105 protein-coding genes (1 of these 105 only partly in view) are annotated in these 114,066 nt (G+C 70.3%); 71 read left to right on the top strand and 34 right to left on the bottom strand.

Going from position 1 to position 114,066, the window contains the following annotated elements:
* The first annotated feature begins 86 nt into the window (after nucleotides 1–86).
* Genes NQ152_RS05195 through NQ152_RS05210 form a run of 4 tightly spaced genes read left to right on the top strand, consistent with a single transcriptional unit; the run spans nucleotide 87 to nucleotide 3,481 of the window.
* A complete protein-coding gene (locus NQ152_RS05195; RefSeq protein WP_257523249.1) occupies nucleotides 87–944 on the top strand; it encodes an ABC transporter permease in 858 nt (285 codons plus the stop codon).
* On the top strand, nucleotides 941–1,765 hold the full coding sequence (locus NQ152_RS05200; RefSeq protein ID WP_257523250.1) for an ABC transporter permease: 825 nt from the start codon (nucleotides 941–943) through the stop codon (nucleotides 1,763–1,765). The genes NQ152_RS05195 and NQ152_RS05200 overlap by 4 nt, the downstream gene beginning before the upstream one ends.
* The gene (locus NQ152_RS05205) at nucleotides 1,758–2,558 is read left to right on the top strand and encodes an ABC transporter ATP-binding protein (RefSeq protein WP_257501151.1); all 801 of its coding nucleotides are present in this window, start codon (nucleotides 1,758–1,760) and stop codon (nucleotides 2,556–2,558) included. Before NQ152_RS05200 ends, NQ152_RS05205 begins: the two co-directional genes overlap by 8 nt.
* The gene (locus NQ152_RS05210) at nucleotides 2,555–3,481 is read left to right on the top strand and encodes a PaaX family transcriptional regulator C-terminal domain-containing protein (protein WP_257523251.1); all 927 of its coding nucleotides are present in this window, start codon (nucleotides 2,555–2,557) and stop codon (nucleotides 3,479–3,481) included. Before NQ152_RS05205 ends, NQ152_RS05210 begins: the two co-directional genes overlap by 4 nt.
* Here the strand turns inward: NQ152_RS05210 and NQ152_RS05215 are convergent.
* From NQ152_RS05215 to NQ152_RS05230, 4 genes are read right to left on the bottom strand one after another with little or no spacing between them, the layout of a single operon-like run.
* Nucleotides 3,408–4,916, bottom strand: a complete 1,509-nt coding sequence (locus NQ152_RS05215) for a long-chain fatty acid--CoA ligase (RefSeq protein ID WP_257523252.1) — start codon at nucleotides 4,914–4,916, stop codon at nucleotides 3,408–3,410. The two genes, NQ152_RS05210 and NQ152_RS05215, sit on opposite strands and share 74 nt — an antisense overlap.
* A 55-nt stretch (nucleotides 4,917–4,971) precedes the next feature.
* Nucleotides 4,972–5,424, bottom strand: a complete 453-nt coding sequence (locus tag NQ152_RS05220) for a MaoC family dehydratase (protein ID WP_257523253.1) — start codon at nucleotides 5,422–5,424, stop codon at nucleotides 4,972–4,974.
* Nucleotides 5,421–6,338, bottom strand: coding sequence for an amidohydrolase family protein (locus NQ152_RS05225; RefSeq protein WP_257501155.1), 918 nt, complete (start codon nucleotides 6,336–6,338; stop codon nucleotides 5,421–5,423). Before NQ152_RS05225 ends, NQ152_RS05220 begins: the two co-directional genes overlap by 4 nt.
* A gap of 8 nt (nucleotides 6,339–6,346) precedes the next feature.
* Nucleotides 6,347–7,288, bottom strand: coding sequence for an SDR family NAD(P)-dependent oxidoreductase (locus NQ152_RS05230; RefSeq protein ID WP_257523254.1), 942 nt, complete (start codon nucleotides 7,286–7,288; stop codon nucleotides 6,347–6,349).
* An 88-nt stretch (nucleotides 7,289–7,376) separates the two neighbouring features.
* On the opposite strand from NQ152_RS05230, the gene NQ152_RS05235 reads away from it, so the two are divergent.
* Nucleotides 7,377–7,853 carry a MarR family winged helix-turn-helix transcriptional regulator gene (locus tag NQ152_RS05235; protein WP_257501157.1) on the top strand — a complete coding sequence of 159 codons (477 nt, stop codon included), beginning with the start codon at nucleotides 7,377–7,379 and terminating at the stop codon, nucleotides 7,851–7,853.
* Nucleotides 7,854–8,061: 208 nt separating this feature from the next.
* Here the strand turns inward: NQ152_RS05235 and NQ152_RS05240 are convergent, their stop codons facing one another.
* The 6 genes from NQ152_RS05240 to NQ152_RS05265 all read right to left on the bottom strand — a co-directional run bounded on the left by NQ152_RS05240 (nucleotide 8,062) and on the right by NQ152_RS05265 (nucleotide 14,550).
* Nucleotides 8,062–9,348, bottom strand: a complete 1,287-nt coding sequence (locus NQ152_RS05240; protein WP_257523255.1) for an MFS transporter — start codon at nucleotides 9,346–9,348, stop codon at nucleotides 8,062–8,064.
* Nucleotides 9,348–10,874, bottom strand: a complete 1,527-nt coding sequence (locus NQ152_RS05245; RefSeq protein WP_257523256.1) for an aldehyde dehydrogenase family protein — start codon at nucleotides 10,872–10,874, stop codon at nucleotides 9,348–9,350. Before NQ152_RS05245 ends, NQ152_RS05240 begins: the two co-directional genes overlap by 1 nt.
* A gap of 140 nt (nucleotides 10,875–11,014) precedes the next feature.
* A complete protein-coding gene (locus NQ152_RS05250; RefSeq protein ID WP_257501160.1) occupies nucleotides 11,015–11,977 on the bottom strand; it encodes a VOC family protein in 963 nt (320 codons plus the stop codon).
* Between the two features lie 23 nt (nucleotides 11,978–12,000).
* Nucleotides 12,001–13,101 (bottom strand): PrpF domain-containing protein, encoded by a 1,101-nt coding sequence (locus tag NQ152_RS05255; RefSeq protein WP_257523257.1) that lies wholly within the window; start codon nucleotides 13,099–13,101, stop codon nucleotides 12,001–12,003.
* Nucleotides 13,094–13,798: a 4-carboxy-4-hydroxy-2-oxoadipate aldolase/oxaloacetate decarboxylase gene (locus NQ152_RS05260; RefSeq protein ID WP_257523258.1), complete on the bottom strand. Its 705-nt coding sequence runs from the start codon at nucleotides 13,796–13,798 to the stop codon at nucleotides 13,094–13,096. The genes NQ152_RS05255 and NQ152_RS05260 overlap by 8 nt, the downstream gene beginning before the upstream one ends.
* Nucleotides 13,795–14,550, bottom strand: a complete 756-nt coding sequence (locus NQ152_RS05265) for a PIG-L deacetylase family protein (protein WP_257501163.1) — start codon at nucleotides 14,548–14,550, stop codon at nucleotides 13,795–13,797. Before NQ152_RS05265 ends, NQ152_RS05260 begins: the two co-directional genes overlap by 4 nt.
* Before the next feature lie 222 nt (nucleotides 14,551–14,772).
* Here NQ152_RS05265 and NQ152_RS05270 point away from each other — a divergent pair, with 222 nt between their 5' ends.
* Nucleotides 14,773–16,179 (top strand): aminomethyl transferase family protein, encoded by a 1,407-nt coding sequence (locus NQ152_RS05270; protein ID WP_257523259.1) that lies wholly within the window; start codon nucleotides 14,773–14,775, stop codon nucleotides 16,177–16,179.
* A 65-nt stretch (nucleotides 16,180–16,244) separates the two neighbouring features.
* Here the strand turns inward: NQ152_RS05270 and NQ152_RS05275 are convergent, their stop codons facing one another.
* From NQ152_RS05275 to NQ152_RS05285, 3 genes are all read right to left on the bottom strand, one after another.
* Nucleotides 16,245–17,453 (bottom strand): cytochrome P450, encoded by a 1,209-nt coding sequence (locus tag NQ152_RS05275; RefSeq protein ID WP_257523260.1) that lies wholly within the window; start codon nucleotides 17,451–17,453, stop codon nucleotides 16,245–16,247.
* A 28-nt stretch (nucleotides 17,454–17,481) separates the two neighbouring features.
* Nucleotides 17,482–18,462: a PDR/VanB family oxidoreductase gene (locus tag NQ152_RS05280; RefSeq protein WP_257523261.1), complete on the bottom strand. Its 981-nt coding sequence runs from the start codon at nucleotides 18,460–18,462 to the stop codon at nucleotides 17,482–17,484.
* 101 nt (nucleotides 18,463–18,563) lie between these two features.
* The gene (locus NQ152_RS05285; protein WP_257523262.1) at nucleotides 18,564–19,511 is read right to left on the bottom strand and encodes a LysR family transcriptional regulator; all 948 of its coding nucleotides are present in this window, start codon (nucleotides 19,509–19,511) and stop codon (nucleotides 18,564–18,566) included.
* Nucleotides 19,512–19,623: 112 nt separating this feature from the next.
* On the opposite strand from NQ152_RS05285, the gene NQ152_RS05290 reads away from it, so the two are divergent.
* On the top strand, nucleotides 19,624–20,976 hold the full coding sequence (locus tag NQ152_RS05290; protein ID WP_257523263.1) for an aminomethyl transferase family protein: 1,353 nt from the start codon (nucleotides 19,624–19,626) through the stop codon (nucleotides 20,974–20,976).
* Nucleotides 20,977–21,152: 176 nt separating this feature from the next.
* Here NQ152_RS05290 and NQ152_RS05295 read toward each other — a convergent pair whose 3' ends face one another.
* The gene (locus NQ152_RS05295; protein WP_257523264.1) at nucleotides 21,153–21,815 is read right to left on the bottom strand and encodes a GntR family transcriptional regulator; all 663 of its coding nucleotides are present in this window, start codon (nucleotides 21,813–21,815) and stop codon (nucleotides 21,153–21,155) included.
* A gap of 93 nt (nucleotides 21,816–21,908) precedes the next feature.
* Here NQ152_RS05295 and NQ152_RS05300 point away from each other — a divergent pair, with 93 nt between their 5' ends.
* The gene (locus NQ152_RS05300; RefSeq protein WP_257501170.1) at nucleotides 21,909–22,694 is read left to right on the top strand and encodes an NAD(P)-dependent oxidoreductase; all 786 of its coding nucleotides are present in this window, start codon (nucleotides 21,909–21,911) and stop codon (nucleotides 22,692–22,694) included.
* A gap of 107 nt (nucleotides 22,695–22,801) precedes the next feature.
* Here NQ152_RS05300 and NQ152_RS05305 read toward each other — a convergent pair whose 3' ends face one another.
* Both NQ152_RS05305 and NQ152_RS05310 read right to left on the bottom strand, forming a co-directional pair.
* Nucleotides 22,802–23,920: a 5-methyltetrahydropteroyltriglutamate--homocysteine S-methyltransferase gene (locus tag NQ152_RS05305; RefSeq protein ID WP_257501171.1), complete on the bottom strand. Its 1,119-nt coding sequence runs from the start codon at nucleotides 23,918–23,920 to the stop codon at nucleotides 22,802–22,804.
* Nucleotides 23,921–23,972: 52 nt separating this feature from the next.
* Entirely contained in the window at nucleotides 23,973–24,839 is an 867-nt protein-coding gene (locus NQ152_RS05310) for an IclR family transcriptional regulator (protein ID WP_257501172.1), read from the bottom strand.
* Between the two features lie 245 nt (nucleotides 24,840–25,084).
* Here NQ152_RS05310 and NQ152_RS05315 point away from each other — a divergent pair, with 245 nt between their 5' ends.
* From NQ152_RS05315 to pcaC, 11 genes are all read left to right on the top strand, one after another.
* Nucleotides 25,085–25,867 (top strand): ABC transporter ATP-binding protein, encoded by a 783-nt coding sequence (locus NQ152_RS05315; protein WP_257501173.1) that lies wholly within the window; start codon nucleotides 25,085–25,087, stop codon nucleotides 25,865–25,867.
* Nucleotides 25,854–26,564, top strand: a complete 711-nt coding sequence (locus NQ152_RS05320; RefSeq protein ID WP_257501174.1) for an ABC transporter ATP-binding protein — start codon at nucleotides 25,854–25,856, stop codon at nucleotides 26,562–26,564. Before NQ152_RS05315 ends, NQ152_RS05320 begins: the two co-directional genes overlap by 14 nt.
* Nucleotides 26,565–26,567: 3 nt before the next feature.
* Complete coding sequence (locus NQ152_RS05325) at nucleotides 26,568–27,449, top strand: branched-chain amino acid ABC transporter permease (RefSeq protein ID WP_257501175.1); 882 nt, start codon at nucleotides 26,568–26,570, stop codon at nucleotides 27,447–27,449.
* 20 nt (nucleotides 27,450–27,469) lie between these two features.
* Nucleotides 27,470–28,546: a branched-chain amino acid ABC transporter permease gene (locus NQ152_RS05330; RefSeq protein ID WP_257501176.1), complete on the top strand. Its 1,077-nt coding sequence runs from the start codon at nucleotides 27,470–27,472 to the stop codon at nucleotides 28,544–28,546.
* Entirely contained in the window at nucleotides 28,543–29,820 is a 1,278-nt protein-coding gene (locus NQ152_RS05335) for an ABC transporter substrate-binding protein (protein WP_257501177.1), read from the top strand. Before NQ152_RS05330 ends, NQ152_RS05335 begins: the two co-directional genes overlap by 4 nt.
* 157 nt (nucleotides 29,821–29,977) lie before the next feature.
* Complete coding sequence (locus NQ152_RS05340; RefSeq protein ID WP_257523265.1) at nucleotides 29,978–30,742, top strand: IclR family transcriptional regulator; 765 nt, start codon at nucleotides 29,978–29,980, stop codon at nucleotides 30,740–30,742.
* A gap of 85 nt (nucleotides 30,743–30,827) precedes the next feature.
* Nucleotides 30,828–31,691 carry a protocatechuate 3,4-dioxygenase subunit beta gene (gene pcaH, locus NQ152_RS05345; RefSeq protein ID WP_257501179.1) on the top strand — a complete coding sequence of 288 codons (864 nt, stop codon included), beginning with the start codon at nucleotides 30,828–30,830 and terminating at the stop codon, nucleotides 31,689–31,691.
* The gene (pcaG, locus tag NQ152_RS05350; protein ID WP_257501180.1) at nucleotides 31,691–32,257 is read left to right on the top strand and encodes a protocatechuate 3,4-dioxygenase subunit alpha; all 567 of its coding nucleotides are present in this window, start codon (nucleotides 31,691–31,693) and stop codon (nucleotides 32,255–32,257) included. The genes pcaH and pcaG overlap by 1 nt, the downstream gene beginning before the upstream one ends.
* Complete coding sequence (locus NQ152_RS05355; RefSeq protein WP_257523266.1) at nucleotides 32,247–33,668, top strand: lyase family protein; 1,422 nt, start codon at nucleotides 32,247–32,249, stop codon at nucleotides 33,666–33,668. Before pcaG ends, NQ152_RS05355 begins: the two co-directional genes overlap by 11 nt.
* On the top strand, nucleotides 33,665–34,429 hold the full coding sequence (locus NQ152_RS05360; RefSeq protein WP_257523267.1) for an alpha/beta hydrolase: 765 nt from the start codon (nucleotides 33,665–33,667) through the stop codon (nucleotides 34,427–34,429). Before NQ152_RS05355 ends, NQ152_RS05360 begins: the two co-directional genes overlap by 4 nt.
* Complete coding sequence (gene pcaC, locus NQ152_RS05365) at nucleotides 34,426–34,824, top strand: 4-carboxymuconolactone decarboxylase (protein ID WP_257523268.1); 399 nt, start codon at nucleotides 34,426–34,428, stop codon at nucleotides 34,822–34,824. Before NQ152_RS05360 ends, pcaC begins: the two co-directional genes overlap by 4 nt.
* A 167-nt stretch (nucleotides 34,825–34,991) precedes the next feature.
* On the opposite strand, the gene NQ152_RS05370 is transcribed toward pcaC, so the two are convergent.
* Nucleotides 34,992–36,176, bottom strand: a complete 1,185-nt coding sequence (locus tag NQ152_RS05370) for a 4-hydroxybenzoate 3-monooxygenase (protein ID WP_257523269.1) — start codon at nucleotides 36,174–36,176, stop codon at nucleotides 34,992–34,994.
* 266 nt (nucleotides 36,177–36,442) lie between these two features.
* A complete protein-coding gene (locus tag NQ152_RS05375; protein ID WP_257523270.1) occupies nucleotides 36,443–37,198 on the bottom strand; it encodes an IclR family transcriptional regulator in 756 nt (251 codons plus the stop codon).
* Between the two features lie 143 nt (nucleotides 37,199–37,341).
* On the opposite strand from NQ152_RS05375, the gene NQ152_RS05380 reads away from it, so the two are divergent.
* The 9 genes from NQ152_RS05380 to NQ152_RS05420 all read left to right on the top strand — a co-directional run bounded on the left by NQ152_RS05380 (nucleotide 37,342) and on the right by NQ152_RS05420 (nucleotide 48,219).
* Nucleotides 37,342–38,358 (top strand): hotdog domain-containing protein, encoded by a 1,017-nt coding sequence (locus tag NQ152_RS05380; RefSeq protein WP_257523271.1) that lies wholly within the window; start codon nucleotides 37,342–37,344, stop codon nucleotides 38,356–38,358.
* A gap of 181 nt (nucleotides 38,359–38,539) precedes the next feature.
* The gene (locus NQ152_RS05385; protein WP_257501187.1) at nucleotides 38,540–39,304 is read left to right on the top strand and encodes a 3-oxoacid CoA-transferase subunit A; all 765 of its coding nucleotides are present in this window, start codon (nucleotides 38,540–38,542) and stop codon (nucleotides 39,302–39,304) included.
* The gene (locus tag NQ152_RS05390; RefSeq protein WP_257501188.1) at nucleotides 39,301–39,969 is read left to right on the top strand and encodes a 3-oxoacid CoA-transferase subunit B; all 669 of its coding nucleotides are present in this window, start codon (nucleotides 39,301–39,303) and stop codon (nucleotides 39,967–39,969) included. Before NQ152_RS05385 ends, NQ152_RS05390 begins: the two co-directional genes overlap by 4 nt.
* Before the next feature lies 1 nt (nucleotide 39,970).
* On the top strand, nucleotides 39,971–41,146 hold the full coding sequence (locus tag NQ152_RS05395; protein ID WP_257501189.1) for a thiolase family protein: 1,176 nt from the start codon (nucleotides 39,971–39,973) through the stop codon (nucleotides 41,144–41,146).
* A gap of 91 nt (nucleotides 41,147–41,237) precedes the next feature.
* Complete coding sequence (locus NQ152_RS05400; protein ID WP_257523272.1) at nucleotides 41,238–42,041, top strand: IclR family transcriptional regulator C-terminal domain-containing protein; 804 nt, start codon at nucleotides 41,238–41,240, stop codon at nucleotides 42,039–42,041.
* Between the two features lie 152 nt (nucleotides 42,042–42,193).
* On the top strand, nucleotides 42,194–43,495 hold the full coding sequence (locus NQ152_RS05405) for a sugar phosphate isomerase/epimerase (RefSeq protein WP_257523273.1): 1,302 nt from the start codon (nucleotides 42,194–42,196) through the stop codon (nucleotides 43,493–43,495).
* 37 nt (nucleotides 43,496–43,532) lie between these two features.
* On the top strand, nucleotides 43,533–45,008 hold the full coding sequence (locus NQ152_RS05410) for a sugar phosphate isomerase/epimerase (protein WP_257523275.1): 1,476 nt from the start codon (nucleotides 43,533–43,535) through the stop codon (nucleotides 45,006–45,008).
* A 32-nt stretch (nucleotides 45,009–45,040) separates the two neighbouring features.
* Entirely contained in the window at nucleotides 45,041–46,594 is a 1,554-nt protein-coding gene (locus NQ152_RS05415; protein ID WP_257523276.1) for a family 43 glycosylhydrolase, read from the top strand.
* Entirely contained in the window at nucleotides 46,591–48,219 is a 1,629-nt protein-coding gene (locus NQ152_RS05420) for a DUF5597 domain-containing protein (RefSeq protein ID WP_257523277.1), read from the top strand. Before NQ152_RS05415 ends, NQ152_RS05420 begins: the two co-directional genes overlap by 4 nt.
* 69 nt (nucleotides 48,220–48,288) lie before the next feature.
* On the opposite strand, the gene NQ152_RS05425 is transcribed toward NQ152_RS05420, so the two are convergent.
* The 3 genes from NQ152_RS05425 to NQ152_RS05435 all read right to left on the bottom strand — a co-directional run bounded on the left by NQ152_RS05425 (nucleotide 48,289) and on the right by NQ152_RS05435 (nucleotide 52,117).
* Nucleotides 48,289–50,460 (bottom strand): glycoside hydrolase family 3 N-terminal domain-containing protein, encoded by a 2,172-nt coding sequence (locus NQ152_RS05425; RefSeq protein ID WP_257523278.1) that lies wholly within the window; start codon nucleotides 50,458–50,460, stop codon nucleotides 48,289–48,291.
* 102 nt (nucleotides 50,461–50,562) lie between these two features.
* Nucleotides 50,563–51,858: an ABC transporter substrate-binding protein gene (locus NQ152_RS05430; RefSeq protein ID WP_257501196.1), complete on the bottom strand. Its 1,296-nt coding sequence runs from the start codon at nucleotides 51,856–51,858 to the stop codon at nucleotides 50,563–50,565.
* 130 nt (nucleotides 51,859–51,988) lie between these two features.
* Nucleotides 51,989–52,117 carry a hypothetical protein gene (locus NQ152_RS05435; RefSeq protein ID WP_257523279.1) on the bottom strand — a complete coding sequence of 43 codons (129 nt, stop codon included), beginning with the start codon at nucleotides 52,115–52,117 and terminating at the stop codon, nucleotides 51,989–51,991.
* A gap of 169 nt (nucleotides 52,118–52,286) precedes the next feature.
* Between NQ152_RS05435 and NQ152_RS05440 the strand changes: the two genes are divergently transcribed.
* A complete protein-coding gene (locus NQ152_RS05440; RefSeq protein ID WP_257501198.1) occupies nucleotides 52,287–53,246 on the top strand; it encodes a carbohydrate ABC transporter permease in 960 nt (319 codons plus the stop codon).
* Between the two features lie 3 nt (nucleotides 53,247–53,249).
* On the top strand, nucleotides 53,250–54,086 hold the full coding sequence (locus NQ152_RS05445) for a carbohydrate ABC transporter permease (protein WP_257501199.1): 837 nt from the start codon (nucleotides 53,250–53,252) through the stop codon (nucleotides 54,084–54,086).
* On the opposite strand, the gene NQ152_RS05450 is transcribed toward NQ152_RS05445, so the two are convergent.
* Nucleotides 54,076–55,062 carry a LysR family transcriptional regulator gene (locus tag NQ152_RS05450; RefSeq protein WP_257501200.1) on the bottom strand — a complete coding sequence of 329 codons (987 nt, stop codon included), beginning with the start codon at nucleotides 55,060–55,062 and terminating at the stop codon, nucleotides 54,076–54,078. The two genes, NQ152_RS05445 and NQ152_RS05450, sit on opposite strands and share 11 nt — an antisense overlap.
* A 140-nt stretch (nucleotides 55,063–55,202) precedes the next feature.
* Between NQ152_RS05450 and NQ152_RS05455 the strand changes: the two genes are divergently transcribed.
* The 6 genes from NQ152_RS05455 (at nucleotide 55,203) to NQ152_RS05480 (ending at nucleotide 60,717) form a co-directional block, all read left to right on the top strand.
* Entirely contained in the window at nucleotides 55,203–56,000 is a 798-nt protein-coding gene (locus NQ152_RS05455; protein ID WP_257501201.1) for a sugar phosphate isomerase/epimerase, read from the top strand.
* A complete protein-coding gene (locus NQ152_RS05460) occupies nucleotides 55,997–57,532 on the top strand; it encodes a GMC oxidoreductase (protein WP_257501202.1) in 1,536 nt (511 codons plus the stop codon). The genes NQ152_RS05455 and NQ152_RS05460 overlap by 4 nt, the downstream gene beginning before the upstream one ends.
* A 69-nt stretch (nucleotides 57,533–57,601) precedes the next feature.
* On the top strand, nucleotides 57,602–58,024 hold the full coding sequence (locus NQ152_RS05465) for a DUF6379 domain-containing protein (RefSeq protein WP_308209109.1): 423 nt from the start codon (nucleotides 57,602–57,604) through the stop codon (nucleotides 58,022–58,024).
* Nucleotides 58,021–59,142 carry a sugar phosphate isomerase/epimerase gene (locus tag NQ152_RS05470; protein WP_257523280.1) on the top strand — a complete coding sequence of 374 codons (1,122 nt, stop codon included), beginning with the start codon at nucleotides 58,021–58,023 and terminating at the stop codon, nucleotides 59,140–59,142. The genes NQ152_RS05465 and NQ152_RS05470 overlap by 4 nt, the downstream gene beginning before the upstream one ends.
* Nucleotides 59,143–59,193: 51 nt before the next feature.
* Entirely contained in the window at nucleotides 59,194–60,228 is a 1,035-nt protein-coding gene (locus NQ152_RS05475; protein ID WP_257523281.1) for a sugar phosphate isomerase/epimerase, read from the top strand.
* A gap of 141 nt (nucleotides 60,229–60,369) precedes the next feature.
* Nucleotides 60,370–60,717 carry a DUF6379 domain-containing protein gene (locus NQ152_RS05480; protein WP_374113566.1) on the top strand — a complete coding sequence of 116 codons (348 nt, stop codon included), beginning with the start codon at nucleotides 60,370–60,372 and terminating at the stop codon, nucleotides 60,715–60,717.
* A 135-nt stretch (nucleotides 60,718–60,852) separates the two neighbouring features.
* Here NQ152_RS05480 and NQ152_RS05485 read toward each other — a convergent pair whose 3' ends face one another.
* The 3 genes from NQ152_RS05485 to NQ152_RS05495 all read right to left on the bottom strand — a co-directional run bounded on the left by NQ152_RS05485 (nucleotide 60,853) and on the right by NQ152_RS05495 (nucleotide 64,167).
* Nucleotides 60,853–61,167 carry a ThuA domain-containing protein gene (locus NQ152_RS05485; protein ID WP_257523282.1) on the bottom strand — a complete coding sequence of 105 codons (315 nt, stop codon included), beginning with the start codon at nucleotides 61,165–61,167 and terminating at the stop codon, nucleotides 60,853–60,855.
* A gap of 145 nt (nucleotides 61,168–61,312) precedes the next feature.
* Complete coding sequence (locus NQ152_RS05490) at nucleotides 61,313–62,812, bottom strand: hypothetical protein (protein ID WP_257523283.1); 1,500 nt, start codon at nucleotides 62,810–62,812, stop codon at nucleotides 61,313–61,315.
* 89 nt (nucleotides 62,813–62,901) lie between these two features.
* A complete protein-coding gene (locus NQ152_RS05495; RefSeq protein WP_257501207.1) occupies nucleotides 62,902–64,167 on the bottom strand; it encodes an ROK family protein in 1,266 nt (421 codons plus the stop codon).
* A 137-nt stretch (nucleotides 64,168–64,304) separates the two neighbouring features.
* On the opposite strand from NQ152_RS05495, the gene NQ152_RS05500 reads away from it, so the two are divergent.
* From NQ152_RS05500 to NQ152_RS05545, 10 genes are all read left to right on the top strand, one after another.
* Nucleotides 64,305–65,348, top strand: a complete 1,044-nt coding sequence (locus NQ152_RS05500) for a Gfo/Idh/MocA family protein (RefSeq protein WP_257523284.1) — start codon at nucleotides 64,305–64,307, stop codon at nucleotides 65,346–65,348.
* On the top strand, nucleotides 65,345–66,082 hold the full coding sequence (locus tag NQ152_RS05505; protein WP_257523285.1) for a hypothetical protein: 738 nt from the start codon (nucleotides 65,345–65,347) through the stop codon (nucleotides 66,080–66,082). The genes NQ152_RS05500 and NQ152_RS05505 overlap by 4 nt, the downstream gene beginning before the upstream one ends.
* Nucleotides 66,083–66,194: 112 nt before the next feature.
* Complete coding sequence (locus tag NQ152_RS05510; RefSeq protein WP_257501210.1) at nucleotides 66,195–67,214, top strand: VOC family protein; 1,020 nt, start codon at nucleotides 66,195–66,197, stop codon at nucleotides 67,212–67,214.
* A 62-nt stretch (nucleotides 67,215–67,276) separates the two neighbouring features.
* Nucleotides 67,277–68,296: a fumarylacetoacetate hydrolase family protein gene (locus NQ152_RS05515; RefSeq protein WP_257523286.1), complete on the top strand. Its 1,020-nt coding sequence runs from the start codon at nucleotides 67,277–67,279 to the stop codon at nucleotides 68,294–68,296.
* Entirely contained in the window at nucleotides 68,296–69,285 is a 990-nt protein-coding gene (locus tag NQ152_RS05520; RefSeq protein WP_257501212.1) for a cyclase family protein, read from the top strand. Before NQ152_RS05515 ends, NQ152_RS05520 begins: the two co-directional genes overlap by 1 nt.
* 53 nt (nucleotides 69,286–69,338) lie before the next feature.
* Complete coding sequence (locus NQ152_RS05525) at nucleotides 69,339–70,475, top strand: FAD-dependent monooxygenase (RefSeq protein WP_257501213.1); 1,137 nt, start codon at nucleotides 69,339–69,341, stop codon at nucleotides 70,473–70,475.
* The gene (locus NQ152_RS05530) at nucleotides 70,472–70,957 is read left to right on the top strand and encodes an amidohydrolase (RefSeq protein WP_257501214.1); all 486 of its coding nucleotides are present in this window, start codon (nucleotides 70,472–70,474) and stop codon (nucleotides 70,955–70,957) included. The genes NQ152_RS05525 and NQ152_RS05530 overlap by 4 nt, the downstream gene beginning before the upstream one ends.
* A complete protein-coding gene (locus tag NQ152_RS05535; RefSeq protein ID WP_257501215.1) occupies nucleotides 70,954–71,925 on the top strand; it encodes a fumarylacetoacetate hydrolase family protein in 972 nt (323 codons plus the stop codon). Before NQ152_RS05530 ends, NQ152_RS05535 begins: the two co-directional genes overlap by 4 nt.
* A gap of 136 nt (nucleotides 71,926–72,061) precedes the next feature.
* Nucleotides 72,062–73,558 (top strand): MFS transporter, encoded by a 1,497-nt coding sequence (locus NQ152_RS05540; RefSeq protein ID WP_257523287.1) that lies wholly within the window; start codon nucleotides 72,062–72,064, stop codon nucleotides 73,556–73,558.
* A gap of 29 nt (nucleotides 73,559–73,587) precedes the next feature.
* Nucleotides 73,588–75,183, top strand: a complete 1,596-nt coding sequence (locus tag NQ152_RS05545) for a GMC oxidoreductase (protein ID WP_257523288.1) — start codon at nucleotides 73,588–73,590, stop codon at nucleotides 75,181–75,183.
* Between the two features lie 80 nt (nucleotides 75,184–75,263).
* Here the strand turns inward: NQ152_RS05545 and NQ152_RS05550 are convergent, their stop codons facing one another.
* Nucleotides 75,264–76,799: a peptide MFS transporter gene (locus NQ152_RS05550; protein WP_257523289.1), complete on the bottom strand. Its 1,536-nt coding sequence runs from the start codon at nucleotides 76,797–76,799 to the stop codon at nucleotides 75,264–75,266.
* Between the two features lie 20 nt (nucleotides 76,800–76,819).
* Nucleotides 76,820–78,223 carry an MFS transporter gene (locus NQ152_RS05555; protein ID WP_257501278.1) on the bottom strand — a complete coding sequence of 468 codons (1,404 nt, stop codon included), beginning with the start codon at nucleotides 78,221–78,223 and terminating at the stop codon, nucleotides 76,820–76,822.
* Nucleotides 78,224–78,341: 118 nt separating this feature from the next.
* Here NQ152_RS05555 and NQ152_RS05560 point away from each other — a divergent pair, with 118 nt between their 5' ends.
* From NQ152_RS05560 to NQ152_RS05590, 7 genes are all read left to right on the top strand, one after another.
* Nucleotides 78,342–79,076 carry a GNAT family N-acetyltransferase gene (locus NQ152_RS05560; protein WP_257523290.1) on the top strand — a complete coding sequence of 245 codons (735 nt, stop codon included), beginning with the start codon at nucleotides 78,342–78,344 and terminating at the stop codon, nucleotides 79,074–79,076.
* 112 nt (nucleotides 79,077–79,188) lie between these two features.
* The gene (locus NQ152_RS05565) at nucleotides 79,189–79,584 is read left to right on the top strand and encodes a hypothetical protein (protein WP_257501220.1); all 396 of its coding nucleotides are present in this window, start codon (nucleotides 79,189–79,191) and stop codon (nucleotides 79,582–79,584) included.
* A 74-nt stretch (nucleotides 79,585–79,658) separates the two neighbouring features.
* On the top strand, nucleotides 79,659–79,799 hold the full coding sequence (locus tag NQ152_RS05570; RefSeq protein WP_257501221.1) for a hypothetical protein: 141 nt from the start codon (nucleotides 79,659–79,661) through the stop codon (nucleotides 79,797–79,799).
* A 9-nt stretch (nucleotides 79,800–79,808) separates the two neighbouring features.
* Nucleotides 79,809–80,942 (top strand): o-succinylbenzoate synthase, encoded by a 1,134-nt coding sequence (gene menC, locus NQ152_RS05575; RefSeq protein WP_257523291.1) that lies wholly within the window; start codon nucleotides 79,809–79,811, stop codon nucleotides 80,940–80,942.
* 175 nt (nucleotides 80,943–81,117) lie between these two features.
* Nucleotides 81,118–82,017, top strand: a complete 900-nt coding sequence (locus tag NQ152_RS05580) for a hypothetical protein (RefSeq protein ID WP_257523292.1) — start codon at nucleotides 81,118–81,120, stop codon at nucleotides 82,015–82,017.
* Between the two features lie 72 nt (nucleotides 82,018–82,089).
* Nucleotides 82,090–83,922, top strand: coding sequence for a glycoside hydrolase family 15 protein (locus NQ152_RS05585; protein ID WP_257501224.1), 1,833 nt, complete (start codon nucleotides 82,090–82,092; stop codon nucleotides 83,920–83,922).
* 125 nt (nucleotides 83,923–84,047) lie between these two features.
* On the top strand, nucleotides 84,048–85,433 hold the full coding sequence (locus NQ152_RS05590; RefSeq protein ID WP_257523293.1) for a glycine--tRNA ligase: 1,386 nt from the start codon (nucleotides 84,048–84,050) through the stop codon (nucleotides 85,431–85,433).
* Between the two features lie 36 nt (nucleotides 85,434–85,469).
* On the opposite strand, the gene NQ152_RS05595 is transcribed toward NQ152_RS05590, so the two are convergent.
* Nucleotides 85,470–86,057, bottom strand: a complete 588-nt coding sequence (locus NQ152_RS05595) for an HhH-GPD-type base excision DNA repair protein (RefSeq protein ID WP_257523294.1) — start codon at nucleotides 86,055–86,057, stop codon at nucleotides 85,470–85,472.
* Nucleotides 86,058–86,400: 343 nt separating this feature from the next.
* On the opposite strand from NQ152_RS05595, the gene NQ152_RS05600 reads away from it, so the two are divergent.
* From NQ152_RS05600 to NQ152_RS05650, 11 genes are all read left to right on the top strand, one after another.
* A complete protein-coding gene (locus NQ152_RS05600) occupies nucleotides 86,401–88,791 on the top strand; it encodes an FtsX-like permease family protein (RefSeq protein WP_257523295.1) in 2,391 nt (796 codons plus the stop codon).
* 87 nt (nucleotides 88,792–88,878) lie between these two features.
* Nucleotides 88,879–91,491: an ABC transporter permease gene (locus NQ152_RS05605; protein ID WP_257523296.1), complete on the top strand. Its 2,613-nt coding sequence runs from the start codon at nucleotides 88,879–88,881 to the stop codon at nucleotides 91,489–91,491.
* A gap of 4 nt (nucleotides 91,492–91,495) precedes the next feature.
* Nucleotides 91,496–92,482 carry an ABC transporter ATP-binding protein gene (locus NQ152_RS05610; RefSeq protein WP_257523297.1) on the top strand — a complete coding sequence of 329 codons (987 nt, stop codon included), beginning with the start codon at nucleotides 91,496–91,498 and terminating at the stop codon, nucleotides 92,480–92,482.
* Nucleotides 92,479–93,279 carry an ABC transporter ATP-binding protein gene (locus NQ152_RS05615; protein WP_257523298.1) on the top strand — a complete coding sequence of 267 codons (801 nt, stop codon included), beginning with the start codon at nucleotides 92,479–92,481 and terminating at the stop codon, nucleotides 93,277–93,279. Before NQ152_RS05610 ends, NQ152_RS05615 begins: the two co-directional genes overlap by 4 nt.
* Nucleotides 93,280–93,395: 116 nt before the next feature.
* Nucleotides 93,396–94,916: an FAD-dependent oxidoreductase gene (locus NQ152_RS05620; protein ID WP_257523299.1), complete on the top strand. Its 1,521-nt coding sequence runs from the start codon at nucleotides 93,396–93,398 to the stop codon at nucleotides 94,914–94,916.
* 129 nt (nucleotides 94,917–95,045) lie between these two features.
* Nucleotides 95,046–95,444, top strand: a complete 399-nt coding sequence (locus NQ152_RS05625; protein ID WP_257501232.1) for a YtxH domain-containing protein — start codon at nucleotides 95,046–95,048, stop codon at nucleotides 95,442–95,444.
* 1 nt (nucleotide 95,445) lies between these two features.
* Complete coding sequence (locus NQ152_RS05630) at nucleotides 95,446–95,847, top strand: phage holin family protein (protein WP_257501233.1); 402 nt, start codon at nucleotides 95,446–95,448, stop codon at nucleotides 95,845–95,847.
* Nucleotides 95,837–96,136, top strand: a complete 300-nt coding sequence (locus NQ152_RS05635; protein WP_257501234.1) for a hypothetical protein — start codon at nucleotides 95,837–95,839, stop codon at nucleotides 96,134–96,136. Before NQ152_RS05630 ends, NQ152_RS05635 begins: the two co-directional genes overlap by 11 nt.
* Nucleotides 96,137–96,328: 192 nt before the next feature.
* Entirely contained in the window at nucleotides 96,329–97,123 is a 795-nt protein-coding gene (locus NQ152_RS05640) for a uroporphyrinogen-III synthase (RefSeq protein ID WP_257501235.1), read from the top strand.
* Nucleotides 97,120–98,136, top strand: coding sequence for a 2-phospho-L-lactate transferase (gene cofD / locus NQ152_RS05645; protein WP_257523300.1), 1,017 nt, complete (start codon nucleotides 97,120–97,122; stop codon nucleotides 98,134–98,136). Before NQ152_RS05640 ends, cofD begins: the two co-directional genes overlap by 4 nt.
* A 1-nt stretch (nucleotide 98,137) precedes the next feature.
* Nucleotides 98,138–98,878, top strand: a complete 741-nt coding sequence (locus NQ152_RS05650; RefSeq protein ID WP_257523301.1) for a sulfite exporter TauE/SafE family protein — start codon at nucleotides 98,138–98,140, stop codon at nucleotides 98,876–98,878.
* On the opposite strand, the gene cofC is transcribed toward NQ152_RS05650, so the two are convergent.
* The 4 genes from cofC to cofG are packed head-to-tail and all read right to left on the bottom strand — an operon-like array spanning nucleotide 98,863 to nucleotide 104,430.
* Entirely contained in the window at nucleotides 98,863–99,516 is a 654-nt protein-coding gene (cofC, locus tag NQ152_RS05655; RefSeq protein ID WP_257523302.1) for a 2-phospho-L-lactate guanylyltransferase, read from the bottom strand. The genes NQ152_RS05650 and cofC overlap by 16 nt on opposite strands.
* Entirely contained in the window at nucleotides 99,513–100,526 is a 1,014-nt protein-coding gene (gene fgd, locus NQ152_RS05660) for a glucose-6-phosphate dehydrogenase (coenzyme-F420) (protein ID WP_257523303.1), read from the bottom strand. Before fgd ends, cofC begins: the two co-directional genes overlap by 4 nt.
* Complete coding sequence (locus tag NQ152_RS05665) at nucleotides 100,523–102,049, bottom strand: NAD(P)/FAD-dependent oxidoreductase (RefSeq protein WP_257523304.1); 1,527 nt, start codon at nucleotides 102,047–102,049, stop codon at nucleotides 100,523–100,525. Before NQ152_RS05665 ends, fgd begins: the two co-directional genes overlap by 4 nt.
* Entirely contained in the window at nucleotides 102,046–104,430 is a 2,385-nt protein-coding gene (gene cofG, locus NQ152_RS05670) for a 7,8-didemethyl-8-hydroxy-5-deazariboflavin synthase CofG (protein WP_306815693.1), read from the bottom strand. The genes NQ152_RS05665 and cofG overlap by 4 nt, the downstream gene beginning before the upstream one ends.
* A 145-nt stretch (nucleotides 104,431–104,575) precedes the next feature.
* Between cofG and NQ152_RS05675 the strand changes: the two genes are divergently transcribed.
* Entirely contained in the window at nucleotides 104,576–105,037 is a 462-nt protein-coding gene (locus NQ152_RS05675; protein ID WP_257523306.1) for a hypothetical protein, read from the top strand.
* A gap of 23 nt (nucleotides 105,038–105,060) precedes the next feature.
* Here NQ152_RS05675 and NQ152_RS05680 read toward each other — a convergent pair whose 3' ends face one another.
* Both NQ152_RS05680 and NQ152_RS05685 read right to left on the bottom strand, forming a co-directional pair.
* Nucleotides 105,061–105,885 (bottom strand): ABC transporter permease, encoded by an 825-nt coding sequence (locus NQ152_RS05680; RefSeq protein ID WP_257523307.1) that lies wholly within the window; start codon nucleotides 105,883–105,885, stop codon nucleotides 105,061–105,063.
* Entirely contained in the window at nucleotides 105,882–107,576 is a 1,695-nt protein-coding gene (locus NQ152_RS05685; protein ID WP_257523308.1) for an ATP-binding cassette domain-containing protein, read from the bottom strand. Before NQ152_RS05685 ends, NQ152_RS05680 begins: the two co-directional genes overlap by 4 nt.
* A gap of 133 nt (nucleotides 107,577–107,709) precedes the next feature.
* On the opposite strand from NQ152_RS05685, the gene NQ152_RS05690 reads away from it, so the two are divergent.
* From NQ152_RS05690 to NQ152_RS05715, 6 genes are all read left to right on the top strand, one after another.
* A complete protein-coding gene (locus NQ152_RS05690) occupies nucleotides 107,710–108,792 on the top strand; it encodes an enoyl-CoA hydratase/isomerase family protein (protein ID WP_257523309.1) in 1,083 nt (360 codons plus the stop codon).
* 9 nt (nucleotides 108,793–108,801) lie between these two features.
* Complete coding sequence (locus NQ152_RS05695; RefSeq protein ID WP_257523310.1) at nucleotides 108,802–109,632, top strand: LssY C-terminal domain-containing protein; 831 nt, start codon at nucleotides 108,802–108,804, stop codon at nucleotides 109,630–109,632.
* Nucleotides 109,629–110,219, top strand: coding sequence for a hypothetical protein (locus NQ152_RS05700; RefSeq protein WP_257523311.1), 591 nt, complete (start codon nucleotides 109,629–109,631; stop codon nucleotides 110,217–110,219). Before NQ152_RS05695 ends, NQ152_RS05700 begins: the two co-directional genes overlap by 4 nt.
* 99 nt (nucleotides 110,220–110,318) lie before the next feature.
* A complete protein-coding gene (locus tag NQ152_RS05705; RefSeq protein ID WP_257523312.1) occupies nucleotides 110,319–111,245 on the top strand; it encodes a DnaJ domain-containing protein in 927 nt (308 codons plus the stop codon).
* A gap of 121 nt (nucleotides 111,246–111,366) precedes the next feature.
* The gene (locus tag NQ152_RS05710) at nucleotides 111,367–113,094 is read left to right on the top strand and encodes an ABC transporter ATP-binding protein (RefSeq protein WP_257523357.1); all 1,728 of its coding nucleotides are present in this window, start codon (nucleotides 111,367–111,369) and stop codon (nucleotides 113,092–113,094) included.
* Nucleotides 113,091–114,066, top strand: the start of a protein-coding gene (locus NQ152_RS05715; protein WP_257523313.1) for an ABC transporter ATP-binding protein. 1,127 nt of this gene lie beyond the right edge of the window; only the first 976 of its 2,103 coding nucleotides appear in the window; it begins with the start codon at nucleotides 113,091–113,093; the stop codon falls past the right edge of the window. Before NQ152_RS05710 ends, NQ152_RS05715 begins: the two co-directional genes overlap by 4 nt.

Below are 114,066 nucleotides of genomic sequence, written 5' to 3' on the forward strand. Positions count from 1 at the left end.
ACCCCCCCGCCCTCGCGCCCGGGGGGGGGGCCGGGCCCCCGCCGCGGGCGCCCCCCGCCCCTCTCCTCGCCCTCGGGAAGAGAGCCATGCACACCGACGGTACGACGGGGGCGCCCGTACAGACGCAGACCGTTCAGGATGCGCGGCGGTTCCGCCGCGGCCGCCGCACCCGATCCGCGCGGAAGATCGCACTGGGCACCGCCGGCATCGTCGGGTTCCTCGTGACGTGGCAGCTGCTGCCCTCGCTGGGCATCGTCGACCCGCGCTACTTCCCGACCGCGACCGAGACGCTCGCGCAGGTCGGTCAGGACGTGCGCGATCTGGAGTTCTGGCGAAACGTCGGCCGCACGCTCACGAAGTGGGGCATCGGTCTGCTCATGGCCACGGTGCTCGCCGTGGTGCTCGGCACGATCATCGGGCTCGTGCCGTTCCTGCGCCGGGCGACCCACACCACTGTGGAATTTCTCCGGCCGATCCCGTCGGTGGCGCTCATCCCGCTCGCGGTGCTTCTGTTCGGCTACCAGATCCAGTCGGCGCTGCTGATCATCGTCTACGCGAGCTTCTGGCAGGTGTTCATCCAGGTGCTGTACGGCGTCGCGGACGTGGATGCCGTCGCGCGCGACACGGCCCGCAGCTTCGGGTTGTCGCGAGGGTCGCGGATCGTCAATCTCGTCTTCCCCACCGCGCTCCCGTATCTCATGACCGGCGTGCGACTGGCCGCTGCCGTGGCGCTGATCCTCGCGATCACGGCGGAGATGTTCATCGGAAACCCCGGGCTCGGGCGTGAGATCGTGTTCGCGCAGTCGGCGGGCAATTGGCCGGCGGTGTACGCACTGGTCATCGTCACCGGGCTGCTCGGCCTTCTCATCAACCTCGTCTTCCGCGCGATCGAGCGCAGGACGCTCTCATGGCATCAGTCGGTACGAGGGGAGGACGTGCTGTGACCCTCTACACGAGCACGGTCGTCACGCCCCGACGCCCCTCACGAGTGTGGGCGAAGATCGGCGAGAGCACCATCTATGCGATCGGCCTGCCCGTCGTCCTCGTGGTGATCTGGGGCATCTGGGCCACGATCGCCCCCGCGAAATTCTTCCCGTCTCCCGCGGAGCTCATCGCGGCGTTCGTCGACACCTGGATCGGCCCGGCGTTCGTCACCGACGTGCTGCCGAGCCTGGCGCGTCTGGGGATCGGCATCGTCTTGTCGATCGCGGTCGGCATCGCAGCCGGCACGCTGATCGGTCTGAACCGCTGGCTGCGCGACCTGCTCGAGCCGATGCTGGAGTTCTTCCGCGCGGTTCCGCCGCCGGTGCTGCTTCCGATCGCGGTTGTGCTGATGGGCCCGACCGATGCCATGAAAGTCGTGGTGATCGTCCTCGGGTCGGTGTGGCCGATCCTGCTGAACACGATCGAGGGCGTGCGCTCGACGGACTCGGTCATGACCGAGACGGCACGATCGTTCGCGGTGACTTCGTCCGAGCGCCTCCGCTATCTGGTACTTCCCGCGGCCAGCCCGCGGATCATGGCGGGGGTGCGGCAGTCGCTGTCGATCGCCCTCATCCTCATGGTCATCTCCGAGCTCGGCTACGCGTCGTCTGGTCTCGGATTCCAGATCGTCTACTTCCAGCGCAACTACCTCATCGCCGAGATGTGGAGCGGCATCCTGCTGCTCGGGCTCATCGGAGTGCTTCTCGCGACGATCTTCGGATTCGTCGAGCGCCGCGTGCTGCGCTGGTACCACGGAATCAAGGAGGTGGAGCGTGCCTGACACGCTGTTGAACGTCCAGAACCTGCGCAAGGTCTACGAGTCCTCGACGGGAAACGTCGAGGCGATCGGAGACATCAGCTTCCGGATGGCCGCCGGTGAGCTGGTGTGCATCGTCGGTCCGTCCGGGTGCGGCAAGACGACGCTTCTGAAGTGCATCGCCGGGCTGCTCAAGCCGACCTCGGGCATCGTCCAGCTCGACGGCAAGACGGTGACGACCCCGCCCGACAAGATGGCGCTGGTCTTCCAGGAGTACGGGCGCAGCCTGTATCCGTGGCTGACCGTGAGCGGCAACGTCGAGCTGCCGCTCAAGCACAAGAAACTCTCGCGTGCAGACCGGGATCGCCTCATCGACGACGCTCTCACCGCCGTCGGGCTCGACCACGCCGCCAAGAGCTACCCCTGGCAGCTGTCGGGCGGGATGCAGCAGCGCGTCGCCATCGCGCGCGCGGTGGCGTACCAGCCCGAGGTGCTGATCATGGACGAGCCGTTCGCTGCCGTGGACGCCCAGACGCGCGCAGATCTGGAGGACCTCGTGCGGACGCTTCACCGCGAGCGAGGGATGTCCATCCTGTTCGTCACGCATGACATCGACGAATCGGTGTACCTGGGGGAGCGAGTGGTGGTCCTGTCCAAATCGCCGACCTGGGTGCAGGAGGATCTCGCCATCGACCTGGCTGCGGAGCGGGATCAGATCACCACCCGCGCGCTGCCGCGGTTCACCGAGCTGCGCACCCACGTGTACGAGCAGATCCAGCGGGCGAAGCGCGGCGAGGCCGTGCGGCCGGCAGCGTGATCTTCGATCCGGATCCCGCCGAACGGGGACGCAGCCTGCGCAGCAGACAGCCCAAGCAACTGCTGCTGGCGTTCTTCGGCGAGTTCGTCGTCGACCAGGACGTTCCGCCGCTGCGCGCCAGCGCCCTGATCGACGTGCTGGAAGGCGCCGGGGTGGCGGCGCCGGCCACGCGGGCCACGCTCGATCGCATGGTTCGACGCGGGATGCTCGCCCGCGAGCGGCGCGGGCGGGAGATCGCGTTCTCCCTGACCGGAGACGGAAGCGCCGTGCTGCGCGAGGCGGTGCAGCGCGTGCGCGGACCGTCCCCCTTCGCCCCGCAGGGAGAGGGCTGGACGCTGGTCACCTTCAGCGTCCCGGAGAACCAGCGCACGCTCCGGCACCGGCTGCGCTCTGCACTGACCTGGGAGGGGTTCGCCCCCCTGCGGGACGGACTGTGGGTCGCCCCGGGGGAGGTCGATCTCGGGGCGGCGCTCGCGCCGCTGCGCGGGGACCTTCCGGGCGGCGCGGTGGCCGGGTTCCACGCACGCGAGCTCGAGGGATTCCCGATCGCCGACAGCGTGCGGGCCGCCTGGGATCTGGACAGCATCAGCACCGCGCACACCGCGTTCATCGAGGCCTGGTCGGCGCCGTCCGCCGATGCCGATGCCGATGCGGGTGGGGCACTGGCCGCGCGGACCATGCTGGTGGCCGATTGGCTGGCGCTGCTGCGCGCGGACCCTCGCCTTCCCCGCGACTTCCTCGATCCGCAGTGGCCGTCAGACCGGTCCTACGAGGTCTTCTGGTCGTGGCGCGCACGACTGGACCCGGCATCCGACGCGCAATTCACCGCGATCGCCGCCACGTCCGAGATCAGCCCCCGAAGCGTGCCCGGAGATCGGCCTTCCGCACCTTCCCGGACGCGGTCCGCGGGAGCTCGTCCGTGACGATGACCCTCTTGGGGATCTTGTAGCGAGCGAGCTTTCCGTCCAGGTGAGCACGCACATCGTGCACCGAGACCGCCGCTCCGCCGCGCACCGTGAGGACAGCCAGCGGCACCTCGCCCCACGCGTCGTCGGACACGCCGATGACGGCGACCCCGGTGACTCCGTCGATGTCGTTGATCAGGTTCTCGATCTCGGCGGGGTAGATGTTCTCGCCGCCGGAGATGATCATGTCCTTCAGCCGGTCCGCGATGAACAGGTAGCCATCCGGGTCCAGATACCCCATGTCGCCGGAGCGGAACCACCCGTCCGGCGAGAACGCCGCGGCGGTCTCAGCGGGAAGGTTGAGGTAGCCGGCGAACACATTGGGGCCGGTCACCTCGATCTCGCCCACGGTGCCGCGCGGCACCATCGCTCCGTTGCCGTCGACGATCCGGACATCCGTGAAGAAGTGCGGAAGACCGACGCTGCCCTGCTTGGACCTCGTCTTGTCCGGCGCCAGCGACGTCGCGCCCGGGGATGTCTCGGTCATGCCGTACCCCTGCGAGAACGACAGGCCGCGCTGTTCGTAGGCGTTCAGGATGCGCGTGGGCACGGCCGACCCCCCGCAGGTGAGCTTCTGCAGTGTGCTCAGATCCGTCTCCCCCCAGCGAGGATGATCGGCAAGAAGCTGGAAGGTCGTCGGCACGCCGCTCAGCATCGTCACCCCATGGTGCTCGATCAGCTCCAGCGCCCGGCCGGCCTCGAACCCCTTCTCCAGCACCATGGTGGCGCCCTTGAGGATCACCGGCAGCGCGCCCATCCCCAGGGATGCCGCGTGGAAGAGCGGCGAGATCATCAGTGCGACGTCGGTGGAGACGATGTCGTAGTCGACGAGACAGTTCAGCGCGACCGAGGTCAGGTTCTGGTGCGTCAGCACGGCGCCCTTCGCCTTGCCGGTCGTTCCCGAGGTGTACAGGATCGCAGCCGGGTCATCCAGCGCCACGTCGGCATCGACGTGGCCGCCCGGCGTGGCGGCCAGCAGGTCGTTCAGCCCGCCGTCGCCGGTCACGATGACGTGGGGGATCCCCGCCGTCGCGACGCCGTCGGCGACGCGGCCGGCGAACTCCGGACCGTGGATCAGTACACGTGCGCCGGAGTCGGTGAGCACATGGGCGATCTCGGGCGGCGCGAGCCTGGTGTTGACGGGGACGAACACGGCTCCGAGCTGAGCGGTCCCGAACAGCACCTGGACGAACTCCGGGCTGTTCTCGCCGATGAACGCGACCCGATCGCCCTTGCGCACCCCGCGGTGCCACAGCAGTGCCGAGACGCGGTCGGTGGCGTCGGCGAGCTGCCGGTAGCTGACCGACTCGCCGTCCGCGTGGATCAGCGCGGGTTTGTCGGGCGTCTTGAGGCGTCGCTTGGCCATCCAGGCGCCCAGTCCTTGATTGTGCATCGGGTGTCTCTTCGTCGAGTCGGAACGGTGGGCGCCGGCGCGATGCCGGGGCCGGCTACGCGTAGAAGCGGTAGAGGCCGCGGGCCACGACGGCCGGCTTGGCGGCGCCGTCGATCTCGATGGTCTGATCGACGGTCAGCTGGTAGCCGCCGGCGATCTCGGTGACCTCGGCGATGACCGCGCCCATGCGCACGCGCGCACCCACCGGGACGGGAGAGACGAAGCGCACCTTGTCCAGTCCGTAGTTGACCTTCGTCGTCACGCCGTCCACATCCAGCAGCTCGGTCCAGAAGGTGACCGCGAGGGAGAGGGTCAGGAAGCCGTGCGCGATGGGCGCGCCGAACGGCCCGCTCTTCGCGCGTTCCGGGTCGACGTGGATCCACTGGTGGTCGCCGGTGGCATCGGCGAACGTGTTCACGCGCTCCTGGGTCATCTCCAGCCAGTCGGTGAAACCGAGATCGGTGCCGGCGAGGCCGGCGACATCGGCGTATGCGATGGAGGTGGTCATGGGTGCTCCTTGGTCGGGCGTTTCGTCTCGCTGTGCAGGCCCAGCAGTCGCGCGGCGTTGTCGCGCATGATCCCGGGCATCACTTCGGGCTTCAGTGCGGTCTTTCCGGCGTCGCCGATCCAGCGATCCGGAGTCAGCATAGGGAAGTCGGATCCGAACAGCACGCGGCTCTTGAGGAACGAGTTGGCGGCGCGCACCAGCGACTCCGGGAAGTACTTGGGGCTCCACCCGGACAGGTCGATCCACGTGTTGTGCTTGTGCGTTGCCACCGAGATGGCCTCGTCCTGCCACGGCACCGACGGATGGGCCATGATGATCTGCAGCTCGGGGAAATCCGCCGCGATCGGGTCCAGCAGGATGGGGTTGGACAGTCCCAGCTTCAACCCGTACCCGCCCGGCATGCCCGCGCCGATCCCGGTCTGGCCGGTGTGGAACAACGCCACCGCCCCGAGCTCCTGGATGGCCGCATACAGCGGGTAGTGCTGCTCGTCGCTCGGGTCGAAGCCCTGCACGGTCGGGTGGAATTTGAAGCCCCGAACCCCGTTCTCCTCCACGAGGCGCCGTGCCGCGGCGACCGCGGCGGCTCCCTGGAGCGGATCGACGGAGCCGAACGGGATCAGCACGTCGTTGTTGCGCGCGGCCCCCTCCGCGATATCGGTGCTCGAGATCGGCGAGTGCCCGAGACGGGTCGTCGCATCGACGGTGAAGACGACCGCGGCCATCTTCCGGTCGCGGTAATACGCCGCGACGCTGTCCAGGTCCGGCCGGGGGCCGTCGGTGCTGAAGTACTTCGACGCGGCTTCCACCAGCGCAGGCGGCAGCGACGCGTGACCGTGCGCACCGATCTCGATGTGCACATGGACGTCGATCGCGGTCAGCGCGTCGACGTCGATCGCAGGCTCGTAGCGCGTCATGACGCCCCCTACGCCGGGGGGCGCTGCAGGTCGGCGGGCAGCGGCGGGAACTGTTCGCCGACCGTTTCCAGTGCCCCGCCGAGTTCGCCGCCGAAGGACTCCTGGAGCGCGTCATAGGTCCAGCCGCCGTCCCGGTATGCCGTGACGACCGGCTCCGGGTGCGACCACAGCTGGAGCCGGTCGCCGCCGACGCCGATGGCCTGGCCGGTGACGTCGGCCGCGGCATCCGATGCGAGATAGGCGATGAGGCCTGCGACGTCGTCGGACGTTCCGAAGCCCAGGTCGTGACGGAAGAACGCGGGCATCGCCTCGCCCTTGGCGTCGGCTTCGACGGCCGCGGCGAAGTAGGGCACCGTGGCGGTCATCGCGGTGGCGGCTACCGGGATGACCGCGTTCGCGGTGATGCCGGCACGCTTGAGCTCGAGCGCCCAGGTGCGCACCATCCCGACGATGCCGGCCTTGGCGGCCGCGTAGTTGGTCTGGCCGAAGTTGCCGCGCTGGCCCGTAGGTGAGCCGATCGCGATGATGCGGCCGCGGATGCCGTTATCGCGCATGTACGTCACCGCTTCGCGCGTGCAGGTGAAGGTGCCGCGGAGGTGCACGTTGATGACCGTGTCGAAGTCGTCGTCGCTCATCTTCCAGAGCACGGTGTCGCGCAGCACGCCGGCGTTGGTGACGAGGATGTCGAGCCGACCGAAGCTCTCAACGGCGGCGGCCACCAGCTGCTGCGCGGTCTCGGTGGGTCCGACCGGGGCGATGACCGCGACGGCCGTGCCGCCGTCCGCGACGATGGCGGCGACAGCGGCATCGGCGGTGGCGGCATCCACGTCGTTGATCACGACGGACGCGCCCCGCCGGGCGAGCTCCGCGGCGTAGGCGAAGCCGAGGCCCCGACCGGATCCGGTGACGATGGCGACCTTGCCCGCGAGGGGGGCGGCGTGCAGAGACATGCGAACTCCTTTGTGACTACGCCCATCCAATCGTCAATCATTGAGAATGTCAATGATTGACGATTGGCATCCTTGCTAGCATCGCCTCATGGACGGCGCCGGCGACAGCAGGGAGAGCGGCCTCGACTCTCCTTCCACAGCGAGCGAGTTGGTCGACGACGTGAGCTTCCTGCTCGCCCGTGCCAACGCGCTCTCGCTCGCGGCCGGCAATGCCGCGCTGTCGCGTCACGGACTGCGCGTGCGCTCGTATTCGGTGCTGGCCCTGGCGGCGAGCAGCGCTCGTCCGTCCCAGCGCGAACTGGCCGAGCTTCTGCGCCTGGATCCGAGTCAGGTCGTCGCGCTCGTGGACGAGCTGCAGACCCGTGGACTGGTCGTGCGCGAGCCCGACCCCACGGACCGGCGCGCGAACGTCGTCGTCGCCACCGACCGAGGCCGCGCCCTCCACGCGGAAGCGGAGGCATCCGCCCGCGGCGCGGAACAGCAGTTGCACGACGATCTGTCCGCGGCCGAGCGGCGCCTGCTGACCGATCTGCTGCGGCGCTTGGCCTTCCCCGCGCGGCGCTGAGCGGCCGTTCGCCCCGCCCGCCCGACGCCCGCCCCCGCCCGCCTCCCGCCGCTCGCCGCCGCCCGCCCCGCCCACCGCCCTCTCCTCCGTTCACTTGCCCTGGATGTACGCGGCGCCAGGCTTTCGGCGTACATCCAGGGCAAGTGAACAGGGGGGCCGGGGCGCGGGCGCCGGGCGGGGGCGGGGCGCGGCGAGGCGTCGGGCGGCGTCAGCGCTCCAGGACGTAGCGGTCGCGCCCGACGAGCATGCCGATCACCGACTGGCAGGCCAGCGCCAGCAGCAGGAGGCCGAGCGAGATCATCCAGTTGCCGGTCGTGGCGTGCGCCCAGCCGAACAGCACCGGTCCCAGCGCGGCGACGACATAGCCGACGGACTGGGACATTCCCGACAGAGCGGCTGCGGTGTCGTGGTCGCGGGCGCGCTGCGCCATCAGGGTGAGCGACATGCTCAGCGACGCCCCCGAGGAGGAGCCGAGGCACGCGGCCCAGAACATGATCCCCTCGGGCGCCAGCATCAGTCCGATGACGCCGATCACCCCGACCGACGGGATGAGCGCGGGGATCACGCGGCGGGCGCGGCCGCGCAGCAGCAGCGGCAGGATCAGAGATCCGGCGATCGAGAACAGCTGGTAGAGCATGACGTCCAGGCCCGCGACCACTGGGGAGCGTCCGATCGAGGTGGAGATGCTCGCCAGCCAGGTGACCAGCATGTAGAAGATCGACGCCTGCGCGCCCATGTACCCGGCGACCAGCCACGCGGTCCGGTCAGTCCAGATGCCCGTGCGCCGGCGGCGGCCGGGCGCGCGGGCGGGCACAACGGTGGGCGAGCGCCGGGACGTCACGATCCAGGCGACGATGGCGAACGGCAGCAGGATGCCGCCGATCAGCAGCAGCGCGAAACGCCAGCCGGCGGGATCCTGCGGCCAGCTGAGGTGGGAGACCGGTACGGCGATGCCCGAGGCGATCGCCCCGAACCCGCCGAGGAGTGCCGAGTACAGGGCGGTCATCCCGGCCACGTGGCCGGAGAAGTCCCGCTTGACCACCGCGGGCATGAGCACGTTGACGATCGCCAGCGCGATCCCCAGCAGCGCGGTGCCGATCCACAGGCTCACGACCGGGCCGGGCAGCGAGCGCACCACGGTGCCCACCGTCAGCAGGAGCAGCGCCCACAGCATGACCCGCGACATCCCGAACCGGCGGGTCAGGTCGTGGGCGACGGGGGAGAAGATCGCCCAGGCGACCAGGGGCACCGAGGCGACCAGCCCGAGGGTGCTGGCGCCCATGCCGGTGTCCGCGCCGATCTGATCCAGCAGCGGACCGATCGAGGTGATGGTCGGGCGCATGTTCGCCGCGATCAGGCAGACGGCGATGAACAGGAACACCGCGGACGATCGCCGATCGGCGGTGCTCGCCGCCGTCAGCGTGTCCGTGTGCCCCGGGCGGGCAGACGGATCGGGTCGGGCGGAGTCGTTCCCGCCCGACCCGAGCCGCGACATCAGTGTGCTTGCGCGGCCAGGGCCGCGGCGTCGATGTGGGCGATGGAACGGGTGTCCTGGAAGGCGCGGATGCCCTCGATGCCCTGCTCGCGACCGAACCCGGACTGCTTCATGCCGCCGAACGGCGCCCGCAGGTCCAGGCGCGTCGCGCCGTGGTCGTTGACCCACACGTAGCCGCACGCCAGCTGTCCGCCGACGCGGTTGGCCGAGTCGACATCGGCCGTCCACACCGAGCCGCACAGCCCCGCCCACGTGTCGTTGGCCGCCGCGATCGCCTCATCCTCGGTGTCGAACGGGAGGATCGGGATGACCGGGCCGAACTGCTCCTGCGTGACCACGCGCAGCGCGGGGTCGGGGTCCACGACGATGGCCGGGCGCAGGAAGTTGCCGCCGGCCAGATCTCCACCGGGGAGCTCGCCGAACTCGCGCACGTCGGCGCCGGCATCCTTGGCCTCCTGGATGATGTCCTCCACGAACGCCTTCTGGGCGCTCTGGTGCAGTGGACCCATGGTGGTGCCCTCGTCCAGTCCGTAGCCGATCACGGCCTTGTCCAGGCGCGCGGAGAGCCCTGCGACCAGCTCATCGAGCCGCGAGCGGTGCACGTACAGGCGCTTGGCGTTCATGCAGATCTGCCCGGTCGTGTCGAACACGGCGGCGTAGATGCGGTCCAGGTGGGCATCGTCGAGGATCGCGTCCTCGAGGAAGATCGCCGCGTCGTTCCCGCCGAGTTCGAGCGTCACCCGGGTGAGGGACTTGGATGCCATCTCCATGATGCGCTTGCCGCCGTTGACGCTGCCGGTGAAGCAGACCTTGGCGATGTCGGTGTTCGAGATCAGGCCGGACATGTTCTCGTCCTTGCCGGTGACGACGTTCAGCACGCCGGCGGGGAGCTTCTGGGCGATCCGCTGCACGACACGGGTCAGCGCCAGGGGCGTGGAGGGCGGCGGCTTGACGATCGCGGTGTTGCCGGCCAGCAGCGCGTGCGGGAGAGCGGCACCCAGGATGGCGATCGGCCAGTTGAACGGCACGATCAGGGTGACCACACCGAGGGATTGGTACGAGACGGTGGTCTCCACCGGGATGCCGGGAACGACCGGGAGGACCTTGCCGGTGCCCACCTCGTCGGCGAGCATCAGGGCGAGGTTCCACCGGATCTCGAACACCAGGGAATCCACCCACGACTCGAACCGGATCTTTCCGTTCTCCTGCGAGAGGATCGCGGCATCCGCGTCACGTGCGTCGGCGATCCCTTCCAGGGCGGCGCGCATCTGCTCGGCCCGCTCCGGCGCGGAAAGCGCGGACCAGGCCGGGTAGGCGGCCTTGGCCGCGGCGACGGCGTCGTCGACGTCCTGCGGCGTGGCGGAGGCTGCGCGCCCCACGATCACGCCGGGCTTGCCCGGGTCGGCGACATCGAGCGTGGCGGCGGTGTGCCGCTCCTGTCCGCCGATGTACAGGCCCGTCTTGATTTGCGTGCCGGCCTCGCCGGCGACTGCGGTCGCGGAGTCCGCGCCGATGGTGTCCGTCATGTCACACCCCTCTGTGCGTTGTTGCTCGCATGGTTGCCGTCGACGCTGCCCAGCGCAGCGCCCGGTCTCTCTTCATTCCACCACTGATTGACTCAGCTGGGGCGGGAATCCGATGAGCCGGGCGCCGGCGCGGGAGAAGGTCAGTCGGCGACGACGTCCACGACCGGGGTGCCGTGCGTGTGGAAGCTCTCGATCGTCTTCATGCCCCACGCCTGGCCCTTCTTGCGCTCTTCCTGGGTCCACTCCACGACGGGCTGGTCCGGGTCCAGCAGCAGGCGCGCGCCCGCGTTGGCGAATTCGATGCGGTTGCCGCCGGGCTCCCAGACGTACAGGAAGAACGTCTGGTTGATCGCGTGCTTGTGCGGACCCGACTCGATGTAGATGCCGTTCTCGAGGAAGATGTCGGCGGCCTTGAGGATGTCCTCGCGCGTGTCGGGTGCGAAGGCGATGTGGTGCAGGCGGTTGCCGTGACGGGTCCAGTCGTCGGAGTAGACGACGTCGTAGGACTTGTTGTTGAAGTGGAACCACCATGCCGCGTAGCCGCCGGCGTCCAGCTTGATGCGTTCACTCTCGCGACCGCCGAGCGCCTTGGCGATGAACTCGCCGTTGGCGACGACGTCCTTGGCCAGGTAGTTGATGTGGTCCAGGCGGCGGGCGTTGACGCCGCGGCCCGGGAACCGCGATGCCTGGTTCTTCAGGGCCGGCTTGTCATCGGTGGCGACGTAGCGCTCGGTCTCGTAGTAGATCGCCATCGCGTGGCCGTCGGGGTCGGTGAACTCGAACGTGGGGCCGGTGCCGACCTCGCCGTCGACCCAGCTGCCGCCCAGGCCCGTCTCGGTGATCGCGGCGACGCGGCGCTGCAGCGCATCCTCGCTGGAGGCACGGAACGTCGTGCGTCCGACACCCGCGGCATCCGATGCCGTGAGCTTGATCGTGTACAGCTCGTATTCGTCCCAGGTGCGCAGGAAGACGGAGTCGCCCTCCTCGGCGACGACGCGCATCGCGAGCAGGTCGGTGAAGAACGCCTTGCTCTCCTCGAACTTGGGCGTGAGCAGCTCGACGCTGCCGATGTGGGCGACGTCGAACGCGGTGAAATCGGTCATCCTGCGGTCCTCTCTGGCGGGTGTTACAGGCGTGGTCGTGGATAGACCACGCCGTCGAAGATCTTGCGGGCCGTGCGGGTGGAGATCGATGTGGCGCGCCACTGGTCGTCATCGCCGAGCTGCACCTGCACGCGGGCGGGGAAAGTGCCGCCGGGGTGTTCGATGGCGTCCGGGCCGGAGTCGGTGAGCGCGGCGATGTCGGCGCCGACCGCGCCGGGGATGCGGATGCCGGCGGCGACGGACGCGGCCATCAGCACACCGATCGAGGTGTGCACGCGCGCAGGGATGAACGCCCGGGTCGACACGGCACCGCCGTGCCGCGCGGGTGAGAGGAGGAACATCTTCGGCACCGTGGCGCCGGCGACATCGCCCAGCCCCATCGCCGGACCGGCCTGCAGGCGGATGCTCTCGAGCGCGTCCTTCAGATCGGCGCGCTCCTCCAGTTCCGTCGGGGTCTCGGTGCCGGCGACGCCGAACTCGTCGGCGCGCAGCAGCACGACCGGCATTCCGTTGTCGATGAGCGTGGCACGGTGACCGTCGAACACGTCGGTGACGTTGCCGGAGGGCAGCAGCCGCGCGTCGGGACCGGCGCTGAGCTGGATCTCGATACCGGCAGCGGTGCCCGGCACGCCGTCGATGGCCGTCTCGGTGCCCGAAGCGGCGCCGTCGTAATCGACGCGCCCACGCGGTGTCGGGAAGGTCTCGATGGCCAGGTCACCGGTGTTGACCAGCCGGATGCGCACCGTCGTGGTCTCCTCGCCGGGCGTGACGAGTCCGCGCTCCACGGCGAACGCACCGACGCCGGCCAGCAGGTTGCCGCACGTCTGCGCGTCACTCACGGTGGGCTGATCGACCCCGACCTGCAGGAAGAGGTAGTCCACGTCGACGTCGGACTCGGCGGATGGCGACACGATGGCGACCTTGCTGGTCAGCGGATGCGCACCCCCGACACCGTCGATCTGGGTGGGGTCGGGGCTGCCCATCACGCGCAGCAGGATGCTGTCACGCTCCGCGGGCTGCATCGGCAGGTCCTCGGCGAGGAAGTACGCGCCCTTCGACGTGCCTCCGCGCATGAGCATGCACCGGATGCCGTCGCCGGAGGGGTCGCGCACGTCCTCAGTCACGGGTGAATTCCGCCTGACTGATGTACTGGACGCCCAGATCGGCCAGGATCGGGCGCAGTGAGCTGACGTCGAGGGAGATCTCGCCGGCCTGATACCGAAGCCGGGTCGCCGCCTCTTTGGCGGCGCGCGCCTGCGCGGCCTCGAGGGTGTGTGCAGCCCGGGCGCGCGGCACGATCGTCACGCCGTCGTCGTCGGCGACCACGATGTCGCCCGGGTTGACCACGACTCCGCCGAGCACCACGGGGACATTGACCGAGCCGGCCGTGTCCTTGACCGTGCCCTCGGAGCTGATGTGCGCCGTCCACACCGGGAAGCCCATCGCGCGCAGTTCACCGGTGTCGCGGACGCCGCCGGAGGTGACGTAGGCGCGCACGCCGCGCTCCTGCATCTGCGTGGCCATCAGCTCGCCGATGAACCCGTACGGGGAATCGGTCGTGGGCACGACCACGATGACGTCGCCGGCCCGTGCCTGCTCGATCGCGGCGTGCACCATGAGGTTGTCGCCGGGGGCGGTCAGGACGGTGATCGCGCTGCCGGAGATGGACACGTCCTGCTGGATGGGACGGATGCGCGGGCCGACGTAGCCGATGCGCCCCATCGCCTCGTGGACGGTCGCCGAACCCAGCGCCGCGAGCGCGTCGACGGTTGCGGCATCCGCCCGTGCGATGTCGGTGACGACGACGTGACCGGCGCTCATTCGAGGATGTCCGTGACCGCGGGGTAGTAGCGCACGTACGCCTCGCCCATCGTGTCCACCGGCAGCCCCAGGTTCGGGCCGGCGTTGCGCTTGACCTGCACGCCGCGGCGCACCGCGAGCGAGGTGTAGTACTCCCACATGTGCTTCTGGGCAGGCAGGCACTCCATCGCCTTCTGCTTCAGCGGGAACGCGGCCGTGATGTCCAGGAGCACGTTGGGCTTGAAGTCGGATTGCTCGGGCTGGTGCGGTTCGAAGAAGAAGACCGGCGGAGCGCCGATGATCTCGTCCGTGGTCGGGAAGGTGCCATCGGAGTTGGCCACACCGATCGCCTGCGCCAGCACGCGGGCCTGCAGCGCCATGCGGGCTGCCGCGGGGTGGTCGCCGTTGTAGGGATCGGCCAGCGGGTGCGTCAGCACCACGGTGGGCTGCACACGGCGGAAGACGTCCACGAGCTTCTCGACGGTCTCGGTCGATTCGAGCAGAGGGTAGTCGCCCGCGTCGAGGAACTCGATCTCGGCGCCCAGCGCGGCTGCCGCAGCGGTGGCCTCTTCCCGGCGGATGGCCTTGATCTCATCGAGCGACTTGCCCTGCAGCCACTGGCTGGCCGATTCGCCGCGCTCTCCATAGGACACGCAGACCACCACTGCTCGCTCGCCGCGCAGCGTGGCGGCGGCGATGGCGCCGCCCGCGCGCCAGACGAAATCGCCGGCGTGGGCGCTGACCACAAGAAGCGTGCGGGTTGTCTCAGCCAAAGGAACTCCTGACTCGATGGTCTCCGCACGAGGGCGGACGGCGGGCATGGAACTCCGCGGGCAGCGCGGCCCGGCCCGTGAACCCAGAGAACCACACCCCTAGCGCAATGGTCAAGATTCTGGTTACAATTTTGGTGACCCTGAAATCCCTCTGGACATAGGGAAATGTTCTCCGTACCATCGCGGCAGGACCACAAAGACGAAGATGTTGAAGGGAACGACATGGCCAGCAATCTGCAGGAAGTCCTCGACGAGGCGGGCAACACCGTCGAACACCTGCGAAATTCGCAGCTCGGGACGTACATCTACCCGGTCGTTCCGGCCGAGTTCACCAACTGGCGCCGCGAGCAGATCGCGTGGCGCGAGTCTGCGGTGCTCTTCGACCAGACGCACCACATGGTGAACTTCTTCATCTCCGGACCGGACGCGCTGAAGCTGCTGTCGGAAACCGGCATCAACAGCTTCGCGAACTTCCCGCTGAACACGGCGAAGCAGTTCGTGCCGACCGCCTCCAACGGCGGTGTGATCGGCGACGGCATCCTCTTCCGCGAGGGTGAGAACGACTACGTGTACGTCGGCCGCGCCCCGGGCGCCAACTGGCTGCAGTTCCACGCCGAGACCGGCGGCTACAACGTCGAGACGCGCTACGACGACCGTTCGCCGTCTCGCCCGTACGGCGCCGCCGTGCACCGCGAGTACTACCGCTTCCAGATCCAGGGCCCCAACGCCTGGCAGATCATCGAGAAGCTCAACGGCGGCGAGCTGGAGAAGGTCCGCTTCTTCCACATGGGCGAGCTGACCATCGCGGGCGAGAAGGTTCGCACCCTCCGCCACGGCATGGCCGGCGCCCCCGGGCTGGAGCTGTGGGGCCCGTACGAGCAGCACGGCAAGATCCGCGACGCGATCCTCGAGGCCGGTCGCGAGTTCGGCATCGAGCCGTGTGGCTCGCGCGCCTACTCGTCCAACACGCTCGAGTCCGGCTGGATCCCCTCGCCGCTGCCGGCGATCTACTCCAGCGAGGCCGAGCGCGCATACCGCGAGTGGCTGCCGGCCAACAGCTACGAGGCGATCAACGCCCTCGCCGGCTCGTTCGTCTCGGACGACATCGAGGACTACTACCTCAACCCGTGGGAGCTGGGATACGGCTCGTTCGTGAAGTTCGACCACGACTTCATCGGCCGTGACGCGCTCGAGAAGATCGACCCGGCATCGCAGCGCAAGAAGGTCACGCTCGCCTGGAACGACGAGGACCTCGCGAAGCTGCTCACCACGCCGATCGACCGCGAGGGCGTCGGCTACCAGGTCTTCGACCTGCCCAACGCGAACTACGGATCGTCGAACTACGACGCCGTGATCGACGCGGACGGCGACACCGTCGGCCTGTCGCTGTTCACCGGTGTGACCGCCAACGAGAAGCGTGGACTGTCCCTTGCGACCGTCGACGTGGACGTCCCCCTCGGCGCCGAGGTGCGCGTGGTCTGGGGCGAGCCCAACGGCGGATCCAAGAAGACGACGGTGCAGCCGCACGATCAGCTCGCCGTCCGTGCGATCGTCAGCCCGGTGCCGTACGCGGTCACCGCACGCAACGAGTACCAGGGTGGGTGGCGCACCGCCAGCGTCGCAAACTGAGCACTGAGAAGGGGACGGATGCCGCGGCATCCGTCCCCTTCTGCATGCCCGCGGGCGGCTCGGTCTCAGCCGCGCCGCACGCGCACCGGCATGCTCTCCCAGCCGCGCAGCGTGTTGTTGAGGTGACGGCGCTCCGGGCCGGCCGGCTCGACCTCCACGATGCGGTCCAGCAGCGCGTCCAGGACGCAGATCGCCTCGAGGCGGGCGATGTGCTGGCCCACGCACTGGTGGATGCCCATGCCGAAGGCCACGTGTCCGGAGGGATCCCGGTCCAGGTCGAACGTGTCGGGATCCGCCCACCGCCGCGGGTCGCGGTTGGCCGCCCCGAGGAACATCAGGATCTTCTCGCCGTCGGCGATGTCGACGCCGCCCACGCGCAGATCGCGGGTCGCGGTGCGGAAGAACGTCTGCACCGGGGACTCCAGGCGCACCGCCTCCTCGAATGCCGTGCGCGTCAGTGAACGGTCCGCGCGCAGCCGCGCGACCGAGCCCGGGCTGTGCGCCAGGGCGTGCACGATGGCCGCGATGCCGGTCACGGTGGTGTCCACGCCGGCCGTCAGCAGCGAGCGGACGATCATCGGGGCGTGCTCGGGGGAGATCTCGCCGCGATCTGCGGCCGCCCAGATCTGCGCGCCGAACCCGTCGTCGGTGAGGTTCTCGCGCAGGCACTGCCGGCTGATCCACTCGGTGACCGGGGGCATATGCGGCGCGGCGCCGGTGACGAGCTCGTTCGGGGGGCCGAACGCGTTGAAGGCGAAGTCCCCGTAGGGCAGCAGGTTCTCGCGGCCCTCGGTGCCGATGCCGACCGCATCCGGGAAGACCCGCAGTGGGAACACCTCGGCCAGATCCGTCACCGCGTCGAACTCGTCGCCGCGATCGAGGACCGCCGCCACGACGGTCGCGGCATCCGCTCGCCAGCTCTGCTCCAGATCGCGCAGGCGCCGGGTGGTCAGCAGCGGCGCCACCACGGCGCGGGGCGCGTCATGGCGCGGCGGGTCGGCCTCCAGCAGCACGCTCGGCGGCCGCCACGGCTTCTCGTGACGGAAGTTGGACAGGCCGACACCGGCCGCCGACTGGAAGTTCTGCCAGTCCACGAGGGCGGCGTGCACCTCGTCGTAGCGCGCCATCGCGTACACACCGTACTTCTCGAGCCGGACCACGGGTCCGGCGTCGCGCAGCACCGCGTGGTGCGGCAGCGGATCGCGCAGGAACTCCAGATCGAACGGATCGATGGATGCCGCATCCGGCGTGCTCGGGGACTCGACGATGCTCATGGGTTTCCTTCGTGATTCGGTCGGTCGTTCACAGGTCCAGCACCAGGCGGTCCGAGACCGCCCGGGAGATGCACGGGTACAGGCAGCGCGATTCCGCGCGCTCGGCCTCGTTCAGCAGCGAGTCGCGGTGGTCCGGGACGCCGGCCAGCACGCCGGTCTCGCACGTTCCGCAGACGCCCTGAGCGCAGGAGGTGATCACGTCCACATCGATGCGGCGCAGCGCGTCGACGATCGACTCGTCTTTCTGCACCGTGACGACGGCGCCGCTGCTGGCGACCTCCACGTCGAAGGCCGTGGTGGGGCGGTCCACATCGCCGCGCGCGGTGAACCGTTCCAGGCGGACGCGGTGGCGACCCAGCGGTGCCGCCCACCGGTCGACCGCGTCCAGAAGGCGCTCGGGTCCGCATGCGTAGACGAGGGGCGGGACGGCGGGATCCGGCATCCAGTCGTCGATCACCGCGCGGCCGCGCTCGTCCGCGGTGTGGACGGTCACCCGCTCGCCGTACCCCGCCAGTTCGTCGAGGTAGGCCAGCCGCGCGCGGGAGCGGCCCAGGTACAGCAGCCGCCACGGGTCGCCCAGCAGCTCGGCCTGGCGGATCATCGGCATCAGCGGAGTGATGCCGATCCCGCCGGCGATGAACAGGTAGCCGGGAGCGGGGGAGAGGCGGAAGTTGTTGCGCGGGCCGCCGAAGCCGACCGTGTCGCCGACGCTGAGCTGCGCGTGGATGTGCTCGGAGCCGCCGCGGCCGGCGGGTTCGCGCAGCACCGCGATGGTGAAGCTGTGCGCATCCCAGCGGTCGCCGAGCAGGCTGTACTGGCGGGTGGTGCCGTCCGGGAGCACGATGTCGATGTGTGCGCCCGGCGCCCAGTCCGGCAGCCGCTCGCCACCGGGGCGGGCCAGCGTGAGTTCGACGACATCCTGCGCCACGTCGCGTCTGCCGGTCACCACGAGCGTGCCGCCGTGGGCGGCGTTGCGGCGAGCGGATGCCGTGGCCAGCGTGTCGACCATCCGGTGCTCCTTGCCGGGCGGCATCGGCGCCGCCCCTCCAGGGACGCTACGCGCGCGCCGGAGCGGCTCGAAGCCACATTCCGTTGAACGGAATCCCGCGCTCAGGACGGACGGGCGGCGGCGCGAGCCGCACCGTGGATCGCGAAGAACTCGCCGTGGGTGCCGCGCACGGCCCGTTCGACGGTCTCGTAGAGCCAGTCCAGGGCGCCCAACTGCTGGGTGGTCGTGCGACGGTAGAGGCACACCTCCACGGCCTGCATGTCCAGTGGCAGCGGCTGGACCACCAGCGGCCAGCTCTGCGCCCAACCGGCGGCGATCGTGTCCGGCACGGTGGCCAGCAGGTCCGGGCTGGTCGCCAGCAGCGGCGGCAGCGAGGCGAAGTGGTTGAGCACGACGTCCGAGCGCAGCACGGCGCCTGCCCTGCGGAATGCGGACTCCAGCCGCGGCAGCCCGGAGTCGCCCGCGACGACCACCTGGTCGGCGGCGAGGTAGTCGGCCAGGGTGATGCCGTCCGTCGCGGCGGCCAGCGGATGATCGCGCGACATGAGCACGCCGTAGGCCTGGGATTTGAGCACAGCATGCTCGAAGCCGCCCGCCACCGGGGAGGACGTGACGGCCAGGTCGATCGTGCCCTGCGAGAGCCAGTCCGGCAGCGCCTGGACATCCAGCGGCACCGCCTCCACGCGCAGATGCGGCGCGGCGGAGCGGACGGCACGGAGGATGGAGGGGAAGTAGCCGATCTCGCCGAGCTCCGACAGGGCGATCCGCGACCGGCGGCGCGACCGGGCAGGGTCGAATCCGATGGCGCCGTCGACCGTGCGATCGATGCCGGCGATGCCGTCCCGGAATCCGGGGAACAGCCCGACCGCCATCGGCGTGGGTTCCATCGTGCGTCCCACCCGGCGGAAGAGGGGGTCGTTGAGGTCCCGTCGGAGCCGGCCCAGCGCCTGGCTCACCGCCGGCTGCGTCACATACAGTCGCGCCGCAGCGGTGGTGAGGCTGCGGGTCTCGTACACCGCCACGAAAACTCGGATCAGGTTGAGGTCCACCGGGCGCCGGGTAAGGCATCCTTTCGCTTGCATAACCACTGCTTATGCAAGATCGTATGTCCGATATGCGCTGGTGCATAGCATGGAAGCCTCAAGGAACGAAGGAGTCTCCATGCCCGAGTCACTCGCGCAAGCCATCACCCGCGCCGGCAGTGCCGTTGACCTGCTGCGCAATGCACAGGCGCGCCCCACCGTGTTCCCGGTGACACCCGAATTCAGCAACTGGCGCTCCGAGCAGCAGTCCTGGCGCACCTCGGTCGCGCTGCTGGATCAGTCCCATCACATGACGGACCTGTTCATCACCGGTCCGGACGCCCTCCGGCTCCTCTCGGATGTCGGGGTCAACAGCTTCGCGAAATTCCAGATCGATCAGGCCAAGCAGTTCATCGCGGTCAACCACGAGGGCTACCTGATCGGCGACGCCATCCTGTTCTACCTCGCCGAGCAGTCGTTCGACCTGGTCGGATGGCACATGGTGCTGGACTGGGTGCAGTACCACGGCGAGACCGGCGACTATGACGTGTCCTTCGAGCGCGACGCCAGCTCGATCGTCCGCGAGGGCGACCCGAAGCTGTACCGCTACGAGCTGCAGGGCCCGAACGCGCTCGCGCTGATGGAGAAGGTCACCAGCGCCGAGGTGCCCGCGACGAGGTTCTTCGGCATGACGACGTTCACGATCGACGGCGTCGAGGTGCGCTCGCTGCGCCACGGCATGGCGGGCCAGCCCGGCTTCGAGCTGTTCGGCCCGTGGGCCGACGGCGAACGGGTGCGCGCGGCTCTGATCGCGGCTGGCGCCGACCTGGACCTGGTCCTGGTCGGATCCAAGGCGTACTCCTCGGCGAACCTCGAGTCGGCGTGGGTGCCGTCGCCGCTTCCGGCGATCTTCAGCGGCGAGGGCACGCAGGCGTACCGCGAGTGGCTGCCGGTCACCCGCACCGGGTCGCTCGCCGGGAGCCTGAACTCCGAGGACATCGAGGACTACTACATCACGCCCTACGACATCGGCTACGGCCGCAGCGTCGCCTTCGACCACGACTTCATCGGCCGTGCGGCACTCGAGCGCCACGCCGCCGCGCAGACGCGCCAGAAGGTGACGCTGGTCTGGAACCCGGAGGACGTCGCATCGGCTGCGCAGTCGCTGCTGGAGCCGGGGCTGCCGGTCAAGTACATCGACTTCCCCAAGGCCCGCTACGGACAGCACCAGCTGGACCGGGTGCTCGTCGACGGCAGAGACGTGGGGATCTCGCACGACGTGGGCTACATCACGAACGAGCATGCCTTCGTCTCGCTCGCGAGCATCGACAACGAGTACGCGACTCCCGGCACCGAGGTCGAGGTGATCTGGGGCGAGGAGCCGAACTCGCACAAGCCCGCGGTCGAGAAGCACCGGCAGGTGTCGATGCGCGCGACCGTGCAGCCGGCGCCGTACTCCGCGTTCGCCCGGGAGAACTACCGCAAGAGCTGACGCGCGCGCCCGCGCGCTGCTCTGCCCGCGAGACCGCCTTCGCGCGAGTCCGCCTTCCCGCGAGACTGCCTTCCCGCGAGACTGCATGGGCACTACGAGACTGGGGGAGATCTCCTCTGTCTCGAGGCGCCTATGCAGTCTCGCGGTCGGGGAGCGGGGAGCGCGGAGCGGGGAGCTCAGGCGATCTCGCGTAGGGCTCCGATGACGCTCAGCAGGTGCGCACGCACGGCCTGCTCCGCGGCTCCGGGGTCGCGGGCGACGATCGCATCGATGATCGCGGCGTGCTCGAGCACCGAGACCTTCGCGCGCTGCGGACGCGACGAGAGCTTGAACTGGTGACGCACGCTCTGCGCGTGCAGGCGGGCGAGCACCTCGGCGGCTGTCGCGTGTCTGCTCAGAACGCGGACGCGCTCGTCCAGCCGCTGGTTCAGCCGGGAGTACTCCACCAGGTCGCCGTCGGCGACCGCGTCGATCAGGTCCTCGCGGAGGCGCAGGAACTCCTGGATCTCGTCGTCGGTGACCGAGGCGGCGGTCTTGGCGGAGCACAGTCCCTCCACCCCGATGCGGACCTCGAGGATCTCGATCGCCTCGTCGACCGAGATCGCGCGGACCCGGGAACCCCGGTTGGGGAGCCGCTCGACCAGTCCTTCGTTGGCCAGCTCCAGCAGGGCCGTGCGCACCGTCGCGCGGCTGGCCCCGAAGGTATCGCTGAGATCGGCCTCGATCAGTCGCTGGTTGGGGGCGTACTCGCCCCGCACGATGGCGCCGCGGATGATGTCCGTCACCCGCTGTTCGGATGTATCGGGGGCGGAGCCCTCGTCCTCGGCGATCGTCGACATCGAGTCTCCTTCGGCTCAGCCGTGGCCACAACGCGAGCTCCAACCACTATTGTCAACAATATAGAGGCGAATGCCCGCCAGCGGGAGGTCAGTATGCGCATCGCGGTTCTGGGACTGGGTGAAGCAGGGAGCATCTACGCCACCGACCTGCCCGCGCGCGGGGCGTCGGTGATCGGGATCGATGTGCGCGACTGGATCGCTCCGACCGACGTGCTCCGTGCGGCCGACATCCCCGGGGCGGTACGCGGAGCCGACATCGTGCTCAGCCTGGTCGGCGCGAGCTCCGCCGCATCCGCCCTCGAGGACGCGCTTCCGGCGATGGTTCCCACCGGCGTCTACGCCGACATGAACACCAGCGGCCCGGCCGACAAGCAGCGCCTGGCCGCCATGGCGGCCGAGCGGGGCATCCCCTTCGTGGACGTCGCGATCATGGCACCGGTGCCCCGGGCTCGCATCGACACTCCGCTGCTGCTCAGCGGCTCGGGCGTCGCACGGCTGCAGCCGGTGCTGCACGACCTGCGCATCCCGGCGACCGAGGTCGGCGCGGAACCCGGAGCGGCGGCGCGGCTCAAGCTGCTGCGGAGCGTGTTCATGAAGGGCCTGGCCGCGGTGGTCGTCGAGAGCGTCACCGCCGCCGAGCTCTTCGGTGCGCAGGAGTGGCTGATCGGTCAGATCGCGTCCGAACTCGGCGCACCGGACCGCGCCGCGGTGGATCACCTCATCGACGGGACGACCAAGCACGCCGTGCGCCGAGAGGCCGAGATGATCGAGGCGCGCGAGCTCCTGCGGTCGCTCGATGCGCCGCACCCGATGACCGACGGCACGATCGCTTGGCTGCACGCCATCGCTGCGGAGAACGCGCAGATTCCGCGCTCCTGAGACGCAGGCTCCGCCCGACGGCGGTGCGCTTCACCTGCGTGAGCGACGGACCGTATGACGAAGGGCCGCGGTCATCCCGGGCCTTCGCCATGCTGCGCGGCGGTCGGCTACGCGTCAGGCCACACCTCGGCCGCCAGCGCGACGGTCTCCTCGATCTTGGCCCACTGCTCTGCCTCGGTCAGGACGTTGCCCTCCTCCGTGGAGGCGAAGCCGCACTGGGGGCTGAGTGCCAGCTGCTCCAGCGGCGCGATCTTCGCGGCCTCGTCGATGCGGCGCTTCAGCTCGTCGGGGTTCTCCAGCGCACCGGACTTCGTGGTGACCAGGCCGAGCTCGACGACCTTGTCGCCCTTGGGCAGGAACCGCAGCGGCTCGAATCCGCCGGCGCGCTCGCTGTCGTACTCCAGGAAGTAGCCGTCGTACGCCGTCTCGCCCAGCAGCTGCTCGGCGACCGGCTCGTAGCCACCCGACGAGATCCACGTCGAGCGGAAGTTCCCGCGGCACACGTGCGTGGTGATCACCATGTCGGCGGGCTTGTCTCGCAGCGAGGCGTTGATCAGCGAGGCATAGCGCTCGGCGAGATGATCGGTGCGGATGCCGCGTTCGGCGGCCTTGGCCAGCTCCACGTCCGAGCAGAGGTACGCCCACGCGGTGTCGTCGAACTGCAGGTAACGACAGCCGGCGTCGTAGAAGGCCTGTACGGCGCCGCGGTAGGTGGCAGCGAGGTCCTCGAGGATGTCGTCGTGTCCGGAGTACACCGAGCCCTGCAGCGCGTCGCGCTCGAGCCGGAAATCCAGCACCGTCGGAGCGGGAATGGTGAACTTCGCCACGACCCCGGCGGCGTCGGCGATCGGCTTGAGGGCCCGGAAGTGCTCGATCATGGGGTGGTCGGTGGGGAAGCCGACGGCGCCGTCGATGTGCAGCCCGAGCGGGCGGGTCTGGACACCCTGGAACTGGATGCCGTGGTCGAGCTCGACCACACTGACGCCCTCCAGCATCCCGAAGAAGTCGAAATGCCACCATGAGCGACGGAACTCGCCATCGGTGGCGACCTTCAGGCCGGCGGCGGCCTCGCGAGCAACCAGCGCGCTGATCGCCTCGTCTTCGACGAGACGGAGGCCCGCGGCATCCAGTTCGCCGGCGGCATGGCGCGCGCGAGCGGCTTTGACGGCCTCGGGACGCAGGAAACTGCCGACGATATCGGCGCGGAACGGGGGGTTCACAGACATGCGGACAACCCTAGTTCCTGGGTGCGGACGGCCGCGCTGACGTGTCCCGGCGTTACGGAGCGACCCCCGCGGAGATCGATTCGAGGTACTCCATCGATCGCACCGAAGAGGTCACCAGCGGCCGGAAGCGGCCGCCGGGAGTCGCGGCGGGGTGTCCGGTCGGCAGGTACGCCGCCCGCATGGCGACGGTGATCTCGCGCGACGCCCGGGTCAGCAGTTCGATGTGCCCGAGTGGTGGAGTGCTGTCATTGGGCACCACCACGCCGATGGCCGCGATGACGTCCTCGTGCGCGCCGTACACGGGCACCGCGATGCCCCTCGATTCCGGATGGATGTGCCCGTCGCACACCGCCCAACCGTCCGCGCGCACCCGGCGCAGCTTCGCGTACAGCTCCGCGGCTGTCCGGATGGTGCGCGGGGTGTAGCGGCGCATCGGGGCGCCCAGGACGGCATCCACCACCGCCTGACCCGAATGCGCGAGCAGGACCAGACCGCTCGAGGAGGCGTGCAGCGGGATCCGCCCGCCGATGAGTGTCGCGTTGACCACGGCATCGCGCGCCGAGAGCCGATCCAGGAACAGCACCGCCGTGTCGCTGAGGACACCGAGTTGCGTGTGCTGGCGCACGCGCGCATGGACGGCCTGCAGATACGGGCGGGCGAGCTCCCTCAGGCCCAGCGCGCCGGGGGTGCGGCAGGCCAGTTCCCACAGCCGCACGCCCAGGCGGTAGGTGCGGTCGGGCAGCCGTTCCAGCAGTCCCTCGCGTTCGAGTTCGCCCACGATCCGGTGCGCCGTCGAGGGTGCCAGCCCGGCGCGCTCCCCGATCTCGGTCAGCGTCAGGAACGGGACGGCCGCCTCGAACGCGCCCAGCACGCGAAGGTGCTTGGACAGGACGGATTCGCCATCGGATGCCCGTGCCACTGTTACTCCTCATCGAGCGCGTCGCCGCACGATGCGGCCCGGCTGTCATCTTATTCTCGGTTCCATTGAACGGAACCGGTCCCGGCGTGTTTCCGCGGCCGGAATAGCCTTTAAGCGGCGGATTCATCACGATTTCGAAACTCGTTCCAAAATCGTTGACAATCTCGTCCGCGATCCATAACGTTCCATGTGGTGAAAGATCGCTTTACATCCCGAGCAATGGGGCGATCGGGGAGAGGTGGCGAATGGCCGCGCGATTGAAGCTGAAAGACGTTTCGCTGCGTTTCGGTGGTATCAAGGTGCTCGAAGAGGTGAGCTTCGACGTCGAACCCGGCGCGATCTTCGGCCTCGTCGGGCCGAACGGCGCGGGCAAGACGTCGCTGTTCAACTGCATCAGCGGGCACTACAAGCCCTCGTCGGGATCGATCATGATCGATGAGACCGACGTCGCCGGCGCGCAGCCGTCGGCGCTGGCCGGGCATGGCCTGGCGCGCACTTTCCAGCACCCCGCGCTGCAGCTACACGCGACCGTGCTGGAGAACGTGCTGCTCGGCGCGCACACCCGGCTGCCGGGCGGACCCGTGGAGTGGTCGCTGCGACTGCCGCGCACCTCGCGGTCCGAGAAGAGCCTGCGCACCGAGGCGCGCGATCTGCTCGAGCGCAACGGCCTGGGCTGGGCGGCGAACCTGCACGCGGACGAGCTGTCGCATGGGCTGCACAAGGGCATCGAGCTGTGCCGCGCACTCCTGTCCAAGCCGAAGCTGCTGCTGCTGGACGAGCCCGCTGCCGGACTGCCGCACTCGGAGGTCGAGCAGTTCATCGCCTCCATCAAACGACTGCGCAACGAGGAGGACATCACGGTGGTCATCGTCGAACACCACATGGGTCTCATCGCCGCGCTGACCGACCGCGTGGTCGTCCTCGACCACGGTCGCAAGCTCATGGAAGGCACAGCGGCGGAAGCACAGTCCGACCCGCGTGTCATCGAGGCCTACATCGGCAAGGAGGCCGCGGATGACGCTGCTTGAGCTCACCGATGTGACCGCGTTCTACGGACCTGTCCAGGTCCTGGAAGGCGTATCGCTCTCCGTCCCCGACGAAGGTGCCGTGGGCATCCTCGGCGCCAACGGTGCCGGCAAGACGACCACGCTGCGCGCCATCAGCGGCACCGTGCGCGCGGGCGGGCAGATCATGTTCGACGGCAAGGACATCCGGGGAATGCGTCCGGACCGCGTCGCGGCTCTCGGGATCGCCCACGTGCCGGAGGGCCGCGGGACGCTGGCGGACCTCACGGTGCGTGAGAACCTGCGCGTCGGCGCCTACCTGCGCAAGGACCGCAAGGGCATCGAGGCGGACATCGAGTACTGCCTGGACCTGTTCCCCAATCTCAAGGAGCGGATCCGTTCGCACGGCTCCGCCCTCTCGGGAGGGGAGCAGCAGATGCTCGCGGTCGCCCGCGCAGTGATGGCCAAGCCGCGGCTGATGCTGCTGGACGAAGCATCGCTCGGGCTGGCTCCGAGCACCGCCAAGAACGTTTATCAGGCGATCGGCCGACTTCGCCGAGAGTCCGGGATCGCCATGCTCGTCGTCGAGCAGAACGCGAATCTCGCCTTCACCCTGGTCGACACTGCGACGGTCCTGGAGACCGGCCGCAGCGTTCTGACCGGCACCTCGACCGAGCTCAAGGGCATGGACGAGATCCGACGCGCCTATCTGGGAGGCTGACCGATGGGCACTTTCATTCAACTGGTCATCGACGGCCTGTCCGCCGGCTCGATCTACGCTGCCCTCGCGCTGGCGATCGTGCTGGTCAACCAGGCCACCGGACTGATCAACTTCGCGCAGGGGGCGATGGCGGTCCTGTCCGCCTACTTCGCCTACTCGTTCCTGCGGATCGGCGTGCCGCTGGTGATCGCGATCCTCCTCGCGGTGCTCGCCTCGTTCATCTTCGGAGCGCTGGTCGAGCGCTTCCTGATGCGGCGGTTCGAGCGCGGCGATCCGGATACCGCGGTCGTGGTCACGATCGGCCTGCTGACGCTGATCACCGGCATCGCCGGATGGATCTGGAGCTTCAACAACCTCCAGTTCCCTTCACTGTTCCCGTTGCAGAGCGTCAACATCCTCGGCGCCGTGGTCAGCATCCGTTCGATCGGTACGACCTTGGTGATCGTGGGGATCATGATCCTGCTGCAGCTGCTGTTCATCGGCACCAAGCTCGGCCTGGCCCTGCGCGCCGTGGCGGTCAACCCGCAGTCGGCGGCGTTCTCGGGTCTGCCGGTCGGGCGCCTGCTCATGGTCGGCTGGGGACTGGCGGCAGCGCTCGGCGCGATCGCCGGTGCGCTGATCGCCCCGTCGCTGACGCTCACACCCGGCATGATGGATTCCGCGCTGGTGTACGCGCTGGCCGCGGTCATCCTGGGCGGAATGTCCAGCCCGCTGGGTGTGGTGATCGCCGCCTGGTTGATCGGCGTCCTGGAGAACCTCGCCGCCGTGTACGTTCCTCTGATCGGTCATGATCTCAAGATCGCCGTGCCGTTCATCCTGATCTTCGTCGTACTCTTCGTGCGCCCCCAGGGCCTGTTCGGCCGGAAAGATGTGGTGCGAGTGTGATGGCCCAGGCAGCAGGATTCATGAGCAAGCCGTGGGTGCGGTGGGTCGGCGTACTGCTGATCGTGGTGATCCTCGTGATCGCGCCGCTGATCTTCCCGGTCTTCGTCAACCAGACGCTCGCGCGCATCGGCGTCTTCGCCGTGGCGGTGCTGGGGCTGAACGTGGTGATGGGGTACACCGGGCAGGTCTCGCTCGGCCAGATCTTCTTCGTCGGCGTGGGCGCGTATGTCACCGCCTACGGGGTGAACAACGACTGGAACATCGCACTCGTGTTCGTTCTGGCCGCGCTCATCCCGGGCATCTTCGGCCTGGTGATCGCTCTGGCCGCGGCCCGGCTGGGCGGCCTGGCGATCGCGATGGTCACCATCGCGCTGCCGATCGTCGGTGTTCCGCTCGCCAAGCGACTCTCCGAAGTCACCGGCGGGTCGCAGGGCACCTCCGCGCGGTTCTCCGGCGCGCCGGAGGGGACCGGTCTGGCGGACGACCAGTGGCAGCTGTACATCGTGATCGCAGTCGCGGCGGTCGTATTCCTGCTCACGCGCAACCTCGTACGCGGCAAGTACGGGCGTGCCTTCGCGATCGTCAAGGGCAACGAGGCGGTCGCCTCGTCGATGGGGATCTCGCCGTACCGCTACAAGGTGCTGGCGTTCACGATCGCATCGCTCATCGGCGGGGTCAGCGGCTTCCTCTACATGGTCGTGGTGCAGTACACCTCGCCCGAGACGATGAGCTTCGGCCACTCGATCACGCTGCTTGCGGCGATGGTCATCGGCGGCGCCGGCAGCATCGTCGGCTCGCTGCTGGGCGGGGCGTACTACGTCCTGGCCCCGCAGGTGACCAACGCCATCGACTCGAGCCTGACCGCCGTGCTGCAGGGTGTCATCCTGCTCGTGATCCTGTTCGTCCTGCCGCGTGGACTGGTGTCGCTGCCGCGACTGTGGCGTCGCAAGAAGAGCAACGGCCACAACGGCAACCCTGCCGGCGCAGCGCCGGAACAGCAGAACACCGCGGCGGCGACCGTGGCGCCCAGCGTGACGTCGGATCCATCCACTCCCCCCACACCCACACAGTCACAAGAAAAGAGGCAGGACACATGAGCACACTCCGGAAGAAGGTGCGGATCACCTCGGTCGTCGCCGGAATCGGCATCGTCGCCGTTCTGGCCGCAGGCTGCGCGCGCGGCGGCGCCAGCGACGGCGGAGACGCCAGCGAGGGACCCGCCGAGGCGAGCCCCGGCATCACCGACACGAGTCTGACGTTCGGCATCACCAGCCCGCTCACCGGCGGCACGGCCGGACCCGGCAACTGCACCGTCGACGGCGCCCTGGCGTACTTCGGCGTGAAGAACGACGAGGGCGGCATCGAATTCGGTGACGGCAAGACGCGCACCATCGAGATCAAGGCGTACGACGACGGGTACGACCCGCAGAAGGCGCTGACGAACTTCCAGCAGATGGTCTCGGACGGTGTGTTCGCCGCCGGCGTCGGGCTGGGCACGCCGACCAACCGCGCCTGGCGCGATGCGGCCATCGATGAGGGCGTGCCGCAGGTGCTCGTCATGGCAGGTGACCCGCTGTTCAGCGATCGCGAGGAAAGCCCCGAGCAGATCGGCTTCGTCCCGATCTACCAGCAGGAGGGTGGCGCGTTCGGCGAACTGCTCGCCGAGTCCGGTGAAGACCACAAGGTCGCGATCCTCTCGCAGAACGACGACTACGGCGACGGCTACGTCGAGGGCTTCAAGGAGGCCATCGAGGGTGCGTCCAACATCGAGATCGTCGAGGAGCTCACCTACGAGGCCACGGACACCTCGGTGGACGCCCAGCTCACCGAGCTCGCTTCCAGCGGGGCGGACGTGTTCTTCAACGCGATGTCGATCACCCCGCTGGTCATCTCGGCGCTGAAGAAGACCGAGGAGCTCGGCTGGCTGCCCAGCTGGTTCCTGCCCTCGAACACCTCCAGCCCCGGTGGCATCCTCCAGCAGCCCGACGTCCACGCGGAGGCTTTCCCCGGCGTCTACACGGTGGCGTTCTCCGAGTCGGCGGCCAGCCCGGCCTTCCAGGAGAGCGAAGAGGGCAAGGCGTTCCTCGCGGCCATCGATGAGTACACGAACCAGGAGGGCGTGCCCGCCTTCCCGCACTGCGTGTGGAGCTGGATCGCCGGCGCGACGCTGGAGCAGGCGTTCATGAAGATGGAAGAGCCCACCCGCGAGTCCTTCATGGAAGCGCTGATGAGCATCCAGGACTTCTCCGCGCCGTTCATGCTCGAAGGATCGGTCATCGACACCACGGTCGACGGGAAGCCTGCCGTTTCGCAGGTGATCGTCCAGAAGTACAACGGCAAGGGCTACGCCAACGCCGACGTCTTCGGATGAGCAACGTCCGCTGAGCTGAATCGATGACGGGACCGGGGCGGTCCGCGGAAACGCGGATCGCCCCGGTCTTTTGCCGCTGCAGGGGATGGCACCGGGCCGGCCGAGGCCGGTCCGCCGAATCGGAGCGCGTCGGTTAGCCTCGGCGAGGAGGCGTTTCATGAGCGACAGCGGTGAGGGCGTGCTGACCCGCGCGATGCGCGTGCTGCAGTGCTTCAGCGAAGCGGAACCGTCGCTGTCGGCCACCCAGCTCGCCGAGCGCACCGGCCTGGCGCCCTCCACCCTGCATCGCCTGATGGCGCAGCTGATCGAGTTCGGCCTGCTCGCCAGGGCACCGGGTCACCGGTACACCATCGGCGCCCGGCTGTGGGAGCTCGGCGAGCTGTCTCCGCTCTCGCTCCGGCTGCGCGAGACCGCGCTGCCGCACATGCTGCGCCTCTACGAAGCCACCGGCGAGAACGTGCACCTGGCGGTCCTGGACGCCCCGACGCCGGAGGCGGCGACCGCGCTGTACGTGGGCCGAGTCACCGGCAAGGGGTCGATTCCGACGCTGAGTCGGATGGGCGGCCGGCATCCGCTGCACGCCACCGGCGTCGGCAAGGCTCTGCTGGCCACGCGTGACGAAGCATGGCTCGCGCGGTTCTTCTCCGTGCCGCTGCGGCGCGAGACGATGCTGTCGATCACCTCGGAGGAGGCGCTGCGGGCGGACCTGTCCCGGACCCGCACGCGGGGCTACGCCACGACCCGTGAGGAGATGACGCTGGGGAACGTATCGGTGGCCGCAGCGCTGCCCCCGACCGAGGCGCTGCCGCCCGCGGCGATCGGCATCGTGGTGCACCTGGAGAGCGCGGACGAGCGTCGCCTGGGCGGCCTGGTGGTGCAGGCGGCGAAGGATCTGAGCCGCGACCTGCGCGACTCCCACTGAGTGGGAGTCGGTGCGGTCGGCGGTCCGGCCGGATGGGACGCTTGATCTGCGTGCTCCGGAACGAGCGCGCGTCGAAGGAGACCCCATGACCATCACCCGTCCGGACCCGATTGGCGAGGCATTCTCGTCCTCGGTGATCATCGAACCGACCGCTGCGGCGCCCGAGTCGCTGCTCGCCTCGGCCGACATGCCCTCGCAGCGCCAGATCAACGAAGAGATCGCACAGCTGCACGCCGAGTACGCGCGCCGCGACGAGTCCGGCGAGGAGCTGCGGGCCACCCTGCACGACTTCCCGCCGTATCGCTCCAGCCTGCTGCGTCACCCCACCAAGGACCTCAAGCTCGTCGATCCCGAGACCATCGAGCTGTTCTCGCCGGCCTACGGGCAGCGCGACGTCGCGGCCATCGAGGCCGACCTGACGCTGCAGCACCGCGGCGAGCCGCAGGGCGAGCGCATCACCGTCGAAGGGCGCCTGCTGGACTCGTGGGGCCGACCGGTGCGCAACCAGCTCATCGAGATCTGGCAGGCCAACGCCGCGGGCCGCTACATCCACCAGCGCGACCAGCACCCCGCGCCGCTGGACCCGTACTTCACCGGCGCCGGACGCATCGTGACCAACGACAACGGCGAGTGGAAGTTCACCACCATCAAGCCGGGACCGTACCCGTGGAAGAACCACGTCAACGCGTGGCGCCCCGCGCACATCCACTTCTCGGTGTTCGGCAGCGCGTTCACGCAGCGGATCATCACGCAGATGTACTTCCCCGGCGACCCGCTGTTCGCCCTGGACCCGATCTACAACACCATCCCGCGCCAGGCCGACCGCGACCGCCTCATCGGCGCGTACGACCACGATCTCACCGTCCCGGAGTTCTCGATGGGCTACCGGTGGGACATCGTCGTCGACGGCCCGGACGCGACCTGGTTCGAACCTGAGGGAGAGCACTGATGCCCGCACCCACCCAGCCCAAGACGCATCAGGCCACCCCCGGTCAGACGATCGGGCCGTTCTTCGCGTTCGGCCTGGACTACGACAAGAAGCACGAGGTCGCCTTCCCGCACAGCGCCGGCGCGATCGTGCTGGGCGGCACGCTGTACGACGGGGACGGCGCGCCCATCCCCGACGCGATCGTGGAGATCTTCGGCGCCGACTCCGACGGCCGAGTGCCGCGCGGCCGTGGCTCGCGCCGTCGCGATGACCACACCTTCACCGGGTTCGGCCGCTCCGCGACCACGGACGAGGGCGGTTTCGAGTTCTGGACGCGCAACCCCGGCCCGATCGACGGCAAGGCGCCGTTCTTCGCGGTCGTCGTGTTCGCGCGGGGGATGCCGGACAAACTGCACACGCGCATCTACCTGCCCGAGAACCCCGAGCTGCTCGATGCCGACCCGCTGCTGTCCTCGCTCACGCCGGAGGAGCGCGCTACGCTCATCGCAACGCGCACCCCGGAGGGGTACCTGCGGCACGACATCCGGCTGCAGGGCGAGAAGGAGACCGTCTTCCTTGCCTTCTGACCCATCGTCCGCCGAGTCGCTCGCGGCGCCGCCCGCCGACGGCGCGACGACCTCGGCGGACGACGTCGGACTGCTCTCCCCGGTCTTGATCGGGGCGGGGGATGCGGCATCCGATCGTGTCGTGCTGGCACACCTCGTCGGCGCCGAACTCGCCCTCACGCGCGCGCTGGTCGCTGCGGGCCTCGCGCCGCAGGCCGCCGGCATCGCGGTGGACGGGGTGCGGCGGAACCCGCCGGCGATCGACCTCGGCCGGCTCGCCCGGGACTCGGTCGCCGGGGGCAACCCGGTCATTCCGCTGATTCCCCTGATCAAGGCGAGCGTGGCGCAGCACGATCAGGATGCCGCGGCCTGGGTGCACGTCGGCGCGACGAGTCAGGACATCCTCGACTCCGCGCTGATGACCGTGGGACGCGACGTGGCAGTAGCCGTCGCGGAGAGCCTGTCGCAGACAGCCGACGCGCTGGCGAGGCTGGTCCGCGCCCACCGCGACGACCCCGCGGCCGCACGCACGCTCACCCAGCACGGCGTGCCCACGACCCTGGGGCTGAAGGCGGCCAACTGGCTGCGTGCGGTGGACCGCGCGCGCCACCGCCTGGACGAGGCCGCCTCCCGCCTCCCGGCTCAGCTGGGCGGTGCCGGTGGCACGCTCGCCGCCTTCGTCGAGCGCTTCGGCGCCGCCGCCGCAGCCGATCTGCCGGCACGGTACGCCCACGAGCTCGGACTCCAGGCGCCGGCGGCCCCCTGGCACACCGACCGCTGGCCGGTCACCGAGCTCGGCGATGCGCTGGCCGCCGTGGTCGCCGCGGTCGGGATGTTCGGCTCGGACATCGCCGGCATGGCCCGCACCGAGGTGGCCGAAGCGGCCGTCGCCGAAGGCGGCGGCTCGTCCGCGATGCCGCAGAAGCAGAACCCGGTGGATGCCGTCCTGCTCCGCTCCGCCGCCATGCGCGCCCCCGGGCTCGCCGCCCAGCTGCACCTGGCCGCCGGACTGGCCGTGGACGAACGTCCCGACGGCGCCTGGCACGCCGAGTGGCCCGCCCTGCAGGAACTGCTGCGTCTGACGCTGGGCGCCTCCGCCCGCGCCGCGCACCTGGCCGCGGGTCTGTCCCTCGACGCCGGTCGCGCCCGCGAGAACCTGGACCTCACGAACGGGCTCATCGTCAGCGAACGGCTCGGGATCGTCCTCGTGCCGCTGATCGGCAAGGCCAGATTCGACTCGCTCATCGTCGACGCCGCGGCCGGCGGTGACCTGGCGGGACTCCTGCGAGCCCTGCCCGAGGCATCCGCACTGGATGTCGACGAGCTCGTCGACCCCGCACGCTATCTCGGCCTGGCGCCCGCACTCGCGGACGCCGCGCTGCGGCGCGCGCCTGACGCCACCGACGCTTTCGAGGAGGGCCCCCGCCCGTGACCGTTCCCACCGTCTCCTTCACCACGCCCGTGGGTCCGGCCGGTGCGCCCCTCGTGGTGCTCGGACCGTCGCTGGGCACGTCCACGATCCTCTGGGAGGACGTGCTCCCGCTGCTTGCGACGGATTACCGCGTCACCGCCTGGGACCTGCCCGGTCACGGCGCCTCGCCCGCGGCATCCGAGCCGTTCACCGTCGAGGAGCTTGCCGATGCGGTCGCCGCCGGGACCGGCGAGCCGTTCGGCTACGCCGGCGTCTCGCTCGGCGGAGCGGTCGGCCTCGCCCTGGCGCTGCGGCATCCGTCGCTGGTGCGCCGTGCCGCGATCATCGCGTCCGGGGCTCAGCTCGGGGACGCGACGGGATGGCACGAGCGCGCTGCGCAGGTGCGCGCGCAGTCGACCTCGAGCGTGATCATGGGCTCGGCGCAGCGGTGGTTCGCGCCGGACTCGATCGCACGGCGGCCCGAGCTGTCCGGGCGGCTGCTGCACGCGCTGCAGGATGCCGACGACGAGAGCTACGCGCTGTGCTGCGAAGCCCTCGCGGCGTACGACGTGCGCGATCGGCTGAGCCGCATCGAGATCCCGATTCTCGCGATGTGGGGTGAGCACGACGCCGTGGCGCCCGAGGCGAAGTCCACCGAGATCGCCGCGGGCGTTCGGCACGGCACGATCGTTTCCATCGCGGATGCCGCTCACCTGCCGCCCGCGGAACAGCCGGAGGCAGTCGCGGCCGCGCTGCTGGAGTTCGTCAGGAAGGCATCATGAGACCCGCAGGCGAAGGACTCTCCGATCAGGAGCGCTACGACCAGGGCATGGTGGTGCGCCGGGAGGTGCTCTCGGACGAGCACGTCGACCGCTCGACGGCCGGCGCGAATGCGATGACCGCGGAGTGGCAGGACTTCATCACCCGGGTCGCCTGGGGCGACGTGTGGTCCCGCCCCGGTCTGGACCGCCGGTCGCGGTCGATCGCGGTGCTGACCTCGCTGATCGCGCACGGGCATCACGAGGAGCTCGCGATGCACCTGCGTGCCGCCCGCCGCAACGGGCTGAGCCTCGACGAGATCAAGGAAGTGATCCTGCAGAGCGCGATCTACTCCGGCGTCCCCGCCGCCAACACGGCGTACCGCATCGCGAGCGAGGTCTTCGCCGACGAGCTGTAAGGCGCTCCTCGGCGCTCGGCTGCCGAGGGTGCGTGTTGCGGTTGCCGAGGGTGCGTGTTGCGGCTGCCGAGGGTGCGTGCGCGCGCAGCAGGGCGCAACCTGGCGAGCGCGAAACGCACTCTCGCGGGCCGGGACGTGCACTCTCGCGGGCCGGGAGGCGCCGCGGGTCAGCGGCCGGCGAGCGGCCAGCCGGTGTACGCCTCGGCGAGGTAGCGACGGCCCGACTCGGACTCCACGACGGTGCGCAGCTCGCCGAGCTGCCGGAGGCGGTCGAAGTCGGAGGCATCCGGCGCGACGTGCAGCATGCTCGTCATCCACCAGGAGAAGTGCTGGGCCTTCCAGATGCGATCCAGCGCCTTCTCCGGGAAGGCCTCCAACAGTCGTGAGTCGTTCTCGAGCAGCAGCGCCCGCAGCGCCTTGTCCAGGAGGACGACGTCGGCCACCGCGAGGTTCATCCCCTTCGCGCCGGTCGGCGGAACCGTGTGCGCCGCATCCCCGATCAGGGCCACGCGCCCGCGCAGCAGCTGATGGGCGACGAAGCTGCGGAACCGCAGCACGTCGCGCTGAAAGATCGGACCCTCCACAAGATCGTGCCCGTCCACGCTGGCCTGCAGCGCGTCCCAGATCTGCCGATCGCTCATCGAATTCGGATCCAGGTCCGGGTCGCACTGCAGGTACATCCGCTGCACCGTCGCGCTGCGCTGGCTGATGAGGGCGAAGCCGTGCGGCGAGTTGCTGTAGATGAGCTCCGGTGCGCTGGGCGGCGCTTCGGTGAGGATGCCGAACCACGCGAACGGATACTCGCGGAAGTACCCACCCGTAGAGGAGCCGGTCACTGCCGCGCGCGCGACGCTGCGCGATCCGTCGGCGCCCACCACGAACTCCGCCTCGATCTCGATCGCCCGGCCCGCGGCATCCGTCGCCATCACACGGGGACGGTCGCTCTCGGCGCCGTCGACCCGGTCGGCGGCGACCCCGAAGCGGATGTCCTGACCCGCCGCCAGGCGCACGGCGATCAGGTCCTTGAGCACCTCGTGCTGCGGATAGAGCCACACGCCGCGGCCGACCAGGTCGGCGAAGTCGATCCGGTGCCCCTCGCCGGCGAAGCGCAGCTCGATGCCGTCGTGGCGGTGCCCGACCGTGCGCACGCGATCCGAGGCACCCGACTCGTCGAGGATCTCGACGGTCCCCTGCTCGAGGATGCCGGCGCGGATGGTGGTCTCGATCTCTTCCCGCGATCGCGAGTCGAGCACGATCGAGTCGATGCCGGCGTCCGCGAGCAGGTGCGAGAGCAGCAGGCCGGCCGGGCCGGCACCGATGATGGCGACGCGGGTGCGGACGGGGTCGGTCATGTCGTCTCCTCTGACGGTGGATGGGATCGCATGGGATGCCTCGCCCCAGTGTGACCGGTCACCGCCTCCGAACGGCATGCATTCCCGTTGAACGGGATGCTGTGTCCTTCGCGCCCCGCCTCGATCACGACCCCGATCCGGTGGTCGTGGATGCACGGCGCGCGCGGCGTTTCGCGTACATCCAGGGCAAGTGAACAAGAGAGGGCGAGGGAACGAGGGCGAGTGAACGGGAGAGCGGGCGAACGAGCGGGCGAGCCGCCCGCGGGTCAGCGCCGGTCGGCCGCGAGCGCCGAGCGGATGCCGGCCGCGGCGGCGCGGAGCTCTTCGAGTGCCGCGGCGGTGGGGGCATCGCGGGGGAGCACCACGGACAGTGCCGCCAGAACCGTTCCCGCGCCGTCGCGCACCGGGACGGCGACTCCGGTCGAGACAGCCTCGATCGAGCCGGGGGCGATCACGTACCCCTGTCGCCGCACAGCGGCGAGCGCGCGGCGCAGGGCCGCGGCATCCGTGATCGTCTCGGCGGACACGCGCGACAGGGGAGCCGCGAGCACCCGCTCCTGAAGCTCGGTGGGGCCGAAGGCGAGCAGCACGAGTCCGGACGAGGACGCGTGCAGCGGGAGGCGCCCGGCGATCCGGGTGATGTTGGCTCCGGAATCCGGGGACGAGAGCCGCTCGAGGAACAGCGCCTCGTCCTGCTCGAGCACGGCCAGCTGCGTGTGTTCGCGGATCGCCGCCTGCACGCGCTCCATGAAGGGCATCGCTGCCTGGCGCAGCCGCAGGGCCTCGGAGCCGCGAAGCGCCAGCTCCCACAGCCGCATGCCCAGACGCACGCGGGCATCGTCGTCGCGTTCCAGCAGGCCGGCCGCCACCAGCGCGTCCACCTGCCGATGCGCAGTGGATGACGGCAGTCCAGCACGGCGCCCGATCTCCGCGGCCGTCTGGACGGTGCGCTCCGCCGAGAACGTCTCGAGGATGCGGACGATGCGCTCGGTGAGCGAGTCGCCCGACGGCGAGTTGGCCATGCGCCCAGCGTGCCATACCCACTCGGGCATCCACCCGCGTCACCCTGCCCGCCCGTAGCCGCACACCGCACTCACCCGGCCAGCCGCGTGCCCGCGCAGCCCGCAGCCGCACCGCGGCGTTCCTCTCGGCCTATGCTGGCGCCGTGCCCCCCTCGGACTCCGCGCTCCCCGTCACCGCCGCTGCCGCACGGGATGACCGCGTCACGCTGCGGTTCATGAGCGAGCCCGGCGACACGGCGGCGGGCGGACGTTCGGTCGCCGCCGGCAGCGTCATGGAGTGGATCGACAAGGCCGGCTACGCCTGCGCGGTGGGCTGGGCGGGGACGTACTGCGTGACGGCCTACGTCGGCAACGTGCGTCATCAGCGGCCCATTCCGCCGGGAAGTATCATCGAGGTCGTGGCTCGCCTCGTGCACACCGGCCGAACGAGCATGCACGTCGTCGTGACCGTCTCCTCCAGCGACGTCAATGTCCACGCGTACACACCGGCGACCACGTGCATCCTGATCTTCGTCGCCAAGGGAGCCGACGGCACCGCGGCGACTGTGCCGGAGTGGGTCCCCACGTCGCCCTCCGATCGTCGGCTCGCCGCCGCCGCGCTCGAGCGGATGCCGGCCCGTGACCAGATCAAGCGCCTCATGCTCGACGAGGAATACACCGAGGCCGGTCGTGCTCCGCGCACGACGCTGCGGTTCCTCGTGCCCCCGGAGGCCGTGAACTGGGGCGGCAACGCACACGGCGGCACGGTCATGCGCTGGATCGACGAGGCCGCCTACGCGTGCGCCGCGGCGTGGGCGCAGGACGGTGACGGGGCCAGCGAAGCGATCGGGGTCTATTCCGGCGGCATCCATTTCTTCGCGCCCGTCCGCATCGGCGATCTCGTGGTCGTGGACGCCCGCCTCATGTACACCGGCGAGCACAGCATGCACATCAACGTGCGAGTCTCCAGCGCGGACCCCCGTCGGCCGGCCGAGCTGTCCCTGACCACCCAGTGCATGAGCGTGTTCGTCGTGCCCGGCCGCGCGGGACGAGCGCTGCCGGTGCGGCAGTGGACGCCCACGTCGGACGAGGACGTGCGCATCGCCCAGCACGCGAGGCAGATCATCCAGCTGCGGGAGGATATCGTCCCCATCCCGGCTGCACTCACCCTCGAGCCCTGACGCTCCCGCCCGCCGCCCGCCCGCCCCGACGTCCCGGCACGCTGCCGATACTCGCACCGCCGGCACGCACACGCCGGCCCCGCCACTTCCACCTGCCCGGCACCCGTGACAGCGGAAGCCCGCCGCGCTATAATAGACGTAGAGCGCACACGCGTGCGCACAGCGAACACCAGGAGTTCATGTGATCGACAAAACGGTTCCGGATGCCGAGACCGCGGTCTCCGGCATCCCTGACGGAGCGACCATCATGATCGGCGGCTTCGGCCGGGCCGGCCAGCCGGTCGAGCTGATCGACGCGCTCATCGCCTCGGGCGCGGGGGACCTGACGATCGTGAACAACAACGCCGGCAACGGCGACACCGGTCTGGCGGCCCTGCTCGCGGCCAGGCGCGTCCGCAAGATCATCTGCTCCTTCCCGCGACAGCACGACTCGTGGGTCTTCGACGGGTTGTACCGCGCGGGCGAGATCGAACTCGAGATCGTCCCGCAGGGCAACCTCGCCGAGCGGATCCGCGCCGCCGGCGCCGGGATCGGCGGCTTCTTCTCGCCGACCGGCGTCGGCACCGAGCTGGCCGAGGGCAAGGAGGCGCGGACCATCGACGGACGCGCCTACGTCCTGGAGTACCCCATCCGCGCCGACTTCGCCCTGGTCAGCGCGCTGAAGGCCGATCGCTGGGGGAATCTGATCTACCGAAAGACGGCACGCAACTTCGGGCCGATCATGGCATCGGCCGCGACCACGACGATCGTTCAGGTCGATGAGGTCGTCTCCCTCGGATCCCTCGATCCCGAAGCGGTGGTCACCCCCGGCATCTACGTGGACCGCGTCGTGGCGGTGGGCGAGCGGCTCTGGCTCGACGACGGCGCCTTCGTCGGCGGCGTCGACCTGGAGGGCGAGCCGATCGCCGACGCGTCGGCCGACGCAGTGAACGGAGCAGAACGATGAGCACCCAGATCACCCGCAACGAGCTCGCGCAGCGCATCGCGGCCGACATCCACGAGGGCTCGTACGTGAACCTCGGCATCGGGGCGCCCACGCTCGTGGCCAATTTCCTGCCCGATGACCAGGAGATCATCCTGCACACCGAGAACGGGCTGCTCGGGATGGGCCCGGCACCGGATGCCGCGCACGTGGACCCGGACCTGATCAACGCCGGCAAGCAGGCTGTCACCGCGCTGCCCGGAGCCGCGTACTTCCACCACGCCGACTCGTTCGCGATGATGCGCGGCGGCCACTTGGACGTCTGCGTCCTGGGAGCGTTCCAGGTGAGCCAGACCGGCGACCTCGCGAACTGGTCCACCGGCGCACCCGGAGCGATCCCGGCCGTCGGCGGCGCCATGGACCTCGCGATCGGCGCGAAGGCCGTCTATGTGATGACCGACCTGCTGACCAAGACGGGCGAGTCCAAACTCGTCGCCGAGTGCACGTACCCGCTCACCGGGGTGGGGTGCGTGACCCGCGTCTACACCGACCACGCCATCTTCGACGTCACCGCCGACGGGTTCGCCGTGCGCGAGGCGTTCGGGGAGAACACCGTCGCCTCGCTCGCCGAGCTCACCGGCCTGACGCTGGCCGAGGCCTCGGCCGAGGCATCCCAGAAGGAGAACTGACATGACGAGCAGCTATGTGTACGACGCCGTCCGCACTCCGTTCGGGCGGGCCGGAGGCGCCCTCGCGGGTGTACGTCCGGACGACCTCGCCGCCGTGGTGATGCGCGCGATCGTCGAGCGCACCGGCATCGACCCGGCCCGGATCGAGGACGTCATCTTCGGCGATGCCAACCAGGCCGGCGAGGACAACCGCAACGTCGCTCGTTTCGGAGCGCTGCTCGCCGGGTTCCCCTCGAGCGTGACCGGTGTCACGGTCAACCGGCTGTGCGCATCTTCGGTCGAAGCGGTCATCCAGGGCTCGCGGGCGATCGAGTCCGGCGATGCGGACATCATCCTCGCCGGCGGCGTGGAGTCGATGAGCCGCGCCCCGTTCGTGGTGGAGAAATCGGCCAAGCCGTGGCCCGCGGTGGGCAACCCGACGATGTGGAACACCTCGATCGGGTGGCGGATGACCAACCCTGCGCTGCGCAAGGACTGGACGATCAGCAACGGCGAGTCCGCCGAGAAGGTCGCCCGCCAGGTCGGGCTGACCCGCGAGGCGCAGGACGAGTTCGCCGCGCGTTCGCACCGTCTCGCGGCCGCGGCGTGGGCCGCCGGCATCTACGACGGCGAGATCGTGCAGGTTCCCGGCGCCGAACTGGCCCGCGACGAGGGCATCCGTGACGACTCCAGCGTCGAGAAGCTCGCGGGCCTGAAGCCCCTGTTCGCCCAGGATGGCAGCGGAACGGTGACCGCGGGCAACTCCTCGCCGATCAACGACGGCGCCTCGGCGGTGCTGCTCGCCGGCGACGGCGTGCTGCCGGGCGAGCCCCTGGCGCGCATCGCCGGGCGCGCCTCCCACGGCGTGGATCCCGACCAGTTCCCGCTCGCGCCGATCGAGGCCGCCAACAAGGCCCTCGCTCGGGCGGGCCGGACGTGGGCGGATGTCGACTTCGTCGAGCTGAACGAGGCGTTCGCGTCGCAGTCGCTCGCCGACATCCAGGGCTGGCCGGACCTCGACCCCGAGCGGGTCAACATCCACGGCGGCGCGCTGGCGATCGGCCACCCCCTGGGCGCCTCGGGCGGCCGGATCATCGGGCACGCCGCGCACGAGCTGGCCCGCCGCGGCGGTGGGGTCGCGGTCGCCGCGATCTGCATCGGCGTCGGTCAGGGACTCGCGGTCGTCCTGGAGCGGTGAACCGGCTGCGCGCGGCGGCACCGCGCGCAGCGGCCGACTCGAGCATGAGCAGCGGGCGGCACGATCGCCGGCGGAGGGACAGGGCGAGCGTATGAGCACTCCGGACTCCGGCGATTTCGTGCAGTCCCTGGCCCGCGGTCTGTCCGTGATCCGCGCGTTCGACGCCGATCACGCCGAGCTGACGCTCAGCGAGGTCGCGCGGCGCGCCGGGATCACCCGCGCCGCCGCGCGCCGGTTCCTGCTCACCCTCGAGACGCTCGGCTACGTCCGCGGGCTGCCCGGTTCGGGAAACGGCGGCATCACGGGCGGCAACCGGGCGTTCTCGCTCACGCCACGCGTGCTCGAGCTCGGATTCAGCTACCTCTCCTCGCTCTCGCTGCCGGAGATCGTGCAACCGCATCTGGAGGCGCTGTCCCGAGAGGTGGGCGAGAGCGTCTCGGCCGCGGTGCTGGACGGCGCCGACATCGTCTACATCGCGCGCGTGCCCACGCGGCGGATCATGAGCGTGCGGATCACGATCGGAACGCGCTTTCCGGCGTATGCGACCAGCATGGGCCGGGTTCTCCTGGCGGGACTGCCGGATGCCGCCGCCGACGCTGCGGTCGCGGCATCCGATCTGGCCTCCCTCACGGACCGCACCATCACCGATCCGGGGGCGCTTCGTGGCGAGCTGGACCGTGTCCGGGCGCAGGGCTGGGCGGTGATCGACGGTGAGCTGGAGCCGGGCCTGCGGTCGATCGCGGCACCGCTGCACGGCCGGGACGGCAGCGTGATCGCGGCACTGAACGTCTCCACGAGCGCTACCCGAGACACGGTGGAAAGGCTCCTGGAGGCGTACCTTCCGCCGCTGCTGCGCACAGCGGCGGCGATCGACGCGGAGCTGCGGCTGATCTGACCGACCGCATCGGATCTTCTTACGTGGGCATCACGCACACTTATGCATGAAAGCGACAGTGTGAGGTAGCGTCGACAGTACGGCACGACGACGCGCCGTCCGTCCCTGCGATGACCGCAGGTACCGCCTACCGGCAGAGAGTGCGGACCTCCATGCTCCTCGAACGAGACCTGATCCAGTCCGTCGGCTTCCGCAACGTCCGTGCGGGAGGACGGGTCACCGGCTTCCAGTTCCGCGTCCGGATGCCCTCCTACCGAGGGATGGCGGCATCCCTGATCGACGGGATCGCGGTGCGCGTCGGCGACCTCGTCGATGTCGCGGCCGATGTCCCGCGCTGGAGCTTCGGTGGAACGACCTACAGCCTCGCCGAACTCTGGGACAGCGACGGCGTCCGATGGCAGCTGGAAGAGCCCGCCGTCGTCACCGTGCCCTTCGAAGGCGGGCTCCCCGACGGCGTCCACGAGGTGTCGATCGAGCTGCGGCTGCGCATGTCCTACGTCCCGGTCGAGCATCAGCCCTCCACCTACCGGGTCACCAAGCACGTCACCCTCTCCCCGGAGGCCGACGGAGCGCCGTTCAGGTACGGCGTCTCGCTCTACAGCTTCATGGGCGACTACGGCACCGTCCTGGACCTGGAGACCGCGCTCGCAGGCATCGCCGACATCGGCGCGACCGGGGTCGAAATCCTCGGCGAGGCGCACATCCCGAACTATCCCGAGCCCGCGCAGGAGTGGGTGGACGAGTGGTTCCGGCTGCTCGAGAGGTACGGCCTGGAACCGACCAACTACGGCTCCTGGATCGACACCCGTCTGCACTCGAGCGGCCCGCACGCGCACGAGATGTCCATCGACGAGGGCGCTGCCGCGCTGCAACGCGACCTGCGGCTGGCCCATCGGCTCGGCTTCCGCTTCGTCCGGCCGAAGATCGGCGTGGTCTCCAGCGACCTGGTTCCGCACCCCATCTGGTCCGAGGCGGTGGAACGCAGCCTGCCGCTCGCCGAGGAGCTCGATCTGATCATCTGCCCCGAGATCCACTCGCCGACGCCGATCAGGCACGAGGTCGTCGAGGACTACATCGCGCTCATCACCCGCACCGGCACCAAGCACTTCGGGCTGCTGATCGACACCGGCATCTTCCAGGATCGGCCGATCGCTCTGAAGCCGGGCGAGCTTCCCGGGCAGCGCCCGGCGTTCATGGACGGCATCGCGGTCGACCCCGGCGACTTCGCGAGCGTGGCCGAGCACGTCGTGTTCATCCAGGCCAAGTTCCACGACATCGACGACACGCTCGAGGATCAGCAGATCCCCTGGGAGCCGGTGCTGCGTGCGATCAAGGACGCCGGCTACACCGGCTACCTCTCCAGCGAGTACGAGGGCGAGCGCGAGCCGTGGCGCTCGATCGAGCAGGTCCGCCGCCATCATTCGCTGATGCGTCAGGTCGCCGACCGCCTCTGAGCCGCGGCATCCATTCCATCCCCAAGGAGATCACATCATGCCGAACGGACTGATCCAGGACGACAGCCTCCGCGTGCACCCCGACGGTTTCGCGCTCTCCCTCACCCTGCCGTGGTACCGCAGCCTGTGGCTGTCATCGGTCACGTCGCTGCAGCTCACCGTCGACGGTGAGCAGATCCCCGACGATGACCTGGCGTTCGAGCTGCAGGGGGTGCGGTACCCGCTGAACGACCTGCCCCAGCAGAGCGAGGTGCTCTGGTACCTGCAGGATCACCCGCTGCTGATCGCGGCGCGCGAGACGTCGAGCGAACCCGGTGAGACCCACGAGGTCCACCTGGTCGGTCAGCTGCGCCTGCCCTATATGCAGATCGCACCGGGCGAGGACGGTGGAGCGGGCATGTACGTCCCCAACGTCGTGGACCAGACGCTGACGCTGACGGTGACGGATCGGGATGCCGCGCGCCCGGCTCTCGTGTCGGGCGTGACGGCTCCACCGCCGGCGACGGACGCCGACCCCTTCACGCTCGGCCTGACGCTGTACTCGGCCAGCGCCGAGTTCCGTGCCGGCTGGTACGACGTGGACGGCCTGCTGGCGCGGGTGGCCGAGCTCGGCATCGGCCCCGGCATCGAGATCGTCGCCTCACAGGCGCTGCCGACCTACCCTCACGTGTCGGACGAGTTCGTCCGCAACTGGCGCGCCGCCTTCGACAAGTACGGCTTCGACGCGAGCTCGTTCGGCGCCAACCTGGACATGGGCCGGCGACGTGACCGCGACATGACCGATGACGAGGAGTTCGAGTTCAGCGAGATCCTCTTCCGCGATGCCGCGACCCTCGGCTTCCCGCTCGTGCGCATCCAGAGCGCGAAGCCGACGCTTCTGCGCCGGCTTCTTCCGATCGCGGAGGAGCTGAACCTCAAGCTCGCATACGAGATCCACGCGCCGATGGGCCCGAACGCTCCGGCGGTGATGAAGGTGCGCGAGGTCTACGACGAGCTGGACTCGCCGCTCCTCGGGTTCGTCGCCGACTTCTCCGCGACGATGCACAGCATGTCGCCGACGCTTCTCCGAGCGGTGCAGCGCGCCGGGCTCGACGAGGAGGCCGTCGCACGACTGCAGGCGATCTGGGCGACGGATGCCTCGATGCAGGAGCGCCAGCAGGAGTTCATCGGCTACCTCACCAGCCGCGACTTCGACCCTGGCCGGCTCGGCTCCTTCGCCCACCTCGCCTTCAACATGCACGGCCACGTCGCTCCGCAGGAGTGGGCCGAGATCATGCCGCAGATCCTGCACGTGCATGCGAAGTTCTACGACATCGATGAGAACGGTCAGGAGCCGGCGATCGACTATCCGGAACTGGTGCGCGTCTTCGTCGAGGGCGGCTATCGGGGCTACTGGTCGAGCGAATGGGAAGGCCACGCGTTCGCCGAGCTCGGCGAGGTCGACCCGCTGCTGCTGGTTCGGCGGCAGCACGACCTCATCCGCAGGTCGATGCGGGAACTGCAGCCGGCATGAGCGGCGCGCCGGACGATCGAAGCGATCGCCGCGTGGGTGTGGCGAGGGGCGACCGGATCGGCGACGCGGTGACCACCTACATCAACCCCGTCCTGGCCGGCGACCGGCCCGACCCCGCGGTGCTTCAGGTCGGCGACCAGTACTGGCTGACCTACTCGTCGTTCGAGGCGGCGCCCGGGCTGCCGCTGTACCGTTCGACGGATCTCGTGAACTGGACATACGAGACCTCCGCACTGCACAACCCGGTCGGCAACACGTTCGCCGTCGACCTCGCCGAGCACGATGGACGCTTCTTCATCTACATCCCGTTCATCCCGACGCCGTGGTCGACGCTGACGGACGCGGCGATCTTCGTGATCCACGCCGACGCGATGAGCGGTCCGTGGTCGGAGCCGATCGACCTCGGCATCCGCGGAGTGATCGACCCCGGCCACGTCGTCGGCGAGGACGGCAGACGATACCTGTTCACCAGCGGAGTGCGCCGCATCCGGCTGACGGATGACGGCCTGTCGACAGTGGGCGAGCTCGAGTACGTCTACGACGGCTGGCGCTACCCCGAGGACTGGGTCACCGAGGCCTATGCGCTCGAGGGGCCGAAGCTGTTCTGGCGCGCGTCAGCACGCCGGAGGTCGGGGGCGGAGACTCAGAACGGGACGGGCGGCTGGTTCTACCTCGTCAGCGCCGTCGGCGGCACGGCGGGACCGCCCACCGGGCACATGGTGATCGTCGCACGGTCCCGATCGGTGCACGGACCGTGGCAGAACCACCCCCGCAACCCGATCGCCCGCACCGAGGATGCGGCCGAGGCATGGTGGTCGCGCGGCCATGCGACGCTCGTTCCCGGTCCCGCGGGCACCGACGAAGACGACTGGTGGATGATCTCGCACGGCTACGAGAACGGCTATCGCACGCTCGGCCGGCAGATCCTGCTCGAGCCGATCCGCTGGGGTGAGGACGACTGGCCAGAGGCGGTCGTCCACGACCTCGGCGCACCGATCGACGCGCCCGTCGGCGCCGCGGAGCAATCGGCGGCTCCGGACCTCGCCGACGACTTCGCGCAGCCGGATCTGGGCAGGCGCTGGGCGTTCCACGCACCTGATCGCGGAGAAGCCGAGCGCGTGCGGGTCGACGACGGCCTCATTCTGCGGGCCAAGGGCTCCTCGCCCGCCGACACATCGCCGCTCGCGATGCTCACCGGCGACCACGCGTACGAGATCGAGGTCGAGGTCACCGTCCAGCCAGGTGTCGAGGCCGGGCTGCTGCTGTTCTTCAACAACCGGCTCTTCTGCGGCATGGGCGTGGACGGCGAACGGATGCAGAGCTATTCGGGCGGCATCCGCACGCACTGGCGCGAGCCGGCTCCGGCCACCGACCGCATGACGCTGCGCATCCGCAACGACGAGCACATCGTCACCGGCTGGTACCGCGTCCCCGGCGGAGCGTGGACGCGGCACGGCGTCCGCTACGAGACCTCCGGCTACCATGCCAACACCGTCGGCGATCTGCTCAGTCTGCGCCCGGCGCTGTTCGCGACGGGGACGGGCGAGGCGCGGTTCCGCGAGTTCGCGTATCGGTCGCTGAGATGATGGCCGCCGCGCGGCCGTGGGCCCTCTCGACAGAAGCACCGTTCGCGCTGCGCCGCGCCGGCGCCCCGGCGCTCCTGGTCGGGGGCCAGGTGTTCAATTCCGCCTCGTCATCGCCGAAGGCGATCGCCGATTCCTTCGCCCACGTCCGACGCGTCGGAAGCAACGTCGTCCTCGCGCCGGTGAGCTGGGCGCTGACCGAGCCGGTCGAGGGGACGTTCGACTTCTCGCTCGTCGACGTCATGCTCGCTGAGGCGCGCACATCCGAGCTTCGCCTGGTGCTCCTGTGGTTCGGCGCCTTCAAGAACGCGGCCTCGACGTACGCTCCCACGTGGGTGCGCGCCGACCCGGAACGGTTCCCGCGCGTCGTGGTCGAACCGAAGGGCATGCCGGCCTTCAGCTACGAGGGCGCGACCGCGAAGCCGGTTCTCTCGGTCTTCAGCCCCGAACTGCGCGAGGCCGATGCGAACGCCTTCGAAGCGCTCATCCGGCACCTCGGGGATGCCGATCCGGACGGCACGGTCGTCATGGTGCAGGTCGAGAACGAGTCGGGTCTGCTCTCGGACAGCCGCGACCGCAACCCGGCGGCGGAGGCGGCGTGGAACGCCCCCGTCCCATCCGCGCTCCTCGAACACGTGCGCGGGACGACCGCCGGCAGCACGTCCGCCCGACGGCTCTGGGAGTCGCACGGAGCAGTCGACGGCGGGTCCTGGCCAGAGGTCTTCGGGAACACCCCGGCGGTGGATGAGGTGTTCATGGCGTGGGCCATCGCGAGCTACGTCGAGCATGTCGCCGGCCGCGGCCGGGCGATCGCCGACATCCCGATGTACGCGAATGCGTGGCTCGGGCCGCAGCCCGGCCAGGACGCCCCCGGCCAGTATCCGAGCGGGGGTCCGACCTCCACCGTGCTCGACATCTGGCGCGCTGCCGCACCCTCGCTCGCGTTCCTGGGTCCCGACCTCTACGTGCACGACGCCGACGCCGCCATGGCGCAGTATGCGACCGGCACCCAGCCGTTCTTCGTGCCGGAGTGCCGCCTCAGCCCGGCCGAGCTCGTCCGCGCGATCGGTGCGTACCGAGCCATCGGATGGTCGGGGTACGGGCTGGATCTGGCCGATCCCGACGCTCAGTTGGCGGCCACGATCTCGTTCGTCGCGGGTCTCGAGAGGGAGATCGCCGCCGCAGCGCTGCGCGGCGCTATCGCCGCCGTGGTCCTCGAACCCGACGTCGACGTGGAGAGCCGGCATATCGACGGCGTAGTCATCTCGGCGCGCGGCGCACGTGCGCTCTTCCGGCGGATGCTGCTCGACGCCGGGGTGAACATCCCCGACACCGCGCTGCGGGTGCCCGATGAGACCCTCCCGAACGCGCAGATCGCCACACCGGGCGAGACGCGGCCGTTCGCCCTGATCGCCGGAACGGGCGAGGACGGGTATCTCGTGATCGGGCGCGAGGTGACGCTGGACTACGTCGCCGCCGATGCGCGGGTCGAGATCGACTCGGTCCAGGAGCTGCTCCTCGAGAACGGCCGCGTCGTCGAAGGCCGGGTGCTCAACGGGGACGAGCGGCTGATGATCCTGCCGAACGATCGCGTCGGCGCGGCCCGCATCCGGCTCGTGCGCCTCTGACAGGCCCGCTCCTGCACGCCGCGGCGACCGCCGAGATCTCCTCGACGATCGACGAGATCCGGCGCCCGATCACGGCGTGACGTTCAGCGCCAATCGCTCGGCGTCCGTGCCGTCGGTGACCGTGAGAACGAGCTCGCCCGGTTCGAGCACGAAGCGATCCTCGTCGTCCCAGAAACCGAGATCGTCCACGCCGAGCTCGAACGACACCGACGCCGCCTCGCCGGCCGCGACGGCCACCCGTCGGAACCCGCGCAGCCGTTGCACCGGCTGCGCGAGCGAGGCGACCGGATCGGACAGGTAGACGAGCACGACGTCGTCGCCGTCGCGCTCGCCGACGTTGCGCACCGAGGCCGATACGACCACCCGCGCACCCGCGCGAAGCTCGGTACAGGGAATCTCCGAGGTCGACAGGGATGCCGCCTCCAGGCAGAACGTCGTAAAGCTGAGTCCGTGGCCGAAGGCGAACCGGGGCCCGCGCTCCAGGTCGAGGAACTTGGACGTGTAGTAGTCGTCGAGGTTGTTCGGTCCCTGCAGACCGACATCCCAGCGGTGCACAGCCATCGACCCTCCCGTCCGTGCGGGTCGCCCGGTGTTCTCAGCGTCGTGGTGGATCGGTATCTGTCCGGCCGCGCGGGGGAAGGTCATCGGGACGCGGCCGCCGGGGTTCACGGCACCGGCCACGACCCGCGCGATCGCCTCGGGCCCCCGGGTGCCCAGGTGCCAGGCCAGCAGCGCAGCGGGGGCCCGGTCGATCCAGGCCTCGACGACCAGCGGGCGTCCGGTGATCAGGATCACGACGAACGGCACGCCGGTGTCCGCGATCGCCTGGATGAGATGCTCCTGATCGCCGGGCAGCCGGATGTCCGCGCGGGAACCGGCCTCGCCGGAGATCGAGCTGGGTTCACCGACGGCGATGAGCACCAGGTCGCTCTTCGCCGCGAGCAGGACTGCTTCTCGGATGTCCGCGTCCGACGGCCCCAGGAACTCCGCGCCGGATGCCACCGTCCACGTCGCCTCGGGCAATTCGGCGCGCAGGGCGTCAGCGAGGGTGCCTGCCTGCGCGCCGAAGTGCTGCACCCAGGCGCCGAGATGATCGGTGCTCGTGGCGTACGGTCCGGTCAGCAGGATGCGCTGCGTGCCGGCCGGGAGCGGCAGCACCGCACCCTGGTTCTTCAGCAGCACGACGCAGCGCTCGGCCGCGTCCTGCGCCGTGCGCAGCGTCTGCGGAGTGGGCGCGGTGCGCTCCGCGGCGGCATCCGCGAACGGGTTCTGGAACAGACCCAGCGCCTTCTTCAGCCGCAGGACGCGCAGCACCGCGTCGTCGATGCGAGCGGCATCCACCGCACCCCGCTCGATCAGCGGCACGTCGTCGCCGGCCAGCTCTGGCCCGCCCATGACGATATCGAGCCCGGCCGCGAGGGACTGGCGCACCGCGTCGGCCTCGTCGCGCGCCACGCCGTGCCGGACGAGCTGGGCGACGCCATCGGCGTCACCGACGACGACGCCCTCGAACCCGTACTCGGCCTTCAACACGTCGGTCAGCAGGCGCCGGTGCGCATGCATCGGCGTGCCGTTGAGCGAGTTGAAGGCCGCCATGACGGATGCCGCCCCCGCAGCGACGGCGCTACGGAAGGGTTCGAGATACGTCTCGCGCAGGCGGCGCCGCGAGACGTCGGTGGTGTTGTAGTCGCGGCCCGCTTCGGCAGCCCCGTAGGCGACGAAGTGCTTCACGCACGCAGCGAGGACATCCGCTGCGGTGAGGTCGTCGCCCTGGTACGCCGCCACCTTGGCAGCGCCCAGAGCGGCGGCGAGGAACGAGTCCTCACCGAACCCCTCCACCACGCGGCCCCAGCGCGGGTCGCGGGCCACATCCACCATCGGTGCGAACGTCCAGTTCACGCCGCCCGATCTGGCCTCGGCGGCCGAGATCCGAGCGTCCGCCGCGGGCACCGAGCGATCGAAGCTGGCCGCCTGCGCCAGTGGCGTCGGAAAGATCGTGAACTGGCCGTGGAGGACATCGAGCCCGATCAGCAACGGGATGCCGTGCGCGCTCTCTTCGATGGCTGCACGCTGCAACGCGTTCGTCCGCTCGGCGCTCTGCGGCCAGAACAGTGCCCCGATGCCGCCGCGGGCCAGGGCCAGCGCGTCGTCCTGGTCGCGGCGCCAGAGGATCTGCAGCTGGGCGAGCTTCTGACTCCACGTCATGCCTGCGAGCAGTTCTTCGGGTGTGCGCGTGTCCACGGCCATCTCTCCTCACACTCCGCGATGCTGCAGCCGCGCGTCGCGGGCTGGGGAGGAACCCTCGGCCCGGACGCGCGGCTGCAGCCGCGGTTCAGCGGATTGCTACTGGTCCCAGGCCGCGTCCATCTCCTCCAGAATCTGGTCGACGGTGCTCTGACCCGTCAGCAGGCCCTGCACGCCGGCGCCGAGCGCATCGTAGACGGCCGGGTTCGGCCAGCTCGAGTTCGGGATGCTGGTGTACGAGCCGGAGGCGAGCAGTTCACCGATCGGTTCGTACGAGGGCAGCAGCGTCTCCGGATCGATCCCGGTGATCGGCACCGCTCCGGAGATCTCGGCGAAGTGCTGCGCGTTCTCGGGCTCCGCCGCCCAGTCGAGGAAAGCCTGCGCGGACTGCTTGACCGCGTCATCCGACGAGGCGTTGATCGCCCATGCGTAGTTCGCGCCGGTGAGCGTGAACGCGTCCTGGCCGTCGTCCGGCGGGAAGGCCTGCACGTTCAGGTCGGATCCGGTCGCGCTGCTGATCGAGGCGGCCGCGCTGCCCGGCACGGCCGCGGTGAGCGAGGTGCCGCCACCGAGTCCCGCGGTGATGTTGTCGAACGTGCCACCGGCGGCGCCGTCCTGGAAGCAGCCCGAGTCGTTCATCTCCACGACGTCATCGAGGACGTCACGCCATCCGCTGTCGGCGAAGGTCACATCGCCTGCCGCCCGCTGCTCGTTCCAGTCCGGGGTTTCGGCGTAGACACGGGTGGCCGAAATCAGCTGCGTGAACAAGCCCGTGTTGAACGGGATGCCGCCTGCCAGCACGGTGAAGGTCTTGCCCGCGTCGCGGGCGGCCGAGCAGGCCTCCAGGAGGTCCTCGTAGGTCTCGGGGTATTCGATCCCCGCCTCATCGCCGGCGGTGACGTTGAAGATCATGCCGACGGGGGTCAGCGACGTGGGCTGAGCATACGTCTCACCGTCGATCTGGAACTGCGACTCACTGCCGACCGGCAGGATCGAGGCGGAGGTGTCGTCGAGCGGCTCGAGGAATCCGGCCTCGGCGAGAGTGATGACCGAGATGGGCTGGCCGGTTCCGGGCGACAGGATCGCGACGTCCGCCGCGTTGCCCGCTTGGAACTGGGTGGTGACCTGCGTGTTGTAGGCGTCGGACGGATACGGGATCACCTCGATCTCGATGCCGGCCTCGTCGGCGTACTCGGCCGCGAGCTGCGCGTAGTAGTCATCCGCGTCGTTAGCCTCGGCGACCATGATCGAGAAGCCGGTGGCGGCCGGATCCTCGGTGCTGCTGCTGCCGCCGTTGTCAGCGGGGCCGGAGCAGCCGGCGAGAACCAGAACACCGGCGACGGGGAGCCCGAGCAGCGACCATCGGATGTGTCGGTTTGTGGAGAGCTGTGACATTTCGAACCTTTCGTGACGTCTTCGTCGCCAGCGGCACAGCTGGCTCGGCTTCAGGCCGCATCTTCACTGTGACATCATTTGCATCTTTCCGACATAACAGTTGCTTATATGCGGCAATACGACGAGTGATTCACTCGCCGGGATGGAATCCCACGCGCGGGTGGTCCACGAGCACGCGCACCGCTCCGCTCAGACCCGCAGGCCGGATGGCCGCCGTCGGTTCGAAGACGGCGGCGCCGCGTCGAGCGCCTCCGTCCATGCCGGCGTCCCCGGCTGCACCTTCCAAAGCGCTCCGAGGTTGCGACCGCCGCTGGACTTATAGCGGATATCGCTACGACTAATGTGTGATTTCGACGCAAGAGTGTGATAGTGGATCGAGGCGCTCAGCGCCGACAGCCGGAGCGCATGACGACGAGGTCAGAGAGCAGATGACAGTGACGATCGACGAGAACAGCACTCGCACGCTCACCGTGCCGCCCCGAGCCCGGCGTACGCCCGCACCGCCGACCCGGCGCAAGCCGCTGATCAGCTACGGCCACTGGTGGTGGGCGCTGCCGGCGGTGGTGCTGGTGATCGGCGTGCATTACGTCGCCACACTCACCGGCGGATTCTTCGCGTTCACCGACTGGACGGGCCTGGGCGACTGGGAGTTCATCGGCATCGACAACTTCGTGCGCATCTTCAACGATCCGCAACTGCTCGGGGCGGTGTGGAACACCCTCTTCCTCGCGGTCGGGTCGGTCCTCCTCACGAACGTCATCGGTCTGCTGTTCGCACTCGCCATCAACCGGATGCTCAAGACCCGGTACATCCTGCGGACGCTGCTGTTCATGCCCGTCGTGCTGAGCCCGCTGGCCGTCGCGTACGTGTGGAAGTTCATCTTCCAGTTCGACGGCCCCCTCAACGGCGTGCTCGGTGCCGTCGGCCTGGAAGAACTCCAGAAGGTGTGGCTCGCCGACCCGACATGGTCGATCTGGGCGATCCTGATCACGGTGGTCTGGCAGCAGACCGGCTTCACGATGGTGATCTATCTCGCAGGCCTGGCCAGCGTCCCGGTCGAGGTCGAGGAGGCCGCCGCGCTGGATGGCGCGGGAATCTGGGGCCGTTTCTGGAACGTCACCGTCCCCGCGATCCGTCCGTCGATCGCGATCGCGACCACGCTCGGCATCATCCAGGGCCTGCGCATCTTCGACCAGATCCTCGCCCTCACCGGCGGAGGACCTGCCGGGTCCACCGAGACCCTCGCCACGGAGGTCTACAAGCAGGCGTTCTCACTGGGACAGTTCGGGTTCGGCTCGGCCCTCGCGCTCGTGCTGACCATCGTCATCCTGGCGTTCGCCATCCTCCAGCAGTACGTCACCCGCGACCGCGACGCCGGAAGGGCCTGATTCATGTTCCGCTACACCAAAGCAACCGCGGTCCGCGAAGTGCTGGTCTGGATCGTCACGCTGCTCGGTCTTCTTCCCTTCTACATCCTCGTCGTCACATCGCTGAAGTCTGATCAGGAGACGCTCACCACGAGCGCCGTCGCACCGCCGAGCACGCTCGATGTCAGCGCGTTCGTCGAGGTGCTGACGACCACGGGACGCAACAGCATCCCGATGAGCATCCTCAACAGCGTGATCATCACGGCCGGCGCGATCTTCGGACTGGTCCTGCTGGGCTCCGTCGCCGCCTACGTGATCGCCCGCCGCACGCGACGGTGGACGAACATCACCTTCTACCTCGTGCTGATCGCCATCATCCTGCCCGCCCAGCTCGGAACCGTGCCCCTCTACATCGGAGCCCGCAGCGTCGGCCTGACCGGCAACGCGCTCGGCATGGTCCTGCTGTGGATCGGCATCCTGCTGCCGCTGGCGGTGTTCCTGTACGCGAGCTTCTTCCGGGGACTTTCGACCGAGTACGAAGAGGCCGCCGTCATCGACGGCGCCACCCCCACGCAGGCGTTCTTTCGAGTGGTGCTGCCGCTCATGGCCCCCGCGACGGGGACCGTGGCGATCCTGGCCGGGCTGATCGTCTGGAACGACTTCTTCAACTCGCTGATCTTCCTCGGCGGATCCACGACGCAGACGCTGCCGGTGGCGATGTACACCTACGTCGGAGGCCTCGTCTCGGCGTGGAACAAGATCTTCGCCGTCGTGATCATCTCGATGATCCCGATCCTGGCCTTCTACATGTTCGCGCAGAAGCGCTTCATCCAGGGCTTCGCCGGTGGCCTCAAAGGCTGATCGAGGCGTCCGCGGCGACGATGGGCTCGACGTAGCGGACGCCGGTGGCAACGGTCGCCTGCACCTCGCGGGCCGCGTCGAGGAACACCGAGCGCATCCAGGCGTGCTCGGGGTCGCGGTCATGGACGGGATGCCACCACAGCGCGTTCGTCGTCGGGGTCGCGTCGAAAGGCGGCTCCAGAATGCGGATGCCGCCCAGCCGGGCGATCTCGGGGGCCAGTGCGGCCTGCACCAGACCGAGCCGGTTGGTGCCGACCACGAAGTGCGTCAGCGCGAGGAAGCTCTCCACGACGACGTCGACCACCGGCTCCAGACCCAGCAGCTGAAGCTGGCGACCTGCCGAGGTGAAGGCCGACCGCGAGCGGTAGGTGAACACCCACGGGCACTGCGCGAGGATCTCCATGCTCAGCCCGTCCGCGACCAGCTCGTTGCCCTCGTCGGCCACGACCACCCAGCGGTCGCGCCAGAGATCCTCGTAGGGCAGGTCGGTGAGGTAGCCGTGCGGGATGACCATGGCATCGACGGAGCGCAGGCTGTTGGCCGCGTCATCGACGATGGGTGTGTTGTGCAGGACGAAGCGGAACCGCACGCCGGTCGCCGTGCGAGCGGCGACGCGGGAGACCGCCGCGCCGATCGTGGCGAAGCCGTAGTCCGAGCCGTAGATCGAGAACTCCCGCGACGACTCGTGCGGCGTCCACGTGGCCTGGCTTTCGAAGACGCGCCGGGCGGCATCCAATGCGATGGTCGTGTGCTCGGACAGCCGCAGCGCCAGCGGCGTGAGTTCATACGCGTTGCCGCGACGGGCCAGGATCGGGTCGTTGAAGTGATTGCGCAGTCGCGCCAGCGACGCGCTGAGCGCCGGCTGGCTCAGATGGAGACGTTCGGCGGCGCGGGTGACGCTGCGCTCGGTGAGCAGCGCGTCCAGAGCGACCAGCAGATTCAGGTCGAGACGGGACAGCAACGGGTGATCGGCCACGGCGGTGTGATCCTTCGTCGTACGTCGGGTACGCCGCCCATCCTATCGAGGCGATCTATTCCGGCGGCACCCATCATTCGTCGAAGCGATGCCGCCCGATCCAGACGATCCACCTCACACCGATCCGGAAGACCGCCATCATGACCTATCAGCTCGCACCCAACATCGAACTCCTGTTCACCGAGGCCGGCGACTACCACGACCGCGTCCGCGCGGCCGCAGCCGACGGGTTCACCGCCGTCGAGATGTGGGGGCCCACCGGGGTCGACGCCCCGGCGACCCCGAAAGACCTTCCCGCCGTGAAAGCCGCGCTTGAGGAGACCGGCACTCAGCTGACCGCGCAGCTGTCCGAGCCGCGCACGCAGTTCATGATCCCGCCCTGGGATCACTCCGAGTTCTACCGCAAGCTCGATGAGGGCGTCCAGATCGCACACTTCCTGGGAACTCCGCGGCTGGTGGTCGGGAGCGGAACCGGGTTCGGCGGCTGGAAGCGTCAGATTCAGCTCGACAAGCTGATCGAGATCTACCAGAAGGCCATCGCCCAGATCGATGGATCCGGCGTCACGCTGGTCCTCGAACCCGTCAACGTGCGCGTCGACCATCCGGGTTCGCTCCTGGACCGCACGGCAGAAGCGGTCTACGTGGCGCGCGGCGTGGACTCCCCGAACTTCGGGGTGCTCTATGACATCTACCACTCCGCCGTCGAAGGGGAGGACATCGAGACCGAGCTGACGAACGCGGGCTCGATCATCAAGTACGTCCAGCTGGCGGACGCGCCGGGCCGAGGCGAGCCCGGCACCGGCGACCTGGACTGGCCGACCACGCTGGCCGTGCTCCGTGGCTCGGGCTACGACGGCCCGATCGGACTGGAGTACTACCCGCAGTCCGCCTCCGCGGAGTCGGTCCGCTACATCCGCGACGTGGCGGCCGGCGCATGAGCGCACGCGACTATCCCGACGCCGTGGACGTCGCGATCGTCGGCAGCGGGCCCGCCGGGGCGACCTACGCCCGCATCCTCAGCGAGCGCGCGCCGCAGGCGAGGATCGCGCTGTTCGAGGTCGGCCCGACCGTCACCGACCCTCCGGGCGCGCACGTGAAGAACATCGCCGACCCCGTTGCGCGCGCCGCCGCGCAGACGCGATCGGAGGGTCCGCACGCACAGGAGAGCCCGGATCGCGCCGGCGGCATCGTCAAGACCACGCAGCGCCGCGCGCGTCCGGGCACATTCCTGCTGGAGAGCGGCTACCAGGTCGAGGGCGAGGACGGGCTCCCCGCCGCGGCGATGTCCAGCAATGTCGGTGGGATGGCTGCACACTGGACCGGCGCGTGCCCGCGACCCAATGACAGCGAGCGGATCGCGATCCTGGACGCCGACGGCGGCTTCGATGAGCTGCTCACCGAGGCGGAGCGGCTCCTGGGCGTGACGGCCGACGCGTTCGACAGCTCGCCGTACGCGCCGTTGGTGCGCGGCCGCCTCGCCGCGGCCGAGGATGCCGGCAGGATCGCGCGGACCCGCGTGCAGCGGATGCCGCTCGCGGTGCACCGCCGGGAGGACGGCAACCTCGTGTGGTCGGGCTCGGATGTCGTCTTCGGCGAGGTCACCCGCACCAACCCCCGCTTCACGCTCTTCGACGAGTCGCTCGTCACGCGGGTGCTGGTAGAGGACGGCCGCGCGGCGGGCATCGCCGTCACCGATCTGCGCACGGGCGAGAGCTGTGAAGTCCGCGCGGAATTCGTCGTGGTAGCGGCGGACGCGCTGCGCACGCCGCAGCTGCTGTGGGCATCCGGCGTCCGCCCCGATGCCCTCGGCCGCTACCTCAACGACCAGGTCCAGATCGTGTTCGCCGTGCGGATCCGCGACCTCGAGGCGACCGACGGCGGCGATGGCCCCGCCGCCACGGGGTTGAGCGAGTACAGCGGTGTGACGTGGGTGCCCTTCACCGACGAGATGCCCTTCCACGGGCAGGTGATGCAGCTGGATGCCTCGCCCGTGAAGCTCGCCGAGGACGACCCGGCCGCGCCCGGGTCCATTGTGGGGCTGGGCCTGTTCTGTGCCAAGGACCTGCAGGCGTCGGACCGCATCGAGTTCTCCGACCACGAGGTGGACGGATACGGGATGCCGGCGATGACCGTGCACTATCGACTGACGCCCCGCGACCACGAGGTGATCGCGCGCGGCACGGCGGAGATCGTGCGCCTCGGCGCGGCCGTGGGCGAGCCCTTGGACGAGCGCCCCTTCGTGATGCCCCTCGGCGCCTCTCTGCACTACCAGGGCACCACCCGCCTGGGTGCCGCCGACGACGGTGCCAGCGTCTGCTCGCCCCGGGGTGAGGTGTGGGACGTGCCGGGTCTGTTCGTCGCCGGCAACGGCGTCATCCCCACCGCGACGGCGTGCAACCCGACGCTGACCGGAGTGGCCCTGGCCGTGCACGGTGCGCGTGCGATCGCCGAGGACCTGGCGAGCCGGTGAGACAGGTCTTGCTTATGTCGGAATCCGACAATAGGCTGTGGAAACAATGACAAAGATGTCCGGCCGAACGTGTCGGCCAAGAGCCTGGAGGTTCTCGTGATCCCGGATCGCATCATCGAGCAGGGAACGCTCACGACCACGGGCAGGCGCACCGCGGTCGAGGTGCGCCTGCCCTGGTACCGCGCGCTGCCGGGATCCTGTATCGCCGGGGCGAAGCTGAGCATCGACGGCGTGGAGGCTCCGGCAGAGTCGCTGCGCTGGAGGATGAACGGCCGCGAGTTCGACTTCTCCGAGCTCGCCGACGAGACGGGGGAGTGGTGGTTTCCCACGGACTCCGCCGTGCTCTCGGGGGAACTGCCGGTCTCGCCCGGGCGAGAGCACGAGGTGCGCGTGGATCTCACGCTCTTCATCCCGTACATCATCATCTCGGACACCGAGACGCTTCACATCGAAGAGCACGACATCAAGACCATGAAGGCGGTGGCGGCATGACCGCGGTGGACCGGTACGCCGGAGAACTCGGCACGCCCATCCAGGGCGTCACCCTGTACAGCTTCACGCGCGCCTTCCACGGCCGCGAGTACGACCTCGAAGGCCTCATCCGCAAGGTGGCGGCAGACGGGTACGGACCAGGACTGGAGGTCATCGGGTTCTCCAGTTTCCGCGGGTTCCCGGTGATCGAGGACTCGTTCGCGGGCTGGTTCCGCGACCTGGTCGAAGAGGTGGGGCTGGTGACGACGTCGCTCGCCGTGAACGCCGACATCGGCATCCACCGTGATCGACTGCTCACGCAGGACGAGCTGATCGACTACATGACGCTGCAGATCCAGGCGGCAGCGAAGCTCGGCTTCCCCATCGCGCGGGTGCAGATCTCGATCACCCCGGACTCTATGGGGGCCCTCGCGCCGATCGCCGAGCAGCACGGGGTCACTCTGGCGCTCGAGGTGCACGCCGACCAGTACGCGTCGCATCCGCGCATCCTGGCGCTGCGCGACCGGTTCGCGCAGGTCGGCTCGCCGTTCCTGGGGTTCACCATGGACTGGGGCGCCACCGTCAGCGGCTTCGCGCCCTCCCTGATCGAGGCGTACCGACGCCGCGGCGCTTCCGAAGAGCTGCTCGCGCAGGTCACCGGGCTGTGGGACGAGTTCTACCAGCAGGGGCCGCCGGTCGATCAGGCCGACCACGGTCAGCGGTTCGGCCGCTTCATCGCACTGGCCGCGCAGAATGGCCGCCCCGACCTCGGCATCGACTTCGGCATCAACGGCACCGGCCTGTTCGGCCCGGCCAGGGTGGCGGACTGGCTCGAGATCATGCCCTGGATCCGTCACGTTCACGGAAAGTTCTTCGGCATCGACGAGAACGGCGAAGAACCGTCGGTCCCGGTGCGCGACCTGATCCGGCTGCTCGTGGAGAACGGCTACTCGGGGGCGATCTCCAGCGAGTACGAGGGCTGGCACTGGAACCACTGGCAGAGCCCGTTCGAGATCATCGCCGGCGAGCAGGCCCTACAGCGCTCCGCCGCCGCCGACGCCGGCTCACGCATGATCACGGATGCCGGGGAAGCCCGGAGCCTGCTGCAGACCCACCTCGCCCAGCCGGTCCGCGGCTGACCCTCCCGCACCACCTCCGAACGCACATCGACACTCAGGCCAGGGACAACCATGACTGACGGCATCGCCGGCACCGGGATCAAGCTCGGGATCACCCTCTATTCGCTCACCTCCGAGTTCGCGGCAGGGCTGTACACGCCCGAGACGCTCATCAAGGCGGCCGCCGATCACGGGCTCGGTCCGGGCATCGAGTTCAACATCGCCCAGATGCTGCGCACCTATCCCGATGTGGACGAGGAGTTCGTCCGCATCTGGCGCGACAGCATGGACCGCTACGGACTCGAGCCGAGTGCGATCGGAACCAACCTCGACATGGGGCGCCGCAAGGACCGCGACATGACCCCCGACGAGGAGCACGATTTCCTCGCGCGACAGCTAGAGACCGCGCACACCCTCGGCTTCACGAAGGTCGTCATCCGCTCGCACGGCAAAGAGCTGCTGCGCGGGCTGCTGCCGCTCGCCGAGAAGTACGACCAGAAGCTCGGCTACGAGATCCACGCCCCATCGGGGCCGAACGACCCGCAGGTCCTGCAGATGCGGGAGATGTACGACGAGCTGCAGTCCGACCGCCTCGGCTTCACCGCCGACTTCTCCTCGACGATGCACAGCCTGTCCCCGACGCTGCTGCGGACGCTGCGCCAGATGGGCATGGACGAGAAGCATTTCCCCGTGATGGACGAGATCTGGCATGAGCCGACGCCCATGCACGTGCGCAACCAGAAGTTCGAGGACTACCTCACCGGCGAGGGCGTCGACCCCCTGCAGTTCGGCCCGTTCACCCGGCTGGCGTTCAACATGCACGGGCTGGTGCCGCCTGAGGAGTGGCTCGACATCATGCCGCAGATCTTCCACGTGCACGCCAAGTTCTACGACATCGACGACGACGGGAACGAACCGGCCATGGACATCCCCCGGATCGTCCGCCAGTTCGTCGAGGGCGGCTATCAGGGCTATCTGTCCAGCGAGTGGGAGGGTCATGCGTTCTCCGACCTCGGGGAGTCCGATCCGATCGATCTGGTCAAGAAGCAGCACGCGCTCATGCGGCGCGCGATCGAGGACACCGTCGCCGAGCGTCTGCCGGCCTGAGGCCGCGCCCCGCTGCCCACGACACGTTTCACCGACATCCTTTACTGATCCAGCGCCGAACGAGGACACATCATGGCCACCCACAATTCCCTCTTCTCCGAGCAGGACGTCCATCGCCGCGACGACGGCATCGCCGTCTCCGTGCAGCTGCCCTGGTACCGCAGCCTGTGGCTGTCGGCCGTCGACGACGTCGCGGCCTCGGTCAACGGGATCGCGGTGCCCAGGGACGACCTGCGTTTCGAACTGAACGGCAGGAGCTACCGCATCGACGAGCTGCCCGAGCAGTGGGACACGCTCTGGTTCGTCGCCGACAAGCCCGAGGTGGTCATTCCGCTCGATCATGCGCCCCAGGCGGGTGAGAAGCTGACCGTCGAGGTCGTGCTGACGATGCGGCTGCTGTACATGCAGATCATGCCCGGCGCGGACGGCGGCCCCGGCCGCTACGTCACCAACCGCGTCCCGGTGCAGCGCGAGGTCGTGCTGGCCTGAGCGACCCCGCGCCGGCTGACGGGGGACGCACGTGCCCGAGCGCACGACCTGCCGCCGAGCGCACGGCATCCCCGCGCCACCAGGCCGTGCACTCGGCGCGAACCCGTGTGCTCGCGGCGCAGTGACCGACGCCGCTCAGCGCCCGCGGTTGTAGTACGGCCGGGGGAGGAACCGGCGCTCGCCGCTGCGGTCCGGACCCTCGAGCGCGACCTCGCCCGTGGCGGCCCACTCGACGCCGCGCGGGAACATGCGGATGAACTCGATGCGACGGAACGTGTCGATGTCGTGGCCGATCGTGATGGTGAACGACCGGCCGGCGCCGTACTCGTTGATCCGGGGCTTGTCGATGCCGGCGGTGATCGGGTGGGCCGGTGCGGCGACCTTCAGCAGGGCCTCCGCCCAGGGTCGGGGACGGATGCCGGTCGGCACACTGAGCTTGGCTCCTCGCATGGTGTTGTACTCGTCCCGATAGCCCCAGTCATCCTCCTGGACGGGAAGCGACCGGTGTCCTCCAGCAGCGTGGTGATCCACTGGTTGTGGGCGCGGAAGCTGCGGTGCTCGTTGTCGTGCTCTCGGGTCATGTGACCCGAGAGGATCAGGACGTCGAGGACATCGTCCATGGCTGCTCCTGCTCTCGGGAAGATTCCTTCGTCCGCGCGTGCACCCCGGCGCCGGCGCGCAGAGCGCTCCGCGCGAGTCGGAGGTGCCGCCGCGTCATGTCTGCGGCATCGTCGTCGAGCCACTCGTGGCCGCCCCACTCGCTGCACAGTGTGCCCGCGAAGCCGGTGGCGGCCAGTTCGGTGGCAAGTTCGCTGATCGGCCGCGACACTCGGGCGTCGGCATCCTCCAGGTCCCAGAACTTCAGATGCACGGCGCCGACGAGCGGAAGGATGCCGCGCAGGTCGGCGGCATCCGACCTTCCGAATCGCACGAGCAGGTTCATGAACGCGGTGTGCACCCGTGCGGGCACGCCGCCAGAGCGGAGCACATCGATGACCGCACCGTTGGTCGCAGGGTCCCGCCAGTCGGTGGCGAGTCTCTGCAGCAGCGTCTCGGGCACGCCGCCTGCGCGCAGCAGCGCGAGGTAGCTCGGGGGCAGCGACGGCATCAGCATGCTGATGTCCAGCAGAAGCCGCAGGTGCGGGTCGTCGACGGCGGCGATCGCCTCGATCGCGTCCCGCGCCGCGGTCGAATCCGGTGTCTGCTGACCCTGGATCTCCTCGAACAGCACCAGGTCGAGGTCGTGCAGCAGCGGCAGCAGCCGGCGAAGCAGTGGTTCGCCGGCCTGCCCGATGGGCAGCCGCACGCCCACGGCGCCGACGCGCTGCGCGGCGCGCAGCTGCGGGAGGAGGAAGGCGAGGCGCTCGGCGTCGGTGCGCCGCTGCGTCGGGCTGAACCAGTCGTCCAGGCTCGCGCCGACGATGCTCACGCGTGCCCCGACCGCGTCGAGCCCGGCGCGCAGCGCGTCGGCGTCGGTATCCGAGGCCGTGGGGAACGATCGCCACAACTGGCCAGGCTCGAGCTCGATCACCGATGCCACGCCGTCCGCGACGATGCCCAGGGCGATGTCGTGCGCGGCGCGCTCAGCGCGGATCACCTCGGGGGTCCAGTTGAACGCGGATGCCGCGAGCGTCCAGTTCGCGGGCAGCGGGTCGTGGTCGTGTGCGGTCTCGGTTGCGACGCGCTCCTGGAGCGTCACTGCCGCGCGCACCGGTGTCGCGGCATCCAGGGTGAGAGAGCGTCCGATCTGGAACGGCAGCGTGAGCGGTCCGTCCGGTCCGGTCTGCAGATACGGGATGACCAGGCAGAAGGACACCTCGACCTCGTGCGCGCCGGGCGCGAGGTCCGCAGGCCCGCGCAGGGCGAGACGGTCCTGGAGGAACCACCACCCGGTCTGGTCGGGGAGTGCGGTGGACGCGACGCGGCGCCCCCCGCACTCGACGAGCAGCGGCTGGACCTGGTGGCCGTCGATCGACAGGGCGAGGCCGGCGAGGGAGGCGATCGGGAGCGAGCGGATCCAGGGAAGGCCGAGGAGGAGGACGAAACCGTCGTCGGTCGATCGCAGGGCGTCATCGCGCAGGGCGGAGAGGGTCATCGCGGGCACGTCCTCGTGTCTCGTTCACCGGACGGACGACCGGCTTAGGACGACAACCTACCCTCTTTTGTCGAAAAAGAGAAGAAGTATCAGGCGCCCGCGCGGACCCCCGCGACCGTCGGGCGGCCATCGGCGAACCAGCGCGGGAAGGTGACATCGAACAGCTGCTCGCGCACCATCTCGGCGCCGCCGCGCAAGGGCTCACGCACGTCGTTCTGCGACTGCACGATGTTCAGGTCTCGGGTCGCGAGGGGAAGTGACAGCTCGTACACCCGCTGGCGCACCTCGGCGAGGAAGACCTCGCCGGCTCCCACGACCGCGCCGCCGATCACGATCGTCCCGGGGTTGAACATGTTCACCAGCGCCGCGATGGACTCGCCCACCACGCGCGCACAGCGCTGGATCAGCGAGATCGCGAGCGCGTCGCCGTCCTCGGCTGCACGCGCGATCGCCTCCGGGGTGAGCGGCTCGCCCTCCCGCGTGCGCTGCGCGAGCGCGCCGGTTGCGCCATCGGCGATCGCGACCTCCGCGTCGCGCACGAGCGCCCAGCCTCCGGCGACAGCCTCCAGGCAGCCGATCTTGCCGCACCGGCACAGCGCATCCGATCCGGCGACGCGGACGTGCCCGATGTCGCCGGCTGCCCCGTTGGCACCCCGGTGGATGCGGCCCTGCGAGAGCAGACCGGCGCCGATTCCGGAGCCGACCTTGCAGTAGATCAGGTTCACGTGCTCGTCGGGCCGCCGCGTCCGCTCGTTGAGCGCGAGCAGGTTCACGTCGTTGTCGACCCAGACCGGCGCGTCGTAGCGCTGCTCGAACCGGCGGCGGATGTCGAAGCCGTTCCAGCCCGGCATGATCGGCGGTGCGACGGGCCGCCCGGAGGCGAAGTCCACCGGACCGGGGATGCCGACCGAGATGCCCCAAATCGGAACATCGGGCGTGCGGGCGAGGACCTCGTCGATCATGGCCATCGCGGTGTCCAGCGTCTCGGCGGGCCCGCGCGAGATGTCCCACGCCCGGTGCGTCTCTTCGAGGATGTCGCCCTCGAGCATCGCGACGCCGACGTGGATGTGCAGCGCACCGAGCGCGCACACGATGATCCGGCCGCGACCGCTGCGGAACCGCAGCGTGCGCGGCGCCCGACCGCCCGAGGAGGGGCCGAACTCGCCGTCCTCGAGGTAGCCGATGCCGATCGCCTGCTCCACGCGCTGCGTCACGACGCCGCGACCGAGCCCGGTCACGCGTCCGATCTCGGGTCGGGTTGCCGCGTCGCCCGCGCGCACCATGTTGACGATGCGCAGCAGGCTCGTCACCTCGTCGGTCTGAGCGCCGAAACGCAGGGTGGACTCTGTCGCCATGGTGCGATTTTCGCACAACATCGTTGGTCTTCAGACCATATTGCAGGCGCTATAGTCAGGTTCCGAACGGCTTATGTACACTTCATGCAAAAGCGTGAGGGACCGCATGGGGCTCGCGTTGTCACGAAGGGACCACCATGTCGCACGGTGTCGGGATCGTCGGAGCCGGCCCCGGCGCGGCCGCGCTGCACCTGCCCACGATCGCCCGCATGCCCGAGGACTTCTCCGTCGTGCACATCTCGGATGCCGGCAGCGGTCGCGCCGAGCAGCTCGCGTCTCCGATCGGCGCTCGCTGGTCTGCGGGGACCGAGGAGCTGCTGGCCGATCCCCGGGTGTCGGTCGTGGTGCTGTGCAGTCCGCCCGCCGAGCACGCGGCGCAGATCCTGGCGAGTGTGGCGGCCGGAAAGCCCGCCGTGCTGTGCGAGAAGCCCCTCGCGACGACCCCGGACGATGCCGCGACGGTGATCGCCGCGTGCCGCGAGGCGGGAACGGCTCTGCTGATCGGCACCAACCACCTGTACGACCCGGCGTGGGGCCGGGCGAAGCACCATCTCCTCGCCGGTGGTCGCCCGGTTCGAGCCGTCTCCGTGACCTTGGCGCTGCCGCCCAACGGCCGCTACCACGACGTGGTCACGAACGCCTCGGCGCCCGCCTCGGTCCCGGCCCGTGGCGCCCCCGACCTGTCTGAGGCCGGCGTCGCGGCATCCGTCGTGCGCGCGCTGATCACGGGCCTGGCGGTGCACGATCTACCGATACTGCGCGATCTCGCCCCCGTGTTCGAGAGGGTCGTCTTCGCGCGCGCGATCGCTCCGATCGGCTACGCCGTCGGCTACCGTGCGTCGGGCATCCCCGTGCGACTCACGACGGTCATGCTGCCGTCGGGCGCTGACGCGGTGTGGCGCCTGGACATCACCACCGATACCGACCTGGTGGAGGTGTCGTTCCCGCCCGCCTTCGTCCACGCCGGCAGCGCGACGGTGCGGGTGACGGCGCCGTCCGGCAGGGTGACGACCTATCCGCCCGCCGGCCCCGACGGGTACGTGGCCGAGTGGGGCGCGCTCGCCGACCTGCTGAACGGCACGAGCGTCGTCGAGTACGACGAGCTGCTCGATGACTCTCGCTATGCACTGACGCTGGCCGAGGCGGCGGCCGCGCGCATCCGCTCCGGAGGTGGACCATGATCGGCGTCCTCGCGCCCGCAGGGGCGTATCGGGTGGCGCTGGCCGAACTCCCACGGCGGACACGACTGGTCGACCGCGCGGACGGGGCGGTGGTGGTGCTGCCCGGGGACCCGGGGTGGGTCGAGGCCGGACTCGCGGCGACCGCTGCGGGGGCGCGCGCTCTGGTGGTCGCCGACCCCGCGTTCGCTCCGGCGGCGGACATCCGTCTGCTCGTGAGCGCCGGCATCCCCGTGGTGGTCGAGCGCCCCCTGCTGCGGGCCGATGCAGCAGGCGACGCCCGAGATGCCGGATCCGACCCGCCCCGCACGGTCGTCGCCGACGGGGCCGCGCCGGCGGCGCAGCTGCGCTGCCTGCTGCGGGACGCGATGGGATGGCTGCGGGTGCTGAGCGGGGCGCCCCTCCGGCTCGCCGCGGCCGACGGCGCGTTGGCGCTGCTGGAGACCAGTGCCGGGATCACCGCATCGCTCACGGTTGTGGGCTCCGCCGGCGCGAGGAGGTGGATCCGCGCGCACGCCCTGGCGGAAGCGGCCACCGAGGTGCAGGTGGTGGACGGGCGGACAACGGTGGCCAGGATCACCGATGCGGGGCGGCTGATCGCCCCCGCGCGATTCGAATCGTCCGAGCGCCTCGCCGTGCGGCGCGCGCTGGACGCGCTGGATCACCACCGGCGGCCGGCCGACCTCGACGAACTCGTGGCGGACACCGCTCTGGCCGACCGGATCGCAGCGCGCTGACATAGATGTCGGTGATTCTGGTCATAGGCGATATGGGATTCCCTGATATGCCCGGCGGAGGCGAAAGTGGTTCCGGAACCACCCGCACGCGTTTACTCCGAAGGGATCGAAGATGATCAAGCTGCTCTCCCACCTCTCCTATGTCGAGATCACGGCGGCCGATGTCGAGGTCTCCGTCGACTTCTACGTCAACCAGGTCGGGCTCACCGAGGTCGACCGGATCGACGGCAAGGTGTATCTGCGCTGCTGGGGGGACTATTACAAGTACTCCGTCGTGGTCGCACCGGGCGACGGGCCGTCGCTGGTGACGGCGGCATGGCGCACGACCAGCCCCGAGGCGTTGGAGGAGGCGGCCAAGCGCGTTCAGGCGGCAGGCATCGAGGGCGAGTGGTTCGAGGGACCGGCAATCGGCCGCGCCTACCGCTTCACCGGCCCGTGGGGCCACACCCTCACGCTGCACTGGGACGTGGAGCGCGTCCACGTCACCGACGGGTCGAACGCCTCGATCTATCCCGACCGCCCCACCCGGCGCAGCAAGGTCGCAGGAGCCCCGCGCCAGCTGGACCACGTCACGATCGCGACCAGCGATGTCGACGCGTTCGCGGCCTGGTACAGCGAGGTGCTGGGCTTCCGCGTGATGGCCAGGACGGTCCTGGATGAGGCCCCCGTCTCGGTGTTCTCGGTGCTGACCACTAACGAGAAGTCCCACGACCTCGGTGTCGTGCGGGACGGATCGACCCGCGCCGGGCGCATCAACCACTACGCGTTCTGGGTCGACACCCGCGAAGAGCTTCTCATCGCCGCAGACGTCCTGATGGAGAACGGCTATCCCATCGAGTACGGCCCGTCCATCCACGGCATCGGCGAGCAGAACTTCCTCTACTACCGGGAACCCTCCGGCTTGCGCATCGAGCTGAACACCGGCGGCTACCGCAACTACGTGCCGGACTGGGAACCGAACACCTGGCGCCCGTCCCAGGGATCGAACAACTTCTACCGCAACGGGGCCATGCCGATGTCCATGACAGAGTCCTTCCCCGCCGCGGACGGCCCGAGTGCGACGGAGGAGGGGGTGCCGGACGAGATCAAGGCGGCGCTGTTCAACCCCTACGCCAAGCACGGTCAGGGCTGACAGACTTCGTGGGCGGCGCGCCGTGAATGCCGGGCCGCCCACGAGCCACCACTCGCACGACGATGAGCGATGAACGGAACCACACGATGACGACGACCGACCGACTCCACGCCCCGTTCGCGCTCGCCCGCTTCCGAGACGCCGACGGTGTCGCCCTCGGTCTGGTCGCCGGTGACCGCATCCGTCGCCTCACCGCCGTTGAGCTCGGCGCCGCCGACCTCAACGCGTTCCTCGCCGAGCCGGACTGGGACCGCCTGAGTGCGCTGGCATCATCGGACGGATCCTGGATGCCGGTGGCCGAGGTGGTCCTGACCGCTCCGGTCGAGCCGCGCCAGGTGCTCCAGGCGGGTGCGAACTACCGCCAGCACGTGATCGAACTGGTGGCCGCGGGCCTCACCCAGAACAGCGATCGTACGCCGGAGCAGGCGCGCGAGTTCGCCGCCACCATGATGGACGAGCGGGCCGCCGGGGGCGAGCCGTACTTCTTCATCGGCCTGCCGGCCTGCGTCGTCGGGGACGACGTGCCGCTGGTGCTTCCGGCGTACAGCGATCAGCACGATTGGGAGCTCGAGCTGGCAGTGGTGATCGGTCGCGAGGCGTTCCGGGTCTCGCGGGAGGAGGCGCTGGATCACGTCGCCGGCTACACGATCGTCAACGACATCACCACGCGCGACCTCGTCTTCCGCAAGGACATGAAGGAGATCGGCACGGACTGGTACCGGTCCAAGAACGCCCCGGGGTTCCTTCCGACCGGACCGTTCCTGGTGCCCGCGCCGTTCGTGCGCGCCGGCGAGGTGAACCTGCGCCTCGAGCTGAACGGGCAGGTCATGCAGGACGGCTCCACCAGCGACCTGCTCTTCGACATCCCCGCCCTCATCTCGGGAGCGTCGCAGACGATGCCGCTGCTGCCCGGCGACATCCTGCTGACCGGCAGTCCGGCCGGCAACGGTCAGCACTGGAGGCGGTTCCTGCGCGACGGCGACGTCATGACCGGCAGCATCGAGGGCCTCGGCACGCAGGTCGTGCGGTGCGTCGCCCCTCGATCGGGCGCCGGCGCGTCCACCCGGGAAACGAGCCTGTGATGACGCCGTCCGACGACCCTGCCGACCTCGACCGCACGAATCCCGAGGCCGAGATCGCCGCGCGCGCCGAGGCGTACCGCAACTGGGGGAGATGGGGACCAGACGACGTGCTCGGCACCCTCAATCTGATCGACTCCGCCAAGCGGATCGAGGCGGCCGCGCTCGTGCGTGAGGGTGCGGTCGTCTCGCTGTCGCAGTCCTTCGACACGAACGGGCCGCAGAAGGGGTGGCGCCGCCGGACCAATCCGGTGCACACGATGACCGACACCGGCGTCGACGCCGAACGCGGCAACCAGGGTTTCCCGCACGGCATCGGCGGAGCGGACGACGTCATCTCCATGCCCCTGCAGTGCTCCACGCAGTGGGACGGCCTCGGCCACATCTTCGATCACGGCATGGCCTGGAACGGTCGCCGGGCCGGCGACGTGGTCACCAGCGAGGGGGACCTCGTCACGGGCATCGAGCACGCGGCATCCGTCATCGTCTCGCGCGGAGTGCTGCTCGACGTCGGCCGCCACCTGCAGCCCGAGACCGGCGAACTGCCCGACGGCTACGCGATCACCACGGCGGACCTCGACGCGACCGCGCGGGCCGAGGGCGTGACGATCGGCCGCGGCGACATCGTCCTGGTCCGCACCGGTCAGCTCGCCCGCGCACGCCGCGACGGCTGGGGCGACTACGCCGGCGGGCCCGCGCCCGGGCTCTCGCTCACGACCGCCGGGTGGCTGCACCGCACCGAGATCGCGGCGATCGCCACCGACACGTGGGGTTTCGAGGTGCGTCCCAACGAGTTCGACGTGCCCGCGTTCCAGCCCCTTCACCAGGTGGTGATCCCGAACATCGGCTTGACCATCGGCGAGATGTGGGACCTCGAGGCGCTCGCCGAGGCGTGTGCCGCCTCGGGGCGGTACGACTTCCTCCTCTCCGCGCCGCCCCTGCCGATCACCGGCGCGGTCGGATCACCCATCAACCCCGTCGCGATCCTGTAGGTCGCGACCTCACCCGAAGATCAGCACCGTACGAGAACAGAGAGGTTCCCGACATGACCGCAGTGAAGAAGGCCGCCATCGCCGGAGGCGGCGTCGCGGGGCTGGCCGCAGCCATCCAGCTCGCGAAGGCCGGCATCGCCGTCGACGTGTTCGAAGCCAAGCCCGAGCTGAGCGCGCTGGGGTCCGGCATCTCGCTGCAGGGCAACGCCCTGCGCGTATTCGACGCGATCGGCGTATGGGAGGACATCCGTGCGGCGGGCTACGCGTTCGAGGGTCTGAACCTGCGCGCCCCCGGCCCCGGAGCACCCATCGTCGCAGCCCTGCCCGACGTGAAGACGGGCGGGCCGGATTACCCGTCGGCGATGGGGATGCCGCGCGCCGACCTCGCTCGGATCCTGCTCGAGCACGCGCAGCGGGCCGGCGCGGGGGTGCACTTCGGCCGGAGGATCACCGGCGTCGACGATCGGGCGGACGGCGCGGTCGAGGTGTTCGTCGACGACGAGTCGGCGGGTCACTACGACCTGCTGATCGGCGCCGACGGCCTGCACTCCACCGTGCGGGACCTGATGGGCATCGACACGAAACCGCAGCCCACCGGCATGGGGATCTGGCGCACGTTCGTCTCCCGTCCGGCCGAGGTGGAGCGCAGCGAGCTGTACTACGGCGGTCCGGTCTACATCGCCGGGTACACGCCGACGGGTCAGGACAGCATGTACGCGTTCCTGGTGGAGAAGGCGCAGGACCGGTTCGGCACCTCCGACGAGGATGCCACCCGCATCATGCTCGAGGAATCCCGCGCCTATGACGGACCGTGGAACTCGATCCGCGCGGACCTCGCAGACGGCGCGCACGCGAACTACACCTGGTTCACGCAGCACATCCTGGACGCTTCGTGGAACCGTGGCCGCGTCGTGGTGATCGGGGATGCCGCGCACAGCTGCCCCCCGACCATCGCGCAGGGTGCCGCACAGGGGCTGGAGGATGCGTTCGTCCTGGCCGAGCTGCTCACCCAGCGGGATGCCGTCGACCAGGAGCTCTGGGACCAGTTCCATGCCCGACGCCTCCCGCGTGCGAAGGCGGTGGTGGAGGCATCCGTACAGCTCGGCCAGTGGCAGATCGACGGCAACCGGGACGCGGACGCCGGCGGACTGATCTTCGGGATCGCTCAGAAGATGGCGGAGCCGGTATGACGGAGGCGATCGACTCCGTCGCCGTCACCGATGTGCACGCTCACGTGCTGCTGCCCGCCCTCCACGAGGAGGTGCAGCGGCGCGCCGCCGACGGAGTGCGCGCGGCGGCGGAGCTGGAGCTGCTGCGCAACGGTGCCGAGAGCCTCGCCGTCTCCGGGCCGATGGTGGGCGCGCGGATCCCGAAGCTCACGGATGTGCGGGTGCGGCTGGCCGACATGGACGCGCAGGGTGTCCAGCGGCAGTGGGCCAGCTACCTGCGCAGGATCTGGTTCGACACCGTCGTGCACGACCCGCACGACCTGCGCACGCTGGTCGAGGTGGCCGGCGGATCCCAGGTCCTGCTCGGCAGCGACTACCCGTTCGATATGGGACTGGATGACCCGGTCACGTTCGTGCGGGGCGCCGGGCTGCCGGCAGAACTGGCCGCACGCATCCTGGGCGGCAACGCCCAGACGCTCCTGAAAGCGCTGGTGCACGCATGAGGGTCGCGCGCTGGGTCGCGGACGGTGCGATCGGCGAGGGATTCGTGATCGATGAGCGGGTGGTGCCGTTCCCGCACGGGCTGACCGTCGCCGACGTTCTGACTCGGGGAGTCCTCGCCGCGCAGGCGCTGGTCCTGCGCGCGGACCACTCGGCCGGTCAGCGCCTCGACGACGTCCGGCTGCTCGCGCCGCTGGTGCCGGCGGCCATCCGCGACTTCGTCGCGTTCGAGGAGCACGTCGAGGGGGTGAGCGCGGGAGTCGAGGGAACAAGCCACGTCGCCGAGGAATGGTACGACGCCCCCACGTTCTACTTCACGAATCCGCACACCGTCCTGGGGCCCGGCGAGGCGGTGCGCCCGCCGGTCACCGAGCGACTGGACTTCGAGCTGGAGCTCGCCGTCGTCGTCGGCGGCGTGCCCGGATCGGACGGGTCGAACCTGACACCGGATGCCGCGGCATCCCACATCTTCGGCTACACGATCATGAACGACTGGTCCGCGCGGGACCTGCAGGCCCGCGAGATGAAGGTGCGCCTCGGGCCCGCGAAAGGCAAGGACTTCGGCACCTCGCTCGGTCCATGGATCGTCAGCGCCGATGAGCTGGCCCCCTTCCTCGACGAGGACGGGTTCCTCGCGGTGCGCGCCGAGGTGTACGTGAACGACGCACTGATCGGCGCGGATCTGGTCTCGAACATGGGCTGGCCGTTCCCCGAACTGGTGGCCTATGCCGCGCGCAACTCGAAGGTCGTCGCGGGAGATGTGCTCGGGTCGGGGACCGTCGGCAACGGCGGGTGCCTCGGCGAGCTGTGGGGGCGTGCCGGCGCGCTGATCCCGCCGCCGCTGCGCGAAGGCGATGAGGTGCGCATGGTGGTCGAGGGGATCGGTGAGCTGATCGGGTCCGTAGGTTCGCCCGTCCGCGTTCCCGCGGTGTCGCCGGCCCGACCGCGGTCGCGGATGCGATCCCGCTGACTTATGTTGCTTTTGCGCTAAAGCGCGTTTAGGATTGACATGACGTCGGGATCCCCCGGATCCGTTCCCTCGCGTGACGTCGCGCGGGGGGCACACACCGTCGCGTCGACGGCCCGATCGTTCGGGTGAATCGCGTATGCCGCTTTCTCCCTGGAGGCTCCGCCTCCTCATCGTCGCACTGCTGACCGTGTCGTTCCTCGGCGCCCTCGACCACACCGTCGTCGCGACCTCGCTGGCGACGATCGCCGGCGAGCTGGGCGCCGTCGAGCACATGAGCTGGGTCATCGTCTCGTACACGCTGGCCAGCACGGTGCTTCTGCCGGTGCTCGGCAAGCTGGCCGACCTGGTCGGCGCACGCCTGGTCTTCCTGGCGAGCCTGGCGCTGTTCATCATCGCCTCGCTCTTCTGCGGCCTCGCTCAGGACATCACGCAGCTGGCCACCGCCCGCGTCGCGCAGGGCATCGGGTCCGCCGGACTCCACCTCATGCCGCAGACGATCGTGGGCGAGGTCACCACCCCACGGGAACGTCCCCGCATCCTCTCCCTGATCGGGGCGGCCTTCCCCATCGCGATCCTGGTCGGACCGCTTGCCGGCGGTCTGATCACCGACGCGTGGGGCTGGCGCTGGATCTTCTGGATGAACATCCCGATCGGCATGCTGGCGCTGGCGCTCGCGGTCGTCGCGGTGCCGCACATCGCCGGGAGGTCCGCCCGGCGGTTCGACATCGGGGGAGCGGTGGTGCTCGGCATCACGGTCACCGCGTTCGTGCTCGGAGCCGGTTGGGCCAGCGCGGGCGGCGACAGCGGCGTCCCGGTGCTCGTGGCCGCGCTGGTGGCGATCGTCGGTCTTGCCGCCTTCATCGCGATCGAGCTGCGGGTGTCGGAGCCGGTGGTGCCGCTGCGGCACTTCGCCAATCGCACGATCCTGTTCTGCATCGTCCTGTCCACCGTGATCGGCGTCGGCCTCTTCTCCGTCGTCTCCTACGTGCCGACCTTCATTCAGATGGCGTACGGCACGTCGGCCACCGTGTCCGGGCTGGTGCCCATCGCGACCGTGTTCGGGATGCTGGTCAGCACGCTCGTCACCGGATCGCTCGCGAGCCGCACGGGCCGGTACCGGGCCTTCCCCATCTTCGGCACCTCCGCGGCCGCGATCGGCCTGCTCGTCATGGCATTCCTGCCGGCCGGGATGCCGCTGTGGGTGCCGATGCTGGCGATGGGGCTGGTCGGCATCGGCACGGGGTCGTTCATGAACATCATCGTGGCGGTGGCGCAGAGCGCCGCGTCGCGTTCGGACACGGGCAGTGTGACGGCCACCGTCAGCCTCGTCCGGCAGGTCGGCTCCACCACGGCCACTGCGATCGTCGGGGGCCTGATCGGGGTGGGGGTGACCGCGGGACTGCCGGCGTCGCTGGATGCCGCGACCCTCACTCCGCAGGCCGTGGCAGCCGCATCCCCGGCCGTTCAGACCCAGGTGGCCGAACTGTATTCCGGGGTGCTCGCGCCGATCTTCATCGGCCTCGCACTTGCCTACGTGGTGGGTATCGTCGCGTCCCTCCTGCTTCCGCCGGGGCGCCTGTCCGACGAGCGCGACGCGCCGTCGACGGCTGCGGCCGAGTCCGCGATCGCCTGAGCACCCGAGCTCGTCCCGAAGGAGACACCATGTCGCACCACGCCACCATCGCCGTCGTCGGCAGCGGACCGATCGGCTCCGCGTACGCGCGGATGCTCCTGGAGCAGCTGCCGGACGCGCACGTGGTGATGTTCGAGGCGGGTCCGCAGCTGACCGCGATCCCGGGTGAGAGTGTGCGCAACATCGCCGACCCCGCCGAGAAGGAACGTGCGCGCGAGATGTCGCAGGGCCCGCAGGCGGGGGAGCTGCGGGAGTCGCTGGGCATCCCGGCCGGTGCTGTGGTGGAGGGCATGTTCACGGCGCGACAGGGCACGCACCTCCTCGACTTCGGCGGGGACGGCTCCGCGCACGCGCCGACCTTTCCGGCCGTGGCGGCCGCGACCAACGTCGGCGGGCAGGGGGCGCACTGGACCTGCGCGACACCGGCGCCCGCCTTCAGCGAGAAGATCCCGTTCATCGCCGATGACGAATGGCACGACCTGCTCGAGGTCGCCAAGGACCTGCTGCACGTCCAGAGCGCGGCGTTCGCGGACTCGGCGGTCGGTGCAGGCATCCGGTCGCTGCTCGAGGAGGAGTACGCCGGTGAACTGCCCGACGGCTACGGGCCGAGCACCCTGCCCGTCGCCGGCGACCCGCAGCCGGACGGCACCATGCGCTGGGCCGGGGCGGACATGGTGCTCGGGCCCCTCATCGACCCGGAGTCGCCGTTGAGCGCCCGGTTCGAGCTGCGCGATCTCACGCTGGTGCGCCGTGTCGAGGTGCAGGACGGTCGGGCGGTCGGCGTCACGGTCGAGGACCTCCGCACCCGCGAGACGCGTGTCGTGCCGGCGGATCTCGTCGTCGTCGCCGCCGACGCGTTCCGCTCACCGCAGCTGCTGTGGGCGTCCGGCATCAGGCCGCCGGCGCTCGGCCGCTATCTCACCGAGCACCCCGTCGTGATCTCCACGGTCGCTCTCGATCCGGACAAGATCGGACGGTTCGCGTCCGAGGCCGATCTGGACGCCGAGATCGCCCGACGCTCGGTGAACCCGGCCGACCCGGTCGCGGCGGTCAACCGCATCCCGTTCTCGGAGCCGGACCATCCCTTCTCGCTGCAGGTCATGTACGCCGAGAACCCGCCGTTCCCGTTGGACCCGTCGCACCCGGCCGCGGGCAACCGCTGGGGCTACGTGAATATGGGCTACGGCATGCGCAAACGCCCGCGGTTCCAGGACGGCGTGACGTTCTCGGACGAGGAGCTGGACTACCGGGGGTTTCCGAACATGACGATCGAGTACGAGCTGACGGATGCCGAGAACGCCGAGATCGCGGCGGCCACCGAGCGGCTGCGCCGCGCGGGCAACGCGCTGGGCACGTTCATCGCGGAGCCCCGGCTCCTGCCGAACGGGTCGAGCCTGCACTACATGGGCACCATGCGGATGGGGGAGGCCGACGACGGCACGTCGGTCGCGGACCCGTGGTCGCGGGTGTGGGGCGTCGACGGCCTGATCGTGGGGGGCAACGGCGTGATCCCGACCGCGAACGCGATGAACCCCACGCTGATGAGCGTCGCGGTCGCGGTGCGCGGCGCTCGCAAAGCCGCGGAACAGCTGGCCGCATCGGATCACACCCGCCAGACCGGATAGCCGCCACCAGCCCGGGACAGAACTCCGCTGTCTCGCGGTGCCCGTCCGCTCTCGCGGGACGGGGTCAGCGGGGACGCCGGTCAGCGGACGCCCTTCATCAGCGCCAGCACCGGCTTCACCGCGAACAGGAGCGCGGCGCCCAGCCCGATCGCCACGAAGCCGAGCGACGTGAAGTACGGCACCTCGTTCTCGGGATCGTAGAACTGCGCGAGCCACCCGGCCAGGGCCGTGCCGAGCGCGATGGACAGGAAGAACAGCGCGATCATCTGCGTGTGGAAGACCTTCGGGGCCAGCTTCGTGGTCACCGACAGCCCCACCGGCGAGATGAGCAGCTCGGCGATCGTGAACACCAGCAGGATGCCGACGATCGCCAGCAGCGGCGTGCTGTTGGGCGCCCCGTTCGCCCACGGCAGGAACAGCAGGAACGCGGCGCCCATGACGATCGCGCCGAGGCCGAACTTGATCGGCGTCGAGGGCTGGCGGGTGCCGAGCTTGGTCCACACCGCGGCGAAGACGCCGGAAAGCACGATGATGAAGATCGGGTTGATCGACTGGACCCACGACACCGGCATCTCCCACGCGAAGATCGAGCGGTCGAGGCGCTTGTCCGAGTACACGGTCAGCACGGTGAACTGCTGCTGGTACAGCGACCAGAACCCGACGCTGACGATGAACAGCGGGATGAAACCGAGCACGCGTGACCGCTCGGTGGCGCTGATCCGGCGGCTGGAGAGGATCACCGCGAAGTAGGCGATGGTGGCGATGACCGTGGCGATGATCACCACCCCGGCGAGGTTGTCGGCGCGGATCACCCCCAGCAGCACCAGAGCGACCAGGACGACGGCCCCCGCGACGGCGATGCCGATCACCGCGCCGTAGCGTGCGCGCGGCAGCGGGTTGGGCACGGCACGGGATGCCGCGGGCAGCTGCTTGCGGCCGAACGAATACTGCAGCAGCCCCAACGCCATGCCCGCCGCCGCCAGCCCGAAGCCCCAGTGGAAGCCCCAGGTGGTCTGCAGCAGACCGGTCAGCAGCGGACCGAAGAACGCGCCCAGGTTGATGCCGAGATAGAACAGGGAGAAGCCGGCATCCCGTCGCGGGTCATCCTCGGAGTAGAGGGTTCCGACCACCGAGGTCGCGTTGGCCTTCAGGCCGCCCGAGCCGACCGCGACCAGCACCAGGCCGATGCCCAGACCCACGTATCCCGGCAGCAGTGCGAGCGCGATGTGCCCGCACATGATCACGATCGCGCTGACGAACAGCACGCGCTCCGACCCGAACAGGCGGTCGGCCAGCCATGCGCCCAGAATCGTGGAGAGGTACACCGCCCCGCCGTAGGCCCCGACGATGCCCGTGGCGATGACCTCCGGGACCCCCAGGCCGCCCTCGGCGACGGAGTAGTACATGTAGATGAGCAGGATGCCCTGCATGCCGTAGAAGCTGAACCGCTCCCACATCTCGACGCCGAACACGTGCGCCAGCGCCCACGGCTGCCCGAAGAACCGGCTGTCGTGGTCGGCGCCGTCCTCCACCGGCGTGCGGACTTCCGCCCCCGGACGTGACCCGTCATCCGGGGGGACGGTGGGGCCCCGCTCGACGCCATCGTCAGTGCTCATGGCGCCAGGCTAATCCTCCGTCAGTCGCGAAGGGAGGGGTGCCGCTCCTGCGGTGCGCGCTTGGCGGGGATGAACAGCGCGACGACGAGCGCGATGACCGCGGCCGCACCGCCGAGGATGAACGACAGGGAGAAGGCCGTCGGCGTCGGCGTCGGCATCCCCTCGAACTCCACGGAGTAGCCGGCCAGCACCGCACCGACCACCGCGGCCGCGGAACTGGTTCCCAGCGACCGGAACAGCGCGTTCAGGCCATTGGAAGCGCCCGTCTCGCTCTGCGGGACCGACCGCATGATCAGCATCGGCATCGATGCGAAGCCGAAGCCGATGCCCACCCCGATCAGGAGGTTCGCGATGAGGATGTGCCACACCTCGGACGAGAACAGCAGGGTGAACCCGTACGCCACGACCAGTGCGATCGCGCCGATCACCAGCAGCAGCTTCGGCCCGGTGCGGCGCGCCAGGCGCCCTGCGACCGGGGAGAGCACCATCATCACGATCCCGGAGGGCATGATGATGAAGCTCGCGGCCAGAAGCGACAATCCGAAGCCCGCGCCGGTGGCCACCGGCAGCTCGAGGATCTGCGGGTAGATCACGTTGGAGGCGAACAGCGAGAATCCCATCGCCACCGAGGCGATGTTCGTCAGCAGCACTGCCGGTCGTGCCGCGACCCGCAGGTCCAGGAGCGGCTCCGGGATGCGCAGCTCGAACCATCCCCAGGCCAGCAGGACGACCAGGCCGCCCAGGCCGGTGGCGAGCACGGCGGGGGAGCCCCAGCCCCACTCGTTCCCGCGCGAAATGGCCAGCAGGATGCCGATGAGCCCGACGGCGAGCCCGGCGGCGCCGATGTAGTCGAAGCGTCCGGCGGTGCGCAGCACGCTCACCGGCACGATCCACAGGACCAGCACGAAGACGATGACGCCGAGGCCGGCCGCGAACCAGAACAGCAGATGCCAGTCGCTGCGCTCCGTGATCAGCGCGCTGATCGGGAGCCCGAGCGCTCCGCCCACACCGAGGGTGGCGCTGATCAGCGCGATCGCGGAGTCGACGCGCTTCTCGTGGAGCACGTCGCGGAGGATCGCGATGCCCAGCGGGATGACGCCGGTCACGGCGCCCTGCAGCGCGCGACCGATGATGACGCCGACGATTCCCGTCGACAGGGCGGCAATGACCGAGCCCGTGATCATCACGGCCATCAGCACCAGGACGATCCGCCGCTTGCCGTACATGTCGCCCAGTCGCCCCGCGATCGGGGTGATCACGGCCGCGGCGAGCAGCGTCGAGGTGACCACCCAGGCGGTGTCCTCGCGGCTCGCGTTCAGCAGCTCGGGCAGTCGCGCCTGGATCGGCACGACCAGGGTGAACATGAACGAGGAGCACAGACCGGCGACGGCGAGGACCGCGACGATAGCCCCCTGCCGGGGCATTCGGGTGAGGCGCCGGCGTTCGTCCTCATCCGATCTCATTGCTTCAGGCTATCGGCGCGAAGAGGGGTCCCCGACCGCCGGGCTGCTGTGGACGCATCGCGCGCGGCAGACTGAGCGCATGGCACACGACGATCGGGATGCGGCATCCGAGTCTTCTCAGGACGCAATCGGGATCCGTCCGCTGGAGACGATCGCGCAGATCCAGGAGGCCGCGGAGGTCCTCCGGCGGGTGTGGGCGGGGGAGCGCGACGCGATGCCGGGGAACCTGGTCCGCGCGCTGGAGCACTCCGGCAACTACGTCGTCGGCCTTTACGACGGCGAGCGGATGGTGGGGGCGTCGATCGCGTTCTTCGCGGCGCCGGCGGCGCGTTCGATGCACTCGCACATCACCGGGGTGCTACCCGGGCTGCAGAGTCGAGGACTGGGGCGCGTGCTGAAGCAGCATCAGCGCCAGTGGGCGCTGGACCGCGGCGTCGGGCACATCACCTGGACATTCGATCCGCTCGTGGCGCGCAACGCGCACTTCAACCTGCGGGTCCTCGGCGCACGCGTGAGCGAGTACCTGGTCGATCACTACGGACCCATGGACGACGAAGTCAACCGGGGCGACGAGACCGACCGGCTCCTGGTGTCGTGGGCTCTTGCGGCCCCGCCGGTGCCGACCCCGCCCGACGAGCACGTCGTCGCAACGGTGGCGGTGCCGCGCGACATCGAGACCCTTCGACGCGAATCGGCGACGGATGCCGCGGCCTGGCGCGTCCGGGTGCGGGAAGGCTGCCTCAGCCGCCTCGCTGCGGGGTTGGTGGTCGGCGGCTTCGACGACGAGCGCGGGTACCTGTTCGTGCGTCCGTGAGCGTGCGATGCCGCTCGGGCCGCGCGGTGCCGCTCGGGCCGCGTGCGGTGCCGCTCGGCCGCGTGGCTGGTGCTCGGGCCGCGCGCCCACCTCGGTCGGTAGCGTGAACGGCATGATCCCACCCGACTGGACACCGCACCGCCGTGACGACGGCGAGCTGGTGGGCTGGATCCGCCCGGAGGGCGAGTACTGGGTCGCCGTCGATCTGCTCGGGCACGCGGCATCCGGCCCTGTGGACTGGCTCGAGGCGGAGGCGACGCTGGAAACCCGCGGGCTGTCGTGGCTCGCCGAGGTGTGGATGCTGGAGCGCGAAGCGGCCGGTCCGCTCCGGGTCAAGCTGGTCGAGGTCACTCCCGGCGCCGCGGGCGAGGCCGGCCGGGTGGTCGTGCAGACCGACGACTTCGGAGCGATAGACGTCCCGGTGGACCGGTATGCGCTGCCGTGGCCGTCGCCTGCGGCACTTCGCCCGCGGCGCCCGGACGACGTGCAGGGTTCTCCGTTCGACTGAGGCCGCATGTATCTGGGCGCCCGGCCCGGACTCCTCGCTGCAGAGGTCGCGTTCGCGACGCAGAGGAGGCGGCTATGCGCACGCTCGTTCACACCATCGCGCGGGCGATCCAGGGTACCCGGGGGGATCGGGTGCGACGCGGAAAGCGTCCCCGCCGCGCGCGGTCCACGTTCGTGCCGGTCGACGGACGCCTCCGCGCGCTGACGGCGGACTAGCCTGGGCGCATGCCGCTCGCTCGACCCGCGCCGTCCGTCTGTCTCGAGGGCTTCGAGCTGCGCGTCCTGCAGATCCCGCTCGTCTCCCCGTTCACGACGTCTTTCGGCACCGAGACCGTGCGCGAGGTCATCCTGGTGCGCGCGCTCACGGCAGACGGCGACGGGTGGGGCGAGATCGTCACCGGAGCCGCACCGCTGTACTCCAGCGAGTACACGCAGGGCGCGTGGGATGCCTCGCTCCGCTGGTTGATCCCCGCGCTGCTGGACCGGCACACGCTGGCACCGGAGGAAGTCCCCGTCGTGCTGCGACCCTTCGTCGGTCACCGGATGGCCAAGGCCGGCATCGAGCTCGCGGTGCTCGACGCCGCGCTGCGCAGCGAGGGGCGGGCGTTCGGCGAATACCTCGGCGCCGTGCGGGACCGGGTTCCCTCCGGGGTGTCGGTGGGGATCCAGCGGGACCCCGCCGCCCTGGTGGAGGTCGTCCGCGGGTATCTGGACGAGGGCTACGTGCGCATCAAGATCAAGATCAAGCCGGGGCGCGATGTCGCCGAGACCGCAGCGGTGCGGGACGCGTTCGGCCCGATCCCGCTCCAGGTCGATGCGAACTCCGCCTACACGCTCGCCGACGTGGACACGCTGGCCGAGCTGGACCGCTTCGACCTGCTGCTCATCGAGCAGCCGCTGCAGGAGGACGACCTCGTGGACCATGCCACGCTGTCCCGGCACCTGCGCACCCCGGTGTGCCTGGACGAGTCCATCGTGTCCGAGAAGGCCGCCGTCGACGCGATCGCCCTGGGCTCGGCATCCGTGATCAACATCAAGGCCGGCCGCGTGGGCGGGTATCTGGAGGCGCTTGGCATCCACGACCTGTGCGTGGATGCCGGGATCCCGGTGTGGTGCGGCGGCATGCTCGAGACCGGCATCGGGCGCGCCGCGAACGCGGCGCTCGCCGCGCTGCCGGGCTTCACGCTGCCCGGCGACGTGTCGGCCTCGAACCGCTTCTACGCGCGTGACATCGTGACCGAGCCCGCGGTGCTCGAGGACGGGCACGTCCGCGTGCCGACCGGCGCAGGTCTCGGCGTGGAGATCGACCCGGTCGCGCTGGAGGACTTCACCGTGCAGCGCGAGATCATCCGCCGGTAGCCGCGCCCCGCGCCCTCTCTCCCGTCGCGCGCTCGCCCCCCCGCGCGCCCTCTCCCCTTTCTGTTCACTTGCCCTGGATGTACACCAGAAGCGCGATTCGGTGTACATCTAGGGCAAGTGAACACCGGGGGCGGCCGACGAGCGCGCCGTCCGCACGCGGGAGGGGGCGAGGAGGATGCGGGGACACCTTGCGCGCGGGGTCGGCGCACGGGCACGCGGCCTCGCCGCAGCATCCGCCGCGGCGCTCATCCTGCTCGCGGGCTGCTCCGCGACCGCGACGCCGGAGGCGTCCGCTCCCGCGGGTCTGCCCGCCGGGGTGACGGTCCAGCTCGTGCAGCTGCGCTCCGACGTGGCCGCGCGGCAGGCGCAGGTCGAGGTGCACAACGGCACTGACCACGACCTGACGATCGGAGCCGTCGCGGTGCGCGACCCGCGGTTCGCCGCCCCGGCCGGGCGGGTGCTGGAGCGCGAGTCGCTCGTCCGCGCCGGCGGCACGGTCGACATCCGTGTGCAGCTGCCCGCGATGGACTGCGGCGTCTCCGACTCCGGGGCCGGTTCGGTGCGGGTGGACTACACCGCCGGCGCCGGCGACGTGCGGGCCGAAGTGCCGATCGATGACCCGCTGGACTTCCTCGGACCGCTCCACGAGCGTGAGTGCCGGGCTGAGGCGGTGACGGATGCCGCGGCCCTCAGCCTCGCGTCGTTCACCCCGTCGCCCGCCGGCGAAGCCGCGGATCTCGTGCTCGAGGTGAAGCCCACGGGACGGGGCGCGGTGAGGATCGTCGGCATCCAGACGACGAACCTCCTCACGTTCGCCGCCGGACCGGGCAGCACGGCGGACACGTTCCCGCTCGGCGTCGCGGTCACCGCCACGGATGCCGCACCGCTCGAGGTGCACGTTCCGCTCCTCCCGCTGCGATGCGATCCGCACGCGGTGCAGGAGGACAAGCGAGGCACGATCTTCACGGTCGAAGTGGAGCTGGACGGCGCAGACGGACAGATCGAACTGGCCGCGTCGGAGGACATGCGCGGTGCCATCCTCACCTGGGTCGCCGACTGGTGCGGATTCGGCTGAGACCGCGCACACCGCGCGCGCACGTGCGGCGGCGCGGCCGTGATGCCACGATGAGCGGGGGAGAGGTGGCTCATGGCTGAGTATCCGAACATCGCGGACCACGGGCTGATCGGCGATCTGCAGACCGCAGCGCTGGTCGACACGCAGGGCACGATCGACTGGTTCTGCGCGCCGCGCTTCGACTCGCCGAGCATCTTCGGGTCGCTGCTGGACGCCGAGCGCGGCGGCTTCTGCCGCATCCGCCCGGCCGCCGACCATTACGTCACGCGCCAGCTGTACCTGCCGGACACGGCGATCCTCGTCACGCGGTTCCTCACCGAGGAGGGCGTCGGCGAGGTCATCGACTTCATGCCCATCGCCGGCGAGGAGGCCACCGACCGGCACCGCATCGCGCGGCTGATCAACGTCGTGCGCGGCACCATGTCGTTCGAGGGCGAGATCCAGCCCCGCTTCGACTACGGCCGGGCCGCGCACACCGTGGAGACCGCAGCCGAGAACGGCATCCGTTTCACCGGCGGCGGCCAGTCGCTGACCGTGCACCGGGTCGGCGACGTCGTCCGGCACGACGGAGAACGGGCCGGCCGGATCGAGCTGGCCGGCAACGGGCTGAAGATGTACGGCACCCTCTCGGCAGGGGACAGCACCGGCGTGATCCTGGAGACCGGAGGCGCCGAGCCGTCGCGGGTTCCCGTCGCCGAGCTGGAGGCCATGTACCTGGAGACCACCCGGTTCTGGCGCGACTGGAGCAACCGCTCCACGTATCGCGGGCGCTGGCGCGAGATGGTCAACCGGTCCGCGATCACGCTCAAGCTGCTCACCTATGCGCCCAGCGGCGCGCTCGTGGCCGCACCGACCGCGGGTCTGCCCGAGCAGATCGGCGGTGAGCGGAACTGGGACTACCGCTACACGTGGATCCGCGACGCCTCGTTCTCGGTCCACGCCCTCCTCGGCCTGGGGTACGACGAGGAGGCCGAGGCCTTCGTCTCGTGGCTGACCGATCGGGTGCAGGAGAGCGCCGGGGACGAGTCCGGGCCGCTGAAGATCATGTACCGCGTCGACGGCTCATCCGACCTGGTCGAAGAGCGACTGGACAGTCTGCGCGGCTACCGCGGCTCGGCCCCCGTCCGCATCGGCAACGGCGCGGCCGACCAGCTCCAGCTGGACATCTACGGCGAGGCGATGGACTCCATCCAGCTCGCAAGCGAGCACGGGCTTCAGCTGCCCCACGCCGGGTGGACCGAGGTCGGTCGCATGCTGGACTGGGTCTGCGACAACTGGGACCGTGCCGACGAGGGTGTCTGGGAGACCCGCGGCGGCGCCCAGAAGTTCACCTTCGGCCGCTTCATGTGCTGGGTGGCGTTGGACCGCGGCATCCGTCTGGCCGAAGTCGGGGGCCGACCCGCCGATATCCTCCGCTGGCGCAAGGAACGGGATGCGATCTACGCGCAGGTGATGACGAAGGCGTGGGATGCCGAGCGCGGCGCGTTCGTGCAGCACCAGGCCACCACGGTGCTGGATGCGTCGGTGCTGGTCATGCCGGTGATGGGCTTCATCTCGCCGCGCGACCCGATGTGGCTGTCCACCCTGCGCGCGATCGACGAGGAGCTCGTCTCGGACAGTCTGGTCTACCGGTACGACCCGGCCGCCTCCCCCGACGGCCTGCGCGGATCGGAGGGGACCTTCACGCTGTGCTCGTTCTGGTACGTCGACGCGCTGGCCCGTTCCGGGCGCCTCGAGGAGGCCCAGCTCACCTTCGAGAAGATGCTCACCTACGCCAACCACCTGGGCCTGTACGCCGAGGAGATCGGGCTGACCGGTGAGCAGCTGGGCAACTTCCCCCAGGCGTTCAGTCACCTCTCCCTGATCAACGCGGCCGTGAACCTCGATCGCCAGCTCGATCGGTAGGATTGGGGATGCCGCGCAGCACCTCCTGAGGCGCGGCTCCCGCCCTCGCGGTCCAGCGGCGCACGCCGCTTCGACGCATCGCGCTCTGGACGAACCTCACCCCACACCCGACCATTGGAGCCACCGTGGCCGAGCAGTCCCGCCTCGACAAGGTCATCGCCCTCGCACGTCACCGGGGGTTCGTCTTCCAGGCCGGCGAGATCTACGGCGGATCCCGCTCGGCATGGGATTACGGCCCACTCGGCACGGAGCTGAAGGAGAACATCCGCCGCCAGTGGTGGCAGACCTTCGTGCGCGGCCGCGGTGACATGGTGGGACTGGACTCGTCGGTGATCCTGCCCAAGCGCGTCTGGGAGGCCTCCGGCCATGTCGCCACCTTCACCGATCCCCTCGTGGAGTGCCTGAACTGCCACCGTCGCTTCCGCGCCGACAACCTCATCGAGGACTTCGAAGCGCGCAAGGGCCGCACGGCCGAGAACGGCCTGGCCGACATCCCCTGCCCGAACTGCGGCGTGAAGGGTCAGTACACCGAGCCGAAGGCCTTCTCGGGCCTGATGAAGACCTACCTCGGTGTCGTGGACGACGAGTCCGGCCTGAACTACCTGCGCCCCGAGACGGCGCAGGGCATCTTCGTGAACTTCTCCAACGTGGTCACCGCGGCCCGCAAGAAGCCCCCGTTCGGCGTCGGTCAGGTGGGCAAGGCGTTCCGCAACGAGATCACCCCGGGCAACTTCATCTTCCGCACCCGCGAGTTCGAGCAGATGGAGATCGAGTACTTCGTCCCGCCCGCCGAGGCGCAGGAATGGTTCGAGCACTGGGTGGAGGCGTGCTGGAACTGGTTCGTCGACCTGGGCATCGATCCCGCGCACATGCGCCGCTTCGACGTGCCGAAGGACGAGCGCGCGCACTACTCGGCCGGCACGATCGACGTCGAGTACGAGTTCGGATTCCCCGGCAAGCAGTGGGGCGAGCTCATGGGCATCGCCAACCGCACCGACTACGACCTGAAGAGCCACTCCGAGGCGTCCGGTCAGAGCCTGTCGTACTTCGACCAGGCCAGCGGTGAGCGCTACACGCCGTACGTCATCGAGCCGTCCTTCGGCCTGACCCGGGCCATGATGGCGTTCCTCGTCGACGCGTACCGCGAAGAAGAGGTGCCCAACGCGAAGGGCGGCACCGACACCCGCACGGTGCTCAAGCTGGACCCGCGCCTGGCGCCGGTGAAGGTGGCGGTCCTGCCGCTGTCACGCAATGAGCAGCTCTCGCCCATCGCCCGCGAGGTGGCCGCCGACCTGCGCGGCGAATGGAACGTCGACTTCGACGACGCCGGTGCCATCGGCCGTCGCTACCGCCGCCAGGACGAGATCGGCACCCCGTTCTGCGTCACCATCGATTTCGACTCGCTCGAGGACCGCGCGGTCACCGTGCGCGATCGGGACACGATGGCGCAGGAGCGAGTGTCCCTCGAGGGTCTGCACGCTTATCTGGCCGAGCGTCTGAACGGGGCGTAGTCTCGGCGCTCGGCGTTCGGGGCTGTGCGGGCCGCCTCAACGCTCCTTCGGAGCATTGACCCGGCCCGCGTCAACCTTCATCGCGCGCTTGTGCTCGCGCACCTTGGTCAGCGACTCGGCGGAGGTGATGTCCGCCACGCTGCGGAACGATCCCTCCTCGCCGTAGGCACCGGCCGCCTCACGCCAGCCGGCGCCGGTGTAGCCGTACTGCTTGCCCAGCAGCGCCAGGAAGATCTTTGCCTTCTGCTCCCCGAAACCCGGAAGCGCCTTCAGCCTGCGCAGCACCTCTCGGCCGTCCGGGTCGCCCCGGGTCCACAGCGCCGCGGCATCGCCGCCCCACTCCTGCTGGATCGCGGCACTCAGCGCCTGCACGCGAGCGGCCATCGAACCGGGGAACCGGTGCACCGCCGGGGTCTGCGAGAACACCGCGGCGAACGCCTCGGGGTCGTAGCCGGCCAGGGTCGCGGCATCCAGCGCTCCGACCCGCTGCTGGATCTTCAGCGGCCCCGCGAACGCGGTCTCCATCGGGACCTGCTGATCCAGCAGCATGCCGATGAGCAGTGCGAGGGGATTGTTCGTGAGCAGGCCGTCGGCGGCGGCGTCGCCGGTGATGTGGAGCGTCATGCCACCAGTCTCCCACTGCCTCTGCCAGCGGCAGCGGAAGGCCGCAGGTGGCGGCCGGCTGCTCGCCGGTGTCGCGCCGCCGGGGATCTGCGTGCCGGAGCCGGGCAGTCTGGAGCGTTCTGCGCGCCGCGTGTGCTCGGTCCCACGTGAGGGGCGAGACGAGCGGGTTCGCGGGACCGTCCTGGTGCGTTACGGTATTGCGTCGATTGTTGGACCCTCACCCGCCAGCGGAGGACCTCGCCATGCCCGATCGTTGCGCTGGTCGGTCCGTGCGATCCTGCATCCGCCGATCCCGGTCCGGCGTCGCTGCCGCTGACCGCACCGCGCATTGCGAGCCTCCGGGGTGACCCGCGCGGAGATCGTCTTCCCGCCTCGCCCTCGGGCGCTGTCCACGGCGGGCCTGCTGCGCTCCCGGGCGGTCGCTCGAGGCGGACTGCTGGCCAGCGCAGTCGCCACCGTCACGGTCGCTGTGGCGACCGTGTGCACCCTGCTCGCGTGGTTGATCGTGGCGGTGGGCAGGGCGGGGGATGCCGCGCCCCCGGGCGTTCCGGCCGATGAGGTCGCCGCGCAGGTGGATCGCGGTGTGCTGGCGCTGGTGTCGGCAGCGCCCGCCCCGGTCCTGCTCGTCGTGATCCTCGCCGGGACGGCGGCCGCCCAGCTCGCGCGGCTGCTCGCCGCGGCGCGCGGACGGGAGGCGGAGAACCTCCGTGCGCGCGGGCTCTCCCGCCGCCAGTCCGCGGGTGCCGCCGCGGTCGAGGCCGCCGCCGTCGCGGTCGCCGGCACCGGCGCGGGGCTGGCGCTCGCCGTACTCCTGCTCGCGCTGATCGAGCCCGGTGGAGTGCCCGCCGTGGTCTCGCTGTGGTGGGCAGCGGCCGCCACCGGCGCACTGCTCGGGCTGGTCCTGACCGGTGCCGCGCGTCCCCGGCCGGACAGTCCCGTTCGAGGAGCGCGGGCGTCGAGCGCCGTGGCCGTGCTCCTGGTGCTGTCGGCCGCTGCCTTCGTGCTGTGGCAGCTGCCTCTGGCCCGCACCGCGGGCTTCGACCTCATCGTGGCGGTGGCGCCCACCGTCGTGCTGATGGCAGCCGCCCTTCTGGTCCTCGCCGTCTTCGGGGCGATCGCGGCGGCCTGCGCGGTTGCGACCGCCCGCCGGCCCGGGTGGGCCCCGGCGTATGCGGCCCGCCAGATCGCGCGACGCCTGCCGATCTACGCCGTCGCCGTGCTCCTGGTCGGGCTCACGGTCGCACAAGCCGTGTTCGCCTCGGCATACGGCGCCACCTCGACGGCGATGGCCACCGACTCCGCTGCTCTGCGCACCGGCGCGGATCTGCGGATCGACCTCGCACCCGACACCGCCACTCCAGGACTCGTGGCCACTGCGGCAGCCGTGCCCGGGGTGGATGCCGCAGCCGCGGCGCTGGTGGCGCAGATCGAGATCGGCAGCTCGCAGGCACAGCTGGTGGCCGTGCCGGAGACCGCGCTGCAGACCGTGGTCTCTGCGGCGGGCGGCGCCGTCGATCGTGCCGCTCTGGCGGCGTCGGTGGTGCCGTCGGACGGCACTCTCGCGGCCACGCCGCTCCCGCTCGGTGCGGCCGCGACCGGGGTGCGCGTGACCGTTTCGATCGAGACCTCGCGCCAGAGCGCGGCCGACACCGTCATGCTGCAGGCGCACGTCCGGGACGCGACCGGGGCACACGCGTCCCTGCGCCTCGCCGGACAGAGCACTCCCGGCCCGGACGGCGCGACCCTGACCGCCGAGGCGCCGCTTCCGGACGGCGCGGCACCGTGGTCGCTCCTCGCCGTCAATGCGGTCCAGCCCGCCACCCTCGTCCGCGCACCGGTGACGGTCCGGATCCTCCAGGCGCAGGCTATCGGCGCTGATGCGCTCCCCATCGACGGCGCCGCCGAGGTGAGTGCGGACGCCAGCGAGAAGGTGCTGTGGCTGGCCACCCCGGACGGTGCCGGTGCGGAACCGGGGGTCGTCCGCGCCGTGCTCACCTCCGCCCTGGCCGCCCGGATGGGCGTGCAGGTCGGTGACGAGTTCGAGTTCCGCTACGCCGGGGCCGGTCGCCGCGCAGAGTTCCGCGTAGCCGACATCGTCCCGGGCATCCCCGGTGCGGCCACGGAACTGGCCGTGTTGGCGCCGCTCGGCGTCCTGCAGGTCTCGATGCTCCAGAGGGGGACGACGCTGGTGCCCGCGTCCTCGATCTGGGCGGCCGGCGATCCGAGCGCGGACGTGGCGCTCAGCGCTGCGTTCGGGGACCGTGCCGTCGCGGCGTCCGCGCCGGGGGTCGCCGCGACGATCGTCGCAGCGCTGGTACCGGGATGGTGGGTCGCGCTGGCCGGATCCGCGGCGCTGGCACTGCTGGCCGCGTTCGCGATCGTGCAGACGCTGGCTCTCACCCGGCGTCGCGAACTCGGGGTGCTCCGGGCGCTGGGAGTGACCTCCGGCGCGCAGGGTCGGGAACGCGCCGCGGAACTGGCCTCGGTTCTCGGCGGAGCGGTCGGCCTCGGCGCCGCGGCCGGAGTCCTGGCAGCCTGGCTCATCGTTCCCGGGTTGGTGCGCGCGGTGACCCCGGGCATCCTGCCGCTCGGAACCCCCGTGGCGCTGGTGTGGAGCGGACTGGTCATCGCCGTCGGGGGGCTCTCGCTCGGGCTGGCCGCCCTGGTGGCCGCCGCGGCCAGCGAGGTGCGCCGCGCGGCGCAGACCGCGACCGTCGGGGAGGACGGCCGATGAGCCCGCGCCTGGGGACACCCGCACTGGCCTGGCACCACCTGCGGTCCCGATGGGGCGGCGGGTCGACCGTGGCCGCGCTGGTGTCTTGTGCTCTCGCTGCTGGCCACGGCCACGCCGCTCGGGCTCGGCATCCTCGCCGATGCGATGCTCCACGATCGGCTGGCTTCCCTCGGTGCCCTGGACCGGGATGTCGAGACCACCGCCGCCGGTTTCCCGCAGGTCGGCCCGGGTTCCGCCGACCTGCCTCCCGAGTCGCGCGATGTGTGGGGTCGCTTCGGTGCGGCGGTCGAGACGGTGCGCGCCTCAGCGGATCCCGCGCTGACGGGGGTCCTCGGCCCGGCGCGCACCGTCGCCCTCGACTCCGACAACGCGGACCTCGCCGATCCCAGAACCCGCGCCCTCAGCCTGGCGTTCGACCCCCGCGCCGAGGAGCGCATCCGCATCGTCGAAGGACGGATGCCGGACGTCGCGTCGCGCCCGGACGCGTCGCAGGTCCGGATGGAGGTCGTGCTCTCGGTCGCCTCCGCCGGGCAGCTGGAGTGGCCGGTCGGTCAATCGCGCAGGATCGGCGATCCGGCCTCCTCGGTGGAGGTGGTGCTGGTCGGCACGTTCGAGGCCGCCGACCCCGATGAGGACTATTGGCAGCACGTGACCTCGGTGCTGGACCCCTCCATCTTCGACGACGGAAACCTGCCCCGCCGGGTGACCGGCACGGCCTTCGCGCACGCGGCGTCCCTGCCGTTCGCCGAGGCGCTCCCCGGCCGGGCCTCGACGCTGGTCTGGTATCCGCTGGATACCGCGGGCATCGACGCGGAAAGCGCCGCGGCGACCGCCGCGGCCCTGCGCTCGTTCACGGCGGTGGCGCACCCGAACGGCACCACCGCCGACGGCATCGGCATCCTGAGCCTGCGCTTCACCGCGGACGTCACCCCCGAGATCGAGCTGGCGCTCGCTCAGCAGTCGGCCACGGTCGGTGTGATCGCAATGGTGATCGCCGGTCCCATCGGAGTCGCCGCCGCGGTCCTGATCCTGGGTTGCCGTCTCGTCCTGGAGAGCCGCCGCGCCGGCCTGCGGCTGCTGTCTGCACGCGGCGCCTCGTCGGGGCAGCTGCGCGGCGTGCTGGCGCTTGAAGGGTCCGTCATCGGCGTCGTCCCCGCGGCGCTGGGCGCCGGTCTGGCCATCGCCGTCGGTGTGCTGCTGTTCGCAGCGCCCGCCGACCAGGTGTCTTTCTTGCCTGCGCTGATCATCGGGTTCGCGCCGTTGGTCATTCTCACCGCGCTCGCGGCGTCCGCCGCCGAACGGCGGACGCGCAGCGACCTGGGGCGGCGCGGAAGCCGGTGGCGCTCGATCGCCGAGGGTGCGGTCGTCATCCTGGCCGCGGTCGCCCTCGCGCTGCTGTTCCTGCGGGGCTACGGAGCCGGCGGTTTCGATCCCCTGCAGGCGGCAACTCCGCTCCTGCTGTCGTTGGTCGCGTGCCTGATCACGCTGCGCGTCTACCCGGTGCCGCTGAACTGGATCTTCCGTCGAGCGCAGCGCTCCCGCGAGCTCTCCGGCTTCGTCGGTGCCGCCCGCGCGCTGCGGGAACCGTCGATCGGCCTCACCCCGGTGCTCGCCCTCGTCGTCGGAGTGTCCGTCGCCGTGTCGTCCGGGATCCTGCTCTCCGCGCTCCAGGCCGGGGTGGCGCAGGCCGCTCAGGCGCAGGTCGGCGCAGACATGCGGGTCGCGGGCGGGCCGTTCAGCCTGGACCAGCTCGACCAGGTGCGCGGGGTCGAGGGTGTCTTCGCCGCGACGGGCATCTCCAGCTCCGAGAACGCCACGCTGGATGTCAGCGGCGTCAAGCGCGCCACCTCGACGTACGTGGTGGAGGCGGCGGAGCTGCGCAGGGTGCAGGGCGATGGACTGGGGCTGCTGCCCGCAGGCGTCTCGCTCCAGCCCGTGGATGGAAAGCTCCCCCTCGTGGCGGCCGCCGCCACCGCGCGGTTCATCGACGGCTCCGACGAAGTGCACGTGAACGGCATCCCAGCCGATGTGGTGGGGATCGCCACCGGACCCACCCCGATCGGTGCGAGGGAGGACTGGGCGGTCATCGACGCGGCGTTCGCGCAGGACGTGCTGGGGCGCGACCCCTCGGACCGCATCCTGCTGCTTCGGCTGGACGACGGCGCATCCGCGACCGCGGTGACGGCGGCGCTGCAGGACGTGCTCGGCACCGGCATCCGGGTCGCCACCGCGCAGCTTATCCGGGCCGACATCGATGCCGGTCCCGCGGTCCAGGGCGTCCGGATCGCCGTGCTGGCGGCGACCGGTGTGGCGGCACTGCTGAGCGCGCTGGCGATCGTGATGACGCTCACCCTTGCGGCCGGCCCCCGCGTCCGTGTCCTCGCGCTGCTGCGCACGCTCGGTGCGCCGCCCCGCGTCGGCACCTCGCTGGCGATGTGGGAGATCGGACCACCCGCGATCGCCGCCGTGGTCGCGGGCACGGTCTTCGGCGCGCTGGTGCCGTTGGTCGTGCTCATCGGCGTAGACCTGCGCTCGTTCACCGGCTCGACGCTTCAGCCGGCCTATCAGGCGGATGCCGCAACCCTGGTGCTCACCCTCGGCGGGTTCCTGCTGCCGGCGGCCGTGCTGACCGCGGCGGCGCTGTTCGCGTCCCGCCGGGTCCGCGCGGCGAGGGCGCTGCGCACCGCAGAGGAAGGATAAGACCATGGCCGATGCCGTTTCCGTCGCCGCCGATCCGGGCGCCGACATCCTGTGTGCGGATCTGGTGCGGATCTTCAAGGTCGTGGCCGGTGACGGCCAGGGCGTGGAGGTCCAGGCGTTGCAGGGTCTGAACCTGCGGGTGGATCCGGGGGAGCTGGTGGCGGTGGTGGGCGCGTCGGGGTCGGGGAAGTCGACGCTGCTGTCGATCCTGTCCAGTCTCGATCGGCCGACGGCGGGGGTGGCGTGGGTGGCCGGGCATGACCTGCTGACGATGAAGGAGAAGGAGCGGGTGGCTTTTCGTCGTCGCAGCGTCGGGTTCATCTGGCAGCAGACCGGCAGGAATCTGCTGCCGTACCTGACCGGGGCCGAGAACGTGGCGGCGGCGCTGGCGGTCACCGGCCGGATGCGCGGCACCGCCCGCCGTGCGCGGGTGGCGGAGGTGCTGGATCTGCTGGAGGTGTCGCACTGTGCCGGGCGCCGGCCGGCGGAGATGTCCGGTGGCGAGCAGCAGCGGGTGGCGATCGCGGTCGGTATCGCCAACAGTCCGCGGGTCCTGCTCGCTGACGAGCCGACCGGTGAGCTGGATGACTCCACGAGCGCGCACGTGCTGGAGGCGATGCGGTCGGTCAATCGTGAGCTCGGGGTCACGACGTTGATCGTCACCCACGATCCGAGTGTGTCCGAGCACGTCGCACGGACGGTGCAGATCCGTGACGGTCGCACCTCCACGGAGGTGCTGCGGTCGACGCGGGTGGATGAGCACGGTGCCGAGCAGCACGTCGCGGAGGAGTACGCGGTCGTGGACCGGGTGGGGCGCTTGCAGCTGCCGGACGAGTTCGTCACCGCGCTGGATCTGCGTGAGCGGGTTCGGCTGGCGCTCGAGCCGGACCACGTCGGGGTCTGGCCGGGAAGACGGGCAGAGGCCGTCCCTGACGGCGAGGAGAAGTCCCCGACGACGCGGGCGGCAGTCGAGCGCGAGGAGTCGGCATGAGCGCGGCACTGCGCGGCGAGGCGCTGAGCCGTACCTTCTCCTCCTCGGCCGGAGATGTGCACGCGTGCGTGGATGTCGACATCCAGGTCGACCCGGGCGAGCTGGTCGTCGTCCGCGGCGCATCCGGGGCGGGCAAGACGACGCTGCTGAACCTGCTCGGCGGGCTGGATCGGCCCAGCGCGGGGCGGGTGTGGATCGGCGATGTGGACACGACCGTCCTGGATGAGGACGCGCTCGCGCGGCTGCGGCGGGAGCAGCTCGGATTCGTGTTCCAATCCTTCGGCCTGATCCCGGTGCTCTCGGCCGCGGAGAACGTGGAACTGCCGTTGCGGATCGCCCGCATCGCGCCGGCGGAACGCGACGAGCGGGTGGCCGAGGCGCTGCGGCTGGTGGGGTTGGGCGAGCACGCCGCGCAGCGCCCGGGGGAGCTGTCCGGCGGTCAGCAGCAGCGGGTGGGTATCGCCCGGGCGATCGTGGCGCGGCCGCACGTGCTGATCGCGGACGAGCCGACCGGACAGCTGGACTCCCGGACCGCCGCGACGGTGATGGACCTGATCGGCGAACTGGTGCACACGCACGGCATCGCCGCGGTCGTCTCCACGCACGACCCCCTGCTGGTCCAGCGCGCGGACCGGGTGATCGAACTGCACGACGGACGCATCACCCCCTCGGGGCAGAACTCGGCACACGGCCGCAGCTTGGCGCCCACCGAGTCCGCCGCATCCGGTGGCGCCCACGTCCTGCCGGACCGGCCGCGCACGCGCGCCGAGGCGCGCGCGCAGCGCACCGCGCCCTGACCTGCTCGCATCGGTCCACCCCGCTGCTGCTGCACGTCGCACCGGAACCCGCGGATCGCCGGGACGGTGCCGCACGCAGGCACAGCGGGCGAGCCGCGCGATGCGAGGATGGACGGGTGCAGAACGAGCCGGACGCCCCTGAGACGCTCGATGAGCTCGCCGCGCACGCCCAGCGCACGCACGTCGTGGTCGTCGGCGGCGGCATCGGCGGACTGGTCGCGGCGCTGACCTGCGCGAAGATCGGGATGCGCGTCACCCTGGTGGAGGCATCCGCCCGCCTCGGCGGTGCGCTGGAAACCACCGAGGTGGGCGGTGTGCGGGTCGACCTGGGCGCGGAGGGCTACGCCACGCGCGGCGGCGCGGTGCAGGCCCTCGTCCGCGAACTCGGACTCGCCGACGCGATCGTGCCCGCCGCAGCTCGGGCGGAATGGATCGCCGGAGTCGCCGGCGGCAGCGCGCCGCTGCCTGCCGAGACGCTCCTCGGCATCCCGGAGAACCCCTGGGACGAGCGGGTCCGGCGGATCATCGGATGGCGCGGCACCTGGCGTGCCTACCTGGACCGCCTCGCGCCGCCCCTGACCATCGGACAGGAGCGCAGCCTCGGCAGGCTGGTGCGCAGGCGGATGGGTGCCGCCGTGCTCGAGCAGCTGGTGGCCCCGCTCAGCCTGGGTGCATTCGCGATCCACCCGGACGACATCGACGTGCAGGTCGCCGCGCCCGGCCTGAACAGCGCCCTCACCCGCACCGGATCGCTGGCCGGCGCGGTGGCGCAGGTGCGCGCGGCCGCAGACCGCACGCCGGACCGGTACGAGGGCATCGACGGCGGGATGTCCCGCCTCGTGGATGCGCTGCACGCGCGGCTGGAGGAGCTGGGTGTGCGGGTCGTGCGGGGGGCGCCGGTGCGCGCACTGTCCGCCGCGGACGACGGACGATGGACCGTCATTCTGGAGTCGGACGCTGAGGCAGCGGGACCCGACGTCGGCGACGGGGTCGCCCTGGCCGGCGGGGTCCCGAGCGGCATCGATCCGGCCGAGGCGGTCATCGTCGCCGCCGGCGCGACCGAATCGCATCGGCTGCTGTCCCCCGTCGTGCCGTCGCTCGCACCGGTCCCCGGCACCGACCTCGAGGTCGTCACCCTGGTGCTGTCCGACGTCGCGGAGACCGCCGGGAAGACCGCGGTCTACCCCGCGCCCGGCTCGGCCCGCGCCGCCGCCGTGTCCGACTCCACGGCCCGGTGGGAATGGCTGCGTCGCGACGCGGGTGCCGATGCGCGGGTCCTCAAGGTGACCTTCGGCGCCCCCGACGCGGCTCCCGCGACCGCCGGTCTCGGCGACGACGCGGTGGCCGCGCTGGCCCTGGCCGAGGCATCCGCTCTGCTGGAGGTGCCTCTGCACGCGGGACTGCTGCGCGGCTCGCATCGTGCCCGCTACACGCAGCCGCCCCCGGTCTCGGCGCTGGGCCACCGCGAAGCGGCGGACGCGGCGCGGGCTGCCATCCACGCCGTCCCCGGCCTGGCGATCGTGGGCGCCGTGATCGCCGGCACCGGTATCGCGCAGGTCGTGCCGGATGCGATCGCCGCGGCGGAGCGCGTGCGACGCGTGGCGCTGTGGGGCGGCGGCGGCGGCGAACCGGCGTAATCTGTCGGTGACCTGCCCGGCCCGCAGCACCTAGCACAGGGGCGACTGTCTGACCAGCGGATGCCGGGACTGGCATACGGCGTTACCCTGGGTGCAGACCCAATGGCCCATCGAGCGTGAGGAGACCCCATGAGGGGCAAAGTCGGACTCGTCATCGGACTCGCGGCGGGCTACGTGCTCGGCACCCGCGCCGGCCGCGAGCGTTACGAGCAGATCAAGACCCAGGTCGAGAAGGTCTGGAACCTGGACCCCGTCCAGGAGCAGGTCGGCAAGGTCAAGGATTTCGCCAAGTCGACGGCGATGGCTCTGCCCAGCACGCTGTGGGACACTGCGAAGAAGGTCACCAAAGCGGCGTCGTCCGAGGGGACCACTCCCGGGCAGCGGCTGGATGCCGCGCTGAAGACCAGCAAGGAGCAGGCCGACGATGTGCGCGCCGCTGCGGACACGTCGGCTCGCGCCGTGAAGGACGCTGCCGAGGAGACGTTCGAGGACATCTCGGAAGCCGTCGGCGAGCGCAACGGAGCCTGACGTGACCACTCCTCGCGGATTCCGCGACCGGTCCGAAGACAGCCTGTTCACGCTGGTCGGCGAGATCCCGGAACTCGTCCGCAACCTCGTCGTGGCGGAGGTCGACTCCGCCAAGGCCTGGGTCCGGCGCACCTCCAAGGACGCCGGTATCGGCGCCGGATGGATCGTCGCAGCGCTGTTCTTCCTGTTCTGGTCGATCGCCGCACTCGGCGCTTTCGTCATCATCGGGCTGTCCTCGTGGTGGCCGGCGTGGCTGTCCGCGCTGGTCGTGTTCGTGGCCATGGTCCTGGTGGCGGTGGTGCTCGCACTGCTCGGCATCCTCCGCTTCCGCCGGGTCGCCCGAGCCCAGAACCCCGTCCAGTCGGTCATTCATGACGTCAAGGAGGTGCGCGATGAGCTCTAGCTCACCCGTTCCCGTGGCCCGCACCCCCGTTCCGGTGCCGCGCACCGCCGTGGCACTGGGCATCGCAGACCCCGTCGAGCAGGCCCGAGCCGAGCTCAAGGCCGCCCTCGCCGCGATCGAGGAGAAGGCCAACGTGCCGCGTCGCGTCGCCGAGGTCACCGACCGTACGGTCGCGCAGGCCAGAGCGTTCACGCGGAGGAACCCCACCGGCGCCACCGCGGCCGTCGTGGCCGGTGCCGCGGTGGTCGGTCTGATCGTCTGGGCGGCGGTCCGCGCCTACACCCGCTGAGCGCAGCCCGGCGCCTCCCCTGCGTCCTCCGCGAACGCGCGAGTGCGCGACGCGGGGGGTATGCTCGATTGTCAGGCAGTGCGATGGCGCGAATGCTGCCGACGGCGCGAATCCGATGCGCACGGATTCGAAGTCGCTCGTCGGCTGCTCGAACGTTGGGGCGGCTGACCTAGTTCCACGAGAGTCCATCCCATGAACCACGCCTCCCAAATCCCGAAGCCCCTCGCGGGCTGGCGCGTGCTCGTGCCCCGCGGAGGTCCGTGGGGCGATGGTGTCGCCGCCAATCTGCGTCATCAGGGCGCCGTCCCGGTCGTCGCACCGCTCATCAACTTCGCACCCACCAACGATCAGGCCACCCTCGACCAGGCGCTCGCCGACCTTGCGGCGGGCGCGTTCGACTGGCTCACCGTGACCAGCGCCACCACCGTGGACGTCCTGTTCGCACACCGCGCCACGATCCCCGGATCGACCAAGGTCGCCGCGGTGGGCGAGACGACGGCGGCGGCGCTGCAGGCGGTCGGCTATCGGGTGGACCTGGTTCCCGAGCGCGACAACTCCGCCGCCGGAATGGCCGAGCAGATGATCGCGCTGGAGCCGGAGCCGCGCGACATCCTCACCCTGCGCAGCGAGATCGCCAAACCCGTGCTGACCCGTCTGCTCATCGAAGCCGGACACCGGGTGCGCAGCGTGGTCGCGTACCGCACCGTGGGGGTCCCGGTCACCGAGCGCATCGCCGAAGACGTCCGCAACGGCCGGATCAACGCGATCCTGGTCACCAGCGGTTCCGTGGCCGAGCAGGTGCATCTGCAGTTCCCGGAGATCCCCGAGTCGACCGTCATCGCCGCGATCGGCCCGCGCACCGCCAAGGACGCGCGCCGTGCGGGGCTCTCGGTGGACGTGGTCGCGGCGACGCAGACGGTGGACGCGCTCATCGAAGCGGTCTCGCGATTCACCCTCCCGCACGCCGCGGACGAATTCGCGCCTTGAGCCGGAGCGCCGCGGTGGGGGGTGCCGCGATTCCCCGCGTCGTCGTGCTGGCCGGGGGCGTCGGCGGTTCGCGTTTCGCGTTGGGCGTGCGAGAAGCACTCAGCCGCAGGGCGGGTGCTGCGGCGCCGGAATCGGCCGCATCATTCACCGTCGTGGTCAACACCGGAGACGACCTGTGGCTGTCCGGTGTCCGCCTCCAGCCCGACGTGGACTCCCTCCTGTACGCCCTGGCAGGCGTCAACGACACCGAGCGCGGATGGGGCAGAGCGGGCGACACCGAACGCGTCAACCGGGAACTGCAGGCGTGGGGGGCCGGCTGGCCGTGGTTCACCCTCGGCGATCTCGACCTGGGCACGCATCTCGCCCGGACCGGGTGGCTGCGCGAGGGCCTGACGCCGTCCCAGGTGCTGGAACGGATGTCACGGCGGTGGCCGCTCGGCGCCCGGCTGCTGCCGATGACCGACGCGGAGGTGGACACCCAGGTCGTGCTGGGCGACGGGACCTCGATGCATTTCCAGGAGTGGTGGACCAGGCATCGCGCGGCACTGACGCCGGTCTGGTTCGAGGCGCCCGGAATCGCCGCGGCGCGCCCGGCGCCGGGGGTGGTCGAGGCGATCGCCGCGGCCGATGTCGTCCTGATCGCCCCGTCGAACCCGGTGGTCTCGGTCGGCCCGATCCTGGCCGTTCCCGGCATCCGGGACGCTCTGCGGACCACCGGCGCCGCGGTCGTGGGGGTCTCGCCCGTCATCGGCGGCCGTGTCGTGCGCGGCATGGCAGACGTGTGCCTCACCGCGATCGGGGTCGAGACCTCCGCGACTGCGGTGGCCGCGCACTACGGTGCCCGGTCCGAGGCGGGTCTGCTGGACGCATGGCTGATCGCCGAGGAGGATGCCGAGTCCGCCGCCGACATCTCGCGGCTGGGCATCCGCACCGTCGTCGCGCCGCTGTGGATGCGCGACATTCCGAGCTCGGCCGCTCTGGCCGAGGCGGCGCTGGCCACGGCGCAGCTCTGACGTGGCGGACCTGACCTGGTTCGCGTGGGCGCTGCTGGGAGTCGCCGCGCTCATCGTGGGGCTGTCCAAGACCGCGCTGCCCGGCTCCAACACGATCGCCGTCGCGATCTTCGCCGCCATGCTGCCTGCCCGGGAGTCCACCGGCACCCTGCTGCTGCTGCTGATCGTGGCGGACATCTTCGCCGTCCTGACCTACCGCCGGCACACCAACTGGCGGGTGCTGCTGCGGCTTGCCCCGGCGGTGGTGGCCGGGATCCTGCTGGGCGTGCTCTTCCTCGCCGTCGCGAACGACGAGTGGGTGAAGCGCACGATCGGCGTGCTGCTGCTGGCCGTGATCGGGATCACGCTGCTGCGCAGGCGGATGCGCGCACCGGTCGGTGACGCCGGACCGCACCGTGTCGCGGCCGCCACCTACGGAACGCTGGGCGGGTTCACCACAATGGTCGCTAACGCGGCCGGCCCGGTGATGTCGATGTACTTCCTGGCCTCGAGGTTCCCGGTGAAGGAGTTCCTGGGCACCGCGGCGTGGTTCTTCGCCATCGTGAATCTCGCGAAGCTGCCGTTCTCGATCGGTCTCGGGTTGATCACCGTCCCGGGACTGCTGATCGACCTCGTGCTGGTGCCGCTGGTCATCGTCGGGGCGCTGTTCGGCCGGCGCCTGGCCGGGCGGTTGAACCAGGTGCTGTTCGAGCGGCTGGTGATCGCCTTCACCATCGTCGGAGCGCTCTACCTGCTGGTCTGAGCGCGCAGCACCCGCGACGTGCGCGGCCCGACCCCGAGCGCCGCCGCCGCCTCCAACTGGTCGACGGTGTCCACGTCCCGGCGCAGAGTCGAACCCTCCGGGATCGTCAGCGGCACGCAGCCGAGTCCGATGTGACGCCCGAACGAGCCCGCACCGAACGCGGTCCGCAGCGGGGTGCCCGGCCGCGCGGTGACCAGCGTCGTCCCGGTCCCCTCCGCGTCGGCGACCACGGCCCGCTCGATCCCGGAGGCGGCGGTCAGGGCGAGTTCCAGATCCTCCGGCCGCAGCGCCGGCAGGTCTCCGAGCAGGGCCGCCCGCGGCATCCCGTCTCCGGCCGCCGCCGCACCGACGGCGATCGCGGCGTCGATGCCCCGCGCGGTGCTGGTGCCGTCGTCCTCGGACACGAAGCGCAGTCCCGCGATATCGAACGCCAGGGCGACCAGCGCGCCGTCGTCGGTCACCACGAAGACCTGCGCCACGGCCGGGCAGGCCGCAGCGGCGGCGATGGTGTCCAAGGCGATCGCGCGGGCCAGGGTCACCCGGTCGGCCCCGGGAAGGTCCAGCCGCGACTTGCCGATCGCGGTGGGCTTGACCGGGATCAGGACGGCCCAGCTGCCGGAGGTCTCGGGCGCCGTCACATCCCGAACCGGGTACGCAGCCGCGGCAGGATCTCCGCGCCGTAGGCCCGCAGGAACTCCTCCTGGTCGTTCCCGGGGTCGTGGAAGACGAGGTGGCGGAAGCCCAGGTCGACATAGCGGGCGATGCTCTCGACGTGCTCGTCGGGATCGCTGGAGACGATGAAACGCGATGCCGTCCGTTCGATGGGCAGCTGTTCGCCGAGGCGCTGCATCTCGAGCGGATCGTCCACGCCCATCTTCTCCTCCGGGCTCAGTGCGAGGGGCGCCCAGAAGCGCGTCTTCTCCAGAGCGACGGCCGGGTCGGGGTGGTAGGAGACCTTCACCTCCATGAGCGTGTCGATCTCGTCCGCGGTGCGTCCGGCCTTCTCCAGCCCGTCGTGCAGGGCGGGCAGCAGCGTGTCCGAATACAGGCTCGGTGACTTGCCGGAGGTCGTGATGAACCCGTCGGCGATCCTCCCGGCAAGACGCGTCGCCGCGGGTCCTGCCGCGCCGATGTAGATGGGCACGGGTTCGTCGGGGCGGTCGTAGATCGTGATGTTCCGGGTCGTGTAGAACGCGCCCTCGAAGGTGACGCGCTCCTCCGACCAGAGCCGGCGGATCAGGGTGATGGCCTCTTTGAGCCGCTGGAACCGCTCGGGCGGATCGGGCCAGGGCAGGCCGAGGGACGCCTCGTTCAGCGCCTCGCCGGTGCCCACGCCGAGGATCACCCGACCGGGGTACATCACGCCGAGCGTCGCGAAGTCCTGCGCGACGATGGTGGGGTTGTACCGGAAGGTCGGCGTCAGGACGGAGGTGCCGAACGCGATGCGCGAGGTGCGGGCGCCGAGCGCGCCCAGCCACGGGACGGACGCCGGTGCGTGGCCGCCCTCGTGCAGCCAGGGCTGCAGATGATCGGAGATGAACACCGAGTCGAAGCCCATCTCCTCCGCGAGCACCGCGAAATCGAGCAGCTCGTTCGGCCCGAACTGCTCGGCGGAGGCCTTGTAGCCGAAGCGCAGGGGAAAGGTCATGATGCTCCTCTCGGCACACCCTCCACGGGAGTGCCAGTCGTATCGGCGCGGGTGGGCTCCGCGGAGGTGAGGAACTCGGAGCCGTCGGCGCGGGCGAGCCGCCCGTGGAACGCGTCCACGGTGCCCGGCCACAGCAGCGTCAGCCGTCCGGAGCGCTCATCGACGTACCAGTTGCGGCACTCTCCCGAGATCCACGGGGTGGTGCGGGCGGCCGCGGCGATCTCGTCGGTGTACGCCTGCTCCGCGGCCGGTGCGACCCGGAGCACCCGATCGGCGATCGCCTCGCGGGCGGTCAGCGCACGCAGCGCATACGCGGCCTGCTCCTCGATCATCAGGACCGACGAGTTGTGGCCGAGCGATGCGTTGGGTCCGTTGAGGACGAACATGTTCGGGAAGCCGCTGACCACGGTCGAGCCGAACGAGCTCATCCCCGCCGACCAGTGCTCCGCGAGCGTGACGCCGTCCTGGCCGCGCACGAGGTCGGCGTACGGCTGCTGCGTGGAGGCGAAGCCGGTGGCCAGCACCAGCACATCGGCGTCGTGCACCGCGCCGCCAGAAGAGGTCAGCGCGCGCCCGCTCACCGACGCGAGAGCGGACGGATCGAGCGTCACGCGTTCGCTTGCCACCGCGGGATAGAAGTCGTCCGACAGCAGCACCCGCTTGCATCCGAACGCGTAATCGGGGGTGAGCGCTGCTCGCAGCGCAGGGTCGGCGACCTGACCGTGCAGGTGCTCCAGGGCGATGGCACGCGCGGCGGCGGATGCCGCGGCATCCCCCGACCGGGATGCGAACCGTGCCTCGCCCTCGCGGTACAGATCCGCCCGCAGGCGGGCGAGCGCGTCGGGATGCTCCGCGAAGCGGCGGCGCTCCTCGTCGCTGTAGGCCCCGCCGCCTCGGGGCACGATCCACGCCGGCGTGCGCTGGAACAGGGTGACGTGGGCGGCCGTGCGCGCGAGTTCGGGCAGCACCTGCACTGCACTGGCGCCGGTGCCCACCAGCGCGACCCGTGCCCCGTCCAGCCCGGCAGTGTGATCCCAGCGCGAGGAGTGGAACAGGGGACCGGGGAAGCTCTCCAGCCCGGCGATGTCGGGGATGGACGGCTCGGTCAGGCGTCCGCAGGCCAGCACGAGCACCTCCGCCTCGAGCGCACCGGCCGAATCGCCGCCGGTCTGGATGCGCCAGACGGATGCCGCGGCATCCCAGTGCGCGGACAGCACCGGGGTGTGCAGGCGGAGCCGGTCGCCGAGGTTCTCGCGTTCGGCGACGGCCTGCAGATAGCCGCGGATCTCTTCGCCGCGCGCGAAGACACCGGACCAGTCCGGATTCGGGTGGTCCGCGAAGCCGTACAGGTGCGAGGGGACGTCGCAGGCGACGCCGGGGTAGGTGTTCTCCCGCCACGTGCCGCCGACCGCGCCGGCCCGTTCGAGGACCACGAAATCCGGCCGGCCGGCCCGCCGGAGCGCGATGGCCATCCCCAGGCCCGCGAAACCGGCCCCGACGATCGCCACCTCGACGCGCGTCATTTCGCGGCCCCGGTGTGCCGATCGGTCGGCTCGCGGTAGTCGGTCGTGCGTTCGCGGAAGGGACGGAACAGGCGCGCGGCGATGCGCGCCGCATCCACCGTCGGCAGCTCGAGTCCGTGCTCGACCCCCGCCTCGGGTAGGACGCGTCCGTCCAGCAGCGCCCCGCCGAGGTCGTCGCCGCCGGACTGCAGCAGCACCGCGGCGGCGTCGCGCCCGACCCGGGTCCAGGGGATCTGCACGTGCGGGATGCTGCCGCTCAGCAGCAGGCGCGAGACCGCGACCATCGCGCGGTGCTCGTCGAGCGGGGCGCGGCCCGTAACGAGCGGCACGCCACCGGCCGGAGCGGGCAGGGGGATGGGCACGAACTCGGTGAAGCCGCCGGTGTGACCCTGGATCTCACGCAGCCGGCGGAGGTGCGCGACGCGCTCGGAGGCGGTCTCGACATGGCCGTAGAACAGCACCGAAGTGGAACGGAGGCCGGCGCGGTGGGCCGCGGTGATGCCCTCGACCCACCGGTCGATCTCCAGGTCGCCGGGCGCGACCAGGGCGCGCACCCGTTCGCTCAGCACCTTCACGCCGGTGCCGGGAACGGTGTCGACGCCGGCGTCGCGGAGCGCGGCCAGCGCGCCCGCCAGCCCGAGCCCGCCGCGGTCGGCCAGATCCCGGACGTCCTGCGGGCGGTAGGCGTGCAGGTGCATCCCCGGCGTTGCGGCTTTGACGGCCCGCGCGATCTGCAGGTACGCGGTGGGCGACTGCGTGGACTCGAGCCGGCCCTGCACGCACAGCTCGGTCGCGCCGAGATCCCAGGCGTCGGTCGCGACGGCGGCCACGTCGTCGAGGGTGAAGGTTCCCGGCTCGCCGGTCGCGGTGGAGCGGAAGCCGGTTGAGGTGAGGTTGCGGTTCACGACGAGGCTCACCGCCTCGCCGACGGTGTACCGGCGGACATCGTCCGCGGTGGTGGTGAGAGCGTCCAGGTCTGCACCGTCCGCATGCAGCAGGGCGGCCCACTCGCCGTCCTCGAGGCTGAGCGGGTCTGCTGCGGCGCGTTCGGCCAGGCCGCGGATGTCGGCGCGGGCGGACTCGCCGCGGCGCGGTGAAACCGCCGGGGCGAACGGGCCGTCCGAGTCCGCCGCGGCCTGTTCCCGGCCGGAATCTCCCCGGGCTTTGACCGGATCGGCCGCAGCCAGGCCGGAGCCGGAGTCCGCGAGGGCGGCCACGGCGGCGTGCAGACCGGGGTCGATCCAGGTTGCGGCGTCCCGGACGAACTCCGGCTGGGCGGTGAGGCGCTCGCGCAGCTCGAAGCCGAGGTCGGCCGTGCGCGCGGCGAGATCGGACAGGTGCGGCCACGGCCGCTCCGGGTTGACGTGGTCGGCGGTCAGCGGCGAGACGCCGCCCCAGTCATCCGCGCCGGCTCGCAGCAGCAGCTCGAACTCGGCCGGATCGGACAGGTTCGGCGGGACCTGGACGCGCATGCGCGGGCCGAGCACGAGCCGCGTGACCGCTACCGCAGCGACGTACTCGAGGACCGACGCGTCCGGGGCGGCGTGCATCGCGGTGCGGGGCTTCGCGCGGAAGTTCTGCACGATCACCTCCTGCACGTGGCCCTGCCCGTCGAGCTGGTGCCGCTCATGCGCGTCGCGGATCGCGACGATCGACTCCGCGCGATCGCGCAGGGTCTCGCCGATGCCGATCAGCACGCCCGTCGTGAACGGGATCCGCGCCCGCCCGGCGTCCTCGATCACGGCCAGGCGCAGCGCGGGGTCCTTGTCGGGGGAGCCGTAGTGGACCTGCCCCGGCTGCTCGAACAGGGCGCGCGAGGTCGTCTCCAGCATCATCCCCATCGAGGGGGCGGTGGGCCGCAGCATCCGCAGCTCATCGGCCGACATCACCCCGGGATTCAGATGCGCCAGCAGCCCGGTCTCGGCCGTGATCAGCCGGGCCATCGCACCGACGTAGTCCAGCGTCGAGGCGAAGCCGTGCTCGTCCAGCCAGGCGCGCGCCTCCGGCCACCGGTCCTCGGGCCGGTCCCCGAGCGTCAGCAGCGCCTCTTTGCAGCCCAGGGCAGCGCCCTGACGTGCGACCGTGAGCACCTGCTCGGGCGACATGAACACCGGCTTGTGCAGCTTCAGCAGCTGAGCGGGGGTGTCCACGAAGACGCAGTAGTGGCAGCGGTCCCGGCACAGCGTGGTGAGCGGGATGAACACCTTGCGCGAGTAGGTGATCACGCCGGCACGACCGGATGCCGCAAGACCGGCATCCCGCACGGCCCCGGCGAGCCGCAGCATGTCGTCGAACTGCGCACCCTCGACGTGCAGCAGCGCCTCGGCCTCGGCCACGTCCAGGCGCTCGCCGGAGGCGGCGCGGCTCAGCGCATCGCGCATCGCCGATCCTTGGACGGCCCGAGCCGGTTCCAGCAGAGTCACCGTCCCAGTCTGGCACCGCCGGAGCGGGCGGGGCGGCGCGATCGTTGTCCGTCTGTAAGCAAAACGACTGACCGGCGTCGGGGAGCGCTGGCAGACTAGTGCCATGGTCACCCTCCTGCTCGACTCCACCCAGCTGGAGATCGTGCTGTCGGGCGTCGAGCGCGCGCTGGCATTCCATAAAGGGAATGTGGCGATCGAGCGGTCCACCATCTCCAAGGTCCAGCTGACCGACGATGCGTGGACGTGGCTTCGAGGTGTGCCCAGCCCGGGCACGCACGTTCGCGGCGTTCTCGCGATGGGCACCTGGAAGTCCGCCGGAGGAGAGGACTTCGCGATCATCCGGCGGCGGCGTCCGAGCGTCGTGATCGACCTGCACGAGCACCCCGACTACTCCCGCATCATCCTGACCACCCGGAACGGGCTGCAACTCGTCCAGGCGCTGCGTCTGGACGTGGACACCGAAGCGGTCGACGTCGTGGAACTCGCCACCGGAGCCATCCCCGTCTTGCCGGCTCCCGCGAAGAAGCCGCGGTCGGTCAGGACCAGGCCCGCTCCCGCGGTCTGACCGACACCGCACCGGCTCGCGGGTCAGGTGACGTCGCGCCGCCAGCTGAGCAGGTGCCCGAGCAGGAGCAGGACCAGGGCGTAGCCGAGCAGGACCACGCCGCCGACCCACCACGCCAGCGACTCGTCGGTGGACATGCCCGGTGCTCCGGCTGTGGTGAACAGGCTCGCCCCGACCAGCGCGTCGCTCGCGGCGCCGGGCAGGAAGCGCGTCACGTCGCCCAGCCCTTCGACGAAGCCGGCGGCGGCTCGCCCCACCGGCTCCAGGAACTGGGTGAACACCAGCACCCCGACGATCGCGCCGACCTGATTGCGCACGAGCACACCCACGCCGATGCCGACGAGCACCCACAGGACGAACGCGAGGATCATGCGGCCGAACAGCGCCCAGGTCTCGCTCGAGCCGAAGTCGGTGTCCAGGCCGTAGCCGGCAAGGAACGCGGCGGACGGGATCACCGAGGACGCGACCCCGATCAGGCCCAGCACGACGCCCAGGGCGATGCCGACCACGATCTTCGCCGACAGCACCAGTCCGCGCTTGGGCGTGGCCAGGAACGTCGGAGTGAGCGTCTTGTGACGGAACTCGGTGGTGACCATCAGCGTTCCGATGAGAAGCGGGAAGACGTAGCCGACCGCGGTCGCCGCGCTGTAGAGCGTCGCCGACAGGCCGTCCGCGGGCAGGGAGGGTCCACCGTCGCCGAGCGCACCGGTCGCGGCCGCCGAGAACACGAAGCCCAGGACGGTGGCGGTGAAGCCGACGTAGGCGATCAGGACGATCGCCAGGATCCACCAGATCGACGTGGTGAACTGCTTGGTGGCCTCCGAGCGTGTCGCGTTCGCCAGGCTCATCGCGGCTCACCCCCCTCGTCGGTGCGGTCTTCCTCGGCGGTGCCCTCGTCGGGCATCGCCGGCTGGGATGCCGCGTCCCCCGTCTGCTCTTCGGCCATCGTGCCCGGTGCGCGGGAGGCGGCTCGTTCGGCCCTCTGCTCGGCGGCGAAGCTGGAGAAGAACGCGTCCGCCTCGACATCCGCCTCGGTCTTGACGTAGTTCTCCCACGGTCGCTCCACGTCACCGGATTCCTCGACGAGGTCCGCGTCGCCGAGCGGACGCTCGATGTCCGGCGCCTCGGAGCTGAACGCGCCGGAGGCGACGGCCGCGTCGGTGTCGAAGCCCACCGCGCCGGTGGCGGGCGCGTCGGCGGGGCGGGACAGCTCCGCATCGATGGCGCCCAGCGCCTCGACATCGGGGTCGGCGTCCAGTGCGAGGCCGTCTCGGTAGGCGTCGGTGGCCGCGTCGCCCGCGTCGAACGGGACGATGTCGATGACGCCGGTGCCGGCGACGGCGTACGTCGCGGGCGGTGTGACCCCGGCGGGCTGCGGGGCGTGCGTGGGCTGCCCGGTTGCGGTGGCTGAGATCTGCGGGGCGTCAGCGTCCTGTCCGGTCACGGCGTCGTCCGTGGCGTGCACGACCACGCCGGTCTCCGCAGCGTCGGTCTGCTCGCGGGGTTCCGGAGCCGATCCGGCCGTCGCCGTCTCCGCAGGGTCGACCCGGCTGGGGGAGAGCGCCGGTTCCGTCTCGGCATCCGCGTCCGCGATCGGCGTCAGCGCCGTGACCGCGCCGAGCGCCCCGGCTGCGGTCGGGTGCACGCGGGCTCCGCTGACCAGGTCGAGGAAGACCTCCTCGAGCGCAGGGCCGCGCCGTTGCAGAGAGGACAGCGCGACGCCGGCGGATGCCGCGATCTGCCCGACCGCGACCGGATCCAGTCCGCGCACGGTCAGACCGGAGCGGAGAAGCTCGAACGAGGCGCCCGCGGCCTCGAGCGCGGCGGCCAGCGCCGTGCGCTCGGGCGCGTCCACGACGGTGGCGAATTCGCTCGGGTCGGCGAGGTCCTCCAGCGCGCCCTGATAGACGAGGCGGCCCTGGGCGATGATCAGCACCGAATCGACGGTCTGCTGCACCTCTGCGAGCAGGTGCGAGGACACCAGGACGGTGCGGCCCTCTTGAGCCAGGTTGCGCAGGAACCCGCGCATCCACTTGATGCCCTCGGGATCCAGGCCGTTGGAGGGCTCGTCCAGGACGAGCACGCCGGGATCGCCGAGCAGGGCGTAGGCGAGTCCGAGGCGCTGCCTCATGCCGAGCGAGAATCCGCCCACGTTGCGGCCGCCCACGTCGGCGAGTCCGACCACGCCGAGCGCCTCATCCACCCGGACGGCGGGCAGCCCGGCCGCCTGCGCGTAGACCCGCAGGTGGTTCGCCGCGGTCCGGCCGGGGTGGAAGCTGGAGGCCTCCAGCACCGCCCCGACGCTCTGCAGCGGCTCGCGCAGCGACGAATACGGGGCGCCGCCGATCAGGGCCGTGCCGGCGGTGGGCCGGACCAGGCCGAGGAGGATCCGCAGCGTCGTGGTCTTGCCGGCGCCGTTGGGCCCCAGGAAGCCGGTGACCCGACCCGGCTCGACGCGGGCGGAGAAGTCGGAGACCGCGGTCACGGCACCGAAGCGCTTGGTGATCCCGGAGAACTCCAGCACCTGTCCCTCGGGCATGCGAACCTCTCGTCGTCGGTCAGTCGTCTCCTATCCTGGCGGAAACCGTTGCTCCGTGCACGGCACCACCTCCTCCGCGGCAGTCCGGCTGCCCGCGAACGAACCCACGCGTCTGCGCGGTAACGTTGCGATCGTGACCGACCCCGCCCTGTCGAGCGAGGCGCCCGTACTCGTGCGGTCATCGCACGGCCTCGGCCACCTCACCCTGAATCGTCCCCGCGCGCTGAACGCCCTGGACCTGCGGATGATCGGCGACCTGGCCGCCGCTCTGGACGCCTGGGAGCACGATCCGGATGTCCAGATCGTGCTGCTCGACGGCGCCGGAGACCGAGGATTCTGCGCCGGCGGCGATGTCCGGGCGCTGTACGAGCAGATCCGCTCCGGCGATCCCGAGGCCGCCGGCGGCTTCTTCCGCGCGGAGTACGCGCTGAACGCACGGATCGCGGAGTACCCCAAGCCGATCGTCGTTCTGGCCGACGGCGTCACCATGGGCGGTGGCATCGGCCTGGCCGGCCACGCGGCGATCCGCATCGTGACCGAGCGCTCGCAGCTCGCGATGCCGGAGACCCGGATCGGCTTCACCCCGGACGTCGGCGGCAGCCTGCTGCTGGCGCATGCCCCCGGGAGACTCGGCGAGTACCTCGCACTGACGGGCAGGACGATGGATGCCGCGGACGCGATCGCCGTCGGCATGGCCAACCACTTCGTGCCCTCCGCGGACCTGGACGGCCTGCGCGGTGCGCTCGCAACCGGCCCAGGAACGGCGGCGGAACGCGTCTCCCGATTCCTGAGCCGGTCGGCGGACGGTGGGCGACCACGCGAATCCGGCCTCGCACGCAGCCGCGACTGGATCGATGACGCCTTCTCGGCAGGGACGGTCGCGGACATCGTCGACAGGTTGCGGGCCAGGCCGGAAGCGGCGGCATCCGACACTGCCGCGGTCCTGGGCGAACTGTCGCCCACCGGGCTGGCGGTCACCCTCGAGGCCGTCCGGCGCGCCCGCGACCTGCCCGACCTGCGTGCCGCCCTGGCCCAGGAGTACGGCCTGGTGTTGTGGTTCGTCACCTCGCAGCCGGATCTGATCGAGGGCATCCGCGCGCAGCTGGTGGACAAGGACCGTGCGCCGCGCTGGCAGCCGGCGACGATCGGCGAGCTGGCCGCGGATGCCGCGGCATCCGCTTTCGCCTACCGGCCTCGTATCGGGCTGTGGGGCTAGGAGACGATCGTGAAGGTGCAGAAGTCCCGGTCCCGCAGATACTCGCTGGGCATCGCCGTGGACTGGTTCTTCTTCGTCTTCGCCGGTGCCGCCGCGGTCTGGCTGGCGTTCCTGAGCTTCAACGAGTCCTTCCGGATCGGCTGGTGGGGGATCGTCCTCGTGATCGCATTCTGGGGGTTGCTGGCGTACCTGGTGCTGCCGCGACTGCATCGCATCTTGACCACGATCTACGTGCCGGACTACTTCATCGGACGGGCTCGCACCAGCGACGGCCTGCTGGGCGACCCGGTCAACCTGGCCTTGCTCGGTGAGCGGGATCAGATCGAACGCGCGATGAGCGATGCCGCCTGGACCCGTGCCGACCCGGTCACGCTGCGCTCGTCCTGGCGGATCGTCACCTCGACCCTGTCGCGCCGCAGCTACCATCAGGCCCCGGTGAGCCCGCTGTTCCTGTTCGGACGCCAGCAGGACTTCGCCTATCAGCAGGAAGTGGACGGCAATCCGGCGCAGCGTCATCACGTGCGGTTCTGGAAGTGCCCCGAAGGCTGGCTCCTGCCGGGCGGGCGCCGTGTCGACTGGGTCGCGGCGGGCACGTTCGACACCAGCGTGGGCCTGTCGCTGTTCACCCTCCAGATCACCCACCGCATCGACGCCGACACGGACGTCGAGCGCGACCACATCGTCGCCACGGTGACCGCGGCCGATCCCCGGGTGCGGGTGGATGTGATCAAGGACTTCTCGACGGGCTACCACGCGCGAAACGGCGGCGGCGATTCGATCCGCACCGACGGAGACCTCCCGATCATCGACGTGCGTGCCCTCGCGGAGGTGGCGAGGTGACCGCGCAGACCCCCGGCACGGGCCCGCCGCCGCAGAACGTGCCGACGCCGGCCGCCGGCCCGTCGCCCGATGCCGCGGCGATGCCGGCCAAGCGGCCCGCGTTCGAACCGCCCGAGCAGCTGCTCAAGCCGACCGGGTACGACCCCGGCATGCGGCGGCCGACGACGACGATCGCGGGCGTCCTGCTGGTGCTGTTCCGGGTCATCGCCGGCGTCCTGGTGCTCGTCGCCCTGGTCGCCGGATGGGACGAGGTCGCCGACCAGCTGGATATCTGGGACGGCGGCGGGGCGCTGACGCCGGAGATCAAGCAGCTCACGCTGTCGATCCTGGTCGCCCTGGGGGCGGTGGTGCTTGCGATCGACGCGCTGCTGGCGTACCTGATCTACCGCGGCCGGAACGGGCCGAGGGTCGTGGTGATGCTGATCTCGGCGCTGTCGATCTCGACCGCGTTCACCGCCTGGTGGGCGCAGGGACAGGAGATCACCATCGAGGGCACCTTCGTCTCGCTGAGCCTGGACATCCTGATCCTGCTCGCCCTGTCCAGCCGGAGCGCTTCGGCGTACGCGCGCCGCAATGAGCGCCGCTGAGGGTCGGGGCGAGGTCCCGATCGCGGCCGCGCGGACCGAGTGGTCCCGTGCAGCGATTAGCCTGTATCCGGCCGCGTGCGCGGCAGGGGAGGGGTCCGCGTGTTCGACAGCCCGCTGTCCGCGTCGGCCTACGACGTCCTCGGCGTCGAGCCCACGACCGACGAGGAGTCGCTGCGGCGTGCGTACCGGCTCCGGCTCCGCCAGACGCACCCGGACACCGGCGGGGATGCCGCCGTCTTCGTCCAGGTGCAGCGGGCGTGGGAGCTCGTCGGCACGTCCGCTGCGCGGGCGGCATACGACCGCGGGCACGGCTTCGCGGACGCCCCTGCCCCGGAGTGGGCCGGCTGGCGTGCTCCGGCGCGCCCCGCGGACACGCGGCCGAAGGCGCGATCCCACGGGCAGCCGGGTGGATGGCGGCGGGAGCGATACCTCACCCTGATCAGGGAGTGGGCCGGCCGAGGCATGACGATCGACGATCCGTACGACCCGGCCCTGGTGCGGTCAGCGCCGCGCGAACTGCGTCGCATGCTCGCCGACGCGCTGGCGGAGGAGGCCACCGCGCGCGTCGTCTCCGAGCTGGGCATGGGGTACACGGTCTGGCACGACGTGGCCGCGCCGGTCCGCGGGGGCACCGGTGACGACAAGCTGGATCACATCGTGCTGAGCCCTTCCGGACTGTACGCGGTCCTCTCCGAAGACTTCGGCGGCCCGATCGGCATCCGACGGGGTGAGATCACGGGTGACGCGGTTCCGGGCACTCCGGTCGCCGACCTGCTCGCGCGGATGCGCGTTCTGGCGCGGGCGGCGGGCGTCCGGTTCGGCGGCGCCGTCATCGTCCTGCCCGACGACGACCTGGTCCAGGCGGTCACCGACCTCGGCCGGGTGCGCGGCACCCCCGTCGTGCTGGTCGCGCGCGGTGCGCTGTCGAACCTGCTGCGGCAGGGTGTGCCCGGTGCGCGTTCGATCGGCGGCAACGAGATCTTCGACATCCGCACGCGCCTGCAGCAGGCGGTCCGGTTCGTCTGAGCCTCGCCATTCCGCCCTCAGCGTACCGAGGGCCGCAGGGGATGAGCGTGTCGGAGGATCGTGGCAGGGTGGTTCGGTGGCGCCGCTCCGCCACTTTCTCTCGACCTTCTTCGGAGATCCCGTGCTCGGCAAACTCCTCTTCCGCTATCTGAAGCCGTATCGCTGGCTTCTGCTGGGCGTGCTGCTGTTCCAGTTCATCGCCGCGATGGCCTCGCTGTACCTGCCACGACTGAACGCCGACATCATCGACAACGGCGTCTCACGCGGCGACACCGCCTACATCTGGTCGACGGGCACGTTCATGCTGGCGATCTCGCTCGGACAGATCGTCGCCTCGGTGATCGCGACCTACTTCGCCGCCCGCGCGGCGATGGCCGCCGGGCGGGACATCCGCCTGGACGTGTACGAGAAGGTCAGCGGCTTCTCCGAGCGGGAGGTGTCCACCTTCGGCCCCGGATCGCTGATCACCCGCAACACCAACGACGTGCAGCAGGTGCAGATGCTGGCGATGATGGGCGCCACGATGCTGGTCACCGCGCCGCTCCTGGCGATCGGCGGGGTCATCATGGCACTGCAGCAGGACGTCGGTCTGAGCTGGCTGATCGCCGTGTCGGTGCCGCTCCTGCTGGTGTTCGTGGTCCTGATCATCAGCCGCATGGTGCCGCTGTTCCGCAGCTTCCAGAAGAAGCTCGATGCGGTGAACCGCGTCCTGCGCGAGCAGCTGACCGGGGTACGGGTCGTGCGCGCGTTCGTCCGGGAGGACATCGAAGAGGAGCGGTTCGCGGTCGCCAATACCGACATCATGGTGGTCGGCCGCAAGGTGGGATCCCTGTTCGTGCTGCTGTTCCCGGTGGCCATGCTGGTGCTGAACATCACACTCATCGGCGTGATCTGGTTCGGCGGAATCCAGGTGGACGCGGGCACCGTGGAGATCGGCACCCTGTTCGCGTTCATGCAGTACGTCGCGCAGATCCTGATGGGCGTGCTGATGGCCAGTTTCATGACGATCATGATCCCGAGGGCAGCCGTGTCCGCGGAGCGCATCGGCGAAGTCCTGGCCAGTCAGTCCACCCTCGCGCGCGCGGCCGATCCGGTCCGCGACTTCGCCGCACCCGGCACCGTCGCCTTCGAGCACGCGGAGTTCACCTACCCCGGGGCGGAGTCGCCGGTCCTGAGGGACATCACCTTCGCAGCCGCCCGGGGTGAGACCGTGGCGATCGTGGGCTCAACGGGGTCCGGCAAGACGACTCTCGTCTCGCTCATCCCGCGGCTGTTCGACGTGACCGCCGGCGCGGTGCTGGTCGGCGGGGTGGATGTCCGCGAGGCGGACCTGGACCATCTGTGGAAGGGCATCGGCCTGGTGCCGCAGCGTCCGTTCCTGTTCTCCGGCACGGTCGCCTCGAACCTCCGATTCGGACGCGAGGAGGCCACCGACGACGAGCTGTGGCACGCACTGGAGATCGCCCAGGGCAAGGACTTCGTGCAGGAGATGGAGGGACAGCTGAACGCGCGGATCGCGCAGGGCGGGACGAATGTGTCCGGCGGCCAGCGCCAGCGCCTCGCCATCGCCCGCGCCATCGTGCACCAGCCGGACATCCTCATCTTCGACGACTCGTTCTCCGCCCTGGACCTGGCCACCGACGCCCGGCTGCGGCAGGCGCTCTGGCGCGAGCTGCCTCAGGTGACCAAGGTCGTCGTCGCCCAGCGCGTATCCACCATCACCGCCGCGGATCGCATCGTGGTCCTCGAGGACGGTCGCATGGTGGGCCTGGGCACGCACCAGGAGCTGCTGAGGACGAGCGAGACGTATCGCGAGATCGTCGAATCGCAGCTGGGGGTGGAGGTATGAGCGCTCCGGACAACCTCACCGAGGAGGAGCGCCTCGAACTGGAACTGGCCGAGCAGGCCCGCCTGAACTCCGGCGACTGGGACAGCGTCGCCCCCGGCAAGGCGTCGAACTTCGGCAAGAGCTTCGCGCGCCTGATCGGCCTGCTCCGGCCGCACGCGGTGGCCTTCGTCTTCGTCTCGATCCTGGGTGCCGCCGGAGTCTTCCTCGCCGTGATCGCACCGAAGATCCTCGGGCAGGCGACCAACCTCATCTTCGAAGGCGTCGCCTCCAACGCGCTCGCGGAGCAGTTCCCGGCGGGCACCTCGCAGGCAGTGGTGGTCGACGCGCTGCGCAGCGCGGGCCAGACCGACCTCGCGAACGTCATCGCGGCGATGGACAACTTCACCGTCGGCGCGGGCGTCGATTTCGATGCGCTGCGCACCGTGGTCGTGGCGGTCCTGGCGATCTACGTCGGCTCCTCGTTCCTGAGCTGGATCCAGGGTTACGTGATCAACATCATCATGGTGCGCACGATGTGGCGTCTGCGCGAGTCGGTCGAGACGAAGATCAACCGGCTGCCGTTGTCCTACTTCGACAAGGTGCAGCGCGGCGAGCTCATCTCGCGCGTCACCAACGACATCGACAACATCACCCAGACGATGCAGCAGTCCCTGTCCAGCGTGGTGACATCGGTGCTGACGGTCATCGGCGTGCTGATCATGATGTTCTCCATCTCGTGGCAGCTGGCGCTGGTCGCGCTGGTGTCGCTGCCGCTGATGGCGGTCATCTTCGGCGTCATCGGACCCCGCTCGCAGAAGGCGTTCGGAACCCAGTGGCGCAAGGTGGGGCGCCTGAACGCGCGCGTGGAGGAGTCCTTCTCGGGTCACGCGCTGGTGAAGGTGTTCGGCCGTGAGGTCGACTCGCGAGAGAAGTTCCAGGTCGAGAACGAGGAGCTGTACCAGGCCAGCTTCAAGGCCCAGTTCCTCTCCGGGA

This window comes from Microbacterium sp. zg.B48, assembly GCF_024623505.1.
Taxonomy (GTDB): Bacteria; Actinomycetota; Actinomycetes; order Actinomycetales; family Microbacteriaceae; genus Microbacterium.

Bases quoted from the DNA above. Each gene is read 5' to 3' on its own strand.
- NQ152_RS05680 (WP_257523307.1), bottom strand. From the start codon at position 105,885: ATGAGCCTGGCGAACGCGACACGCTCGGAGGCCACCAAGCAGTTCACC.
- NQ152_RS05340 (WP_257523265.1), top strand. From the start codon at position 29,978: ATGAGCGACAGCGGTGAGGGCGTGCTGACCCGCGCGATGCGCGTGCTG.
- NQ152_RS05260 (WP_257523258.1), bottom strand. From the start codon at position 13,798: ATGAGCGCCGGTCACGTCGTCGTCACCGACATCGCACGGGCGGATGCC.
- NQ152_RS05535 (WP_257501215.1), top strand. From the start codon at position 70,954: ATGAGGGTCGCGCGCTGGGTCGCGGACGGTGCGATCGGCGAGGGATTC.
- NQ152_RS05460 (WP_257501202.1), top strand. From the start codon at position 55,997: ATGAGCGCACGCGACTATCCCGACGCCGTGGACGTCGCGATCGTCGGC.
- pcaG (WP_257501180.1), top strand. From the start codon at position 31,691: ATGCCCGCACCCACCCAGCCCAAGACGCATCAGGCCACCCCCGGTCAG.
- NQ152_RS05295 (WP_257523264.1), bottom strand. From the start codon at position 21,815: ATGTCGACGATCGCCGAGGACGAGGGCTCCGCCCCCGATACATCCGAA.
- NQ152_RS05555 (WP_257501278.1), bottom strand. From the start codon at position 78,223: ATGCCCCGGCAGGGGGCTATCGTCGCGGTCCTCGCCGTCGCCGGTCTG.
- NQ152_RS05320 (WP_257501174.1), top strand. From the start codon at position 25,854: ATGACGCTGCTTGAGCTCACCGATGTGACCGCGTTCTACGGACCTGTC.
- NQ152_RS05685 (WP_257523308.1), bottom strand. From the start codon at position 107,576: ATGCCCGAGGGACAGGTGCTGGAGTTCTCCGGGATCACCAAGCGCTTC.
- NQ152_RS05235 (WP_257501157.1), top strand. From the start codon at position 7,377: ATGGACGGCGCCGGCGACAGCAGGGAGAGCGGCCTCGACTCTCCTTCC.
- NQ152_RS05675 (WP_257523306.1), top strand. From the start codon at position 104,576: ATGGTCACCCTCCTGCTCGACTCCACCCAGCTGGAGATCGTGCTGTCG.
- NQ152_RS05245 (WP_257523256.1), bottom strand. From the start codon at position 10,874: ATGACGGACACCATCGGCGCGGACTCCGCGACCGCAGTCGCCGGCGAG.
- NQ152_RS05305 (WP_257501171.1), bottom strand. From the start codon at position 23,920: ATGTCTGTGAACCCCCCGTTCCGCGCCGATATCGTCGGCAGTTTCCTG.
- pcaH (WP_257501179.1), top strand. From the start codon at position 30,828: ATGACCATCACCCGTCCGGACCCGATTGGCGAGGCATTCTCGTCCTCG.
- NQ152_RS05270 (WP_257523259.1), top strand. From the start codon at position 14,773: ATGGCCAGCAATCTGCAGGAAGTCCTCGACGAGGCGGGCAACACCGTC.
- NQ152_RS05595 (WP_257523294.1), bottom strand. From the start codon at position 86,057: ATGACGCTCCACATCACCGGCGACGCCGCCGCCGACGGCCTGCTCACG.
- cofG (WP_306815693.1), bottom strand. From the start codon at position 104,430: ATGCGCGATGCGCTGAGCCGCGCCGCCTCCGGCGAGCGCCTGGACGTG.
- NQ152_RS05640 (WP_257501235.1), top strand. From the start codon at position 96,329: ATGAACCACGCCTCCCAAATCCCGAAGCCCCTCGCGGGCTGGCGCGTG.
- NQ152_RS05665 (WP_257523304.1), bottom strand. From the start codon at position 102,049: ATGACGCGCGTCGAGGTGGCGATCGTCGGGGCCGGTTTCGCGGGCCTG.
- NQ152_RS05400 (WP_257523272.1), top strand. From the start codon at position 41,238: ATGAGCACTCCGGACTCCGGCGATTTCGTGCAGTCCCTGGCCCGCGGT.
- NQ152_RS05455 (WP_257501201.1), top strand. From the start codon at position 55,203: ATGACCTATCAGCTCGCACCCAACATCGAACTCCTGTTCACCGAGGCC.
- NQ152_RS05440 (WP_257501198.1), top strand. From the start codon at position 52,287: ATGACAGTGACGATCGACGAGAACAGCACTCGCACGCTCACCGTGCCG.
- NQ152_RS05420 (WP_257523277.1), top strand. From the start codon at position 46,591: ATGATGGCCGCCGCGCGGCCGTGGGCCCTCTCGACAGAAGCACCGTTC.
- NQ152_RS05240 (WP_257523255.1), bottom strand. From the start codon at position 9,348: ATGTCGCGGCTCGGGTCGGGCGGGAACGACTCCGCCCGACCCGATCCG.
- NQ152_RS05215 (WP_257523252.1), bottom strand. From the start codon at position 4,916: ATGCACAATCAAGGACTGGGCGCCTGGATGGCCAAGCGACGCCTCAAG.
- NQ152_RS05625 (WP_257501232.1), top strand. From the start codon at position 95,046: ATGAGGGGCAAAGTCGGACTCGTCATCGGACTCGCGGCGGGCTACGTG.
- NQ152_RS05220 (WP_257523253.1), bottom strand. From the start codon at position 5,424: ATGACCACCTCCATCGCATACGCCGATGTCGCCGGCCTCGCCGGCACC.
- NQ152_RS05635 (WP_257501234.1), top strand. From the start codon at position 95,837: ATGAGCTCTAGCTCACCCGTTCCCGTGGCCCGCACCCCCGTTCCGGTG.
- NQ152_RS05580 (WP_257523292.1), top strand. From the start codon at position 81,118: ATGCGGGGACACCTTGCGCGCGGGGTCGGCGCACGGGCACGCGGCCTC.
- NQ152_RS05300 (WP_257501170.1), top strand. From the start codon at position 21,909: ATGCGCATCGCGGTTCTGGGACTGGGTGAAGCAGGGAGCATCTACGCC.
- NQ152_RS05405 (WP_257523273.1), top strand. From the start codon at position 42,194: ATGCTCCTCGAACGAGACCTGATCCAGTCCGTCGGCTTCCGCAACGTC.
- NQ152_RS05470 (WP_257523280.1), top strand. From the start codon at position 58,021: ATGACCGCGGTGGACCGGTACGCCGGAGAACTCGGCACGCCCATCCAG.
- NQ152_RS05485 (WP_257523282.1), bottom strand. From the start codon at position 61,167: ATGCGAGGAGCCAAGCTCAGTGTGCCGACCGGCATCCGTCCCCGACCC.
- NQ152_RS05615 (WP_257523298.1), top strand. From the start codon at position 92,479: ATGAGCGCGGCACTGCGCGGCGAGGCGCTGAGCCGTACCTTCTCCTCC.
- NQ152_RS05225 (WP_257501155.1), bottom strand. From the start codon at position 6,338: ATGACGCGCTACGAGCCTGCGATCGACGTCGACGCGCTGACCGCGATC.
- NQ152_RS05370 (WP_257523269.1), bottom strand. From the start codon at position 36,176: ATGACCGACCCCGTCCGCACCCGCGTCGCCATCATCGGTGCCGGCCCG.
- NQ152_RS05560 (WP_257523290.1), top strand. From the start codon at position 78,342: ATGGCACACGACGATCGGGATGCGGCATCCGAGTCTTCTCAGGACGCA.
- NQ152_RS05430 (WP_257501196.1), bottom strand. From the start codon at position 51,858: ATGTCACAGCTCTCCACAAACCGACACATCCGATGGTCGCTGCTCGGG.
- NQ152_RS05540 (WP_257523287.1), top strand. From the start codon at position 72,062: ATGCCGCTTTCTCCCTGGAGGCTCCGCCTCCTCATCGTCGCACTGCTG.
- NQ152_RS05445 (WP_257501199.1), top strand. From the start codon at position 53,250: ATGTTCCGCTACACCAAAGCAACCGCGGTCCGCGAAGTGCTGGTCTGG.
- pcaC (WP_257523268.1), top strand. From the start codon at position 34,426: ATGAGACCCGCAGGCGAAGGACTCTCCGATCAGGAGCGCTACGACCAG.
- NQ152_RS05520 (WP_257501212.1), top strand. From the start codon at position 68,296: ATGACGCCGTCCGACGACCCTGCCGACCTCGACCGCACGAATCCCGAG.
- NQ152_RS05230 (WP_257523254.1), bottom strand. From the start codon at position 7,288: ATGTCTCTGCACGCCGCCCCCCTCGCGGGCAAGGTCGCCATCGTCACC.
- NQ152_RS05325 (WP_257501175.1), top strand. From the start codon at position 26,568: ATGGGCACTTTCATTCAACTGGTCATCGACGGCCTGTCCGCCGGCTCG.
- NQ152_RS05395 (WP_257501189.1), top strand. From the start codon at position 39,971: ATGACGAGCAGCTATGTGTACGACGCCGTCCGCACTCCGTTCGGGCGG.
- NQ152_RS05510 (WP_257501210.1), top strand. From the start codon at position 66,195: ATGATCAAGCTGCTCTCCCACCTCTCCTATGTCGAGATCACGGCGGCC.
- NQ152_RS05570 (WP_257501221.1), top strand. From the start codon at position 79,659: ATGCGCACGCTCGTTCACACCATCGCGCGGGCGATCCAGGGTACCCGG.
- NQ152_RS05390 (WP_257501188.1), top strand. From the start codon at position 39,301: ATGAGCACCCAGATCACCCGCAACGAGCTCGCGCAGCGCATCGCGGCC.
- fgd (WP_257523303.1), bottom strand. From the start codon at position 100,526: ATGACCTTTCCCCTGCGCTTCGGCTACAAGGCCTCCGCCGAGCAGTTC.
- NQ152_RS05530 (WP_257501214.1), top strand. From the start codon at position 70,472: ATGACGGAGGCGATCGACTCCGTCGCCGTCACCGATGTGCACGCTCAC.
- NQ152_RS05250 (WP_257501160.1), bottom strand. From the start codon at position 11,977: ATGACCGATTTCACCGCGTTCGACGTCGCCCACATCGGCAGCGTCGAG.
- NQ152_RS05545 (WP_257523288.1), top strand. From the start codon at position 73,588: ATGTCGCACCACGCCACCATCGCCGTCGTCGGCAGCGGACCGATCGGC.
- NQ152_RS05505 (WP_257523285.1), top strand. From the start codon at position 65,345: ATGATCGGCGTCCTCGCGCCCGCAGGGGCGTATCGGGTGGCGCTGGCC.
- NQ152_RS05410 (WP_257523275.1), top strand. From the start codon at position 43,533: ATGCCGAACGGACTGATCCAGGACGACAGCCTCCGCGTGCACCCCGAC.
- NQ152_RS05280 (WP_257523261.1), bottom strand. From the start codon at position 18,462: ATGGTCGACACGCTGGCCACGGCATCCGCTCGCCGCAACGCCGCCCAC.
- NQ152_RS05565 (WP_257501220.1), top strand. From the start codon at position 79,189: ATGATCCCACCCGACTGGACACCGCACCGCCGTGACGACGGCGAGCTG.
- NQ152_RS05500 (WP_257523284.1), top strand. From the start codon at position 64,305: ATGTCGCACGGTGTCGGGATCGTCGGAGCCGGCCCCGGCGCGGCCGCG.
- NQ152_RS05495 (WP_257501207.1), bottom strand. From the start codon at position 64,167: ATGGCGACAGAGTCCACCCTGCGTTTCGGCGCTCAGACCGACGAGGTG.
- NQ152_RS05195 (WP_257523249.1), top strand. From the start codon at position 87: ATGCACACCGACGGTACGACGGGGGCGCCCGTACAGACGCAGACCGTT.
- NQ152_RS05435 (WP_257523279.1), bottom strand. From the start codon at position 52,117: ATGGACGGAGGCGCTCGACGCGGCGCCGCCGTCTTCGAACCGACGGCG.
- NQ152_RS05490 (WP_257523283.1), bottom strand. From the start codon at position 62,812: ATGACCCTCTCCGCCCTGCGCGATGACGCCCTGCGATCGACCGACGAC.
- NQ152_RS05375 (WP_257523270.1), bottom strand. From the start codon at position 37,198: ATGGCCAACTCGCCGTCGGGCGACTCGCTCACCGAGCGCATCGTCCGC.
- NQ152_RS05275 (WP_257523260.1), bottom strand. From the start codon at position 17,453: ATGAGCATCGTCGAGTCCCCGAGCACGCCGGATGCGGCATCCATCGAT.
- NQ152_RS05290 (WP_257523263.1), top strand. From the start codon at position 19,624: ATGCCCGAGTCACTCGCGCAAGCCATCACCCGCGCCGGCAGTGCCGTT.
- NQ152_RS05515 (WP_257523286.1), top strand. From the start codon at position 67,277: ATGAGCGATGAACGGAACCACACGATGACGACGACCGACCGACTCCAC.
- NQ152_RS05610 (WP_257523297.1), top strand. From the start codon at position 91,496: ATGGCCGATGCCGTTTCCGTCGCCGCCGATCCGGGCGCCGACATCCTG.
- NQ152_RS05585 (WP_257501224.1), top strand. From the start codon at position 82,090: ATGGCTGAGTATCCGAACATCGCGGACCACGGGCTGATCGGCGATCTG.
- NQ152_RS05550 (WP_257523289.1), bottom strand. From the start codon at position 76,799: ATGAGCACTGACGATGGCGTCGAGCGGGGCCCCACCGTCCCCCCGGAT.
- NQ152_RS05335 (WP_257501177.1), top strand. From the start codon at position 28,543: ATGAGCACACTCCGGAAGAAGGTGCGGATCACCTCGGTCGTCGCCGGA.
- NQ152_RS05475 (WP_257523281.1), top strand. From the start codon at position 59,194: ATGACTGACGGCATCGCCGGCACCGGGATCAAGCTCGGGATCACCCTC.
- menC (WP_257523291.1), top strand. From the start codon at position 79,809: ATGCCGCTCGCTCGACCCGCGCCGTCCGTCTGTCTCGAGGGCTTCGAG.
- NQ152_RS05525 (WP_257501213.1), top strand. From the start codon at position 69,339: ATGACCGCAGTGAAGAAGGCCGCCATCGCCGGAGGCGGCGTCGCGGGG.
- NQ152_RS05315 (WP_257501173.1), top strand. From the start codon at position 25,085: ATGGCCGCGCGATTGAAGCTGAAAGACGTTTCGCTGCGTTTCGGTGGT.
- NQ152_RS05330 (WP_257501176.1), top strand. From the start codon at position 27,470: ATGAGCAAGCCGTGGGTGCGGTGGGTCGGCGTACTGCTGATCGTGGTG.